Raw genomic sequence first — 112578 nt, forward strand, 5'->3', positions numbered from 1 at the left:
GGCTGCACAGGATGCCAACATCACCGTGGCGGAGAAGGGAACCGTGGCCGCCGCCGTGACCCAGATCAACGGCGAGGCTACGAGCATCCCGGCCGAGCCGGCGCGGTCCATCAGCTTCGACCGGCCGTTCCACTACCAGGTTGTGCATATCGCGACCGGCCTGCCGCTGTTTATGGGGAGGGTCGCGGACCCGCGGTAGGCTAGCGCGTGCCGCCCTGCCAGAGGGCGTCGAATGGAGCCGCGGAGGCCACCCGGTTGCGGATACCGGCGGTGACAAAGGCTTTGGCCGTCCGGGCAGCTTCCAGCGGCGTGGAGCCCTTGGCCAGTTCCGCCGTTACCGCCGCAGCGAGTGAGCAGCCGGCGCCGGACACCGCCACTTCGCCCACTTTCGGTGCGCTAAGGACTTCGAGGGTCTCGCCGTCGTAGTAGACGTCGATGGCGTCCGGGCCCGCCAGCCGCACCCCGCCCTTGGCCAGCACTGCTGCGCCGCTGAGCTCATGGATGCGGATGGCCGCGGCCTTCAGGGACTCCACGTCGGTAATTTGCAGTCCGGACAGGGACTCGGCTTCAAAGTGGTTGGGTGTAACGAATGTTGCCAGGGGGAGGATCTGCGCCTTCAGTGCCTGGTCCGTGTCCAGTGCGTGCCCGGGCTCCTGGCCCTTGCAGATGAGCACGGGATCCAGGACCACGTTGCGGAACTGCCCGGCCTCGAGGGTGCCCGCCACGGTGCTGATGGTGGCTGGGCTGCCCAACATACCGATCTTCACGGTTTCCAGCACGGACGGGGCGCCTGATTCCCGGCCGTATGCCGCCGTCGTTGCCTCCAGTTGGTCTGCAATTACCTGCTGGTCCACCGGCACAAAGCGGTGGTTCCAGCTGTCGTTCGGGTTGAACGACACGATGCAGGTCAGGTTGGCGATGCCAAAGACGCCGAGCTCCTGGAAGGTCTTCAGGTCGGCCTGGGCGCCGGCACCGCCGGTGGCTTCAGAGCCTGCGATCGTCAGGACGACGGCGGGCGCGGCAGCGGGCGAATGGACGTCAGCGGAAACAGAAGTCATGGCACTATCCTGCCATCCGGCGTCGCCCGCCCGCTTTGTGTGCCTGAACAGCGTTCGATGGGAAGATTGGGCGGACAGTGCTAATACAGCCGGCGGCCGGTATGCACCCCGGAGGCCGAGCGAACCACTATGAACGGACTCCCCATGCCGCCAGCTTCAGGCCAAAACGCCCTGCCCGAAACAACTCCGCCAAGCAGTGCGGCCAAGTTCGCCTCGATCGGATCCCCCTACTTCGGGATCATGCTGGCGTCCATGGCGGTGGTGCTGATCCTGTCCAACATTGGTGCCTCCAAGGGCGTAGCCATCGGGCCAATCATCACGGACGGCGGCTTCTTCCTGTTCCCGCTGGCGTACATCCTGGGCGACGTCATCAGCGAGGTCTACGGCTTTAGGGTGGCACGCAAGGCCATTTTCACCACGTTCGCGCTGTCCGTCTTCGCCTCCCTCTGTTACTGGGTGATCATTGCCCTGCCCGGCTTTGACGACGAGTTTGGAACGTCAAAGCAGGCCGCCCTGGAAGGCGCGTTGGGCCCGGTACCGCAGATTGTGCTGGCTTCGCTGCTTGCGTTCCTCGCAGGGCAGACCATCAATTCGTGGATCCTCGTAAGGATGAAGGCCCGCTCTGGTGAGAAGTCCCTGTGGGCCCGCCTTATGGGTTCTTCAGGTGCCGGCGAGTTCGTGGACACCCTCATCTTCTGCAGCATCGCGGCGTCCGTCATCGGCATCACCGACTTCGGAACCTTTGTGAACTACGTGGTGGTGGGCTTCGTTTACAAGACCCTGGTGGAGTTCATCTTCGTGCCCGTCACGTCGCTGGTCATCGGCTGGATCAAGAAGCGCGAGCCGAGCTACGGCGTCGTTCCCGCGCCCGCGGCCTGAGCCTCCGCGCCGGCCGTCTCCCCGCCCGATTCGACGGTTCCCTGCGCACTCGACGTTCGCGATCGTCGCGCCCGCCGGGAACCGTCGAAACGGCGCTGTTCAGCCGCGCTCCGCGCCATGGGCCAGCGCCCGCAGCACCCGGTACTTAAATTCGGCCTCGTTGAAAAGGTCCTTCCACTCGATGCGGATAAAGGTCCAGCCGTCCTCCATCAATGCTTTCTCGCGTCGGCGTTCCTCGAACAGGACCTCATTGGTGGGGCGGTACTCGAAGTACTTTGACTTGCCGTCAAATTCCAGGGCAACCTTGCGGTCCGGCCAGGCGAAGTCCAGCCGGTGCCGACCGAGTGGCGTGTGAACTTCGAACTGCGGTATGGGGCGTTCGATTTTGAGCCTGACGAGCAGCTCCCGGGTGAGGCTCTCGCCAGCTGACTCGGAACGTGGGTCGGCAAGTTCAAGGGCCCGGCGGAGTGCCACGACTCCGTTGCGGCCGGCCAAGGCGGCGCAGTGACCCCGCAGGAGTTGAAGGTCAGCGCCCAGCCTGGCAGCGTGATCCACCAAAATTACGGATTGTCGGAGATTGAACATAAGGCAGCAGTCCACCACTGTGCGCTCCAACGACGTGCACGGCAAGCCATCCACGAAGGAAATGTCCCGGCTGACAATACCCCTCGTGTGGGCAACTACCCCACGCCCGTGTGACATCTTGGACGGGCGGCCCGATTGCGTCAAATGCACCAGGTCATCGACGTCCCACAGGTGAAGCCGCCGCAAGCTGGCACCCGAGGTGTGGCTGTAAACAAAGCCGCCTGCCGACGTCGTTCTGGTTCCGTGCGCGTGCGCGTGAATGAGTTGGCGACGGCGTCCGGCCGTTTTCAATCCGGTCCACCAGGCGCCGCGCGCATAGCAACCACGCCGCACCCGGAGCAGGGCCCCTTCCCGAACCAGTGCCGCGATGGCCCGTGAGTTCAGCCCTCGTTCCAGGAGTTCGTCAGTCCGCCAGAGATTCGCCGTGGGAGGAAGCTCGGCAAGTGTGGTCATGGTTCCACCCTGGCCGGGCCGGCCTCAGCTGCCCAAGGCCGGACAACGCCATGTGGACAAGACCGTTTCGACGGTTCCCTGCGCACACGGTGATGCGGAACGTCGAGGGCGCAGGGAACCGTCGAAGCGGCGTCCCGGCACCGTCACGGCGATTCCGACGGCGGGGCTCGCCGAAGCGGTCAGGAGTAGTACTGCCCCAGGGTCTCGGCCTTGAAGTCGAAGAAGGTGCCGGACTCGATGGCCAGCCGGGCGTCGTCCACCATCTTCACCACGAAGCGTTCGTTGTGAATGGAGATGAGGGTGGCGGACAGCATTTCCTTGCCCTTGAACAGGTGATGGATGTACGCCCGTGAGTAATGGGTGCAGGTGTAGCAGTCACAGCCGTCCTGGAGCGGGCCGAAGTCGCGCTTGTACTTGGCGCCGGACAGGTTGAACCGGCCCTGGGGCGTGTAGAACGCGGAGTTCCGGGCCACCCGGGTGGGGGAGACGCAGTCGAAGGTGTCGGCGCCGTTCTCGATGGCAGTGAAGATGTCGTCCGGCTCGGAAATGCCCAGCAGGTGGCGCGGTTTGTCCTCCGGCAGTTCCTCGTTGCACCAGCGCACAATCGTTCCCAGGTTTTCCTTCTCCAGCGCCCCGCCGATGCCGAACCCGTCGAACGGCATGGCGCCCAGATCGCGGCACGCCTTCCGGCGCAGATCCTCGTACTGCGCGCCCTGGATTACACCGAACAGGGCCTGGTACGGCTTGCCCACGCGGGACGAGGTGAGGCGGAAGTGCTCCTCGATGCAGCGCAGCGCCCACAGGCGGGTGCGCTCCAGCGATTCCTCCTGGTAGCCGCGCGAGTTTTGCAAAGTGGTCAGCTCGTCGAAGGCGAACATGATGTCCGCACCGATCTGGTGCTGGACCTGCATGGAGATTTCCGGGGAGAAGCGGTGCTTGTCGCCGTTCAGATGCGATTTGAACCAGACGCCGTCGTCGTCGATGTGGGCGAGGCGTTCCTTGCCGGGGGCAACGGCGTCATCCGGCCCGGAAGCGTCCACGGATTTCATGTCGATGACCTTCTTGAAGCCGGACCCCAGGCTCATCACCTGGAACCCCCCGGAGTCGGTGAAGGTGGGGCCGGACCAGTTCATAAACGCCCCAAGCCCGCCTGCCTCGTCCAGGATGTCGGCGCCCGGCTGCAGGTACAGGTGGTAGGCGTTGGCCAGCAGAGCCTGGGCTCCGAGGTCCGCCATAGACTCGGGCAGCACGGCCTTCACCGTGGCTTTGGTCCCGACGGCGATAAACGCCGGCGTCTGGATCTCACCATGGGGCGTGGAGATGGTGCCGGTGCGTCCCAGGAACTGACCGCCGTTGGATGCCACCTGGGCAGCCGACGGCGGACAGGTCTCGGCGAGGCGGGTGCCCACCCGGAACCCGAACTCGGACTGCCGCGCCCCCGCATCACGTGCCGCCTCAACAGGGGACGGGGAACCGGGGTCAACCGCGGCGGCGGAAGGGGAAGGCGGGGAAGCAGGGTTGGCTGGCACCGTACCAGTGTGCCAGCAATCGCGCAGGTCCCTCAGCTCACGGGTTCGGATGTGGGGTAGTTCTCAGCCCGCCACGAGTCCCAGGACGTGCGGATCGAATCGAGCCTGCCGGCACCGAGGCCGTACGTCGAGGCGATCACCATTGACCCGCCGTCGGGCCGGACGTCGTCTATGGCGACCTGATCGGCGATGACCAGGAGGCCGTCACCGTGGTCCGCGTAGCTGTGGACCGTCAGCCCCACCTGATGGTTGGTCCGGTACCAGACCTTCCCGGAAATTTCCTCGCCGGTGGCCAGGGTCAGCTGGTAGTCCTCACCACGCGACGGGAGCCCGGCCAGACCGAGTTTGTCGATTGCGGAGCCCGGCCCGCCCGGTATTTGCAGGAACAGCGTATGGCGCTTGCCGTGCGGATGGCGTTCCAGTGCGAAGCGAAGCTGCTGCAGGAACGTAAGCCAGCCCTGGGTGATGTCCTCGTCCCAGGTTGCCCATTCGGAGTTGTGGTCCACGGCAGCCCGGGTCACGCTCACCAGGGTCCCTTGCGGAACGGGCCTCAGCTCGAAGATGTCCCCGCCGTGGACTGTCAGGCTGGTGTGGTCCGGCGCTTCCTCCACATCCGTGGAGAAGTAGATTTCCTTGATCTCGGCGTCCAGGTCCTCGGCTTGCCAACCGTGCCATTGGGCGACTTTGGACGGTTCGCGCAGCATTGTCCATACCTGCGGCGCGTCAGCATTGATCACCGCGCTCAGATTGTTAGTCATAGCCCCGAATGTACAACTCCGGCCGGGCGCCGGGTAGGGGTAATCTCTTCACTTCCGAAGTCAGGCGCGGACCGCCTCAAGTTCATTGCTGATGCGGCGTTCAAGTTCGCCGGGCCCGATGGTTTCCGAGCCTCCGTGGGCGCGGAGGAACAGCAGGGATTCGAGCCGTAAAAGGCGCCATTCCCGCTCGGCATCGTGGTTGGAGTTGTCGATGGACCGGAAAATTTCCTTGTCGTACAGGTTGGGCTCGTTGAGCGAACGCTGCCGGACCTTGGCGGCCATCCTCGCCTTGAACGGATCGGTCTCCTGGTTTTCCGGCGTGCGGATCAGCCGTTCGTAGACCTCTGCGCGCTCCTTTTGGCCGTCCTGCCGGCAGATGTAGCTGGACAGCGCCAGGGACGCCTCAACCGAGGTCCACCGGCCGGGATTCCCGTCATAGGGCAGGACGTTCAGCAGGTCCGCGATCGCCAGGGAGCTGTCGGCGTCTTTGAGGGTGATGAAGAGTTCGTGCGCGAGATCGCTGAGGTCCTTGAGGCAGCTGCCCGACTTGAAGTTCACGCCCTTCGCCAGCCGGTCGGCGAGCAGCAGCACTCCCATCGCGTCCGGGTGGGCTTCCGCTGCGGCTTCCACCACCGATTCCGGTGTGCCTTGCGGAGCCGGAATCAAGGCGAATTCCTCCTCGCTGGGGCCGCTTGCGGCCGGCGGAACCGGGGGCAGGGGAGGCACGACGACGGCGGGAGCCGCTGGTGCCGCCAGGGGAGTTTCGCCGGGCTGCTCCTGTCCGGCCTCCCGGGAAGGCTCGGCCGGCAGCGGAAGCTGCGCCACGGCGTCGGAGTCTCCGGCAGTTACCGTCACGGTGGTGCCCACGGCGATGCGCAGCGTGCCGCCGCCGGCAAGGCTGGCGAGTACCAGCGCGGGGGCACCGAAATCGTCCGGTTCCAGCTCCACCTGGTGGATCTCCGCCGTCCGTTCACCGTCGGGCAGGAGGATGTGGCTGCCGGTGGTCAGGGATCCAGCCTGCTGTTCACGATGGTGCCGGGCGGCTGGTGTTTCGGTCATGGGAGTCCTTAAGTTCTCTTGCGGTCCGCCCTACAGTCTACAAAGGAGGGTGCCGGAAGTCGGGGACGCCGGGTGCGGCGGAGGGTGTCAGAATCCCACGCCCGCGAAGGCCAGGGCCTGGCGGATGAGGCCGCCGCGCCCGCCGGTGAACTCCACCTGAACGCCGGGACTGAGCACTTCCTGGGGGGTCATCCAGGTGAGTTCAAGGGCGTCCTGGCGCGGCTCGCATTCGCCGGTCACGGGGATCACATAGGCCAGCGAGACGGCGTGTTGGCGCTCATCGGTGAAGCCGGTCTGGGACGGGGCGGGGAAGTACTCCGCCACGGTGAAGGGGACCGGGCTGATGGGCAGTTGCGGGAACGCCAGCGGGCCGAGGTCCTTTTCCATGTGCCGGAGGAGGGCCGCGCGAATCGTTTCCCGGTAAATGACTCGGCCGGAAACGAGGGACCGGACCATGGTGCCGTCCTCGTCAGCCTGGAGAAGGGTTCCCACTTCATTGACGAAGCCCAGCGGGTCCAGCCGGACGGGCACGGCCTCGACGTAAACCATGGGCAGCCGCCCGCGCGCCTCAAAGAGGTCTTCTTCGGAGAGCCAGCCGGGATTCGGGTCAGGGGTGCGCACGTTCATGGTTAAGTTCTACCCCATGGGACGCTGCGCGGAGATCCAGACTGTCGCGGGCACGGACGGCGCGTCGGCGCCGGTCGCATCCGGGTTGGCGACGTGAAGGGTGCTTCCGAATGCCTCCTCGGTGAGGCTCACGTCCAGCCCTGCCGAGGCGAGGCGGTCCCGCAGCGGTTCCAGGCCGCCGTCGTACTCAAAACCCAAGCCGGACCGCGCCTGACCGGATGCCGGCCGCACCACCAGGACCCCGCCGTTCTTGGCGGTGAAGTCCGCGGTCTCGTCGTTGTCCGGCACGGGCCGCGGCCGGGCGCCGATGTGCCGCAGGGTGCGGGCGGCGGCGTCGGTGTCTCCCGTGAACCAGACGCCGACGACGGCCAGCGCCGGATCAGCACCGGTGTCTTCGGTGCCGGGGGCGGCTTTGTCTGCGAGGAAGCTGAAGCCGTCCGGCGCCGTGATCCTGCAGGCTTCGCCGTGCCCGGCTGTCACCACTTCGGCGGGCGCGCTTCCGTCATCCTGGGCGGCGAGGTTGGTGCGGCGGGCAAATTCTGCCAGGTCGCCGACCTCCACTGCCAGCGCCGTGGTACCGTCCTCCGCCGCCCCTTCCGGAACATCATGCAGGGCAAGCCGGCCGGCTCCGGAGTCGTAGACGCGGAACCCGCCGTCACCCTCGGTCAGGACCAGGCCCAGGGCGGTCAGCAGCCGCTCCCAGGAATCGATTTTGGACGTGTAGTGCAGGGGGCGGACGCGGAGCATGGGCTTGTCCTTCATCTCGGTAACGGTGCGATGAGGCTTATGATGCCACGGGCCGGGCCCGAGGGGGATAGAGGTTGTGCATGCGCGCTGCAGGAGCAGAATAGGCGCATGGCCATCGAACTCGAGGAACTGCTGGTGCCCGACGCTTCCGCCTGGCGCAGTTGGCTGGAGGAAAACCATAAAACCAGCCCCGGTGTATGGCTTGTCCTGCACAAAAAGGGCGGACAGGTCACCGAACTGGACTATGCGGCCGCGCTCGACGAGGCCCTGTGCTTCGGCTGGATCGACGGCCAGGCCAGGCGCCGGGACGGTGAAAGTTCCTTCCAGCGGATGACGCCCCGGGGACCCAAAAGCCCGTGGTCGGCAAGGAACGTCACCTACGTGGAGCGGTTGGAGTCCGAGGGCCGGATGGCCGACGCCGGGTGGGCGGCGGTGAACTCAGCCAAGGAAGACGGCCGCTGGGACAAAGCCTATGAGGGGCAGGCCACAGCCGAAGTCCCGGCCGACCTGGCAGCGGCAATAGCCGCGGATCCGGCCGCGCAGGCAATGTTCGACGTCCTCACCAGGACCAACCGGTTCGCCCTGATCTACCGGACCAACTCGGTGAAGCAGGCCGCCACCCGGGAGCGGAAGATCGCCGGGTTTGTGGAGATGCTGGCCCGCGGGGAGTCACCCTACCCGCAGAAAAAGCGCCCACCGGGGGTGTCACAGTAACGGGTCGGCCATGGTGATCGAAGCGGCGGCCTCGATAGCCATCCAGGCCTGCAGTTGCGTGGAGAGTTCGACGACGGTTCCAGGCGGGTAGGTGGCGTCAGCCGGAACGGCCGCGTGCATCGAGAAGATGGGCCTGCCGGGCTGCCCCTCGCGGACTGGTCCGTCGCTGGGGCCGGCAGGCCGCTTCCCCTCCCACAACGCCCCTGCAGTGTCCAGCACCAGCCGGGCCGCGGTAGCACGGGTCCGCTCTGAAAGCCTGGCATCAGCTGCGGCGAGGCCAAGGTAACGGCACAAAATCCCGGTGAACAGGCCGCCGTCGCCCGTTCCCTCGCAGCGCAGGACCAGCCGCGGAGCGCCTGTGGTGTCCAGGGCCGCCGAGGTGCTTTGTACCGGAACCGTCAGCAGCCGGTCTACCCCCTCCACCAATGCAGCCGCCCTGGCAAGATTCGCTTCCCCGCCCAGCTCAAGCAGCGCGCCCAGGACCGGGCCCTGGTTGTAGGTGTAGACCGCCTTGTCGATCACCACGTTCCCTTCCGGGCTGAGCCGGGCGCCGTCGAGGTACAGGCCCTGGCCCGGTTCGAAGAGGGTGGCGTCCAGCCAGTCCAGCAGCGACTGCGCCTTTGCGCGGTGGCCGGTGCGGGCATAGAAGAGGGCAATGGGTGCCGTGGCGGGTGTGTTCTTGAAGTCCCTTTTTTTGCTCCAAAAGGCGCCCCCGCCCAGGTCTGCGGTGCAGGCTGCGTCGAACTGCGGGGTGAGTGACGTGCGGACGCGTGCATTGCGCCGCCGCCCCGGCTTGCCTGTCTCTTCTGCCAGCTTGTCGAGCCGAAGGACGGCGAGGGCGAGCCAGGCCATGTCGTCGTAGTAGTTGTTGACGAAGGTAAAGGCGTTGCGCAGCCACATTCCCGTCACCAGCCGGGAGGCCAGCCGCCCCGCGCTGGCTTTGCCGGGGCCGTCGAATGGTGATGCCGCGATGGCGCCGTTCCCCAGTTCCCGCCGGCCCGCATCCACCAGGCAGTCAACGTAGTGTGCCTGCCACCAGTAGTGCCAGGGCTGGAGCAGTATCCCCTTCAGCCAGTTCCGCCAGGCAGGGGCCGGCCACGTCACCAGCCCGAGGTGCGTGCCGGGCAGGAAGAACAGCTTCCTGCCGAAAAGTGCGGTCACGGAACGGGCGGCCACATTGGCCCTTTCCTGCCAGTCAACGGGAGAAGAAGCATCCGCGGAAGTCATGGCTTCCACCCTAGCCGGGGGCAGCGGCGTGCAGGCGGAGGGCCGGCGGGGCGGACCGGTTAGTGCGGGTTGGCCGCAATTTCAGTTAACATGCACTAACTAATGCTTCGGGCTTTCCTGCTGGAGCAGTCACGCATCAAGGAGGATGTATGGACGTCACTGGCAGCGTTGCGCTGGTTACCGGAGGCGCCTCGGGCCTGGGGGCCGCCACGGCCCGCAGGCTGTTCGACGACGGGGCAACAGTAGTGCTTGTTGACCTTCCGTCCTCGCCAGGTGCAGCTCTCGCGGAGGAACTGAACAGGGCGACTTTGAACAGCGGCGGCGGCAACCGCCGGGACGGCAGTCCGGCCGGAACCCCGGAACAGTCCGCTGTCTTTATGCCCGCTGACGTAACCAGCGAAGCCGACGTCCAGGCCGCCGTCGACGCCGCCACGGCACTCGGGCCGCTGCGCATCGTGGTCAATTGCGCCGGCATCGCCACCCCCGGAAAAGTGCTGGGCCGGGAGGGCGTGCTTCCGCTGGAGGCCTTCAACCGGGTCATCCAGGTAAACCTGGTAGGCACCTTCAATGTGCTTCGCCTGGCAGCAGCGGCAATGGTGACCACCGGGCCGGTCATCACAGAGCTGGGCGGACCCGAACGGGGCGTCATCATCAACACTGCCTCCGTGGCCGCCTTTGAGGGGCAGATCGGCCAGCCCGCCTACGCTGCTTCCAAAGGTGCTGTCGCAGCCATGACCCTGCCCATCGCACGGGAGCTCGCGCGCTCGCTGGTGCGGGTGGTCACCATAGCTCCGGGGATCTTCGAAACACCGATGATGGCGGGGCTGCCGCAGGAAGCCCAGGATTCCCTGGGTGCCCAGGTGCCGCACCCCTCCCGGCTGGGCAAGCCCGACGAATACGCCGGCCTGGTGGCGCACATCGTAGACAATGCCATGCTGAACGGTGAGACCATCCGGCTCGACGGCGCCATCCGGATGGGACCGAAATGATAGGCGCCGCCCATCCAGCCGCTGAAACTACGTCCGGCTTGCCCTCAGCGGACTTCTTCGCCGTCGAATCGCTGCTCAACCCGGCCGAACGGGAGAAGCTGGCCGAGCTGCGGGAGTTCCTGGCAGCGGAGATCGCCCCCTACGCGGGGGACTGGTGGAATAACGCTGAGTTCCCGGCGCACATCCTGCCTAAACTGGCCGCCCTGCAGCTCAGCACCCCGGCGCAGCGCGGCTACAGCCATCTGTTCGCCGGCCTGGTAATTGCCGAGATGACGCGGGTGGACACCTCGATCGCCACCTTCTTCCTGGTCCATCACGACCTTTTTGTCGAGTCCCTGTACGCCTTCGGCACCGCAGACCAAAGGCAGCGGCTGCTGGAGGACGCCTCGAATCTGCGCATCACCGGCGCCTTCGCGCTGACTGAACCAAATCACGGCTCGGACGTCGCCGGCGGCATGGAGACCCGCGCCCGGAGGATCTCTTCGGCCACGGGAAAGCCCGACGACGGCGTGGACACCTGGGTGTTGAACGGGGCAAAGCGGTGGATCGGCAACGGGACGTTCTGCGACTACATGCTGGTGTGGGCCCGGGACGAGGCGGACCGGTCAGTGCGGGGCTTCATCGTGGACGCCACCCTGCCGGGGGTCAGCCGGTCGCGGATCGAAAACAAGATAGCCCTGCGGACCGTCCAGAACGCTGACATCGTCTTCGAAAACGTCCAGGTGACGGAAGCTGACCGCTTCGCTGCCATCAACAGCTTCGAGGACACCAACGAGCTCCTGCGCGGTTCGCGCATCATGGTTGCCTGGCAGGCCGTGGGCCAGCAGCTGGCGGCGTTCGACGTCGCCCGGCAGTACGCCGTCGAACGCCGCCAGTTCGGACGGCCCCTGGCGCAGTTCCAGCTGGTCCAACAACAGCTCGTGACAATGCTCGGCAACGCCGTGGCGAGCATGGGCATGATGGTGGGGCTCGCCAGGCTGCAGGACGAAGGCGCCGCTGACATGCCGCAGGTGGCCCTGGCCAAGTCCTACCTCAGCGCCCGGATGCGGGAGACGGTTGCGCTGGGGCGCTCGATCCTGGGCGGAAACGGCATCGTGACCGACTACCGGATGGCGAAGATATTCGCGGACGCGGAGGCCATCTACACCTATGAAGGATCGTTCGAGATCAACACCCTGATTGTGGGCCGTGCCGTCACGGGCGTCTCGGCCATCGTTTAGTCCCCGGCGGGATACGGCTGCATCTCGCCCGCCTCAACACGCACGTCCAGTGAGTTGTTCTTTACGGGCATGGGACAGGTGCCGAAGGGGGTAAATGCGCTGGGGTAGTTGATGGCGCGGTTGAAATCGAGGACCACGGACGCGTCCGGCCGGGGCCGGGGCAGGGCGAGTTTTCGCCAGTCATCGGTAGTGTCACCGTTCGTTTCATCGTGGAACGTCACGGTCAAGGCGCCGAGCTTTTCCTCCTCTGCCTGCAGCCGGAACTCGTGCCCGCTGCCGGGAAGGCGGAACACAACGTCGCCCACCGTGCGGTGGATGCCGTCCACCAGCGGGTTGGCCGTGGCGATGGGCACGTCCACGGGCTCGGGGTATGGTTCGAATTTGCCTGTCACTTCCCAGAGGGGGTCATACGGGTACGTGGGGACCCCGTCGAATTCGGTGAAAACGGGCGAGCCCGCGTCCCGGGTGCGGATGGCGTACCTGCCTCCGCGCACGGCCAGCTCAACCACAACCTCCGTTCCGTCCCCGCCGAACTGGACCCACATCAGCGACTCCTCATCGGCGAGCGCGGCGAAGACGGTCCCGTTGACCGCTTCGCCCGACTCCACCAAGGACAAACCGTCATCCGGCACTGCGGTGAGCGTCGCCGTCGTACCGTCCGTTGACCACAGCCCGGGCGCCAGCTCGACGGCGGCGGGGGAGTCCTCCAGCCACTGGAAGGAGGTGAGGGTCAGCCAGCCGTGGCGGGTGGAGAGGGCTTTGTTGCGGTTGGCGCGGAAGCGCTGCCAGCGCTCCAGCCGTGCGTCTGTGGTGGCAGCCATGGTTCCTTTCGTAGGTCCTGCCCCGGTACAACTGCAACGAACCCTCCTGCATTCCGGAGCAGAGCCCAGGGCAGATTTGCACAACAACGTGGTCCGCACTGTTAATTGGACGCCGTGGACATACTTGCGGGAGTCAGCAGCGACTGGCTCAAATACCTGACCTGGATCGTGGCACTGGCTTTCGCGGCGGTGGTGCTGATGTTGCGGCGGTTTCGGCGTCCGGACCTGGCCCTGTTCGCCGGCGTCCACGTATTCATTGCCGCGAGCCTGGCCGCCGGCATCTACGTCCTCAACCATCTGGGCGAAGGCCGCTGGGGCGGTGACAAGGAAGCCAGGCTCGATCCGCCGTCGCTCTCGGAAACGCCCATGGTAGGGCAGTTCCTGGAACCGCTGGACGGGACGCTTAGCGGTGTGGCCGACGTCGTCAACGAGTTTGTGGACTTCCGTGCCGCCTTTCCGGTGGCGCTGGACTTCTTTGTTGCGGCAGGCTGGGCCCTTGCCGCCGCCGTTCCGGCCGGGCTGTGCGTCCTTATCGGCAACGCTTGGGAAACCAAACGCCGGAAGGCTGAATTTGCTGCCTCCAGAGAGGAGCTTGCACTGCTGCGGGCGGAGCTCGAGAGCGTGAAGCAGCATGTCGGCTATCGTCCCGGAGCTGACATTATCTGAGACGGATTCCCCCGAGGTGCCGGACTGCGGGTAGCATCTTTAGCTAGTAACGTGGCTCACAGTATCCAGCGCAGTGTACGAGCCAAGTCCGAAACCCTCGAAAGATAGCTTCCATGGCTCACACTGCAGCACATCCCGAAACAGATCTTGCCTCCGAATTGAGGGCAGACGTCCGCCGCGTCTCCACCCTCCTGGGTGAATCCCTGGTCCGCCAGCACGGGCCCGAGCTCCTGGACCTGGTGGAGCAGGTCCGACTCCTCACCAAGGAGTCAAAGGAAGCCGCCCGGGGGGGTGCGGATGCCACCGGCCCGTGGAGCGCGCACGACGTCGTCGCCCAGGTCCGCGAACTCCTCGGCTCCCTGCCCATCGAGCAGGCCACCGACCTGGTCCGCGCCTTCGCCTTCTACTTCCATCTCGCCAACGCGGCCGAACAGGTCCACCGGGTGCGTGGCCTGCGGACGCGGGCGGAAAAGGACGGCTGGCTCGCAAAAACGGTCACCGAGATCGCTGAACAGGCCGGTCCCGGCGTGCTGCAGGAAGTAGTTAACGGGCTCGATGTCCGGCCCATTTTCACCGCCCACCCCACCGAGGCCTCGCGCCGCTCCGTGTTGGACAAGATCCGTAAGCTCTCCGACGTGCTGGCCCAGCCCACCACCGAGGGCACCACGGCGCGCCGCCGCCAGGACCGGCAGCTCGCCGAGATCATCGACCAGATGTGGCAGACCGACGAACTCCGCCAGGTCCGGCCCACACCAGTGGATGAAGCCCGGAACGCCATCTACTACCTGGGTGGCATCCTCACCGACGCCATGCCTGAAATGCTGACTGAACTGTCAGAACTGCTGGGTGAACACGGTGTCAGCCTCGCAGCCCAGGACGCCCCCATCCGCTTCGGTTCCTGGATCGGCGGCGACCGCGACGGCAACCCCAATGTCACCGCGGCCGTAACCCGGGAGATCCTGCAGATCCAGAACCAGCACGCGGTCCGGATCAGCATCGGCATGATGGATGAATTGATCTCCATCCTCTCCAATTCCACTGCGCTCGCCGGCGCGGATCAGGTACTGCTGGATTCCATCGACGCCGACCTGAAGAAGCTGCCGGGGCTGGACCGGCGGGTCCTGGAGCTCAACGCCCAGGAGCCCTACCGGCTCAAGCTGACCTGCATTAAAGCCAAGCTGATCAACACCGGCAAGCGGGTGGCGGCAAACTCCAACCATGAGCATGGCCGGGATTACAGCGGAACCGACGAACTCCTGGCAGACCTCGAACTGCTGGAACTCTCGCTTCGCAACCACTCGGCGTCGCTGGCGGCCGACGGCGCCCTTGCCCGGGTCCGGCGTGCCGTCGCCTCTTTCGGCCTGCACCTGGCCACCCTGGACATCCGTGAACACGCCGACCACCACCACGACGCCGTGGGCCAGCTGATGGACCGGATCGGCGGGCCGGGGCTGCGGTACGCCGAACTGAGCCGCAGGGAACGCTTTGAGGTACTGGGTTCCGAGCTTGCCTCACGCCGCCCGCTGTCCGGCCACCCGATCAAGCTCGACGGCGCCGCTGACGGCACGTACGACGTCTTCCGGGAGATCCGGCGCGCCCTGCGCATGTACGGCCCCGATGTCATTGAGACCTACATCATCTCCATGACCCGCGGTGCCGACGACGTGCTCGCCGCCGCCGTCCTGGCGCGTGAGGCCGGCCTGGTGAACCTCTTCGGCGAGAAGCCCTACGCCAAGATCGGGTTCGCGCCGCTTCTCGAAACAGTGGAGGAGCTCCGTGCCTCGGCGCAAATCGTGGACCAGTTGCTTTCCGATCCCTCCTACCGCGAACTGGTGCGCCTCCGCGGGGATGTCCAGGAAATCATGCTGGGGTACTCGGACTCCAACAAGGAATCCGGCGTGATGACCAGCCAGTGGGAAATCCACAAAACCCAGCGCAAGCTGCGGGACGTGGCCGCCAAGCATGGTGTGCGCGTGCGCCTGTTCCACGGCCGCGGGGGCTCCGTGGGCCGCGGCGGCGGGCCCACCTACGATGCCATCCTGGCCCAGCCCAACGGTGTCCTGGAAGGCGAAATCAAGTTCACCGAGCAGGGCGAGGTCATCTCGGACAAGTACTCGCTGCCAGAGCTGGCCCGGGAAAACCTCGAGCTTTCCCTGGCCGCCGTGCTGCAGGGTTCAGCCCTGCACCGCGACCCGCGCACCTCGGCGGACCAGCGGGAACGGTACGGGCACGTGATGGAAACCATTTCCGACGCCGCTTTTGAGCAGTACCGGAACCTGATCGAGGACCCTGACCTGCCAGCCTACTTCCTGGCCGCCACACCCGTGGAACAGCTGGGCTCCCTGAACATCGGCTCCCGCCCGTCCAAGCGCCCGGACTCCGGCGCCGGACTCGGCGGCCTGCGCGCCATCCCGTGGGTGTTCGGCTGGACGCAGTCCCGGCAGATCGTCCCGGGCTGGTTCGGCGTCGGTTCTGGCCTCAAGGCCGCCCGTGAGGCAGGGAACTCCGCGCAGCTGGTGGAGATGTGGGACAACTGGCACTTCTTCCGGTCCGTGCTGTCCAACGTGGAGATGACACTCGCCAAAACCGACCTGGACATCGCCGGATACTACGTGTCAACGCTTGTCCCGGACGAACTGCACCACATCTTCCGGGCCATCCGCGAGGAGTACGAGCTCACCGTGGCCGAGGTCCAGAACCTGACGGGCGAGAACCTCCTCCTGGACGCCCAGCCCACGCTCAAGCGTTCCCTGGAGATCCGCGACCAGTACCTGGACCCCATCAGCTACCTGCAGGTGGAGCTCCTCCGCCGCGTGCGGGCGGAAGCTGCCGCGGCCGCTGAGAAAGAAGACGGCATCAGCGGGGCAGAGATCGACGAACGGCTGCAGCGCGCCATGCTGATCACCGTCAACGGCGTGGCCGCCGGCCTGCGCAACACCGGGTAACCCCGAACGCTCTCTCACGTCCCGCCGGTAATTCCCGATCGCTCTCGCACCCAATGGGGGAGCGATCGCGGTTTCCGGCAAAGGTGAGAGAGCGTCTGGGTAGGGTTGGGGACATGCCTTCGTTCCAAACGCGCCTGAAGATCACCGGCCTTAAGCCCGGCAATCCGCCGGAAGCAGTGATGGCTGCCGCCGTCGAAGCCTTGGAGACCCGTCACCATGTGGAGTCGAACCAGTTGCAGATTGCGGGCGGGGTACCGCAGTTGAACCTCCGTTTCCTCGTCGAGGCGACGGAATATAACGGCGAGAACCGGCAGGCACTGGAGTCGGCGGCCATGATGCGCGACGCCGTCGAACGTGTTGCGCTGACCGGCCCGCTGATGGTGCTGCGGCGCAACCGGGGCCGCTGGGCACCTGTCTAGGAAGGGTTAGGCCAGCGGGGGCTCCGGTTCCTCAACGGGAGAGCTGTCGCCGCGGCGCCGCGTCACCATGATGCCCACGACGACGCCGATCACGAGTCCCAGCCCCACGCCGATCAGCGAGCTGGCCCAGAAGGGCAGCCCGGTTGCCGAGCCGGTGAAGTAGCCAAGGCCCACCAGCCAGCAGGCCCAGAGCATCGCGCCGAGCCCCGCGCACAGGCTGAAGCCGTGGACCGAGACGTTGGCGATCCCGGCAGTGGCGGATGTGGCCAGCCGTCCGCCAGGAATGAACCTGGCTCCGATAATGGTTCCGTAGGTGGACGAGCGGCCCGCCTTGGCGATCGCTCTGTGGATTCCGGAGTGCACGCGCCGGCCCCACGTCCAGCGGTCCAGGACGTGGCTCAGGCGCCGCCTGAACAGTTGGAACACCACCACATCGCCGATCCAGGAGGCCAGGGCGGACAGGGCCAGCACCAGGAACACGTTGGCCCGGCCATCAGCGGAAAGCGCCCCGCCGGTGATCACCACCATCTCGGACGGGACGGGCGGAAAGATGGCGTCGCCGAGCACGATGGGGATGATCCAGAAATAGATGGCCGTCCCCCAGCTGTCAGCGTAGCCGTTGTCCATTGCCACAACGTACCGCAGATTCGGGTGGGTGGAACCGTGGGTTTGCCTTGGAGTTGCCGGCAGGTCAGGACCCGCTGCCTGTGGGATTCAGCGCCGAACGAAGTCGGACACGAGGTCGCTGAGCTGGTCCGAAGGCGGGACACCGAGCTCGTCGTAGAGCCGGTCTGCAAACATCGTGTAGGCACGGACAGCCGCGGCCCTGTTTCCGGCGCCAAGGTGGGCCTGGACCAGCAGCAGATGGGCCGATTCCCTCAGGGGTTCGATGCCTGCCGCAGCCAAAGCGGCATCAACCGCCTTCGCGGGTTCACCTGCAGCCAGATGCTGCCGGGCGAGGAACTCCAGGGCGCCCAGGCGTAACTGCCGGATCCGCTCCTGCTCAAAGATGACCCAGTCGTCGTACCAGCCGGGGAGCAGGTCTGCCCGGCCGAGGCTCTCCACGTAGGTGTCGGGGATGTTGGCGTGCGGCTGCGTCCGTATCGTGGCAACCTGCTGCTGCAACGCCCTGGCGTCCACGCGGACGAATTCGTCGAGCTCCAGCGTGTCAGCCCCTGTACTCAGCAGGTGCGGAAAGGTGTGGGAGATGCACCAGACGGTAGTTCGCAGGTTTCCCGCAGCCTGCGGTTCACTGCTTTTTGGCCACAGGAGCCCGGCCAGGAAACTTCGGTGGCGGCACCCGAATAATCCCAGGCATGCGAGGAGCCGCTGCTCCCGGCTGGCCACGGTCACGGCGGTACTGCCATGGCGTAACCGCCAGGCCCCCAGCAGACTTAAGTGCCACTCCTGCCCGAGAGTCACGGTCATGCTAATCCCTCTCAAAAGACCGGATAACACCGATCCCCCGAGTACCATGGTGGCACCCAGCCGAAGCATGTCAAGTCATTTTAGTAACGGACGCTTTAGGAGCCTGCATACCGGGAACCCTGTCCAAATGCTGGTCGGGATTGTAGGCCGCCGAAGCTATTAAATCGGCTTTAGCGGAAGCGGGACGGTCACGCGCTGGGAGTACTCTCCGGCGCCTGCAGGAGGTCGAGCCAGCGTCGGACAGCAAGCAGGACCGCGTCCGTGTCGGCTGCTGTCTCCACGGATTCCGTGTCCTGGCCCGGACGGTTGGAGATCAGGCGCGCCCGCAGTGGGTGGTCGTGGGCGGGTTCAATCCACGCCCGGATTACCATCGTGCCTTCGATTTCCGCCATAAAAGAGGCGCCTGCTTTCGTTGTCTGCAATTTACTGCCGCATTTTCCGGTATTCGAGGCTTATTACTCCCCGGTTTGACCATCCTAGGCACAGAATATTCGGCACCCAAGTCAAGACTGTCACAGCGGCGTTACTGGATAACAAAAAAATGATGCTGCCGTAACGGGACCGCCACGGGCTTCCGCGTTGACTGATCGAGAGACGTCGAGAGGGGGTGATTGACATGATGAAGGAACTCACCATTCAGGAACTGGAAGGCCAGCAGGTGGAGTTGCTGCCTTCGCGGGAGACCCTGTACTTCGGAGGCGACAGCATTAGTTTGGCAAGCGTCTATGCGCACAACACGTCCGTGGCATTGAACGCCGGCTCATTGTTCTCCAACGCATACAGCGCTGCAGTCCAGAATATCGCTGTCGTCCAGCACTAGCTCAGTCCGTCATTTCCATGTCCGGACCGGGGAATGCCCGGGGGAGAGAGGTGAGGTGCCATGACGGCACTTACCGCGCTAACACCGATGGATCTTGACGCTGAGGTTGTGGAACTGCTTCCGACGAAGGAAACGCTCTACTTCAACATCAACGTCTCTCCCGTGATCGCCGTGAACCTGTCGATGGCCGTTAATGCGGCCTCGATCGGTTCCATTGCGAACTCGGCAGCGTTGCAGGACATTCTGGTACTGCAACAGTAGGTTCATCGGTTTCCAGAGCGGTGGGCATGCCTCATTCCGGGGTATGCCCACTGTCCTACTCGCTCAACCAATCGGGGGGGGAAGTGGCAACTGCACCTGATTCGGCCGTGCTGCGGCGCTGGCTTCCATCGCCCGGCGTTGTATTCCTCGGGCAGGTGGAAGGCTCGGGGCTGAAGAACAGCAGCTATTTACTGCAGCGCGGGGACGGGCAGATCGTCCAGCTTTCGGAGCTGCTCCATGTGGTGATGCGCTCCCTTTCGCCCGAAAAGTCCGCCGATGAAGTAGCGCAGGAAGTCAGCGAGGCGTACGGGCGCGAGCTCGGTGTTGGCGGACTCCTCCACCTTGTGGACAGCAGGCTGGCGCCGATGGGCCTGGTTGTAGAAGCTGGGGACTACGACGCCGGCCCACCGCCGGGATCCAGTCCCTTACCGACGGCCAACCCGTTGCTGGCGCTGCGGCTGCGCGGAACACTCCTCCCGGGACATGCTGTCAACGCCGTGGCGGGGGTCCTCGCGCCCCTCTATTGGGGACCGGTGGTCGCCACCGTCCTGGTTGTCCTGGTCATCGTCGATGTCCTGTTGCTGGCCCGGGGTGACCTGATGGCTTCCCTGCAGCAGGTCCTGCTCACTCCGGCGCTGCTCCTGGGAGTCGCCGCTCTGCTGACAGCCGGGGCCGTGATCCACGAGATGGGCCACGCAGCGGCGTGCCGGTACGGGGGTGCCACACCCGGAAGGATCGGCGTCGGCGTGTACGTGGTTTTTCCTGCCTTCTTTACCGACGTCACCGACTCCTACCGCCTCGGCCGGGCGGGCAGGATCCGCACGGACCTGGGCGGGCTGTACTTCAACTGTCTCTGCCTGATCGGACTGGGCGGGGCCTATCTGCTGACCGGGCAGGGGTTTTTCCTGCTGGCAGCGGCGCTGATGCACTTTGAGATGATCCAGCAACTGGTGCCCACACTTCGCTTCGACGGCTACTTTGTGCTTGCCGATATTGCCGGGGTGCCGGACCTCTTCAACCGGATCCGCCCGGTGCTGCTGAGCCTGTTACCGGGCCGTCCGATGGATCCGCGGGTTGCCGAGCTCCGCCCGTTCGCCCGGCGCATCGTGACCGCCTGGGTTGTCGTTGTGGTGCCGCTCCTGTTCCTGGCGCTCGGCTGGATGCTGCTGAACCTGCCCATGATCATTCAGCAGACCGTCACAGCCATCAGGCAGCACGCTGCCCTCGCCGGCAATGCCATCACCGCCGGTGATGCCGCCGCTGCCGTGCTTTCAATGTTCTCCATCCTTATGTTGTCCCTGCCTCTCATCGGACTGGGCATCCTGCTGTACCGCCTGCTCTCGGGACTCCTGGTCCTTCTGCTGCGCCTCGGCAGGCGCATGGGAGGACCAGCAGCGGAGCGTGCGGCGGGGGGACCTGCAGCGGGGCGTGCGGCGGCGAAGCCGCGGCGCCGAGGGCCCCTTGCGAAAGCCGGGCCGGTAGAAGAAGCCGTGCCCTTACAGATACCCGTGCCTTCACAGAAAGGAGAGCCCGCCATGGCCATCGCAGTCCCGCCCGCGGTTTCAGCCGACGACGGCGTCCCCACCCTTCAGGATTTCCTCGCCGACCGGCCGACGCCGGCGTCGGTGCTGGCCGAGGAAGGCTGGCAGGGTGCGCTCCGCCGGCTTACCGGCAGCTCCATCAACCCTGCCCCTGGCCGCCGTGAACGCATCCACCTGAAAGCGGTTGAAGACGTGCAGCGCCGGTTGGACGGGCCCAGGACGGTGGTGGTGGTCAATCCCAAGGGCGGTGCCCACAAAACCACCGCCACCCTGCTCCTTGCCGCCACACTGGGCATCCACCGGGGCGGTTACACACTGGCATGGGACAACAACGAAACCCGGGGCACCCTCGGCTGGCGAGCTCCTCTGGCCGGGCACCCCCGGACGGCCGTTGACCTGCTTCAGGAGGTGGACCGCTTTGAGGACCCCGTCCTGGGACGGATCGGGGACCTTGACCGGTACGTGCGCTACCAGGGTTCCACACAGTTCGACGTGCTCGCCTCGGACGAGGACGCGGCGGGGGCAGCAACCATCGGCAGCCGCGAGTTCGACCGGCTGCATACCGCGCTCCGCCGTTTCTACCGCCTCATTATGGTGGACACCGGCAACAACATGCGGTCCTCGAACTGGGAAGCAGCCGTGGCCGCGGCGGACCAGCTGGTCATCATCTCCACCCTGCGGGAAGACACGGTAGCCAGCGCCGTGTGGCTGGTCGACGGCCTGCGCGAACGCGGCTTCCAGGCCAAGGTCAGCAACGCCGTGACCCTGCTGGCCGCACCCTCCCGGCAGACAGACATCCAGCTGCACGCCCGGACGCGCAGCCACTTCGCGAGCCTGACGAGGGAGGTCCTGGACGTTCCCTATGACCGGTCCCTTGTCTCAGGCGCACGGCTGAACTACCAGGCGCTGCAGCCGGAAACCCGTGAGGGGTGGCTGCACGCTTCCGCTGCGGTGATGCGCGGACTCTGAGCCGTCAGCGGGTAAGGGGGGAAACGGCGGCCTCGCTGAGCTGCAGACGGCTGCGGTACTCCACCGGCTTCCCGGCGATGGGGTCCACGAACCGGATGCCGCGGGCCAGGAGCTGCAGCGGCTTGGTGTAGTCGTCCGGAGCCTTGTCCAGCAGCTCCGGGTAGAACGCGTCGTTAACTATTCCCAGCCCCAGGGACGCCATGTGCACCCGCAGCTGGTGCGTCTTCCCGGTGTGGGGTTCGAGCCGGTACAGCGCCTTGCGCCGGGGACTTCCGGATGCCACAGCGGCGGCGGAAGAACCGGCGTCGAACGTTCCCAGCCGTTCAATCCTGGTTTCCGTATTCGGCTCGCCTGCAAGCACTTCGGCCAGCAGGTAGCTGCGGGACTTCGCCATGCGGTTGCGCACCACCACGGGAAACTCGACGGCGGGATACCCGTTGGCGGGCTCTGCGGCGGACACACATTCGTAGTCCTTCTGCACCTGGCGCTTCTCAAAAAGCACCTGGTACTTGCCCCGGGTGTCCGGATTGGTGGAGAAGAGCAGGACGCCGGCCGTCATGCGGTCCAGCCGGTGCATGGGAATCAGGTCCGGCAGGTCCAAGTGGTTCCGCAGGCGCACCAGGGCGGATTCCTGGATGTAGGTCCCGCCCGGGGTGGTGGGCAGGAAGTGCGGCTTGTCCACCACCAGCAGGTGCTCATCCTGGTGCAGGATGTCCAGCTCCACGGGAATGCGGGTCTCGGGCGGCAGCGTCCGGTAGTACCAGATGAACGTGTGGTCCTGCAGTGGAGTGGAGCGGCTCAGCGGCGCACCGCCCTCACCAACGATCTCACCGGCGTCGAACCTGTCCTCGATGCCCTGCGGATCAATATGCCCCCAGCGGTGCATCATGTAGTCCATCGCTGTGTCCCACGGGCCCTCCCCGGGAAGGCGCAGGCGCGTGGCGTTTACGCCGTCGCGCACGGGGAGGGGGGATTGCATCACCGCACAATTCTACGGGGCCGGCGCTCATGCGAAGGAATCGCCCGCGGCTGGGTCAGACGGCCCAGCCGCGGGCGAGGGCGTCGAGGGCTGAGCTGTAGGCGGCGGCCCAGTCCGCGTCCGGAGGTCCCACCTGCGCCAGCTCCAGGCTGACCAGGCCGTGCACCTGCCCCCAGATTGCGTAAGCAACCATTTCGACCGGCGCGGGCAGCAGGGCGCCCTCGGATTGCGCGGCAGCAACGGCTTTCATCAGCGGTTCCATGGAACCGGCCGCCACCTCCGGGCTGGGCTGGCAGTCCACGTACGCCGCCAGCGCGCCGCCGAACATCAGCCGGTACAGCGCACGGTGCTCCAGCGCCCACACCCTGTAGGCGACACCAAGCCCCCGAAGCCCTCCTGGGGCAGCAGCGGCCTGTGAATCGCCGAAGGACCGGAACCCGTCATCCACCACCGCCGTCAGGAGCTGTGACTTCCCGCCGAACAGGGAGTAGACGGCGGTGGTGGAGGTCCCGGCCGCCGATGCCACATCACGAAGCGTCACCCTGGCCGGCCCGTCCCGGTCCACGAGTTCGGCCGTTGCGCTGAGCAGTTGCTGCCGGAGGGAATCGTCGTGCACCACGGGTCTTGCCATGGGACCCATTGTTTCATAACCTTGTTTCGTAACGCTGTTATGAAACAGCGTTACGGAAACCAGGACCAAGGAGCTTTTCATGGCGCAGAACGTTTTTTCTGGCCGGTACACCGCTGAGCCCGGCAGGGAATCAGTAACCGTCTTCCTGATCGGCATGCGGGCAAACCGGTGGTGGAAGGCGGGGACGGTCGGAAAGGTCGCTGCCGCCATGCCGCGGATGCTCCAGCACCTGGCCGCGGACCCGGCATCTGGAATGCTGGGATATGAGCAGTGGTTCGGGCGGACCACCATGCTGCTCAGCTACTGGAAGAGCCCGGAACACCTGCGGAAGTTCGCCGCGGACCGGGAATCACCGCACCTTGACCCCTGGCGCCGCTTCATGAAGGAAACCGCCGGGAGTGGCGACGTCGGCGTCTGGCATGAGACCTACCAGGTGCCTGCGGCCGGAATCGAGGTCATCTACAACGGCATGCCCCTGTTTGGGCTGGCCAAAGCCACCGCCCATGTCCCTGTTGCGGCCGGCACCAATACGGCTAGGCAGCGGATGGGCACGTCCCCCCGGCCTGCGGCATCCGCGCCGTAGCCGGCCCGGCTGCTGGGGACCTCATCGCTCAGGCAATAGCAACGGCCGGCGCGTCCTTGAGCGTCCGGCGAAGCTGCGGGGCGGCATCAAGCCGGTCCTGCGCCGCCCGCAGGGCCAGCACCGCTGTCTCCAGCTTCTCGGGCGGCAACGTAAAAGGTACCCGGAGGTAGCGCTCGAAGGCGCCACCGATCCCGAAGCGCGGCCCTGCGGCCAGCCGGATCCCGAACTCGGGGGCGATGACCGTCAACGCAGTGCTGATCGGGCCGGGCAGCCTGCACCAGGCGGACAGGCCGCCGGCGGGGTATGCCGTGTCCCACTCCGGCAGGTGTCCGGCCAGAAGATCCAGCAGGGCTGCCCGGCTGTCCCGGAGCGCGGTGAGACGGGCCGGCAGGGGCTCATCCAAGGCCCGGACCAGGTGTGCCGCCGCCAGCTGCTCCATGACCGGTCCGCCCAGGTCCAGGGACGTCCGCGCCGCCGCGAACCGCTGGATCAGGTCCCCGGAGGCGCGGATCCATCCGGTGCGAAGGCCGCCCCAGTGGGACTTGCTGAGCGAGCCGATGGTTACCACGGCCGAACTGAAGGCCGCTACGGGAGTCGTCTGGACGCCGTCCAGGTTCAGCTCGCGCAGGGTCTCATCCACTACCAGTGTTGTTCCGGCCGCCGCAGCCGCCCTGACCACATGGCGGCGCTGGAGGTCCGGCATCACCTGGCCGGTGGGATTGTGGAAGTCCGGAACCACGTACGCGAGTTTGGGCCGCTGCTGCATCAGCGCGGTCTGCAGTGCCTGCATATCCCACACTGAAGCGGCTCGGCCGCGGGCAGCACCCGTAACGGCTCCGGGGCCGGACGTAAACGCCACCGGAACGGCGCGGCAACCCGCCGCGCGGATGGCATCAAGGGCGTTCGGGTAGCTCGGGTGCTCCACGAGGACCCGATCCTGCCGTCCCACCAAAGCGCGGAGGATGATGTTCAGCGCGTGCTGGGCTCCGGACGTCACCAGGATCTGGTCCGCCGTAGTGGGTGCCCCGGCTGCCGTGTACCGTGCTGCCACTGCCTCACGCAGGGGGAGCATGCCGACGGCGTCATAGCCGAATCCCGGGAGCAGGGCCGGGAGTTCGGTGAGGGCCGCCGCGAACGCGCGGTGCACCACCTCGCCGCTGGCGGGAAGGGACGCGTAAGCAAGGTCGATCAGTCCCGGCGGCGCCGCCAGCCCGGGTGCCGCCAGGTCCGGCCCTGCCGGCGCGGGGCCAGCCACTGGGCCGGTGAGTGCGGTGGTGCCGGCCGGCGTCATGCGTGGAATCCGGGTCCGGCTCCTGCTGCCTTGGCCGCTGGTGAGGAATCCCTGCTCGCGCAGGATGCCGTAGGCGGCCGTGACGGTGGTCCGGCTGACGCCCAGCTTTTCGGACAGGGCACGCTCGCTGGGCAGGGCGGCGTCCAGGGCCACCCGGCCGTCCAGGACCAGGAGGCGTACGACGTCGGCCAGCTCCCGGTAGGCGGGCGACGCGCCGACATTCCACGTGCCAAGGAGTCGGGCAAGGGAAGGTGCACCGAGGGAAGTCATCAGGCCAGTATTCCAAACTGGCTATGGAATTCAAGGCCAGTTTCCTGCGAGAGTTGTCCCCATGTTGACCCGCAGACTCCTCCAGCTCTTCCTTGGCCTCGCCATGTACGGCATTTCCCTCGCCCTGTTTATCCGGGCCGGACTTGGCCTGGACCCGTGGGATGTCTTTCACCAGGGCCTGGCCGGCAGGACCGGCTTCAGCATTGGCGTGGTGGTCATCATCGTGAGTTTCCTGGTGCTGCTTCTCTGGATTCCGCTGCGGCAGCGGCCGGGGTTCGGCACTCTGTGCAACGCCGTGCTGGTGGGCGTCTTCGCGGACATCGGCCTTGCCCTCATCCCGCCCTTCTCCCACCTTGGCGGTCAGATCGGCATGCTGGTGGGCGCCGTGCTGCTGAACGGCGTTGCCTCCGCCTGCTATATCGGCGCCCGGTTTGGCCCCGGCGCCCGTGATGGATTGATGACCGGGCTGGCAAGGCGCACCGGCTGGTCCGTCAGGTTGTCCCGCACCCTGATTGAAGTGGTGGTCCTGGCCGTCGGCTGGTTCCTGGGCGGCTCGGTGGGAGCGGGCACCGTTGTTTACGCCCTCGCTATTGGTCCCCTTGTCCAGCTGCTGCTCCCGGTGTTTATGGTGCCGGCCGCGCTTCCGGCCGGACCCGATCTTCAAAAGCACGACGGCGCTGCCGCTGCTGCTGCGCCGGAACCGCTGGCCAGCAGCAGCTGATTGAGGGCTTGGCGCTAGGCTTGCTGCCAGCATCCCGAGTCAGCCACATGTCGGATTCAGGATGCCTGCGCCGGGACCCTCGATATCAGGATGCCTCCGCCGGAACCCCTAAGGCAGGAGCGGCTGGCACTGGGGACAGAAGTAGATATCCCTTTCTTCGTCGCCGTTCGACTTTCCCAGGAGGCCTCGCCGGATGGGTGTCCCGCATTTGAGGCACGGCTGGTGCTCCCTGCGGTACACCCAGTAACCGGGCCGCCCGGCCATCCTCCCTACCGGCATACCCTTGGCGTTAAGGATGGTCACGCGGCGGCCGGGACCGAGGTTCACTTCCAGCAGCTGTTTGGCGTCGGTCATCATGGTCCGCACATCCTGGACGGCCGACACTGGGGACGCAGGATGGATGCCGGACAGGAAGCACGCCTCACAGCGGTAGATGTTGCCGATCCCGGCGAGGTTGCGCTGGTCCAGGAGGGCGACGCCAATGGGGACGTCCGGGGCAGCACGGACCCGCCGCTCCGCTTCATCCAGGTCCCAGTCCGGACCCAGGAGGTCCGGACCGAGGAACCCCACGATGGAGTCCTCATTCGCCGTGGCCACCACTTCAACAATTCCCAGCGAGAACCCGACGGCGTCCGCCACCGGGGTGCGCAGCACGCAGCGGGCCGTGTATCCCGGCTTCCGCCACCTGCCGCCCGGCGGGTAGACCTGCCAGGTGCCCTCCATTTTCAGGTGGGAGTGGATGGTGAGTTTTTTGTCCGCTGGACCCTCTACCCGCATGAGCAGGTGCTTGCCGCGGGCCAGGACTTCAGCCACCGTCCAGCCGGCCAGGTTCAGCGTGGCGAAGCGGGGCACGCGGAAATCGGACGCCAGAAGTTTCTGCCCCGCCAGGGCCTGGTGCAGTTGATTGGCCGCGCGCCAGACTGAGTCCCCCTCAGGCACGGATCCTCAGTCCCTTCGGCGTGGAGTAGGCGCCGGCGGAACCGAGTGCAGCGGCAACAGGCGTGTCCAGGATCCCGTGCCCGTTTACCTTTTCCATGATCAGCTTGTCGATGGCGCCGCGGGTGACCACGCTTACCAACGCCGCCCCGGCTGCCGCGAGGACGGCGTCGTCGTCGCTGAAGGCCAACAGCGTTTTGCCGCCCCGTTCCACGTACAGGACCAGCGCTCCGTCCACCAGCACCACCAGGGCGCCCGCCTTACGCCCGGGACGGTGCCCGCTTCCGGCTTCGTCGCGAAGGGCCGGCCAAGGGAGGGCGGCGCCGTAGGGGTTGGCGGGATCGGTGGCGGCCAGGGCGAGGGCCACGGGGTCGGGCTTTGCGAGCTGGGTGTCCTCCGAGTAGGAACGCAGCCGGTCAACGGTGGCAGGGACCGCGAATTGGGCGGCTCCAAGGTGCTCGATGAAGTAGCCACGGCGGCAGCGTCCGGCTTCCTCGAGCCTGGCCAGGACTTTGTACATCAGCCCGAACCCGCCAAGGATCTGTTCTGCCATCACCGAGCCGCGGGTGACCACACCGTAGCGGTCCAGCAGGAGCTCGGCGGTGGCCCGGGCGTGGATGGTGGGATCCAGCTCGGGCTGCGGGAGGGCGGACCAGCGGCCAGCCGCCACGGGAGGCGTCGCCGGGCCGGCGGACGTGCCGTAGCGTCCGCCGCCCGCTCCGGCCGAGCCCAGCAAGCCCGTTCCGTGGGACCGGCCCAACCGGCTCAGGCGCGGAGCCCGCGCCCTGGGCGCCCGGGCAACCTGGCGATGGGCGGTGTGCCCGCCGGCGATCATGGCGCGGACGGGGGCGAAGGTGTCTCCGGTGATCCGGCCGGCCCACGCCAGGTCCCACAGTGTGGTCACCACCTCCTGGTCACTGAGCACCGAGTCCATTCCGCCGGCCACCTCCGTCAGCTGCCGGAAAAAGTAGCCGCCGCCGTTGTTGCGGAGGTGTTCCAGGAGCCGCAGCTGGGCGTCGCCCGGTTCGTACTCGATGGCCGGATTCAAGGTCAGCTCGGCGGAATCGGCCAGGTGAAGGCTGATCCAGCCGTCGTTGCCGGGCAGCGCTCCTGCTCCGGACCACAGGACCTCGCCGGTGGCCATGAGTTCATCAAGCATGGCTGGCTGATAGTTGGAGACGCGGCTTGCCAGGACCAGGGGTTCCCAGGCCGAAGCGGGAACCGGCACACCTGAGAGCTGGTCGATGGCCGTGACGATGCCGTCCAGCCCGCGCAAAGAGGGCTGGCCGCGGCCTGCTCCCGGCGTGCGGACGTGCTGCCAGGCCGGCAGGAAGCGGCCGTAGGCGGACGCATCCACAGGTTCCACCTCCGCCCGCAGCGCTGCCAGCGACCGGCGGCGCAGCTTGCGAAGGACTTCGCCATCGCACCACTCACTCACCGTGGCGGGATGGAGCGCCTCAGCGGGTCCTGTGGGGTTGGCAGCAGTGGGGTTGGCAGCAGCGGGGTTGGCATCAGCAGGGGCGGCAGCAGCGGCATCGGTAGCTGCCGGGTCCCGATCAGCCGGGTGCGTCCCGGACGGGCCCGTATGCGGCCGGAACTCGCCTTCCACCACCCGGCCGTCAGCGGCGAGGCGCTTGAGGGCAGTGCTGACCACTGCCACGCCCAGGCCCAACCGGGCTGCCGCTTCGGCCGCCGTAAACGGCCCGTGGGTGCGGGCATAGCGGGAGACGAGATCCCCCAGGGGGTCCGCGACTGGTTCAATAAACGCGAGCGGCACGCCCATGGGGAGGGGGACGCCGATGGCATCCCGGAGCCGCGCGGCGTCCTCAACGGCTGCGAAACGTTCCACGCCGCCGACGTTGACTTTGATGGCGCGGTTGGCCCGCTGCAGGGCGAGCAAGTGGGCGGTAGCGGATTCGGTACTGGCGTGCACTGTCCCGCGTGCCTGTGCAGGGTCAGCGAATTCGGCCGCGAGCTCGGCATCTGTTGGTTCCGCGGCGGCCGCATTCCCCGCCGCAGCTTCCCCGCCAGCAGGTTTCCCGCCCGCCGGTTCCCGTCCGGTCAGTTCCGGGACAGTCCCTTCCCCGGCCAGCGGTGCCTCTGCCTCCAGTTCAGTGGCTTGGTGCTCCTCGCCCTGGAGCCTCGCGGCAGCCTCCTCCGGCGCCAGCGGACCAAGGAGCCGCAGCAGGTCCGCTACGCCCTCCACCCCGCGCGCCCGCCGGTCCGGGGCCAGGCGTTGCAGCTCCCGTTCGGTGGCATCGATGACCCTGGCGTCCAGCAGTTCCCGCAGCTCGACGCGCCCCAGCAGTTCATTGAGGAGGGTGGAATCGAGGGCCAGGGCAGCGGCACGGCGTTCCGCCAGGGGAGAGTCGCCCTCATAAAGGAACTGTGCAACGTAACCGAACAGGAGCGACTTTGCGAACGGTGACGGCTGCGAGGTGGTGGTCTCCACGATCCGCAGCTCGCGCCGCTCCACGGACGCAGCGATGTCCTTCAGCGCCGGGAGATCGTAGACGTCCTGCAGGCATTCCCGGACCGTTTCCAGCACGATGGGGAAGGTGGGGTATTTCCGCGCCACGTCCAGCAACTGGGCGGACCGCTGCCGCTGCTGCCACAGCGGCTGCCGCTTTCCGGGAGTCTGGCGCGGCAGCAGCAGGGCACGGGCGGCACATTCACGGAAGCGCGAGGCGAAGAGCGCGCTGCCGCCTACTTCAGCCGTGACGATCTGCTCCAGTTCCTCGGGATCGAACAGGAACAGTTCTGCCCCCGGCGGCTCGTCCTCCATCATGGGCACACGCAGGACAATGCCGTCGTCCGCGGCCATGGCGGAGCCGTCCATGCCGTACCGCTGGTGGAGCCGCTGGCCCACCGCAAGCGCCCAGGGTGCGTGCACCGGCATGCCGAAAGGACTGTGGAGAATCACCCGCCAGTCGCCCAGTTCGTCGTGGAAGCGCTCTACCACCAGCGTGGTGTCGCTGGGCACCACCTCGGTGGACTGTTTCTGTTCACTGAGGTACTGGATCAGGTTGTTGGCCGCGAAGGCGTCCAGGCCGCTGGCCTGGCAGCGCTCGGTGGCCGGCCCGACGTCGGACGCTGACAGTTCACGCACGAACGCGCCAAGGGCGCGGCCCAGGTCCACGGGGCGGCCGAGCGAATCGCCCTTCCAGAACGGAAGCTTGCCGGGCTGGCCGAAAGCGGGGGAGACCAGCACGCGGTCGTGGGTGATGTCCTCGATCTTCCAGCTGGTGGCGCCCAAAGCAAAGACGTCGCCGACGCGGGATTCGTACACCATTTCCTCGTCCAGCTCGCCCACCCGCCGGCCGCCCTTGGGTGCAGGCGCGGGCTTGCCGTCAGTGGAGGGTGAAGCCGATCCCTCCACCTCGGTGCCGATGATGTACACGCCGAAGAGCCCGCGGTCCGGGATGGTGCCGCCCGAGGTGACTGCGAGCCGCTGGGCCCCGGGCCTGCCCTCGATGGTGCCTGCGTTGCGGTCCCAGACAATCCGAGGACGAAGCTCCGCGAATTCATCGGAAGGGTAGCGGCCGGCGAGCAGATCGAGCGTCGCCTCGAATGCTGACCGGGGGAGGGACGCGAACGGGGCTGAGCGGCGGACCGTGGCAAACCATTCCTCAACATCGATGCTGCCCAGAGCCGTGGCGGCCACGGTCTGCTGCGCCAGGATGTCGAGGGGATTGGCCGGGATGCTGAGGCGCTCGATCTTCCCGCCCAGCATCCGTTCCACCGTGATGGCCGTGTGCACCAGGTCTGCCCGGTGCTTGGGGAAGAGGACGCCTTGGGAGACTTCCCCCACCTGGTGGCCGGCGCGGCCCACCCGTTGGAGGCCGCTGGCCACCGACGGCGGCGATTCCACCTGTACCACCAGGTCAACGGCGCCCATGTCGATACCGAGTTCCAGCGACGACGTGGCCACGACGCACCGCAACCGGCCTGATTTGAGGTCGTCCTCAATCAGGGCCCGCTGGTCCTTGGAGACGGAGCCGTGGTGGGCGCGGGCCAGCACCGGGTCCGCCCCGGCGGAGGTACCGGCCTGCGCCATCATGTGGGCCGGAGTGGCCGTAGACGCCGGCGCTCCGGCTGTTGCCTTGAATGCCGCCGGCCCCGCCGGTACAGGATCATCCCAGCCTCCGCCCGCCGCCGGCAGCTGCCGTTCCGCGTAGATTTCGTTCAGGCGTGCCGTGAGCCGTTCCGACAAGCGGCGGGAGTTGGCAAAAACGATGGTGGACTGGTTGGCCAGCACCAGGTCAACGATCTTTTCCTCCACGTGCGGCCAGATGGATGCCTGGGGCTGCAGGCCGGAGGCCGGGCCGGAGTCGAACGCTCCCGCGGCGCCCTGCAGGTCCGACATGTCCTCCACCGGCACGGAGACGGTGAGGTCCCAGTTCTTCATGGCCGGCGGGGCAACGATTTCCACCGGCGCGGTGCCGGCCAGGAACTGCGCCACGAGTTCCCTCGGTTCCACGGTGGCCGAGAGCCCGATCCGCTGGGCCGGTTTGGGCAGCAGGGCGTCGAGCCGCTCGAGTGAGACGGCGAGGTGGGCTCCGCGCTTGGTCCCGGCGACGGCGTGGACCTCATCAATGATGATGGTGTCCACGTCGGTGAGGGTTTCGCGGGCCCTGGATGTGAGCATCAGGAAGAGCGATTCCGGCGTGGTGATGAGGATGTCCGGCGGGTTGCTCAGCAGCGCGCGCCGGTCCGCTGTTGTAGTGTCCCCGGACCGGACACCCACGGTGGTCATGGGTGCCGGCAGCCCGAGACGCTTGGCGGTCTGGGTGATGCCGATGAGCGGGGAGCGGAGGTTCCGCTCCACGTCCACACCGAGGGCTTTCAGGGGCGAGATGTACAGGACGCGGGTTTTGCGTTTGGGTGCGCGGGGGCGCTTGCCTTTTGCCGGGCCCTTTGGAAGCGCAGCCACAGCATCCGAAGCTGCCGCCTGCGGCGCTTCGGCGGAGGAAACAAGCAGCCGGTCCAGCGCCCACAGGAACGCGGCGAGGGTTTTTCCCGATCCGGTGGGCGCGACCACCAGCGCGTGCGACCCGGAGGAGATGGCCTGCCAGGCGCCGTTCTGCGCGGGCGTCGGTTCTGAGAACGCACCGAGGAACCAGTCGCGTGTCGGCCTGCTGAACTGGGCCATGGGCGCTCCCGCGCCGGTGCCCCTGCTGCCGGCGCCGGGCTGTTCCTGCTTCATGCCTCCATCATGCCCCAGGCCACCGACAGTGGGTGCCGGCTTCCCCCTTGCCTGGGCTCAAGCCTTTCCTGCAGCCGGGAGGTCCTTGGTGGCCGGACCCTCAAGGCGTTTTCCGTCGCTGTCGAAGCGGGAGCCGTGCAGCGGGCAGTCCCACGACCGCTCGCTGTCATTCCAGTGCAGAATCCCGCCGAGGTGCGTGCAGACGGCCGACAGCTTGCAGGTGGTTCCGCCAACAGTGGACACGGCCACCGGTTTTGATCCCTCACGGTAGACCTTGCCCTCACCTTCGGCCGGAATCACCGGGGCGGGTGCGGGCGCCGGCTCCTTTCCGTCTTTTCGCAGGCCCTCGGCCGCTACCTGCCCCCAGCCGGAAGCAAGCTTGGCTGCCACACCGGCATTGAGTGCGACGGCGGAGAGGGCGCCGGAGGCTGAGGTGACCCGGCGGTGGATGGTGTCTGCCCAGGGCACGTTCCCGCCCAGGATGTCGGCCGAAATGCCCACGGCGGCGGCCACGGCGTTGGTCATGCCCCACTTGTTGTAGCCCGTGCCGAAGTAGATGTGGCCTTTTCCTCTTGGGAACTTGCCGAAGAAGGGCATGAGGTTGGTGGGCATGTAATCCTGGGCGGACCAGGTGTGGGTGGCAACTGCGCCGGGGTAGTGCTGCACGGCCCAGTCCAGGAGGCTGCCCAGATGGTGTTTCTCTGACCGTGCCCGGCCCACGTGGTGTCCATGCCCGCCCACCAGGAGCAGCCGGCGGCCGTCCACCTCGTAGTCGCGCAGCGAATGCGTAGGCTGTTCCACCGAGATGTACATACCCGGGGGAGGGGCCTGGCCATCCTGCAGCTGCAACGCCGCCGCGTAGGAACGGCTGGGCTTGAGCTTGGCGAAGTACAGCCCGCGGTCCAGCACCGGAATGCCGGTGGCCAGCACCACTTCGTTGGCGGTGACGGTGCCGCGGTCTGTGTGTACGGTGGCCGGGCCTGCGCCGGTGACATCCTGCAGCCGTACGCCGCCCACGATCGAGCCACCGCGGCCGCGGATGTCCGCCATCAGTGTGTCCAGCACCTCCAAAGGGTTGATCTGCGCCTGGGCTGCGAGCCGCACGGCGCCGTGGACGGGAAACGGCAGCCCGGCGTCGCGCACGTATTCCATGTCCAGTCCGGCGGTGGTGCCGGCGCTGACCTCTTCACGGAGCTTTTCGGTCCCCTGGGCGGAGGCCGCATAGGTGTAAGCGTCCCGGGTTTGGAAGGGCACCTTGTGTTCCTCGAGGTACCGCAGCAGCCACGCCTGGCCTTCGCGGTTGGCATCCACGTACGCCTGCACCTGCTTCTGCGAGTACTGGCGGGCGAGCTGTGACAGGAAAGTCCCCTGCAGCAGGGTCACTTTGGCGGTGGTGTTTCCGGTGGTGACGGCGCCGGGGTACCGCGCCTCCAGCACCAGCACGTTTTGCCCAGAGCGGGCCAGCAGCAGTGCGGTGACCAGGCCGGTGAGTCCTGCGCCGGCCACCACGGTGTCATAGGTACTTCCGGGCTCGAACGGATCTGAGGTGAAGGTCTCCGCGCGGTCCAACCAAATCGACGTCATCCCAGTTCAGCCTGCCTTTTGGTCCTGGGCCCTGACGGACCCTTTGTGATGTGTCTGTTATAGATCCTGATCTATGCGTGGCGTAGTTGCTAAGTATACTTATGATGTCGGTGCTTAAGTCTATGGTTCAGGCGCAACCCGGCAGCCATGATGTGAACGTGAACGACAACAGCAGGAGTAATCATGACAAGCATGAGTTCCGACGGTCGCACCGTAGGCCGTACAAACATCCAAAAAGCTGCCCTTGCCGTGGGCGCAGTGTTCCTCCTGGTGGGCGTCCTGGGCTTCATCCCGGGCATCACCTCCAACTACGAAACCATGGGCTTTGCCGGGCATGAGTCCAAGGCCCTGCTCCTGGGCATCTTCCAGGTGTCGATTTTGCACAACATCGTCCACCTGCTGTTTGGGGCGGCCGGCATCGCCATGGCCCGCAGCGCTGCACAGTCGAGGAACTACCTGCTCGTTGGTGGCGCCATTTACCTGGTCCTCTGGCTCTACGGCCTGCTGATCGGGCTCCAGACGCCGGCTAACTTCGTCCCGGTGAACACCGCGGATAACTGGCTGCACTTTGTCCTGGGGGTTGGCATGATCGGACTGGGCGTGGCCCTTTCTCGCGGCACCGCAGGCGCCGGTCGCACCACCACCGCACACTAAATACAGCAACAAACGCCCCAAGAGGGCGGAACCGACTGCAGGCGGCCCGGCACCTTGCCGGACCGCCTGCAGTTGTCTGTGCACTTATCCAGGGGTGATGCCGCCGGGGAAAAACAGGAGTAAACGGAGGGCGCTGGCCGGACCTGCTCCTACGCGGGCTGGAAAGCCCCGATGGAGAGCAGGGTGATTTCAGTGTTGCTGCAGGCCTTGGTGGGCTGGGGCAGGAACAGGGATGCTGTGTCCTCCGGCGGGTAGATCCGGTAGCCGGCGGCATCCACCCTGGTGCACTCGGGGTAGTTACCGGCCTGTGTGTAGCGCAGGACTGCCGAGCCAGACTGGCCGGGGGCGAGCAGGACGTTGGCGGGTGCTGTGGCTTCGTCGCGGATGGCCGGCGCACCGATGGGGGCGCCGGCAGCATCAGCGGCCAAGGACACGCCGGCAAAACCACGAAGGACGCAGGCTTCGGAGCCCGTGTTGGTGAGGTTGAGCTTCATGTAGACGCTGCCCGCCGCTCCGCCGCCTGACGCATCCGTGGCGGCGGAGAGGCCCGCCGCCTTGCAGAGGGCAATTGCCACCGGCTTGGCCGTAGCCGGGGCCGTTGCGGAGGGAGTTCCCGACGACGTCCCTTGAGCCGTCGGCGAGGCGGACGTTGCCTCGGGGCTGGCAGCGTTGGTGCCAGGTGCCGTCGTCGCCTGCGTTTGCGGCTGGCTGGGGCCGCACCCGCTGAGCATCAGGGCAGCCGCCGCGGCCGCCGTCGTCATAACCAACCCGTGTGAAATTCGCTGAGACCTCATGGCACCACCTTTGCGGCAGTGCGTTGCCGCGTCAATGATGCCACGAGGCAGCGGAGCCTTTTGATGCCCGGATCGTGATGATCCGGGCATCAGCGCCCTTGTCCTACTTGGCGGATGACCCGCCTGGGTTGCGGCGCGCACCGCTGCGCAGGAATGCCGCGCCGCCGAGCACCAGGCCGCCGACGCCTGCTGCCAGTCCGGCCCAGCTGCGTGCGTCGGCCCCACTGTCCGTTGCTGACGACTGCTCGGTGGCGGGGCTTTCAGCGGTGTGGGATGCCGTGGCGGCGGCTTCGCCGTGTCCCGTGCCGGCAGCCTCAGTGACAGTGATGGAGGGCGCGGGTGCCGCCAGCGAGTGCGGGTCCTGGCCGTCCTTGGCGATCTCCGACCAGTCCGTCTGCCCGGTCTCGCAGCTCTGGAGGGTGGGGAAGTACAGCGTGCTTCCGGCCGCGTCCGGGAGCTTCACGGAGAGCACCAGGGCATCGCGGAGTTCGTGGGCCAGGGGAGTCTTCGCGGTGTAGACGATCTGGCTGGTCCGCTTGGTGATGGAGGTGCCGTCGGCGAGTTTCTTCGGCTCGGCGAGCTGCTCGGTGACCTTCTCCACCGTCCAGTTGGGGTTGACGGTGGGCTGTGCATCGTTCAGTTCCTGCGGCAGCGTTATGGCAACCTTCGTGGTGCCGGAGGTGTCGCAGCCATGCGGAATGCCGAAGGTAAGCAGGGCAGAGGAGTTGGCGGTGGTTTTGTCCGGCGTCACGCCGACGTGGGCCGAGGCCCCGCCCGCGGCGGCGAGCAGCAAGGCTGCGGCGCCGCCGGTGACGGCAGCCGTTTGAAGGGTACGGCGAAGAGCTGGGGTGTTCATGGGTTTGCCTTTCCGGCGTGCTCCCTTGAGTTGGGGAGCACAAAAGTATGGTTCCGCCGCCGGCAGGAGATGCGGGCGGTTCTAGCGGGGAAGCTCGACGGCGGAAGGCGGGCCGCGTCGGCTGTCCTGCCGGAGGTTCCGCCAGGGACGCAGCGGCGCCCCGAAGGTGCGGAAGGCGGCCAAAGCCGGCGGGCCGTGGTCGGGCGCCACCGCGCGGGGGAGGGCTGCCAGCGGCCGGAGCCAGGCGGCCAGGGCCCACAGCGCTGCTTCCCCCTTGGCAAGCAGGAGTGCGCAACCCAGCGTTGCCAGGGCATGTGCGGCCAGCATCAGGGGCCCGGTCGCAGCGTCCGCTTCGTGCAGGTGCGCTGCAGCGGGAGCCAGGATGCCAGGGCCTGGAAGGTGGCCGTCATGTGGGGCAGCGGCAGCTGGTGCCGTCTCCACGCCGGGCGGACCGAAGGCTGTGAACAGCTTGTGCAGGCCCAGCTGCCCGCCGCCCAGCAGGGCGGCCATGGCCGGAAACCCGAGCCGCAGGCGTGTGGCGGTGGTGCTGGCGAGGGCGGTCAGTGCCAGGACTGCCAGCAGGATGGCGGGGGCCGGAAGTTCTCCGCCGCCGGCAAGGTGTGCTCCGGCGGCGAGGGTCAGGATGACCGTGGCCATCGCAGACGAGCGGAGGAAATGGAAGGGTGTCCGTGGACGGTGCGTGCGCACGGCTTCTCCCTTCCCGGTAACCGGACCAGGCACGGGCGTGCGGCGCCGGTCAGCTGACAGTCGTTCAGATTCTATCCGTGATGCCATGCTGAACAATGCCGGCAGCGGTTACTGCGCCGGGCATTGCATAAGGGCTGCCTGTCTGACAGTTACCGGGTACCGGCCAGCAGCTCGGCAAGGACCGCCGCTGCGGTGTCGTGCCGAAGCAACGGCGCGGACTGCCCGGCCCACAGGGACATCAGCTCCGTGTTTTCCCTTTTGGCTGCCTCCGGCCGGAACCGTCCGGTCAGCCAGTTCTGAACCGGGAAGGGGGCGATACTGCCGCCATCTTCAAGCTCGGCAATAATGCGGTTGGGGATGCCGCGGGCCAACCTGCCGCTCAGGGCCCGGGTCAGCACCGTCTGCGCTGCGGCGGGGCTGCGAAGTACCGTCCGGTAAGCGGGCACGGCGGCCGACTCCCGGGTTGCCAGGAACGCCGTTCCCACCTGCACGGCATCGGCACCCAAAGCCAGGGCGGCAGTGAAGCCGCGGCGGTCCGCGATCCCGCCGGCCGCGATGACCGGAATGGACACGGCATCGGCAACCTGGGGAACCAGGGCGAAGGTGCCTACAAGTGACTCTTCCGCTGGCTTCAGGAAGGACACCCGATGGCCGCCGGACTCCATTCCACTCGCTACCACGGCGTCGACGCCGCCTGCCTCCAGCGCCAGAGCTTCTGCAACAGTGGTGGCGGTGCCGATTACCTTGATGCCGCGGCGGTGCGCTTCCTCCACAACGTCCGGAGCGGGCACGCCGAAGACAAAGCTCACGACGGCGGGGCGCGCCTCCAGCGCCGCTTCCACCTGTTCGCCGTAATCCGGCATATATCGGGCCGGCATGTCCGGAAGGGGGATGCGCAGTTCGTCGAAGTACGGCTTCAGGACACTTCCATAGCGGTCGAACTCTTCCTGCGGCAGGGCCACGGTTTCACTGCCGTTGGGGACCCACAGGTTCAGCGCGAAAGGTTTCGCGGTGGCCGCGCGAAGTTCCGCTGCCGTCCGTTGGATGGCTGCGCCGTCGTAACCGTACAGGCCGTAGGAGCCCAGCCCGCCGCCGTCGCTTACTGCTGCCGTGAGCTGTATGGAGGAGACGCCGCCGAACGGGCCAAGAACCACGGGAACGCCAATCCCGAAGAGCTCTGTGACTCTGTTGGCAGAGGCGGAAATCCGGGGGTGGGCGGTCATGGCAGCTCCCGTTGGGTCGTGTGGTTGGGCTCGTACCCAGTCTCGCACTATGTACCGCCCGAAGAGGGCGACGCTAGACTGCTGGCGTAGATATCGGCGACCTTGAGGAGCAGTTATGGAATACACGCGCAGCCAGCAGGAAAAGGCCGTTACGGCCGGTGACCTCGGCCGCAGCCACATCGGCCAGACCATCAGCTTCCAACCGAATGAGTTCACCGTTGTCTTTGGGAAGATCGCTGGAATCGCCCGCACGGAGGCCATGGTTTACCTGTCCCTGGACGGAGTGGGGAACGGCACCCACCTGAAGGACGAATACGACCTGCCGCTCACGCACGAGGTCTACCTGCCCGTGGATGTCCTCACCAACGCCGAATCCACCATTAAGGACCTGTTTGGCAAGGTCCAGGAGAACCTGCGCGGATCGGGCCATAAGGGCGAGGACCAGACGGACCGGCTCTAACGGAACCAGCCAAAGGAAGCCCCGGTGCAACTGCGCTGGGGCTTCCTTCGTCCGTGCCTATGATGAAGCAATGGAAAGAGGGCAGGACGGGCGTGCAACGAAGGCGGTGGACCATCGCGCCCTCGCCGTCGCCTTGCTCGATATCTCCGCTGATGTGCGCCGGAAATCGCACGAGGACACCGGTGTCCGCCCGCTGCCGAACGGGGCCGTTGACATCCTGCGCGTCGTAGAGGGCAGCCCGGGCATCACGGTGGCCGAAGTCGCCGCAAGGCTTGGCAGACAGTTCAGCAACGTCAGCGTCCAGCTGCGTGAACTCGTGGCTGCCAACCTGGTCACCCGGCTCCGGGACCCCAGCGACAAGCGCTACGTCACGCTGCATCCGACCCCGGAATCGCAGCGGATCAGGGCGGTTCTTGAGAACTCCTGGGCTGAGGTCCTGGCAGGCTCGGCGTCGAAACTGCTCCCGGCCGAACAGCAGCAGATAGCCGCAAGCCTCCCCGCGCTCCAGCGGCTGGCGGGTTTCCTGGCTGCAAAGGAGTGACCGATCTCTCGCCCGTGCACCAAGCTCATGTAGTTATACTTTTATAAGTATTATTGCTGAACGAACGGAACAAAAAAATGGCTACGCAACTGGCAACTGCCCCTCCGGATCAGGACCTGGCCAGGCCCAAAGCGCCCTGGGGGGCGTTGATCTTCCTGGCCCTGGCCCAGCTCATGGTGGTGCTGGACGGCACTATCGTCAACCTTGCGCTGCCGCAGTTGCAGCGGGAGATGGGTATCAGCGACTCAACCCGCGCCTGGGTGGTGACGGCCTACGCGCTTGCGCTCGGCGCCTTCCTGCTTCTTGGCGGGCGCATCGCCGACTTCTGGGGCCGTAAGCGCACCTTCGTGGTGTCCGCTGCCGGCTTCGCGGTGGCTTCCCTCCTGGGCGGCATCGCGCAGGAAGCCTGGGAACTGATCGGCGCCCGCGCACTCCAGGGTCTGTTCGCCGCGCTGCTCGCGCCGGCCGCCCTTGCCCTCCTGACCGTGGCCTTTCCCGGAGGCAAGGACCGGGGAACCGCCTTTGCCATCTTCGGCTCCATCAGCGGCGTCGGCGCCGCGATCGGCGTCCTCCTGGGCGGCTACCTCACCGACTACGTCTCCTGGCGCTGGTGCTTCTTCGTCAACATCCCGATTGCTCTCATCGCCTTGATGGGTGTCTGGACAAAGGTCCAGGAGAGCAAAGCCGGGGGATCGACAAAGTACGACTGGCCCGGCGTCGTCCTGGCAGCACTGGGCTTGGGCTCCCTGGTGTACGGCCTCACCAATGCCGAGCACGGCTGGGACAGCCCGGAGGCCTGGGGCTTCATTCTGGCCGGCGCAGTCCTGCTGGTGCTGTTTGTCCTGGTTGAAAAGAAAACCAGGACTCCGCTGTTGCCGCTCCGTGTGGCCACAGAGCGAAACCGGGCGGCCGCGTTCCTGGCATCCTTCCTTTCAGGGGCGGTGCTGATCGGCGGCATCCTGTTTATCAACTTCTACATCCAGATTGTCCTGGGGTTCAAACCGTTCCTCGCCGGCATGGCCTCGCTGCCCATGACGGTGGTCCTCATCCTGACGGCCGGTATCGCCGCAAAGAACCTGCCGAAGTTGGGTGCCAGGATTCCCACGGCCCTTGGACCGGTTCTGATTGCCGCCGCGATGCTGTGGCTCACCCAGGTCAGCGCCGAAGGAACGTACCTGGCCAACATGCTGCCCGCCCTGCTGCTCCTGGGTGCGGGCCTGGGCCTGGTGTTTGTGCCTATGCAGAACCTCGCACTGTTTGGTGTGGACAAGGATGATTCCGGCGTGGCCAGTGCCCTGGTGAATGCCTCGCAGCAGGTTGGCGGCTCGCTGGGCATCGCGCTGTTCAGCACGCTGGCAGCTTCGGCGACAGCTGCGGCCGGGGGCGCGGGACTGGCTGCGCTGTCGGCAGGCTATTCCCTGGTCTTCCTCTGGGCCGCCGGTGTTGCCATCCTGATCGTTCCGATTGCCCTGCTGCTGATCGACATCAACAGGAAGACGTTCAGCGGAGCCGCATCCTCCGATGCGCCGGCGATCCACCTTTAGGGGCTAATGGCTGACGCGTTGGCGGGGAGGTAGCCGCCTTCCCGCCAGCGCCATGTACAGGGGCAGGGACGTGGCCGTCAGGAGCTCCGTACCGACCCTGTGGATCCCCGGACCGTGAGGTGCGTCGGCATTACGGAGCGGCTGCGGTTGCCGCCCCCGGCCAGGGGATTGAGCTGCGCCAGGAGCATTGAGACGGCCACCCGGCCCGCCTGCTCGATCGGCGAGCTCAGCGTAGTCAGCGGGGGATTGCAGAAATCGGCGCCGAAGATATCGTCACAGCCAACGATGCTCATGTCCTCGGGCACGCGAAGCCCGCGCTCCCGCAGCCGTTGCAGCATGCCGATGGCTATGAGGTCGTTGAACACGATGCAGGCCGTCACGCCGCTGTGGACTGCGGCATCCGCTGCGGCCGCGCCCGACTGGGTCTTCGGCGCGAACGGCCCCAGGTTTCGCACCTGGACACCGCGGTCTTCGGCGACGGCGGACAGGGCAGCCCAGCGGCGGGCGCTGGACTGGGACACTGCAGGCCCGGCGACGTATGCCACGGATGTGTGGCCAAGGGAAATGAGATGGTCCAGGGCCTGGGTCATGGCTGACGGGGTGTCGATGATGACCGCGGGGACGCCGTCCACGTCGCGGTTCACAGTGACCATGGGCATGCGAAGGGCGGCAGCGGCGAGCGACTGGTCATTCAGGCGGGACGCTGCCACGATCACGCCGTCGGCACTCTTTCGCAGCTGCTCCAGCGTGCTGGCCTCCACTTCGTCCGACTCCTCCGTGTCCACCAGCAGCTGCGTGTAGCCGCCTGCCTTGAGCTGAAGCTGCGTTCCCCGGATGAGGTCGAAGTAGAACGGGTTGGTGATGTCCGGAACCAGGACGCCTACGGCGCCTGTTTTGCCGGAGCTCAGCGCCTTCGCCTGCGAATTGGGCGTGTAACTAAGTTCGACGGCGGCGGCCTCAATCCGCTCCCGGGTCCGGATATTCACCCGGTCGGGGTTGGTCAAGGCCCGTGAGACGGTTGACGCAGCAACGCCACACAGGGCCGCAATGTCATGGATGGTGGCAGGGCGGTCTGCTGCCACTGGTTGCGTCGCCATGGGCGTTCCTCTCTGAACGACGGTCATCCGGCTGTGACCACTGCCACACCGTGGATCAACAATGCCATACTTGCAACCTGCGTGGCAACCGGTTGTCAAATTTGTGCCAACGTGGCTAGACTCGTCTGGACAAGATCCGCTGTGAAATGCCTCACCGGGCACTGTTCCCCCAAAAACGTGCCGGAAGCCCCTAGGAGATTTCGTGACTCAACCCAATGCCGTGTGGAGCCTGTCCGGTTTCGGCGACGAAGTAGACCCCGACCCCAAGGTCCAGGCGGCAGTGCTGCTTGCCTTGGGTGCCAGCCATATCGAAGTCCGCAGCGCGTGGGGCACCAACGTGTCCGAATTGACGCAGGACCAGGTGCGGGACCTGAAAGCCATCTTTGATGACAAGGGCCTCAAGGTCTCCGCCGTCGCGAGCCCCATCGGCAAGGTGGACGTCAACCTGCCGGTGGAGCACGAGGTTGCCCGGCTCCGGCAGATCATTTCGGTAGCCAAGGGGCTGGATACCAAGTACGTTCGGATTTTCTCCTTCTACCGTGCCGAGGGGCAGGGCCAGGAAGACGTCCGGGATGCAGTCATCGAACGGATGACTGCGCTCGCTGAAGAAGCTGCAGCAAGCGGCATCGTCCTGCTCCACGAGAACGAAAAGGGCATCTACGGCGATACGCCGGAGCGCGTCCTGGACATCATGGAGTCGGTCAACTCGCCGGCCCTCCGCGTCGCATGGGACAACGCCAACTTCGTCCAGGTGGGTGTCAAGCCGTACACCGAGGGCTACGCCATCCTGCGTCGCTACCTTGAGTACTTCCAGGTGAAGGACGCCATCGCCACTACCGGCGAGGTAGTCCCGTCCGGCGAGGGCGACGGTGAGCTCGACGCGACCATCGCAGCGCTCGCAGCGGACGGCTTTGCCGGTTTCGCCTCCCTGGAACCCCATCTCGCCAGCGCTCACGAACTTGGCGGGTTCTCCGGTCCCGTGGCATTCGGCGTCGCTGCACGGGCCTTCGCCGGCCTGGCAGCCAGGAACGGCGTCCGGCTGGCCTGACGTGCCGCGGCCATAAAACACATGCATGACAGTCCTTCAAAGGAGCAGGAAAATGCCCACAGCGGCGGTCATCGGTTGCGGTGACGTATCGAGCGTCCATTTCGGGGCGCTGGCCACCATGGCTAATGCCGAGTTGACTGCGGTCTGCGACACTGACCCGGAACGTTTGGAGGCGGCGGCCGCCGCTCACGGCGTCCCCGGGTACGCGAACCACCTGGACTTGCTCGAGAAGGCACGTCCCGACGTCGTGCATATCTGCACTCCGCACCACCTCCACGCGTCGATTGCCGCCGACTGCCTGGAGCGCGGCGTCAACGTGATCGTCGAGAAGCCGCTCGCTCATACCGTCGAAGAGGGGCGGAGGCTAATCGAGGCGGCGGAGCGGAGCCCGGCGAAGATCGCCGTCTGCTTCCAGAACCGCTACAACGCAACATCGCAGGCCATGCGGGAAATGCTCGACGGCGGCCGGCTGGGCCAGGTGCTCGGCGCCTCGGCCACCGTGATGTGGCACCGGTCCGGGGACTACTACCGGGACCGGCCGTGGCGCGGAACCTGGGCGGAGGGCGGCGGCGGACTGATGATGAACCAGGCCGTCCATACCGTGGACCTGCTGCAGTGGCTGGTAGGCGACGTCGCCAAGGTAGAGGGGCGCGCGTCCACCAGGGCCTTGGCCGGCGTGATCGAGGTGGAGGACACGGCCGAGTTTGTGGCCGAACACGAAAACGGCGCCCGGAGCGTTTTCTATGCCACCCTGGCCAACGCCGTCAACGCACCCGTGACGCTGGACATCGTCACGGAGAAGGCAACGCTGAGCCTGCGCGGGGACCTCACGGTCACGTATGCCGACGGCACGGTTGAGGTTATTGCCGAACGGGTCTCCGAAACAGGCGGCCGCTCCTACTGGGGCGTCTCCCATGAATTGCTGATCAAGGACTTCTACGCCAGGCTCGACGAGCCCGGGCCGTTTTGGATCAACCCGGCGGAAGCGGGAAAGTCACTCAAGATCGTGAAAGACGTCTACGCACAGAGCTATCCGCAGCTGCTGGAACGCGTGGGCTGACTTTCAGCGACTGGCGTTTACGGCCGGAAGCCGGGGCGGTTTCCGGCCGTTTCAGCGCCCGCGTCCGGTGTATCCATGGTGGTCATCCAACCACCATGGCAACAATCTTAGAAACTTCTGACAATCGGTTGCCAAGCCAGTGCAAAGTCCGTACTGTAAATCCCACACCAGAAATATGTGGTGCACACCACACCTCTTCGCCCTGACTCGCGTCCAGGCAAAAGACTCATTTAGGAGCCGACAATGAAGTTAGGTCCCAAGACGGCAGCAGCCGCCATCGTACTGAGCGCCTCACTGGCGCTCACGGCCTGCGGCGGCGGCGCCGGAGCCGGTTCGAACGCCGGCGGCACTGCTGCCACGGCGCTGACGCTCGGCACTCTCCGCGACATCACTTCCTGGGATCCAGCGCAGGCCCACGTGGGTCACGTCCTGCAGCCGTACCAGGCCGCGTATGACAGCCTCATCCTCCGCGAACCCGACGGCAAGCTCAGCCCCATGCTGGCCACGGACTGGAAGTACAACGACACCAACACCAAGCTCACCGTGGACCTCCGTACGGACGTCACGTTCAGCGATGGTGCCAAGTTCGACGCCGAAGCAGCCAAGGCCAACCTGGACCACTTCAAGAAGGCCAACGGTCCCCAGATGGCCCAGCTCGCCTCGGTCTCCGACGTCGCCGTGGTGGACGCGGACACCATCGACATCAACCTCAGCGCCGCGGAGCCTGCCCTGGAATACTTCCTGAGCCAGGCCGCCGGGCTGATGGGCAGCCCCAAAGCCCTGGGCACCGATGCCATCAAGACCGAGCCGGTGGGATCCGGGCCCTATGTCATTGACAAGGCTGCCTCAGTCAAGGATTCCCAGACGGTCTTCAACGCCCGCAAGGACTACTGGAACAAGGACCTGCAGAAGTACCAGAAGTTGACCCTCAAGATCCTGACGGACCTCACGGCCCGCACCAACGCCCTGGTTTCCGGCCAGATCGACGCTACCCTCCTGGACCCCAAGAACGGCAAGCAGGCCGAGGGTGCCAAGATGCAGCTCGCCACCAACCAGGTGGACTGGTCCGGCTTGCTCCTCCTGGACCGTGAAGGCACCCAGAACCCCGCCCTGGCCAACGTCAAGGTCCGCCAGGCCATCAACTACGCGTTCGACCGCAAAACCATCCTGGAACAGGTCATGCTGGGCCAGGGTACTCCCACCTCGCAGCCGTTTGGCAAGGACAGCGGCGCCTGGACGGAAGACCTGGAGAACTACTACAGCTACGATCCCGAGAAGGCCAAGGCGCTGCTGAAGGAATCCGGCTTTGAGGGCAACGTGACCCTGGATATCCCCACCCTTCCGGGAGCCGAAACCCTTATTTCCGTTCTCCAGCAGCAGCTCGCCGATGTCGGCATCACTCTGAAGCCCGGCGCCGCGATCACCAACACCTACACGGCTGACGTTGCTGCCCAGAAGTACCACGCACTGTTCTTCAACCTGTTCCAGGGCGAGCCCACCGTGGCGATCGACCAGATCGTCTCCACCAAGGCCCTGTACAACCCGTTCAAGAACACCGCTCCCGAGCTTGAGGCAAAAATCCAGGCGGTGCGAACCGGTGGCGAAGATGCCGGCAAGCTGGCCCAGGAAGTCAACAAGTACGTGGTGGAGCAGGCATGGTTCGCACCGTTGTTCCGCGTGAACCAGATGTACTACCACAACTCCAAGGTTGAGGTCACGCCGCAGGTTCAGCAGGCCGTTCCGTCCATCTACAACTACTCGCCTGCCAAGTAGGACCCCATGATCAAGTTCATTGCGAAAAGGCTGGGCAGCGGGCTGGTGGTGTTGTTCGTCGTCTCGGCGCTCACCTTCACGCTGCTGTATACCGCCAGCGGCAGCATCGCCCGTAACATCCTGGGCGACCAGGCCACCCCTGAACAGGTTGCGCTGAAGGAACAGGAGCTGGGGCTGGACCAGCCCCTCCTGGCCCGTTATTTCGCCTGGCTGGGTGACGCCTTGAGCGGAAACCTTGGTGCCTCCTGGTTTACGTCGGAGCCCGTGGCCAACTCCCTGGCCACCCGGATTCCCGTGACCATGACCATGGTTTTCGCCGCAATGATCCTGATCGCCATCTGCGCAGCGCTGATCGGTGTTGCCGCAGCCGTCAAGCGCGGCTGGGTGGACAGGGTGGTCCAGGTGGGCGCAATTGTTGGCGACTCCGTCCCGGGGTTCGTGATCGGCGTGTTCCTGGTGACCATCCTGGCCATCCAGCTGGGCTTCTTCCCGGCCACCAGCACCATCTCGCCCGGGGTGGGTCCGGAGGCCTGGATCTACTCGATGACCCTTCCGGTCATCGCCCTCCTCATCAATGGCGTGACCGGCGGCGCGCAGCAGATCCGCAGCGCCGTGATCAAGCAGCTCGAGCGCGACTACGTCCGGACGCTGCGCAGCCGGGGTATCGGAGAGCGGGAGATCCTCTTTAGGCACGTGCTCCGCAGCGCCGCTCCGGCAGGACTGACAGTGCTCAGTCTGCAGCTGATTGGCATGCTGGGCGGCGTGGTGATCATCGAGCAGATCTTCGCCCTTCCCGGCATGGGTCCGCTGGCGGTCACCGCCACCGGCCAGACCGATCTCCCCGTCGTCATGGGAGTGGTGATGTACACCGTGGTGGTGGTCATCGTGGTGAACCTCCTGGTGGACATCCTCAATGGTTGGCTCAACCCGAAAGTGCGTGTGTCATGAGCGATTCCTTAGAAACAGCGGCAGTTTCCGCAACACCCGTAAAAACCGGGCAAAGCGGCACGCTGGTCCGCTCCACCGTCATGCGCCGCCTCGTGAAGAACCCCCTTGGCATCGCCTCCCTGGTGATACTGGGAAGCATCGCGCTGCTGGCTATCCTTGCGCCCGTCCTGGCGCCCTTCGACGAGAATTTCGCGAACATTGCCAAGACCCTCACGGCGCCGGACGGGGTGAACATCCTGGGAACCGACAGCGCCGGACGCGATACCTGGAGCCGCCTGCTCTTTGGTGCGCAGCTGACGCTCCTGTCCGCCTTGCTGTGCGCCGGCGTTGCCATCGCCATCGGCCTGCCGGCTGGGTTGATCGCCGGTTACTACGGCGGAAGGTTCGAGGCCGTTTCCAACTGGGTGGTCAGCATCCTGATGAGCCTGCCCGGCCTGATTGTGCTGCTCACCATCCGCGCGGCCTTCGGCCCTTCGGTATGGATTTCCATGATCGCGTTCGGCATCCTCATCAGCCCGTCCTACTTCCGGCTGACCCGCACCGCGGTCCAGTCGGTCCGGAACGAGCTTTACGTCGACGCCGCCCGGGTTTCCGGTCTTTCGGACCGAAGCATCATCACCCGCCACATCTTCTCGGTGGTCCGCGCACCGATCATCATCCAGACCGCGGCAATCGCCGGCGTGGCCATCGCCATCCAGTCCGGCCTCGAGTTCCTGGGCCTCGGCGACCCCACCAAGGCCACGTGGGGCGTCATGCTGTCCGAAGGCTTCAAGAACGTCTACCTGACGCCCACACTGCTTTTGTGGCCGGCATTGGCCATGGCCCTCACCATCGGCGGCCTCGTCCTGCTCGGCAACGCCATCCGCGACGCCCTGGAAGACGGCGAAAAGATCAAGCACCGCAAGAAGCGGGCCTCGGCTGCGGCTGCTTCAACTGGACGTACGACGGCGGACCCCGCCAAGGCGCGTCCGTCACGCAAGTCGGTGGCCGCCGTCGACCTTGGCACCGAACACCACCTGGTCAAGGTGACCAACCTTGGCGTCGGATACCCGCAGGCAGACGGTTCAATCAAAAAAGTGGTGGACGACGTCTCGTTCCACGTCGACCGCGGCGAGATCCTGGGCATCGTGGGCGAATCGGGTTCGGGCAAGTCCCAGACCGCGTTCTCCATCCTCGGACTGCTGCCGGACAATGCCCGCATTGTGGGCGGCGCCATCCAGTTCGACGGCACCTATACGGTGGCCCCTGGGGAGGACCGCGTCAGCCAGGAACGGCTGTCCAAGCTGCGCGGCAAACGCATTTCCTACATCCCGCAGGAGCCCATGAGTAACTTGGACCCCGCGTTCACCATCGGCTACCAGCTCGTCACCCCCATGGTGCGCGTGCTCGGCATCTCCAAGGCAGAAGCCCGAAATCGGGCACTCAAGCTGCTCACCGACGTCGGAATCGTGAACCCGGAACGCACGTTCGAGGCCTACCCGCACGAGGTCTCGGGCGGTATGGCGCAGCGTGTGCTGATCGCCGGCGCCATCAGCTGCGAACCGGACCTCGTGATCGCCGACGAGCCCACCACGGCCCTGGACGTCACCGTGCAGGCCGACGTGCTTGACCTGCTGCGTGAACTCCAGCAGCGCCTGAACATCGGCGTCATTCTGGTGACCCACAACTTCGGCGTCGTCGCCGACCTCTGCGACCGCGTAGCAGTTATGCAAAACGGGCGGCTCGTGGAGGAAGGCAGCGTCCGCGACATCCTGCGGAACCCGAAAGAGCCATACACGCAGACCCTGCTCGGGTCCATGCTCGAAGGAAAGACCCCGATGACCATGCTTGTATCCCCGCCCGAGGGACCCGTCTCGCACGGGTCGGCCGATCGGGACTTAACCGCAGAGAAGGAGCCGGTGGCATGAGCACGTTCCACAACGCCCCGCTGCTGTCGGTGGAGAACCTGGTGGTCGAGTACCCCAGCAAGAGGTTCCGGGCGAAGCCGTTCCGGGCACTGACGGACATCAACATCAGCATTGGCCAGGGCGAAACCCTCGGCCTGGTGGGGGAGTCCGGCTCCGGCAAGACCACCCTGGGCCGCGCCGTCCTGGGGCTGGCTCCGGTGACCCAGGGCAAGATCATCTTCGAGGGGAACGACATCAGCAAGGCCACCCGCAAGGAACGCCGGACCCTGAGCCGGGACCTGCAGGTGGTCTTCCAGGATCCCTACACATCGCTCAACCCGGCGCTGGAAATCGGCGACATCCTCGCTGAGCCGCTGGGCGTGCAGGGCATGGAGACAGCCGCAGCCAGGAGGCGCGTCAAGGAACTGCTGGACCAGGTGGGGTTGCCGTCCGATGCGATCCACCGACTGCCGCGCGAATTCAGCGGCGGCCAGCGCCAGCGCGTGGCGATAGCCAGGGCACTGGCGTTGTCACCGAAGCTGATCGTCTGCGACGAACCGGTCAGCGCCCTGGACCTTTCTACCCAGGCCCGCGTCCTGGACCTTTTCCTGCAGATCCAGAAGGACACCGGCGTTTCCTACCTGTTCGTCTCCCACGACCTGGACGTCGTCCGGCACATCAGCCATCGCGTGGCCGTGATGTACCGGGGCGGGATCGTTGAGCAAGGTCCCGCCGAGGTGGTCACCCGCGACCCCGAACACCCTTACACCCAGCGGCTACTGCTGGCGTCGCCGGTCCCGGATCCGGATCGGCAGGAACAGCGCCGGGCGGACCGGCACCGGCTGCTGGAAGGACAGCGCCAACAAACTGAACAGGCGGGGGCGGCGGCGTAACACCCCGCAACCCCGCACACCCACGGCCTGGGAAGGCCGGCAAACGACGGAGGAATAAGTGGCCAGGATAGGCGTACAGGCGATGATGCTGAAGGACAGCTTCGCCGAAGTGGGAGCGTTCGAGACGCTCCGCAAGGTCAGCGCGATCGGGTACAACGGCGTGGAGATCTCCCAGATCCCCATGACGCCGGAGAACGTGGACGAACTCGACCGTTCGCGGAGCGAGCTGGGGATGGACATCGCCGCGTTGTCCGTAGCCATGGAAGGCCGCAAGGGCATGCCGGTGGAATCGCTGGCGGACAACTTCGACAAGATTGTTTACGACGCCAAGCGCCTGGACGCTTCGTTGCTGCGTATTGGCATGCTGCCGTTCGGCGCCATGAAGTCGCTGGACGCCGTCATCGAGTTCGCCAAGCAGGCCAACGGCTATGCCGAACGCCTGCAGGAACACGGCATCAGCCTGTACTACCACAACCACCACATCGAGTTCGCGAAGTTTGACGGCAAGTACATGCTGGACATCATCGCGGACAATTCCCCGGCCATGGGCATGGAAATCGACGTCCACTGGGTGCAGCGCGGTGGCCTGGACCCGGTCCGGGCCCTGGAAAAGTACGCCGGCCGGACGGCCATGGTGCACCTGAAGGACTACCGGATCGGCCAGCTGCCGGAAGCGTCCTTTGGCATGCTGGAGGCCGGTGACTTCGCCGGTTTCATGGCGGAGTTCAAGAACGTGGTCCAGTTCGCGGAAGTGGGCGAAGGCAACCTCGACTTTCCGTCCATCATTCCCGCTGCCCAAGCCGCCGGCGCCCAGTACCTCCTGGTAGAGCAGGACGAACTGTACGGCCGGACAGTCTGGGATGCACTGCAGACCTCCTACGACAACCTGGTGGCCATGGGCCACGGCGACCTTTTCTAGAGAAACGGAGTATCACCACATGAGTCAGAAAGTACGCCTCGGCATCCTGGGCCTGGGCCAGCAGGGCGGCGCCTACGCCAAGTTCATCAAGGACGGCCTGGTCCCCAACATGGAGATCGGCGCCATCTGCGACACCGATCCTGCCAAGAAGGATCTGTCAGCATCCCAATACCCCGACGTGCCGTTCTACGACGACTACATCGCGATGCTCGAAAGCGGCGACATCGACGCGATCGTCACCTGCGTCCCGCACTTCCTGCACCCTGAAATCGGCATCGAATCCCTTAAGCGCAACATCCACGCGCTCGTGGAAAAGCCGGCCGGCGTCTACACCAAGCAGGTCAAGGAGCTGAACGAGTTCGCCGCCTCCAGGCCCGAACTGTCCTTCGGGATCATGTTCAACCAGCGCAACAACCCGCTGTACAAGAAGCTCAAGGAAATCGTCGACAACGGCGAAATCGGCAGCATCCGCCGCACCAACTGGATCATCACCAACTGGTGGCGCCCGCAGGGCTACTACAACTCCAGCGCGTGGCGTGCCACGTGGGGCGGCGAAGGCGGCGGCGTCCTGGTGAACCAGGCACCGCACCAGCTGGACCTCTGGCAGTGGATCTGCGGAGCGCCCAAGTCCGTGTACTCAAAGGTGGCGTACGGCTTCCGCCGGGACATCGCCGTCGAGGATGAAGTCACCGCCGTGGTGGATTATGGCGACGGCGCCACTGGCGTTTTCGTGACAGCCACCCACGACATCGTGGGCACCGACAGGTTCGAGATCCTGGGCGACCAGGGCAAGATCGTCGTCGAAAACTCAAAGACCGCCACGGTCACCCGACTGGTCAAACCCGAACGCGAGCTCAGCGACTCCATGGACATGGACGACGTCCGGAAGCTCTTTATGGGCCAGCTGAACCCCGAGGAGTTCTACACCACCGAGGTCATCGAGTTCGAATCAGCCTGGGGTGGCCAGCATGCCGGTGTCCTGGAAAACTTCGCCGCCAACATCCTGGACGGCACTCCGCTGCTGGCACCGGGTTCGGACGGCATCAACGGTGTCCGCCTGGCCAACGCCATCCACCTTTCCAGTTGGACCGGTAAGGAAGTCTCCCTTGATTTTGACGAGGAAGAGTTCCTGCAGGAGCTGAACAAGCGCATTGCCGAGGAGGGCAAGTTCCCCGAGCGCTCGTAGCAGCGCCCTGCACCATCCACTGGGCCGGTTGCCAGCATTGCTTTGGCAACCGGCCTGCCATGGTTGCCACACCGGTCTACGATGGAGCGGTGACTGACGTGACGAACTCCGGAGCAGCAACCGCTCCCGCCAAGCGGGGCAGGGGGGAGAAATCCTCTCCCACCATTTACGACATCGCCAAGCTCGCGGGAGTGAACCCGTCCACGGTGTCCCGCGCCCTGAGCAAGCCCGGACGGGTCAGCGCGAAGACCCAGAAGATCATCGAGGACGCGGCCCAGCAGCTGAACTACCAGGTGAACCCGTTCGCGCGGGCGCTTCCCACCGGCCGTACGCAGACCATCGGCCTGATCGTCGCTGATATCACCAACCCCACGTTCTTTGACATCATCCGCGGGGCCGAAACAACCGGGTCGGCCCGGGACTACACACTGGTCCTCGCGGAGTCCGCTGAGTCGCCGGAGACCGAAGTTACCGCCGCCCGCCGGCTGTTGGGCACCGTGGACGGCCTGATCCTCGCGAGCCCGCGCATGGATGATGACCACATCCGGGCGTTGGCGGCGGACAAGCCGGTGGCCGTCATCAACCGTGAGGTGGACGGCGTTCCATGCGTGGTTCCCGACGTCAACAAGGGAATCAGCGAGGCCGTGCGAAGCCTGGCCGCCAACGGCCACGCGCAGGTGGCCTATGTTGCCGGCCCCCGGCAATCGTGGATGACCGCCCGCCGCTGGGAAGGCGTCAAGGCGGCCTGCGAGTGGTCCAGGCTGGCGGCGGTCCGCCTGGAATCATCCAAGCCAACGGTCGACGGCGGCCGGAAAGTGGCGCGCGACGTCCTGGAGAGCGGGGCGACGGCGGTGATCACCTACAACGATCTCCTTGCCATCGGCTTGATGCAGGAACTGCAGGCTGGAGGCATGCGGGTTCCGGACCAGGTCAGCATCGTGGGCTTTGACGATATTTTCGGCGCCGACTTCACCACTCCTGCTTTGACTACCGTGCGCTCGCCGCTGGGGGAGTGTGGAACCCTTGCCGTCACCATCCTGCTGGACATGCTGCAGGGCCACGATGCGCCGGAGGAAGCGGTGAGTGTGGAAACTGAGCTGGTGGTGCGGGGCTCCAGCGGAAAGCTGTTGCCTTAGCAAGATTCCTGCGTTGGGAGTAGCTGTTGCGGCTTGATGGCAATTTTTGGCAACCGGTTGACAAACTGTTGCTCCAGCCCGGACCATTGACCTATGCCACAGTCGATCGCCGCCCACCCAGACAGGCTCCTGCCCGCCGATCCCGGAACCCGCCGTATTGCGCGGGACCTCCTGCAGCGCGTCCAGGACCTTCCCATCATTTCCCCGCACGGCCACGTTGACGCCGCCGTCATCGAAGAAAACACGCCCTTCCCGGATCCCGCAGCGCTGCTGGTCAGTCCGGACCACTACGTCACCCGCCTGATCCATGCCAGCGGTGTTGACCAGAACCTGCTGCGTCCGCAGTCCGGTGCGCAGGGCAACCCTTCCGCCGTGCCCGATTCCCGGACCGTGTGGCGGGAGTTTTGCCAAGCCTGGCCTCTCTTCGAGGGCACCGCTTCCGGCTACTGGCTGCGCAACCAGTTCCAGAGCGTCTTTGGACTCCGGCAGGAGCCCACCGCGGCGGATCCGGATGCCAGCTACAACGCCATTTCGGCGAAGCTGCAGGAGCCCGGCTTCCGCCCCCGGGAGCTCTTCAAGGACTTCAACATCGAGGTGCTGGCCACCACGGACGATCCGCTGGACACCCTGGCCAGCCACCGCGCGATTGCCGAGGACCCCACCTTCCACGGCCGCGTCCTGCCCACCTTCCGCCCGGACGCCTACCTCAACATCGCGCACCCGGCCTGGGCAGAGAACGTGGACCGCCTGATCGCTGCAGCGGGCGACGGCGGCACGGGCTACGGTGCCTATGTCACCGCGTTGGAGAACCGGCGTCGTTATTTCGTGGAACACGGCGCCGTCTCGGCAGACCACGGCGTCCGCACCCCGGCGACGCTGAAACTGGGCGGTGCCGACGCCGCCCGCCTGTTTGACCGGGCGCGCTCCGGCCGGGCCACGGCGCAGGACCGCGACGATTTCGAAGCGCACATGATGTACCAGATGGCACGGATGTCCGTGGAGGACGGCCTGGTGATGACCATCCACCCGGGCTCTTACCGCAACCACCACGAACCCTCCTTCAACACCTTCGGCGCGGACAGCGGCCACGACATTCCGTTCGCGATCAACTACACCGAAGCCATCCGGCCGGTGCTGCAGGACTTTGGTACGGCCAAGGACTTCCACCTGGTCCTCTTCACTCTGGATGAGACAGTGTTTTCCCGGGAGCTGGCACCATTGGCCGGCTTCTATCCGTCCGTCTACCTCGGCGCGCCGTGGTGGTTCCTGGACGCACCGGATGCCATGCTGCGTTTCCGCTCTGCCGTCACCGAGACCGCGGGCTTCTCCCGCTCCTCCGGCTTCATCGATGACACCCGCGCCTTCTGCTCCATCCCGGCCCGGCACGACGCGTCCCGAAGGATCGAGGCCTCCTTCCTGGCCCGGCTGGTAGCCGAGCACCGCGTCAGCGAGGACCGCGCCCACGAACTCATCGTGGACATCGTGGACGGTTCACCCCGGCGGGTCTTCAAGCTGTGACCGCCGGACTGGACCGCACAGCGAGTGTGCTCCCGGCCGGGCGGCTTCCCCGCCTGAACCGGGAAACCTACCCGTACCCCAAAGCGCCCGTTCGCATCGTCCACCTCGGCCTGGGGGCTTTCCATCGGTCCCACCAGGCCTGGTACACGCAGCAGGCCTCCGACGCAGGCGGGTGGGGGATTGCCGCCTTTACCGGCCGCCGGCCCGACGCCGCCCTGTCCCTTGAGGCGCAGGACGGACTGTTTACCGTGGTTGAGCGGGCGGACGGCGGCGACTCGTTCGCCGTCGTCGGCAGCATCGTCGAAGCGGTGGATGGGGCTGACGTTGGGCGGCTGTGCGGGCTGCTGGCAGCCGGCACCACCGCGATCGTCACGCTCACCATCACCGAGGCCGCCTACGGGCTTGGCCCCGATGGCCAACTGGCTGCGGCCTCGCCGGATGTCGCGGCCGACCTTGCGCGGCTCACGTCAGGCCACGGGAATCCGGCGACGCCGCTGGGCCGCCTGGTGCTGGCGCTTTCCGCGCGCCGGGCTGCCGGAGCCGGACCGCTCGCCGTCGTCTGCTGCGACAATCTGTCCAACAACGGAACCGTAGCGCACCATGCGGTGGTGGGCATGGCTGCTGCCTGGGATCCGATGCTCGCAGCCTGGATTGATGAGAACATCAGCTTTGTCAGCACCTCGGTGGACCGCATCACGCCGCGTACCACCGAGGCTGATGTCGCTGCCGTGCAGGACGCGTGCGGTTACCTGGATAACTCTCCCGTGGTGGCCGAGCCCTTCGCCAACTGGGTGCTGAGCGGGGATTTCCCGGCCGGGCGCCCCCGTTGGGAGGATGCCGGTGCGGTCTTCGTGACCGACATCGAGCCGTATGAAAACCGCAAACTGTGGCTGCTCAACGGCGCCCACTCCCTGCTCGCGTACGGCGGCCAGCTGCGCGGCCATTCCACCGTTGCGGAAGCTTTGGCGGATCCGGTGTGCCTGCAGGCCATCGGCCAGTTCTGGGACGAAGCCGAAGCCAATCTTCCCGCCGCCGCCCTGGAGCTCGATGCCTACCGGGCAGCCCTCCTGGCCCGCTTCAGCAACGCCCGCATAGAGCACCACCTGGCGCAGATTGCCATGGACGGCAGCACCAAGCTGCGCATGCGCGCCGTCCCCGTGTTGCAGGCAGAACGGGCGGCCGGCCGGTCCGGCACCGCCGCGGCGCGGATGATCGCGGCCTGGATGGACTTCACGGCTTCAGGCGCCGCCATCCATGACCCCCTGGCTGAGGGGGTTGCCGCGGCCAACACCTTGAGCGGTACCCACCGCACCCGCGCGCTGTTGGAGCTGGTGGATCCGGCACTGGCCACGGACGCCGGGGCAGTGGACCTCGTGTCCTCGCTCTCCGGCACCTTCGCCGGGGCAGCAGCCACCGCGTAGGACCCGCGAAAAGCTGCCCGGCTCCTGCCCGCAGGCGCCGGGCAGCTTTTTTGCTGAACTTTCAACAAATATTTGGCAACCGCTTGCCAATTGTTTGCCACGTGACTAGGATTACAACATACGCCCCGCAGGTATCCGGCTGGCAGCGCTGCTGCAACCGCCGACTTCCCCCAATCTTTCCGCCAGCCTGAGGGGCGGCACCGGGTAAAGGAGCCCACAATATGAAAAAGCTGAGCAAGCTGAGCATCGCCGGCTATGGTGCCGGCGATGCCGCCAACAACCTGGCCTTCACCACGGCCACCATGTTCCTGCTGGTCTACTACACGGATGTCGCCGGCATTTCCGCCGCCGCCGCGGGAACCCTGCTTCTGGTGGTCCGGGTCTTTGACGCCTTCGCCGACGTTTTCGCCGGACGGGTGGTGGACCGGTCGTTCAGCAAGCGCTTTGGCAAGTTCCGGCCCTTCATCATGTTCGGCTCCATTCCCCTGCTCCTGCTGAGCGTTGCCACGTTCTCCGTGCCGCAGATCGGCGAGTCGGGCACCCTGCTCTACGCCTATGTCACCTACGCGGCCCTGGGCCTGGCCTACAGCCTGGTCAACATCCCGTATGGTTCACTGGCCGGCGCCATGACGCAGGACCCGGGGGAGCGCGCCAAACTCGGGTCAGCCCGGATGATCGGTGCCGCGCTGGTGGGTTCGTCGCTGGGAATTTTCGTGGCCCCGCTGGTCAAGCCCGGCGCGGACCTGCAGGGAATGTTCACCGGCATCACCATCGCGTTTGTGGTTATCGGTGCCGCCCTGTACTTCTTCACTGTTTTGACGGCCAAGGAACGCGTCTACCGCGCAGTGCCCAACGTGACGCTCAAGCAGAGCATGGACACGCTGAAAAGCAACAAGCCGCTGCTGATGCTCTGCCTGAGTTCTTTCCTGTTCCTGTCCGGCTACCTGGCACTGACCTCCGTCCAGCTGTACTACCTGCGTGACGTGCTGGGCCGGCTTGACCTCTACCCGGTCCTGTCCATCCTGCAACTGGTCCTGACGTTCGTCCTGGCAGCCATCATGCCCAGGCTGGTGCGCGCCGTCGGGAAGAAAAACGTCTACGTCTACGCTTCGGCGATCTCCGTGGTCGGTGGCGTCATCATCTTCCTGACCCCCGGCAGCCAGACGTGGATCGGATTCAGCGGCCTGGTCATCAGTTTGGTGGGTGTTATGGCCGTCAGCATCGTGGTCTGGGCCCTGGAAGCCGACACCGTGGAGTACGGCGAGTGGAAAACCGGTGTCCGCACCGAAGGCATCACCTACGCCCTGTTTTCCTTCACCCGCAAGACCGGACAGGCTGTGGGCGGGGCGCTGGCCGCTTACGCCTTGGCCCTCGGCGGCTACAAGTCAGGCGCCGCCCAGACTGCGGAGGCAGTCCAGGGAATCCAAATGGCGGCCGGTGCCATCCCCGCCGTCCTGACCATCCTGGCATTGCTGGTGATGTCCAAGTACAAGCTGACCGACGCCCTGCACGCCGAAATCCTTGCTGACATCCGTGCCCGCAGGGCAGGTGAAACCGCCACTGGCCAAACCGCTCCGGGCGGCGAAACGTTTCCCGACGGCGTGACGTCACCTGACGCCGCCGCCGCACCGTCCGGTGCCTCCTCCAAATAAGCCCCACAACCCCCAGCCAGCCCAGCCCCTGAAAGGACCAGCTGTGAAAATCATTGCCGCGGAAGTCTTCGTGACGAGCCCGTCCCGTAACTTTGTGACCCTCCGGATCACCACCGAGGATGGTGTGACCGGTATTGGCGACGCCACCCTGAACGGCCGTGAACTCGCCGTCGCCGCGTACCTGAAGGAACACGTTGCGCAGCTGCTGATCGGCAAGGACCCGCACCGGATCGAGGACACCTGGCAGTTCCTGTACCGCTCCTCGTACTGGCGCCGCGGCCCGGTCACCATGGCCGCGATCGCCGCAGTGGACATGGCGTTGTGGGACATCAAGGGCAAAATGGCGGGCATGCCGGTGTACCAGCTGTTGGGCGGGGCGTCCCGGAACGGGCTGCGTGCCTACGGCCACGCCTCCGGTGCTGATCTCCCGTCGCTGTTTGACTCGGTGCGTGAGCACCTGGAACTGGGGTACAAGTCCATCCGGATCCAGACCGCCGTCCCCGGCATCAAGGCCGTCTACGGGGTGGCCGCACAGGCGCAGGCCTCCGGTGAGCGCTACGACTACGAGCCCGCCGGCCGCGGCGCTTTCCCGCAGGAAGAGGACTGGGACACCCGCGCGTACCTGCGGCACCTGCCCAGCGTGTTCGAAGCGGTCCGGAACGAGTTCGGCCCGGAAATCCCGCTGCTCCACGACGGCCACCACCGGATGACACCCATCCAGGCCGCGAAGCTTGGCAAGGCGCTGGAACCGTACGACCTGTTCTGGCTCGAGGACTGCACCCCGGCCGAGAACCAGGAAGCCCTGCGCCTGGTCCGCCAGCACACCACCACCCCGCTGGCCATCGGCGAGATCTTCAATACCGTGTACGACTACCAGACCATCATCAAGGAACAGCTGATCGACTACGTCCGGGCCGCCTCCACGCACTTCGGCGGGATCTCGCCGCTGAAGAAGGTGATGGATTTTGCCGCGCAGTACCAGATCAAGTCCGGCTTCCACGGCCCCACCGACATCTCCCCGGTGGGCTTCGCCGCGCAGCTGCACGTGGGCCTGGCCATCCACAACTACGGCATCCAGGAATACATGCAGCACTCGGACAAGACCAACGAGGTGTTCAAGCAGTCCATGACGTTCGTGGACGGCTACCTGCACCCGGGCAACGAGCCGGGCATCGGCGTCGAGTTCAACGAGGAAGCCGCAGCGGCGTTCCCGTACCAGCAGGCCTACCTGCCCTACAACCGCCTGGTCGACGGCACGGTGCATGACTGGTGAGCACTCCCATACCCAACACCGGCCAATCCAAGCTCCGCGTCATCGTGATGGGCGTGTCCGGCTGCGGCAAGACCACCATCGGCGATCTCGTTGCCCGTGAGCTCGGCGTACCGTTCCTCGACGGCGATTCCCTCCACCCGGTGGAGAACGTCGCCAAAATGGCCGCCGGCATGCCCTTGACGGACGAGGACCGCTGGCCGTGGCTCGCCACCGTAGGCACCGCGCTTCGCGACGCCGGCGACGGCGGCATGGTCCTGGCGTGCTCCGCGCTCCGGCGCAGCTACCGGGACGCCATCCGCAAACAGGCCCCGGACACGATCTTCCTGCACCTGCACGGCAGCGAGGAAGTCCTCAGCCAGCGCCTTGAAGGGCGCTCGGGGCACTTTATGCCGCCGGCGCTGCTGGTATCCCAGCTTGCCACGCTGGAACCACTGGAGCCGGATGAAGCCGGGGTTGTGGTGGACATCGCCGCCCCTGTTCAGCAGGTGGTGGGGGAGGCGCTCGCCGGGATTGCCGCCGTCGGACCTTCCGCCAGCGGCCCTGCCGTCTCTGGTGATGGTGCCCTGGGCACCCCACCCGGGCAGTTCGACGTCGACCTTCAGGCCGCGCCGTTCAATCTCGACGATGACGCCGTCGTCTGGGTGGAATCCACCCTGGCCGGCATGAGCCTTGAGGAGAAGATCGGCCAGCTGTTCATCAACCACAACAACGACTACTCCCCGGAGTACCTCGATGGTGTGCTGGAGAACTTCCACGTGGGCGGCATGCGCTACCGGCCTGGCCCGTCCGCCGCAGTGCAGGAGCACATCCGCTACGCCCAGTCCAAGACCCGCATTCCGCTGCTGGTGGCGTCCAACCCGGAAATGGGCGGAGCCGGAAGCTGTGATGACGGGACGTTTGTGTCCACGCACCTGCAGGCCGGCTCGCATCCGGACAAGGCCATCGCCAGGCAGATGGGGCAGGTGGCCGGGGTGGAAACCGCGGCGCTGGGCTGCAACTGGGCCTTCGCCCCGATCGTGGACATCCACTACAACTGGCGGAACACCGTCATCTCCACCCGGGCCTTCGGCAACACTCCAGAGATCGTGGTGGAGCGGGCCAAGGAGTACTTCGACGGCATCAGCGAATCACCCACTGTCTGCGCCATGAAGCACTTCCCCGGCGACGGCGTGGATGAGCGGGACCAGCACGTTGTCACGTCCTACAACACCTTCGGCTATGAGCAGTGGAACCGGACGTACGGGCACGTGTACCGGGAAATGATCGGCCACGGCGTGCAGTCCATCATGGTGGGGCACATCGGTGCGCCGGAACTGTCCCGGCACTTCCGGCCCGGCCTGGCCGATGCGGATATCCGTCCCGCGACGCTGGCACCGGAGCTGCTGCAGGACCTGCTCCGCGGCGAACTCGGCTTCAACGGGCTGGTGCTGACCGACGCCTCCCTGATGGTGGGCCTCACGCAGGCCATGAAGCGCAAGGACCTGGTGCCGGCCACCATCGCGGCAGGCTGCGACATGTTCCTGTTCTTCCGGAACCCGGCGGAGGACTTCGGCTACATGCTGGACGGCTACAAGTCCGGCGTCATCACCGAACAGCGGCTGCACGATGCACTGCGCAGGATCCTTGGGCTGAAGGCTTCCCTGGGACTGCACCGCAAGTCCGCGGACCAGCTGGTTCCACCTGCTGAGGCGCTTGCCGTGATCGGCAGCGAAGCGCACCGGGCCATAGCGGCGCAGATCGCGGACAAGACCGTCACCCTGGTCAAGGACACCGCCAACAACCTGCCCATCACGCCGGAGACGCATCCTCGGATCCGTTTGTATGGGATTTCCGGCGGGGCTGATTTCACCCGCGCTGACCCGTTGGCCTACCTGGACACGGTTAAGGAAGAGCTCGAAGCGGCCGGCTTCGAGGTACACATCTTCAGGACGACCGAGCAGCGCGAAGCCGCGGGCGAGACCGGCATGAACTTCATGCGGGTCCTGTCCGAGGAAGCCACCGGCGATTACGCGGAAAGGTACGACGCCGCGTTCGTGTTCGCCAACGTCAAGGGCTTCGCCCAGGAAGCGGCCATCCGCATCAAATGGTCCTCACCGATGGCCGCAGAAATCCCGTGGTATGCCACCGAGGTGCCTACGGTGTTTGTCTCGCTCAACCAGCCCAACCATCTGATTGATGTGCCCATGGTCAAGACGGCGATCCACGCGCACGCCGGGTCCCGGGAAGCCATCCGGGCCACCATCGCCAAGATCCAGGGCAAGTCGGAGTTCCAGGGCACGTTCAACGACAATGTGTTCTGCGATTCCTTCGATACCCGGCTCTAGGAGCTGTTGTCCAAGCAAGGGCAGTAGCTGTCTCCCGATACACCGAAGCGGGTTGCGGAGGGGGAGCGGCCGTGTAAACGGTGGCTCGGGTTGCCGAAGCTCAACCAAGGAAATGAGAAAAGCCCCGGTTCCCTTTTCAGGAAACCGGGGCTTTTCAGTGGCGGTGACGGTGGGATTTGAACCCATATGGACACCCCCGGCAATAAGCGGTGAGGCCCGATAATCCCTGCAAAGCCGCGGGTTTTGCCCACATTTGCTCACGCGCCCAAACACCCTCTCGCAGATATTCCGTTACCGCTGCTTTACTGCTTGGTGTGTTTGGCGCGGGCTTGACGAAGGGCTGCAGCGACGGCATCAAGGCCGTCCTCGAAGAGGTCGGCACACCGCTCCAGCGTCATCGCTGCGGAATCATGGCCAAGCATATGCTGCAACGTTTTGACGTTCGCGCCGGCACTGTTTGCCAGTGACGCGGCGGTGTGCCGCAGGTCGTGCGGGGTGACACGCGGGAATTCAGGGTCTTTCGCCTGAGCCCGTTTCACGGCGTACGTAAACCAGCCACTGACGGCATTACCCGGGCGGAGGTGGTCTATGCCGTCTCCCCACAGGAGCGCGTCCCGCTTCTTGCCCTTGCAGGCGGCCTCGACGGCCTCGTCAAGAAACTCCGGGTAAACCACGGCCCGACGTTCATGTGTCTTTGGTGTGCCGACAACGATATGGCCGTTGACACTCACGGCGTTCTCGGCGATCTCGACCCATCGGCGGGTGCGATCCACGTGCGCAAGCCGAATGCCGGTTTGCTTCGCCCCAGCGGAGCCCGGTGTAGGTGAGGAATTCTACGAAGTCGGGGTACTTGGATTCGGCAGCGAGCAGTTTCACCTGCTTATGCGTGAGGTACGCACGCCGGGCGCTGGTCTTCCGGGGCAGCTTCACCTTCTCTCCGCGGGCCGGGTTCTTGTTCAGCCGGTTGTCCTGCACGGCATCGTCCAGGATCGAAGCAAGCACGCCGTAAGCTCGGGCCACGGTCGTTGGACTGCGCTTGGCGCTAAGTGCGCTGACCCAGGCTTTTACTTCACTCTGGAGGATTGAGCCGATTTGGCGTGCACCCCATTTGGGTTGGACGTGGATCCGCCATGCGCTCTTCTCGGTCACATACGCAGAGGGTCCTCGGGGCACTCCACGCCGCCACAGCTGATAACAGAACGGCTCAGGGCCAGAGAGCACCAGCAAATCCTGGAAACGGAAAGTCTCGAGATCGGAGGGCAGACCCCAAGAGCCATGGCGCTGCCCTGCCCGTACGGCAACAGTGCGCCCGGAGCAGTTTGCCGTAGCCGGGCAGGAAAAGACACAACCATGAACAAGGGGCGAAGAACGGGTGAATCGTGAAGAACCCTAAGAAGCATCAGCGCTTTGGGTATGGATCACCCTTCCATTGTTTTCGGCGGCCAAGACCTGGAGTAATTTAGTGAACGACCTTTACCTAATGGTATTGACGCAGAGTCCGTCATCTCTGCTGCCTTCCAATCTGTGCGGTCACAGCCTTCTGCGCCTGAAGCCATCGCTGGCGGCGTCCGGCCATAACAAAGGCCCACCAGACCATGACGAAGGCTGCGAGCGCGAGGATGCTGCTCCAGATACCCGTCCACAGTTCGCCCGGAAGGGTGAAGCAGTAAAAGCCCATCGTGAGCATGCCGCTGCCAAGTAGAGCAAGGAAGCAGGCCGCCACCCTGATTGTGGTCGGGTCCTGGAGAGGCGTGATGGCGCCCATCGAATACCCCTCGGGGACTCCGCCGGGACCGTACTGTTCCTCGTACTGGCGCACGTTGACGGGGCTCGGGTCATATATCGTGCCGTCCGGCCTGCGGAACTGCTTGTCCTCATTGAACACGAGTCGAATCCTATCGGGACGTGCCGGGCCGGTCGGGACGTTCCTGGCCCAGTTCCAGAAGGTTGACGTCAACGCGGCCGGAAGTGCCCGGCTTCGGGGAGCCCCGCCGCTTGCGCAGCTGGGCGGCCCGGTACTCGTCACGGGACAATCCAAAGGTATACAGGGTGCCGAAAGCTCCCAGAACGATAGGAAACAGCGCACCCCATTCTCCCCGGCCCTGCATCAGGGTCACGGTCAACATGACCAATGACCCGAGAAACAGCAGTCCCAGGACTGCGCAGATGATGGCCATGCCCCACCAGGTGCTGACCTGAGCCTGGCCACGGCCGGGCGTGAAGCCAATCTCGTCCCCGGGGTAGCTGTGCAGCTCACCGGTGCTGGTGGTGCGCAGGACGCGCTTCTCGCCGGCGGCCACAGCCTTCTTGTGCTCGGCGTGCACGGCGTCATTGCGCCTCATACGCTCCCGGTCATAGACCATTGCTGCTTCTCCTGCTGGTGTTTCCTGTGGTCCAAGTTCAGAGACCTCTTCTGGTCATAATATGTACGGCATCCGCCAAGATGGTCCTGAGCAGCCGTGATGATTTGCAGGCGGCTTGCCGTACACATAGCCCTCACCCTAACGAAGAACACCGGCCTGCGGAGGCATGAGCTGCTTGGGGAATTCCCGCTGCCTCCTGTACGTTGCAGGACCGGTAACACGAAACCAACAGAAAAGAGATGCACCTCCGTGGCAACCGATTACGACGAACTGCGCACCGACGTCAAGGAGTCCCAGGAGAATTCCCTGGAGGCCCTGAAGTCCGCCAAAGCACCGGACGCTAAGTCTGTGGTTCAGGAGCTCGACGAGGCTGATGCCCTGGATGGGCTGACTCCCGGCGGCGAGTTCATCGCCGAAGAGCTCGTTGTGCAGGTCATTCCCCAGGCTGACGATGAGTTCACCTGCTACTCGTGCTTCCTGGTCCGGCACCGTTCGCAGAAGGCCCGCGAGAAAGACGGTCATGCCTACTGCGTCGAATGTGAGGGCTGAACCCCACTACTGGCCGGCCGTCCCGGAGCACATCTGGGACAGCATCCGCGAAGAATTCACGCTGCCTCCTGCCTCTGAACTGGAGGCGCACTTCCAGGCGATAGGCGAGCCCGAGGCCATGCGCCGGGCAGTCCGGGTGTTCATCGGTGATGGAACCTTCTGCCCCGGCTTCCAGCTCAAAGACGGGCTTTTCCACGAACCGGTGCTACGGCTCTTTGCGCATGCGATGGCGTTGAAGATCCCTCACAACGTGTTCGCCGCCTGGATGGTCAGCCCGCTGGCTGCCGCCGGCGGTTCCCGTCCCGTGGACATGCCGGACAGCCTGACGCTGCTTCAAAATTCCATGGCCGCCTTTGGTGACAGGTACCGGCCCGTTGAAAAGCGCCGCTAGGGGCGTACCGGAGTGGAGAGTCTGTCTCGGCTCGTTGAACCCAATGGGTTGGGGACTAGGAACTTCTTTCCGCGATCTCACGCAGGTACTTGTCCTTGCCCTTGACCACTTCGATCACATCGCCTTCGGAGACTTTTCTACAGGTGCCACTCGTCATCCGGAGATTGTCCAAAAAGACACCGTCTTCAGTCCGAAGGTCAAGATAGCACCTCTGTCCGCCGTTGACATGCTCGACAGTAGCGATACCAGTGAAGTCCTCTTTCACCTCTTTCGACGGGTAATTAACGATCGCAATGACCAGTAGAACACCCAGTAAAAGAAACGACTCGACCAAGATGAAAGCAGGGTGCATCAGGAAGCGACGCTTGGACTTCGCAGCCTCTGGCTTCGTTCCGTTCTGACTCATCCTCTTGCCCCTTCTTGATACTTCACTTCGGGGACGTGTGGAAGGTGCACACCGGCGAACTGCTCACCTTTGAAGGCCGCGTTCCTCATCTGTTTGACCATTCTTGGATAGTAGCCGGGCGAGATGTCGGAGATAGGCTGACACCATGACGTTGGGGGACGCGGCGGAGCCGCTTGGGCACATTCAGGACTTCCGGGTGGACTTCCGGTACGGATCCATCGAATACGGCAAGAAGCTATCCATCGCCGGAACCTTCCGCCGCAAAGAACTCGCCGCCAAGTGATGGGGCACGGCAACCACAAAACAGCAGGGCCGCGCGCCGGACAGCTCCGTGATTTTTGGCTGCGCATGCTTATCCCCTCAGCGCTCCTGGCCCTGCTGCTGATCTGGCTCGCGGCAAACGTACCGGCCCCAGCCTTCATGCCGGCCATTCTGGTCACAGCAGTCGGCCTTCTCAGTGGTGGCGCCGTTGGCCTTCTAGCGGGCATTCGTGGACCGCGCTGGGTGATCTACGCCCTCATCTTCGCCGGAGTGGCTGCCTTGCTCCTAGCACCTGCCCCCTGGTCAGGCCTCGCCTTGGTGTGCGTCCCCGTAGCCGGGCTCGGGTACAGCATGGGGAAAGAAATCGCCTTCTTCCGCGTCAGCCGAGCAAGTGGCTCGCCGTGACAGGACAGCACCGGGTCGTCCTCGACGCTTCCTCGTTCATCAAGGGCTGGCTGATCGCCACCACGCTCTGGGTGGGCGTCATGCTTATCGTTGCCCCTTTCGTGTTTGGTGTGCCGACGGTGCTGGGCGAGACGGATGTCGCGCAGCTCGTGGGCGCCGGATTCTCCCTGGCCTTCTACGGCTTCGGGCTTGCACTGGTCTTCGCGGCGCCCCTGGGGTGGGTGCTTGCCCACCTGCTGCGGCCAGTACGACAGCAGTGGATGCACGTCACGGCGTTCTTCGCCGTGCCGACACTGGCCTTCTGGGCTGTGACCGGCCTGGTCGGCTTCGGCTGGCACCCCGGGTGGCTGGGACTATGGGCGGCAACCGTAGGTGCGTCCGCGGCGGTTGGCCGATGGTCCATCCGCAAAGACGCGATCATATCCGAGTCGGAAGTCCTGCATCCATGAAGCACCAAGAGATCTGGGGGACCGCCCTCATCGTCGCAGCGGCCCTCGGCGCATGGGCAGATCACGCCATCTATGAGGCGTATCGGGCCGCTGCGAGGGACGACCTGCTGCTCTACATAGGCATGCCTGCGGACTCGATCGCCTCTTGGTTCCGGATTATGGCCCTCCTGTCCGGCGCCGTCGGGCTGTTGCTCCTGCTTCCGGCGCTGATCGGCCGCATTCCCAAGAAGATTCCACGGCGGATCGTTGGCTGGACCACGGGGGTAGCCGTCACGGCCGCCGTGCCGTACTTCGGCCTCATGTTTGTCTTCGCCGCCCTTGGCGCGTTCGGGATCGGTGACACCGTAAAGATCGTGGCCGCGGATGGAACCTCGGTGCTCGTGTCCCAGGATGGGTTCGGCGGCGATAGCGTCATCATCTACACGCAGCACGACGAGTACCACTACAAGCGGGTCCGCGAGGCCCCCGAAATCTCCGGCTGGCCCCGGGTGAAAGACCAGGACTGCCAGTTGGACGCTGCCGGCCAGGAGATGCAGCTGAGGTGCGGGACTGCGGCTCCAATCGAGGTCAAGGAAGTAATCGAAAAGTGAAGTTCATGTCTGAAGCAATACATCCAACACACCCCCTCGACTACTGGCTCTCCCCGGAGCTGGCCAAGGTCACCCCGCCGGAGGCCTCGTCACGGCTCCGCCGACTGGCCGATGCCCAGGGCACGTTGGCGGCCGGCTGGAGCAGTGCCATCAGCGGCGGGCCTGTTCTGGCCCTGGCCGGTGGGTTCGGCTCGGCCCTCTCCGGCAATCCTGCCTGGGTGATCGTCCTCGGACTGTTCGGCGCCACCCTGGCGGTCGTCGGTGTGCTCTTCTGGAAGCGGGTCCGCACCACGCTGCCGAACACGGACAAGCTACTCATCACCCGGGGCCCCGGCGGTGCCGGCGGCGGCATTAGCACGGTGGCTGTGATGGCCGGCCTCGTCGGTGCTGCCATGGCCTCGGTCCTTCCGGGGGCTGCCGAGCGTGGTACCGGCGTTGCGTTGTTCGGCGCGTACCTGCTCATCGTGGCCGTCCTGTGCGCCTGCATCCTGGTTCCCTCAGTGGTGCTGGGGCGGGCCCGGCAGTCCTTCCGCCGGCGGCTGCAATCTGATGCCAACCTCCGGAAAGCCGTGGAGGATGACATGGCCTCCTGGCGGGACCCGTACGGCACCGCCGGCTACGGGCCACTCTGAAGGTCAGGGGACGAGGTGAAGGCAAAGTCTACAGCAGGGCACCGTAAGGGCGGAACCATCGCCTGGGTCCTGCTCGTCCTCGCCTCGCTGGTCCTGATCAGTTACGGAATATGGCACGCCGGCTGGCACATCTGGCTGCCACGTTCGACGGAGCAGGAAAAGGTCTGGATCGACAATCGCTACATCCTCGCCGGGTGCGCGCTGTCCATCGCGGCTGCCGTCTGGTCCGGCGCACGGGACAACCGCGTCTGGGTTACAGTCTGCGTCGGGCTGCCAGGGATTCTGGTGGGCTAGGCGATGATGGATGATCCGTACGACCTGAAGCGTCACCTGGCCGCTGTGGTGTCGTTCCCGCTGGCCCTGGCCGGGGCCGCCGAGGTCATCAGGGTGCGCGGCCGCCGGCAAAGGAACTAATCAGGACCAGCCGTAATCAACGAAAAGTCCAACAGCTTGTTGGACGTGCTATTCCACAGGCCGCGACAGATTCCGGGCAGAGCGGAGCTTCTCAGCCTTGCGTTCCTTGAAGTAGCCGGTCCAGCCGGCAAACAAGGGGTACAAGATGATCAGAAACATCCACCAGGTCCTGCCCAGAATGTCCCATTGATCCGTTATGACAATCTGGATCAGGCCGTAGATCATCAAGCCGAAAAACAGGCTGATCAGGATTGAAAGAAACAGCAGCCCGGCCGAACTGTTGTAGGGCTTGACCATGCCCCCGCCATCATCCTTGCGCACTCCATATTCGGCAGGGGTGTAACCCACCATCTCGCCGTTTTCCGCGCGGCGGTAGATCAGCTGTTCCTCTGGTTGTGATGGCACGTAGCCAGGGTCCTGGGGAACGCCTTCGCTTCGCCTACCCATCGCTGGCCTCGATGGCAGCGGGCAGTCCGACGTCGGCTCGACCCAGTACTGATTTGCGCGGCCAGATGCTGTAGCTGATCGCCCAGACGAGTTCGATGACCACGGTGGCGCCGAGGATGCCGTACCAACCAGTGAGCGCTCCGGTACGGGTTGGGTCCGCTACCCACCCGGTGATGGCAGCGAGGATTCCTGCGGCGATGATGGCGGCCGCCGACGTCCGGAGAACATCAGACCAGCATTGCTTCGTGTACTGAGCTCCGGCTGGCTTATCTGGCAGCGATCCGCCTGCGAAGCGGTGCGCGAAACGCGTGTCTGCCCACGCGATCATCCGGTGGCCATAGGTTACCGAAAAGCCAATGTAGAGTGCTGCCAGCCCGTGGTGCCAGGAGGCCGTTGCCCCCGAAGCCAGATGCACCGTGACTGCAATCAGCAGCACAACATCAATCAACGGTGCGCACACCAGCAGAGCCGCACCAACACGTCGGGAACACATCAGGTACCGGGCAGCCAGTCCGCTCAGGACAGCGACCCAGAAGCCGATCTCACAGGCAATAATTACGCCAAGAATCATGAGCTGGCCCGCAGGGTTAGAACAGCCCGGGCCGCGAACACAGCGCCGGCGAGGAAAAGAATGACGGCTGAGACAACGGAGTACCAGACCCCGTTGGCGGTCACTGCGATGTAAATGCCGATGAGAGAGAAAACAACTGCCCCCAGCGACCAAATGAGCGTTGCTCTTCTGGTGTTGTTCATGACTTCAGCTTAGGTGCTGGATCAGCGCAGCCCGGGGCTCGCCGCCCGCCTCGACCTGCGGGATGGCTCGTGGCCAATAGCCACCGGCGCGCTTCCCGCTGCCCGGCCGTATACTCGTTAATCAAAAAAATATATTCACATATGGACAAGCCGTGGAGAACATAGGTTCGATTATCCCCAGGAGGTAGCAGGCCGATGAGTGCTGTTGTTGTCGCTGCTCTCGATGTGCGGACCTCGGACCTGCCCGGGCCCCTGTAGTGTCCTGTTGCTGTGCCGGCCGGCTTCCCGTCGCCCGCCCAGGACTACTTCACGGCCGCATCGATTTGAACATACACCTCATTAACGACATCACCAGCACGTTCCTGGTCAGGGTGTCCGGGCACTCCATGGATGGAGCCGGCATCTCCGACGGTGACGAGTTGATTGTGGACAGGTCGAACTAGACCCTGATATCTCGATGACTGTTCGAGCAAGTCCATTGCAAGCTACGCTTTGCTCCTCGCTGATGCTGGCGGAGAGCACCGGGAAATTCTGTTACCGCTGCGTTACCGCTGGCCTGTTCCAGACAAAGCAAAAGGTCCCGATTCCCTTCGTTTGCAAGGGAACCGGGACCTTCTCATCTGGCGGTGACGGTGGGATTTGAACCCACGTTGGCTTTTACACCAAACAACATTTCGAGTGTTGCACCTTCGGCCGCTCGGACACGTCACCAACCTCAATAGGGTACCGGAGCGAGGCGCCCATCCCCAAAACGGGGAGAGGGGCCCTCCGCCCATCTTCAATTTTCCTCTTTTTCTTTCTGCCGCAATTGATAGTGGGGAAGCATGGCTGGAGCGCCCCTGAACCATGCACATTTTGATCCGCCTCGTTTCGAGGAGGTGCGTAAAGAAGTTCGACGAATTTTTTGGCGGGCACCCGCTTGGGGGCCAGAATGTCAGACCCTCCCAAGAGGATGGGTGTATGGAAACGAACCCGGCAGTGGTGGAGGCGGAGGAAGCGGTTGTGGCTGCTGTCGCTGCGTTCATGGCTGCGTTGGCCTGCGGGGAACCTGCCGTTTCCGGTGCTGTTTCCGGTGCTGCTGGTGGGCTGGATGATGATCCGTTGCAGCGGGTTGCTGATGCGGCGCTGGATGTCCTGGCCGGGGTGGCGCGGTCGGAAGCAAAGTTGGCGGCGGTGAAGGCACAGGCCGTGGCGGTCCTGGCTGAATCCACGATGGCGCTGAATCCTCCGGCCGGGTCGCCGCAGGAGGCCGGAGCGCAGGACCGGAGCCTGGTGGCCGAGGTCGGGTGTGCCCTGGCGATCGGTGACCGGGCCGCCGGTGCCCTGCTCGCCGAGGCTCACGCCCTGACCAGTTCCCTGCCCCGGACGCTCGCGGCCCTGCGGTCAGGGACGATCTCGTGGGCGCACGCCCGGACCATGATCGAGCAGACCGCGTGTCTTGATCCCGCCGGTGCGGCGGCGCTGGAGGCGCACTTCCTGGACCCGGCGGCGCCGGGCCCCGCCCGCGGCTGCCCGGTCGGGGAAATGCCGGCCTACCGGTTCAAAGCCAAGGCCCGGGGCTGGCGGGAACGCCATCACCCGGAGAGCCTGGAGAAACGCCACGCGAAAAGTGTCGCGGACCGTCGGGTGGAGTACTGGCCGGACAGTGACGGGATGGCGTGGGTCGCCGCCCACCTGCCAGCGGACCGGGCGTCGGCGATCCGGAACCGGCTCACCGCTCTTGCCAGGGGCATGCAGGGCCCGGACGAGCCCCGCACCCTGACCCAACTGGTAGCCGATAGTTTCTCTTCAGGGCTTCTCGGCAGCGATAACACTGCCAGCAGCGGCGACGGTGCAGGCGAGGGTGCAGGAACGGATCCGGGCCCATCTTCGTCGATCCGGGCGCAGGTGTTGGTCACCGTGCCGGTGTTCTCCCTGATGGGCCTGACCGACGAACCCGCGGTACTGGACGGGCACGGCCCGATCCCGGCTCCCATGGCGCGCAAGCTCGTGGCAAACGGTGCCGGGTCGTTTTACCGGGTCCTGGTGGACCCGCGGGACGGGGCACCGCTGGAAATCGGCCGCTCCAGCTACCGGGTCAGCAAGGCGATGCGGAACTGGCTCAGGTTGCGGGACGGCAAATGCCCCTTCCCCGGCTGCAACAACACCTCCCTCGACAACGAAGCGGACCACCTCCTCGCCTGGCACAAAGGCGGCACCACCGGAGTATCAAATCTCGGCCAACCCTGCCGCAAGCACCACAAGCTGCGGCACACCAGCGGCTGGACACCCACCCCGGCCACCATGAACGAACCACCCGGCTGGATCTCACCCACCGGCCGGCACTACAAAAGCGAACACCAGGACTGGGAACCACCCCACTGGCCGGAAACTTCCGCGGCAGCGAACCTCGGCGTGCCGGACGACCTGTCGCAGATCTGGCATCCGCCCGGCGACTTGCCGCAGGCCTGGCCTCCGCCCCACGACCTGCCTGTCGAGGTCGCGTTTTGGCACGAAGAGTTGCCGGAAGACACCTTTGATGACTGGTTGCTGCCCGGCTATACGTTGCCCAAGGACCCGCTACCGGAAGAAATCTGGTGGAAGATAGCCTGCGACGCCAGCGCCGGCATGAGGTGACGCAACCGGCCTTACTGACAGCGACACCCCCGGGGCGGGGTTTGCCGATAGTCATGGCGCCCCCTCCTATCTGATCGAGCCCTGAGGAGCGAGCCCCTAAGTGATCGTGCGAGCCCCGGGGCGAAGCGCCACAACATGGAAGGAACAGCCGTCAAACTTTCCCCCGGAGCGCCCGGGCCGCTAGATTCATCAGCAAGATGACTAATTCACGCGCGCCCTTACATGCAACCGCTTACTGGACCACGGCAAAGGAGCACGGCGAGCTCCGGTCTGAGGAGCTGCCGGCGCCAGGTCCCGGTGAAGCGCTGGTCCGCGCCCTCTACTCCGGCATCAGCAAAGGCACCGAGATGGTGGTCCACCACGGCTCAGTCCCGCCCCGTGTAGCCAAGGAAATGCGGGCCCCGCATCAGGAGGGCCAGTTTCCGGGACCCGTAAAGTTCGGCTACCTGTCCGTAGGCGTTGTAGAAGAGGGTCCGGCTGAGTGGGTAGGCCAGCGCGTGTTCTGCCTGAACCCGCACCAGGACCTGTACGTAGTACAGCTGGATGCCCTCACCAAAATTCCCGACGGCGTCCCCTCCGACCGTGCTGTCCTCACCGGAACAGTGGAAACGGCCATCAATGCCCTCTGGGAGGCCGGTCCGCGGCTGGGGGACCGGGTGGCCGTGGTGGGCGCAGGCCTGGTGGGCGGCATGGTCGCCACCCTGCTGAGGACTTTCCCGTTGCAGCGCCTTCAGCTCGTAGACCTGGATCCGGGCCGGAAACAGTTGGCAGACACCCTAGGAGTCGAATTCACCCACCCGGACGACGCTCTCACGGACTGCGACATCGTGTTTCACTGCTCCGCCTCACAGGAGGGACTCGAACGCAGCCTCCAGTTGGCAGGCGATGAGGGCGACGTCATCGAGATGTCCTGGTACGCCAACCGGGAAGTCACGCTGCCACTGGGGGAGGACTTCCACGCACGCCGGCTGTCCATCCGGGCGAGCCAGGTCGGAGTAGTGGCACGGGCCCGGCGCCACCGCAGGACCAACGCTGACCGCCTTGACCTGGCCGTCTCACTCCTCACAGACCCAGTGTTCGATGCATTCCTTACTGGCTCCTCGACGTTCTCCGATTTGCCCGACGTGGTGCAGAGCCTCGCCCAGAGGACCCTGGATGCCCTGTGCCACGTGATCGAATACCCCCAAGACCCAACCCGCGAAGTCCAGAGGTAGCCCATGTTCAGCCTGACCGTCCGCCGCCACTTTATGATCGCCCACAGCCTTCCCCGGGAGGCTTTCGGCCCTGCCCAGGCCCTGCACGGTGCCACCTTCGTCGCGGAGGTAACCTTCCGGCGTCGGACGCTCAACAACGACGCCATCGTGTTGGATATCGGTGCCGCGGGAACCATGATCGAGGAAGTGCTGGCCGGCCTGAACTACCGCAACCTGGACGAGCACCCGGATTTTGAAGGAAAGCTCAGCACCACCGAGGCGCTCGCGGAGTACATTGCCCAGTCAGTTGCGGACAAGCTGAAGGATGACGACGACGGCAGCCAGCTCGCCGGCATCGACGTCACCTTGCGGGAGAACCCCGACGCCTGGGCCACCTGTTCGCTGGAACTCAACGCCTGACCCGTGCGACCCATCCGGCTCCTCGTCCCTGCGAACATCCGCCATAATTCCGGCGGCAACGTTTACAACGCCCGCCTGGTCGAAGGTCTGCGCGCCTTGGGAGCCGAGGTGGAGGTGCTGGCCGTCGAGGGTTCCTGGCCGGAATCCAGTGCAAAAGAACGACGGCGGCTTGGCAGCCTGCTGGGCGCTTGGGCGCCGGAGACCCAGCCCATGCCCGTGGTGACTGTAGTAGACGGACTCATCGCAATGGGTGCCCCCGACGAATTTGAGTTTGCCGCCAAAGCCCGGCGGGACACCTGGGTGCTGGTGCACATGCCGGCGCCCGCCCACCACGACCTGGAGGCACGGGCCTTACGGGCGGCATCGGGAATTGTCTGCACCAGCAGTTGGGCGGCCGAGGTCCTCGAAGCACGCCATGGCTTCCGGGGATTGCGCGTTGCACTTCCCGGAACCGACTCCGCGCCCCGCTCAGAGGGATCGGTCCCGCCGCACATCGTCACCGTGGCCGCGCTCCTGCCTAATAAGGAGCAGTTGCTGACCGTCGAAGCCCTGGCGAGGATCAAGGACATCCAGTGGACGGCGGCCCTGGTGGGATCCGATGAGGCCGATCCCGAGTACGCAGGCCTCGTGCGTGCAGCGGTCGCCGCGCACGGGCTGGAGCGCCGAGTGCGGGTAACCGGTGAGCTGCGAGGCCAGCTGCTCGAAGACGAATGGAACCGAGCAGACCTGAGCGTCCTGGTCTCCCAGGCTGAGGCCTTCGGCATGGTGGTCACGGAATCGCTCGCGCACGGCGTCCCGGCTGTTGTCCGCGCAGGAACGGGTGCTGTGGAAGCCCTCACCTTTGCCGCCCCGGCAGAGGGTGAAAACTTCCCCTTCCCCGGCACGGCTGTGCAATTTCCAGATAACGACGATCCGGAAAACCCCGGTGTGCTGGCCGAGGTCCTGCGGCGCTGGCTGCTGGACAGCGAAACCGGGGACACCTGGCGCGCCACGGCGCTGGACACAAGGGACCGGTTACCGGGCTGGGAGCGGACAGCGGCACAAGTGCTGGACATGCTTCCCGGCTGACCTGCAGGCCGGGGCGCAAGCACGCAGCCCCTACAACCGCGTGCGGTGTCCCACAAAGAAGTCACGCAGCAGCCCGCCGCATTCGTCCTCACGGACCCCCGCGTAAACCTCTACCCAGTGATTAAGCCGCCGCTCCCGCAACACGTCGAACACTGAGCCCGCAGCTCCGGCCTTCTCGTCCCAGGCCCCAAAAACCACCCGTGGTATCCGCGCCAGGACAATCGCGCCGGCGCACATGGCGCACGGCTCCAGCGTCACCACCAGCGTGCAGTCGGACAGCCGCCACCCGTCGCCGCTCCCGCCGTCGGCCACCTGCAGTTCGCGCAGCCGGGCCGCAGCCTCCCGAATGGCAACCACTTCGGCGTGGGCGGTAGGGTCTCCCAGCTCCTCCCGCTGGTTCCGTCCGGAACCCAGCACGACGCCGTCGGGCCCTATGACTACGGCGCCGATTGGCACATCCTCTGTCAGAAGGGCACGGCGCGCTTCCGCCAGGGCAAGGCCCATCCACACGTCATGTTTATTTTCAGCGGAGACCATGGCTCAATGATAGTTTCGGAGGATACCCAGAGCCCGTGACGAATACCGCCGGGAGGCACCATGAGCAGAGTCCGTGACCGTATGGACAAGTGGATCAAGCCTTATGCCGCCCTGTGGCTAACCATGATCATCGGCGGCGCGCTGGTGCTCACCATGGCCCTGCTGGGAGCCGAGGTTTACTCGGACGTGGTGGACGAGGAAGGGCTGGCGAACCTCGATATTCCTGTTCTGGAATATTCCCAATCCTTGCGGACCCCCGACGCCAATTCTTTCGCCACCGCCTTCACCAACGTAGGCGGCGGAATCGGCATGCCCATCGTCGCGACTATTCTCACGGCCTGGCTGACCTTCCTGAGCCGGACCTGGCGTCCCATCGTCCTGGTGGGCGGTGCAGCCCTTGTTTCCACCACGGCCACCACGATGGGCAAGCGCCTGGTTGGCAGGACCCGTCCGGACCATGCTGAGGCAGTGCCGCCCTTCGAGTCCTCACCGTCCTTTCCCAGCGGCCATACCCTCAACACAACCGTGGTGATCGGCGTCCTGGTGTACATCATGTGCCTCCAGTTCCAGATGCTCTGGGCCAGGATCACCGCAATCACTGCCGGCGTTATCTTCATCATTGCCATGGGCCTCAGCCGGGTATTCCTTGGGCACCACTGGATGACGGACGTCATGGCCGGCTGGCTCCTGGGGCTGGCCTGGGTATGCATGGTGATCCTTGCCCACCGGCTCTTCCACCTGATGCGGAAGCGGGAGCACGCCGGCCCGGCACCCACATTCGAGCATCCGGTCCTCCGCGAGGACCACAGCGGGGACCCGCTTCCGGGCAGTCCCGGCACCTCCGAAACGAACGACGGCGACACCTTACGGGGGAGCGACGGCGGCTCCTCGCGGACGGGCGCGGGAGGCTGACGGCAGAGGGGCACCAGCAGCCGGGTGATAGTTTTGACCCATGCGCACTCTCGTTGTGGACCACCCGCTGGTCGCCCATAAGCTCACGGTCCTGCGGGACAAGAACACCCCGTCCCCGGTCTTCCGGCAACTGACGGAAGAGCTGGTGACACTCCTTGCGTACGAGGCCACCCGCGAGGTCCGCACCGAGCCCGTCACCATCGAAACACCGGTCAGCACCACAGTGGGCACCGCGTTCACCAAGCCCACTCCGCTGGTGGTCCCCATCCTGCGCGCCGGGCTGGGCATGCTTGAGGGCATGACCAAACTCGTTCCCACCGCAGAGGTCGGCTTCCTGGGCATGGCCCGGGACGAGGAAACCCTGGACATCATCACCTACGCCGAGCGTCTCCCCGAGAACCTCACGGACCGGCAGATCTTCGTCCTGGACCCCATGCTCGCAACCGGCGGCACCCTGCGCGAAGCCATCAAATTCCTCTTTAAGCGCGGAGCTTCGGACGTGACGTGCATCTGCCTCCTGGCCGCCCCGGAAGGCCTGGCCAAACTCGAGGAAGAACTTGCGGACGCCAACGTGACCATCGTCCTGGCCTCGATCGACGAAAAGCTCAACGAGAAGTCGTACATCGTGCCCGGACTCGGGGACGCGGGCGACCGCCTTTACGGCATCGCAGGGTAGTCCTCAAGCCTTTTTCATTCACCGTCCCGCCGCTAGCCTGTGCGGATGGACTGGAAACTCGAACTTGTGTACGTCCCTGTAAGCGACGTGGACCGCGCCAAGGACTTCTACGTCAACAAGGTGGGGTTCAATGCCGACTTTGATGAGCGGCCAACGGACTCCATCCGCTTTGTCCAGCTGACGCCTCCGGGCTCGGCCTGCTCGATTTGCATTGGGGACGGGCTTACTGACGCACCTCCCGGTACCGGCTCCAACCTCCAGCTGGTGGTCAACGACATCCAGGCCGCCCACCAGCACCTGAAAGGCAACGGGGTAGACGTCAGCGACGTGGACGTGCAGGACTGGGGCCACTTCGTGTACTTTGCCGATCCCGACGGCAACAGGTGGGCAGTCCAGTACATCCCGGGCCGCAACGCCTGACATACCGTAAACCAACTGGCCATTGGCACCCGTCGTGACATTCCTGCCCGCGGCGCCTAAAGCACAATGGGGACCGTGAACGTCTCAACACCCGCTGCTGCCCGCACCCTGACCTGCCGTGCCGTCCTGTTCGACATGGACGGCACCCTGGTGGACTCCACCGCAGTGGTGGAACAGGTGTGGGGTGAATTCGCGTCGCGCTACGGGCTGGACATCGAGGAAATACTCCGAACGTCACACGGCGTCCAAGCAGGCGATACCGTCAGGCGTTTCGCTCCGCCGGGGGCGGACGTGCCGGGGCTGACAGCGGAACTCGGTGCCATGGAACGCGTCCGGACCGAGGGCATCCTGCCCCTTCCCGGAGCGGCGCGGCTGCTGGCAGCCCTGCCCGCAGACGCCGTCGCACTGGTGACGTCCGCGGATCGGGTCCTTGCTGACATCCGGATGGCTGCAGCGGGGCTGGCCATGCCGGGCACCGTCGTGACAGCCGAGCTGGTGAGCCGGGGCAAGCCGGACCCCGAGGGATACCTGAAGGCCGCTGCAGGTCTTGGCGTGGATCCTTCGGTTGCAGTGGTGTTTGAAGACGCTCCCGCCGGCATCGCAGCCGGCGTGGCGGCCGGCCTCCCAACCGTAGCCGTGGGGGCCGAACACCGGACCGCTGCCGGCGGGGGGTATGGCACATTCCTGACTACAGTGCCGTCGTCGCCCAAGTGGACAAGGACGAGGCGGGCCGGACGGTCATTTCTTTCCGGCTTTGAGGTCCGCCACCACTTTGGCAATCCGTCGCGACCGCGTCTCCGGAGTTTTGGCTTCGCCCAGCGGCTCTACGTACCGCCGCTGGGCGCTGTAGCTCAAGGTTGCGTAGAACTCCTGCGCCGCCGGTTCCGCAGCCATGGCAGCCGCAAGGTCTTCAGGAACCTCAACGATCCGGGGCTGCGTGTCCAGTTCCAGGTCAACGTCAACGGTGTCTCCCGCTGCGACACCAACGAAATCCCGGTTGGCTGCGCTCAGCGAAATGAGGTTTTGCCCGCCCATCACAGCAATGCTGCTCCGATAGCTTTTGCCGTTGATGGTCACCACCACAGGCGGCCGCTTGCCGGCTCCCAGCTCCTTAACAACCTGCTCCGGCACTTCGATGCCGGTTTTATTGCCGCTGCCCTGGACGGTGGTAGTGAACTTCATGGATCACAGTATGCCCTTACGGCCCGCCCCCTCTTTGGAAGGGACGGGCCGTAAGGCTTGAGTGTTTTGGTATCCGGTGGGTTTAGTACCAGTTGTTCGACAGGTGGAAGTTCAGCGCGCCACACGGGGACTGGTAGCGCTCCTGGATGTAGTTCAGGCCCCAGTTGATCTGGGTGCGGTAGTTGGTGCGGTAGTCCGCACCCGCGCTGGCCATCTTCTCAGCCGGCAGGGACTGGACGATGCCGTAGGCGCCGCTGCTCGGGTTGGTGGCCGTGGTGGTCCAGTCCGACTCCTTGGTCCACAGGGTCTTCAGGCACTGCATCTGGTCAGGAGCCCATCCGTACTTCGCCAGCTGGCCGGCGGCGTAAGCCTGGGCGCCGGCGGGATCATTGACCGCGACGACGGGCGCAGGCTTAGGAGCGGGCTTAGGGGCCGGAGCAGGCGCAGGCTTAGGCGCAGGTGCCGGTGCGGGCTTAGGGGCCGGAGCGGGTGCCGGCGCGCGCTTAGGGGCCGGTGCGGGCTCGGCAGCCTGCGGGGCTACAGCTATCTCCGGCGCGGCGGGCTCAGGCGCAGGCTTCGCCGTGATCTCGCTCTTCTCGATGCTGAGGTTGGACTGCGCCTCGGCGGCCTGCGTCTCGGTGGCTGCTACGCGGATGCTGGATTCGGTCGCCTGTCCCGCGGCTCCCACTCCAATGAGGAGTGCGCATGACGCGGCCACCACAGCGGCGCGCTTGCCGAGGGAAGGGATTTTGCCGGTTTCCGGTGCGGCCTGCGGTGCAGACTCGTTTTTCGGGCGTGGCTGTGCCAGGAATTTGAACATGATGAATCGCCTCTCACACCTGCGGAGTTAGCTGTCGGGTTCGGATGAGGGCATCCGGCCAGACGGAAAGATCACGTGCTGGCTTAACCCCAAGGGCAATCAGTGCCCGGGACGGTGGGTCCCCCGCCTCTGCCTTGGTTCAAGAGAAATCCGGGAAGTGGCAGAGCTTGGCGTCATCCGGATATACGACCCGAACGGGAACCGTACCTAAACGACGGTACAGGAATTCGAAGCTCAAGTCACATTTTGGTAACAGAGATCACGGTGGCGGCGCGTCGCCTTGTCGCTACGGTCACCGGGTCGGTAGCCGCAAGGCGAATTCGGTGCGCCCCGGCCGTGATGTCACCGTTACCCTTCCTCCGTGGGCCTCGACGATGGACTCCACGATGGACAACCCAAGTCCGCTCGTCCCTTCAGCCGCTGAAGCCCCGGACTGGCCTCCCGCGCCCTTACGCGCCGCATCTGCGCGGGCGAAACGTGAAAAGACATGGTCCACGAACCCTGCAGGGATCCCGCCGCCGTCGTCCGTTACCGTTACCAGCGCAGCACCCTCCACTGTCCTGGCCACTCCCGTAACAACCGTGGTTCCTTCCGGGGTGTGTTTGCGTGCGTTCGACAACAGATTCATCAGCACCTGGCGCAGCTGGGAGGGGTCACCGTTGACCACAACAGGCTCGTCCGGAAGCTGCAGCCGCCAGTTGTGGCCGGGTGCCATCACCTTTTCGTCACTGACGCTTTCGACCACCAGCTGCGTGAGGTCCACCTCGCTGAGCTTCAGCGGCTGGCCTTCATCGAGCCGGGCCAGCAGCAGCAGGTCTTCAACCAAGGCGGTCATCCGCTCCGACTGGCTCTGCACACGGGCCAGCGACTTTGCGCCGTCGGGGGTGAAATCCTCGGTCATCCTCATCAGTTCGGTGTAGCCGCGGATGGCGGTCAGGGGAGTACGGAGCTCGTGGGAGGCGTCGGCCACAAACTGCCGCACCTTCGTTTCGATCTTCTGCCGCGCCTGCAGCGCATTTGCCACGTTTTCCAGCATGAGGTTGAGCGCGTGCCCCACGCTGCCTACTTCCGTTCCCGGATTGGAGTTCGACGGCGGGACACGCTCCGCGAGTGCCACCTCGCCGGCATCGAGCGGCAACTTCGAGACCCGCGTCGCAACCTCGGACAATTGTTCGAGGGGCTTCATGGTGCGGCGGATGAGTACGGTGCCCACCAGCCCGATCAGCAGCAGACCGCCCAAGGAGACGAAAACAAACGTCCACACCAGGGAAGTGAGCGTGCTTTGCTTGCCGGCGAGGGGGAGTCCGGTCACCAGGACATCACTGAAGTTGGTTTGCACCGCTATCAGCCGGTAATCACCAAATGACAGGGTGCGGTCCACTGGCTGCGCATCCGTCACCAGTGCCAGCAGGGCCTGCTTGTCTTCACTGGAAAGCGCAGAGCGTGTGGTGTCCGAGGTGAGGTATCCGCCGCCGGTGACTTGGCCATTCAGGATGCGGGCGTTCATGGTTCCCACGCTTTGGCCGCGGGCGTCAAGCGGGTCGCGTCCGTTGAATCCCCCGCCCGGAGGTCGGCCCGGATTGTTGGAGCGCTCCGCCGCCTGGCTCAGTTGTTCGTCCAGCTGGCGGGTGAGGAATGCATTCATGGAGGCATAGCTGGCAACGCCCACTGCACCGCAAATCGCGATCAGCAGGGCCATGGCCAGAAGGACGAGACGGGTGCGCAAGTGCCAGGTGCCGGGCCTGAGCCAGCTCCGGCGGTGCGGTCCGGTTGCCCGGGGTGACGCCATGGTTCGCCTACTCCGCAGGCTTGATGACGTACCCGGCACCGCGCACGGTGTGGATCATTGGCGGATGCACGGCGTCCACCTTTTTGCGCAGGTAGGAGATGTAGAGCTCCACAATGTTGGCTTGGCCGCCGAAGTCGTAGTCCCACACACGGTCCAGGATCTGGGCCTTGCTGATGACGCGCTTGGGATTCTCCATGAGGTACCGGAGCAGCTCGAACTGGGTGGCCGTGAGCTGCAGCTCCTCGCCCGCCCGCGTCACCTCCCGGGTATCCACGTTGAGCACCAGGTCGCCCACCACCAGCTCGGCTGTATCCATGGCGGCAACTCCGGAGCGCTGGACCAGGCGGTGCAGCCGAAGCAGGACCTCCTCCATGCTGAAAGGCTTGGTGACGTAGTCGTCGCCGCCGGCCGCCAGTCCCACGATCCTGTCCTGGATTGCGTCCTTGGCTGTGAGGAACAACGCTGGTACCTCGGGCGCGAAGGTGCGGATCCTTCCCAGCAGCTCGACGCCGTCGAACCCTGGGAGCATCACGTCAAGAACCAGGACGTCCGGGCGGAAGTCCTTGGCCAGTTTCACTGCCTCAGGGCCGTCGGCGGCCACTGCCACCGACCAGCCGGCCATGCGCAGACCCATGCTCATGAGCTCGGAGAGGCTTGGCTCGTCGTCGACCACCAGGGCGCGGATAGGGGACCCGTCCGGATGGGAGAGCTGAAATCCGGGTGCCGCTGGACATAGGCGCGCACGCTTTAGGGCGATTTCAGCATTCCCGGCACGTCTGAAGAAAAAGACCTTGCACAAGGGTGCGGCCGAATTATGTTCAGCCAAAGCACGCCTGCGGTCCAAAAGTTAGGCCAATAATCAGTAATCTGACCATTGCTCAGAATTGTGATCTGCGGCACATTAAGCGCTTTTGTCTCAATATGCGGACCAAAGCGTCCATTGTTACTTGCAAGTTCGCATTGTTACGCTGCACACTTCCATTGTGAACAAGAACTCAACAGCACCTGCAGCCGCAGACCATTGGCCCAGCACATCCGCTGCTGCCGACACGCGCTGTTGTCGAATGTACGCCTGATCTTCCCACCCCTCGAAGTTAGTAGGCATACGCCCCCAGCCCAGCGTCGGGCGTCCCTCCCCAAATTCATTGCGGGGAACCCAGCATTCGAGCCGCGATGACGGCCATTCACATTGAGGTAAGCAATCCATGTCAGTTGCATCCGGATACGTCCACATTTCTGTCCGTAACGCCGCCAAGGGTGGCCAGCCTTCGGGCCTCCGCCCCGGCTTCGGACCACGCACCGCGCTCGCTCCCGCAACTTCGGGAAGCAGCTTTCCCGGCGCGGGATACGGCTCCCAGGGCTATAACCCCAACTCCTACGGCCAGCTCCGCGCAGTCCCGCCGGCCGAGTCTGCGCCCGTCACTGCTCCCACCCCCGTAGTGGCCGGCCCGAACCCGGTCCGCCCCGTGGCCAACGACAACGTTGCGCGCGGATTCGTTCTGTACATGGGGATCGATGAGGAAACCGCGGCCGCTGCCGGCACCTCCATTGCCAAGCTTGCCCAGGAAATCCGCGCCTACGCCCAGTCCCTGGTAACCGGAGCCGAGAGCTACGCCGCTGTCGCTGTCGCTCCGGCCGGCACACCCGGCTCAGCGCTCGACGTCGTCCGCTCCACGTTCGGTGATCCCACCGTCAATACCCGTCAGCGTAGCGAGACCCCCCGGCCGCAGCAGCCCCAGGAACCGCGTCCCTCCGGCGTCCTGATCGACCTCGCCCGCCGCGAAGTGCACCTCGACGGTGAATCCCTGAACCTCACGTTCAAGGAGTTCGAACTCCTGAACTACCTCGTGGAAAACGGCACCCGCACCGTGGGCCGTGACGAACTGCTCGAAGGCCTATGGCGCAACGCCGAGGAAGTCCCCAACGAGCGCACCATCGACGTCCACATCCGCCGCCTCCGCTCCAAGCTGGGCCGCCTCGCCAACACCGTGCGCACCGTCCGCGGCCAGGGCTACCGGTTCTACGAGCACCCCGAGGTTGTTGTCTGGGCCGCTCCGGAATACTCGATCTAGCTCACGCTGAACCAAGCGTTAGCCCGCCGGCTGTGCATTGGCTGGCTATAGGCTTGGGCGATGAGCCAGCACCATCTTCGACGCCTTGTGATCATGCGCCATGCCAAGGCCGATTGGCCTGGTGGCGTGGCGGATCATGAGCGGCCTCTGGAAGAGCGGGGCCACAGGGAGGCGCCCCTTGCCGGTCGCTGGCTGCTTAAGCACAACGTTGTTCCGGACTTCATCCTGTGCTCAAGCGCCTTGCGGACCCGGCAGACCTGCACCTGGGTGTGTTCCGAGCTGGGGGACAAGGCCCCCACGCCCAAGCTCGAAAACGGCCTCTACGCCGCTTCAGCGCTCCGGATGCTCACTGTGGTCAACCATGTTCCGGACACGGTCACCACGCTGATGCTGATCGCGCACCTGCCGGGCGTGCAGGACCTGGCCATGCACCTCGCCTCCCGTGATTCCGACCATGACGCCTACATGGACGCCGCGACGAGGTACCCCACCAGCGCACTCACCGTCCTCGAAACCGAAAAGTCCTGGGCGGAGCTGGACGGGCAGGACGCACGCATCACCAAGTTCAAGGTTCCGCGGTCCCACTAAGGCAGGCTATTTCCTTGGCGCCGGACGGCGCTGCGGCTGCTTCGCCGCACCTTGCATCGCTGTGCTTTGCTTCGCAGCACTTTGTCGCTGGGGCACCTGCCGGGCGGACGACGTCGGCTGCCGCCCGGGGGCACGCCCACTCGACGGGGTGCGCGGCTGCGAAGCGCTGGTTTGCCGGGCTGGTGTTCTCCTCGGGGCGTTGCTGCCGCGGGGAGCGGTTCGGGAGCCAGCAGCCCGGGATTGTTGAGAGCTGCGCGGGTGCCCCGGCCACACAGCGCCCGCGAACAGCGCCGCCAGCGCCGTCAGCAGGGACAGCGCGGCCAGGAAGAAGTAGTTATCCGGGTCCGAGGTGGGCAGCGGGGTGCCGAACAGCGAGGTGTCGTCGGCGAAGGCCAGCTCCCAAGTGCTCAGGAAAGCGAGCGATCCCCCTATCGCCAGGCTGGTGGACAGGCCGGCGATGACGAGTATAACGAAGCGGCGGCGGCGCAGTACTTCCACGATGCAGGCCAGGTAAGCGAGGCCGAGGACGCCGAGGAACGCGATGAACACGGGCTCCGCCAGCGTCATGCCCGTCAGGACCAGCAGCCCGGCAGCCACCATGCCGGTGATGACCGCAAACTTTCCGCTGTTCCCCATGTGACGCATGTTCACCATCATCCCCGAGAAGGGGATTGCTTCAGCACGTAGCCGCGCATAATGGCCATGATTGCTGCAACACTTTGGTCACGGGTGCGCTCCGGGTTGTAGGTCTGACGGTCCAGACCCACCACGAAACAGGCACCAAAAATGGCTGTTTCCAGGCTGCCCCGCGAGACAGACGAATCCACCGGGTAGGCCTTGACAACGTCTTCCACTGCGTCGCCGATGACCGCCAGGAGTTCGGCGCGCAGGAGCGTAAACGTACCCTGCCACTCGCTGGGCGTACGCCAGTTCTCGCTGACCCACAACCGGGCGAAGGACGGGTAATCAGCCATGAAGTCCATGGCCTGGCCAATCATCGCCTCCATTGCCAGCAATGGGTCCAGGCGGGTCCCGCTGTCTGCAGCCGCGCTTCCTGATGCCCCGTCGTCGGACACCGCCCCCTCTGATGCCTTCAGCAGGCGGGCCTTGAGGATATCCACACCATGGCGCAGCAGTTGGGCAATGAGGTCGGATTTGCTGCCGAAGTTGTAGTAGACCGTTCCCTTGGAAACGCCCGCAGCAGCTGCGATCTCATCAACGGTCACGCCGGCTGCGCCGCGCTCTCCGATCAGCTCCATGGAAGCATCAAAGAGCTTCTGCCGGGTGGCAGTTGTCCGGGCAGGGCGGAGTCTTTTCGTCGGCTCCGGATTTTCCTTCCCTGCTTCAGAATCGCGGCCGCTCATACTGCTATCTCCGGCTTCAGCGTCTTGAGCGTCCAGTATTTGCCCTTGCGTACGGCGAGGGTGGACATCACCAGCCCCAGTGCTGTGTACCCCGCAAGTCCCAGCACGGTGGGAACAATCATGGACAGGTCTGCTCCGTAAATGAGGTGCCGCATTCCGGTGACCACGTAGCCCATGGGCAGGATCTCGTGCACCACGTGGAGGGGTTGTGGTGTGGTTTGCCAGGGGAAGGTACCGCCTGAGGACACCAGCTGCAGGACCAGCAGGATCAGCACAACAAGCTTTCCCGGTGAGCCCAGCAGCGCCACGACTCCCTGGATGATGGCGCTGAAGGCCATGGCCGAGGCCAGCATAAAGAGCCACATCAGGATGGGATGGGCTGCGTCGAGGCCCAGTGCGAGGTTGACCACGAGGGTGAGGAGGGTGGCCTGCACCACCGAGACGGCCAGGAAGGGCAGCCAGCCGCCGAGGGCGATTTTCCAGGAACGGGCGTTGGACGCCAGCGCTCTCTGCGTAAGGGGCCGCATGGCCTGGATCAGCATAAAAATGCCGATCCACAAGGCGAGGGTGAGGAAAAACGGAGCCAGCCCGGCTCCGTAGGACCCAGCCTTCGCCTGCGAAACGTTGCTGACCGCCACCGGATCGGCGATGACCCGCGACAGGTTGCCCTTCTGGGCGTCATTCGGATTCGGAACCTGAACTGCGCCCCTGCCAATCTCGTCGGCCAGGGTCCGGGACCCTTCCGCGGCCGAACCCGCCCCTTCCTCGAGTTGCGCTGCACCGGCTTTGAGCTTGTGGGCGCCCTCTGCCAGTGCGCCGGCGCCGTCCAGTGCCGTCTGCTCGCCGGTGGCCAGCGTTGCCGCGCCGGTGTGGAGCTTGTCTGCGCCTCCTGATGCCTGTGTAAGGGCGTCTTTCAGTGCCGGGGTGCCGGCGGCCAATTGTGCCGCACCTACGCTGACGGACTCGGCGCCGTCTGCCAGCTGCTGGATCTGGGCAGCGTCTGTCTGGATTGTCGTTTTGGCTGCTGCCACAGGGTTGGATGCTGCCACCGAGTCGAAGTCGGCCAGGATGCTGTCCGCCTGGGCCTGGGTGAGTACTCCGGAGGTAATAAGTCTGGTGTTGGACTCCACCACACGGGCGCGTAGTCCCTGGTCCGCCGCCTCCAGCTGCGCGGCCACGTCCTGGACCTTGGTGTTCAGCTGCGCAGTTCCGGCGGCCACCTCCGCGGCGCCGGCCGCCAGGGTCTGTGAGTCGCCGGGCAACGCCGCAGTTTTGTCTTTCAGGACGGAGAGCCCGCTGCTCAACTGGCCGGCGCCATCGGTCAGCTGGTTGGCGCCGTCGCGCAGTTTGAGCTGGCCTGCGTAAAGGCCGTCGGTGCCTTTGCTCAGGCCGGCGGCTCCATCGTGAAGGGTGACAGTGCCGTCCCGGAGTGCGGCCACGCCGTCGGCGAGCCGGCCGGCGCCGTCTGCCGCCTTGACCATCTGCGTGTGGATGGTGCCGAAGCCCGTGAGCAGCTGGTTTGCGGTTTGTTCGCCGACGTCGGCAGCAACAGTGCTGTGGACGGAGGTGGTCAGCTTGTCCACGATGGTGCTCAGCAGGTAGTTGTTGGCGTCGTTGGTGGTGACGTTGAGCATGGCCTGGCTGGCGGAATCGAAGCTGCCGGGGGATACGAGGTGGGCCGAAAAGTCCTGAGGTATTTTCAGCGCGAAGGCGAACTTGCCGCTTGCAACGCCCTCGTCCGCTTCGTTCGCGCCTTCCACGGGGATCCAGTGAAAGACATTGCCGTCCACCAGGCTCTCCGCCACTTCCTTGCCGGCTTGGAGCTCCGAGCCGTCACCGGCGGTGGCGCCGGCGTCCTCCACCACCAGCGCGGCGTCGATCTGGTCCAGGTTGCCGTACGGGTCCCAGTTGGCGTAGAGATACACGGCGCCATATAGGAGGGGGACCATGGTCAGCGCGAGGATGGTCAGCTTCGGCAGCAGCCCACTTGTCATCCGCTTGAGTTCGGAGCGGGCCAGCCGCAGTACTGTCACTTGGTATCCTCAGTTTCGAGTGCAGATTCGTGGGCAGCAGTGGGCCTTGCCGGCCCGGCCTCCGCCGCGGGTGCAAGCTCGCGGGGCACGGCGTTGCCAATTGCGGCGGCGGGTCCGGACCAGGACGGCGGCAGGGCAGAAACGGTAGCGACGACGGCGAGCGGCCGGCCGGCGTCGGACGCCAGCTGCTGCAGGCGCGGCAGCCAGCTGTGGGGAGTGGCGGTGTGCCGGTCGGGGGAGTCGACCACCAGCAAGTCCGTATGCGGGTTGGCCAGTGCCAGTGCTGTCAGGAGTTCCAGCCGGCGGGAAGGCTCGAGCTGCTCAATCCACAGGTCCGCGATGTCCTCGAAGCTGTTCACCTTGAGCCATGGACTGCTGAGCAAGGCGCCCCGGTAGCGGCGGGGGACCAGGGCCAGGTCCTCGGTCACCAGGTCGCGCACGCTGAGGTGCCGCTCGGGTTCATTGACGCCGGGGGCATCCACCAGCGCACTGGCCATGCGGAGCGGCCTGATCCCACGGCCGCCGTCCCAGCCGACGGAGCCTCCGTTGGCCTTCATCCGGCCGCTGAGCACAAGGGCCAGCGCGGTCCGCCGATCCTGCCGGTCCCCGCAGGCGAGTAGCAGCTTCCCGCGGGGTGCCTTGAGGGAGGTCGCCGGGAGTAGGGGATCCCGGCGGCCGCGGACATGGAGCTGCTGGGCCAGAAGCAAGGGTGCCTTTCGCGGTGGTGTTCTGCACCCAGTTTATTCAAACTGACCAGTCAGTTCAAATAGAGCCGCTACAGCCCGTACTTCTCCAGCAGGCGCAGCCAGACCTCGCTGATGGTGGGGTAGGAGGGAACCGCATGCCACAGCCGGTCCAGTGGCACTTCGCCCACCACCGCGATGGTGGCCGCGTGCAGGAGTTCCGCCACGTCCGGCCCGGCGAACGTGGCTCCGAGGAGAACGCTGCGGTCCTCGTCAACCACCAGTTGCGCCCACCCCTCGTAGTTCTCCGAGTGCAGGGAAGATCCGGCCACTTGGATGGGAAGTTCAACGGAAGAGGCGTTGTAGCCGTCCTTCAGCGCGACTTCCAGGGTGCGCCCGACGGTGGCCAGCTCCGGGTCGGTGAAGACAACACTGGGTACAGCATGTTCGTTGGCAGTTTGCGCGAAGCGGCTCCAGTCCCCGGCGGCGCCTGCCAGTTCGCCCTTGGCCCGGGCGGCGATGGCGTCTCCGGTGGCGCGGGCCTCGTACTTTCCCTGGTGCGTGAACAGGTTCTTGCCGGCGGCGTCACCCACTGCATAAAGCCAGGGGTCCCCGCCGGGAGCTCCTTCCACCAGCCCCGAATTGTCCGTGCGCAGGGTGAGGTGCCCGTCCTCGTTCGGCTCGAATCCCACGCGCTCCAGCCCGAGGCCTTCCAAGGCGGGATGCCGGCCTGTGGCCACGAGGACCTTTTCGGCGGTCACGCTGGAACCGTCACCGAGTTGCAGGCTCAGCGTGCCGTCGTCGTTCTCGCTGATGCTTTCCGCAGATGTGTTGAGCCGGATCTCAACGCCGTCGGCCCGCAGCCCGGCCGCGACAAGGTCTGCTGCTTCCGCCGGGAAGTTTGCGAGCAGCCCGCTGCGCGCCACGAGCGTTACTGCTGAGCCCAGCCGGGCGTACGCCTGGGCCAGCTCTGTGCCGGCGACTCCGCCGCCCAGCACTGCCAGCCGGGGCGGCACTTCCTTCGCTGAGGTTGCCTCCCGGGTGCCCCACACCGGCACGTCCTGGAGCCCCTCAACAGGGGGAGTGTTGGGTGCTGAACCGGTGGCCAGCACCACCGCATGACGCGCCTGAAGCTGGTAGGAGTTACCGTCGAGCCCTGTGACTTCGACCGACCTGGGCGCAGTCAGCCACGCATGGCCCCGGATCAGTTCGATGCCTGTGTCCTCAACCCACTTGACCTGGCCGTCATCCTGCCAGTTGGACGCGAGGGCGTCCCGGCGCTTCAGGACGGCAGCGGTGTCAAGGGTGCGCGTCACTGCTTCCTTGGCTCCAGGTGCGGTCTGCGCGCCATGGAGGGCGGTGCCGGGGCGGAGCAGGGCTTTGGACGGCATGCACGCCCAGTAGGAGCATTCGCCGCCGACCAGTTCCGCTTCCACCAGCACGGCGGTGAGGCCACCTTGTACCACCCGGTCCGCCACGTTTTCCCCGACGGCGCCGGCACCGATCACCACAACATCAAATTCAGGCGAAATTGCCTCGGGCATCATGGGGAAAGCCTACGCCGGGGATCCGGGGCCGGGTCCGGATTGGGAAAAGCCCGCAGTGGCCCACATCACGAAACTCTTGGTGAAGGCTGGGCCAGCGGAAAGCAAGGGCACTTAGCCAAGGGCGGCCGCTAACCCAACGCAGGAAATCAGCGCAACGCAAAAGGTCCGCACCGGCGAACCGGTGCGGACCTTGTCTGTGCGCCCAAAGGGATTCGAACCCCTGACCTTCTGTTCCGTAGACAGACGCTCTATCCAGCTGAGCTATGGGCGCATTTTGTGTCCGGGGAGAAGAACCGCTCTCCCTGAACCTCGAATTACTTTACGCGAGGGTTGGCCACGATGCCAAATCGAACGGCATGTAATCTCCGCGACTAGACCGGTATAGGTGACCTTCGTCACTTTATTGTACGATTTGAGCCTGAAATTCCTTGAATTCCCGCGGAAAGGCATTTTGGCTGCGCTGAATGCTCAGCATACGTCCAAAAATCTCCAGTGGTCCGGACCATAGCATTTAGCACACACCGATGAACCCGAGGAAGGGAACCGAAATGGGCGATCTGGCGCAGAAGTCGCTGCTTGAGAAAGCACCCACCACACATGCCGGTCTGCTGGCATGGGTCGAAGAGGTTGCTGAGCTTACGCAGCCGGACCGGATCTACTGGGTTGACGGCTCCGAAGAGGAGAACACCCGTCTTACTGACGAGCTGGTGGCAGCAGGAACACTGACCCGCCTGAACCAGGAACTGTTCCCCAACTCATTCGCGGCCTTCTCCGATCCCGCTGACGTGGCCCGCGTGGAGGAGCAGACCTTCATCTGCTCCGAGAAGGAGCATGACGCCGGGTTCACGAACAACTGGATGGCGCCGGCGGAGATGAAGGACAAGCTCCGCGGCCTGTTCGCCGGGTCCATGCGCGGCCGGACCATGTACGTCATTCCGTTCGTTATGGGCCACCTCGACGCCGAGGATCCCAAGTTCGGCGTTGAGATCACGGACAGCGCCTACGTGGTTGCCTCGATGCGCATCATGGCACGCATCGGCACCGACGTCCTGAACCGCATCACCGAAACGAACGCGTTCTACGTTCCCGCCCTCCACTCCCTGGGCGCGCCGCTGGCACCCGGCCAGGCGGACGTTCCCTGGCCCTGCAACCCGGACAAGTGGATTGTCCACTTCCCGGAAGAGCGGTCCATCTGGTCCTTCGGCTCGGGCTACGGCGGCAACGCGCTGCTGGGCAAGAAGTGCTACGCCCTGCGCATCGCCTCCGTGATGGCGCGCGATGAGGGCTGGCTGGCCGAGCACATGCTGATCCTCAAGCTCACCTCGCCTGAACAGAAGACGTACTACGTCTCCGCTGCGTTCCCGTCCGCTTGCGGAAAGACCAACCTTGCCCTCCTGGATCCCACCATCAAGGGCTGGAAAGTCGAAACCCTCGGCGACGACATCACCTGGATGCGGTTCGGCAAGGAAGGTGAACTGCGCGCAGTCAACCCCGAGGCAGGCCTTTTCGGCGTTGCCCCGGGCACGGGCTGGGGCACCAACCCCAACGCCATGCGCGCCATCGCCAAGGGCAACAGCATCTTCACCAACGTGGCGCTGACCGACGACGGCGGTGTCTGGTGGGAGGGCATGACGGACGAGGTGCCTGCGCACCTTACTGACTGGCAGGGCAACTCCTGGACTTCGGACTCCGACAAGCCTGCCGCCCACCCCAACTCACGTTTCTGCACGCCGATCGACCAGATCGACATGCTCGCCGAGGAGTACCACAGCCCCAACGGCGTGGAGCTTTCCGCCATCCTGTTCGGCGGCCGGCGCAAGACCACCATCCCGCTGGTCACCGAGGCCCGCAGCTGGTCCAACGGCATCTTTATGGGCGCAACGTTGTCCTCGGAAACCACTGCGGCAGCTGCAGGTGCCGTCGGTGTGGTGCGCCGCGACCCCATGGCCATGCTGCCCTTCATTGGCTACGACGCAGGCGACTACCTGAACCACTGGGTCAACCTCTCTGCGAAGGCCAACCCCGAGCGGCTGCCCAAGATCTTCCTGGTCAACTGGTTCCGCCGCAACTCTGAGGGCGGTTTCGCGTGGCCCGGATTTGGCGACAACGCCCGTGTCCTCAAATGGGCCATCGAGCGCCTTGAGGGCAAAGCGGAAGCCGTCGAGACCCCCATCGGTTTTGTACCTGCCGGTGATGCCATCGACCTCGAAGGACTGGACATGACCCCGGCCCAGGTGGAGGAAGCGGTCAAGGTGGACCCCGCCGAGTGGTCCAAGGAACTCGCCTCCATCGAGGAATGGTTTGCCAACTTCGGCGGGTCCCTGCCCGATGCGCTGCAGTCCGAGCTCACCAGCCTGAAGTCCCGTCTGGGCTAGTCCGCGCTGCCTCCCCAATCCCGCAAGCTCGATTGGGGCCCCTCGGCAGCGGTGGCCCACCCGCCCTGGACCACATCCTTAGCAGTGTGACGGCGGCCCCGCACCTTTCCAGTGAAAGGTGCGGGGCCGCCGTCGTATCCAAGGGTGCGTGGCTAGTTTGCCAGCCAGATATCCGGTCCGAAAACCTCGTAGTGGATCCGGGTGGCCGGGATGCCGGCGTTGATTGCCTCGTTGCGGATGTTCTTCATGAACGGCAGCGGGCCGCAGAGGTACAGGGAGGCATCGGCCGGAAGGTCCACTTCGCGCAGGGACATAAACCCTTCATGGGCCCCTGCCTCCGGCTGTTCCAGCCAAAGCTTCAGCTCGGCGCCTTGCAGGCGCTCGACGTCGGCCGTCATCTGGCTGCGAAGCGCCCAGCTGTCCAGGGTGCTTTCCGCGTGAAGCACCAGCACCTGCCGGTCGGAGCCGGTTTCGGCTAGCGACCGCAGGATGGACGCAGTGGGGGTGCAGCCGATGCCGGCGGAAGCCAGTACCACCGGGCCGTCGCCGTCCTTGAGGGTGATCTCGCCGTACGGGTTGGAGATCTCCAGGATGTCGCCTACCTGCGCGCTGGTGTGAAGGACGGGGGAAACTTCGCCGCCGTCGTCCAGTTTTGTGGTGAAGCTGCGGCTGGTCCCGGCCTCGCCGGACAGGGAGTACTGGCGCACCTGGCGGAGTCCTTCGGGCAGGACCACCTTCACGCTGATGTACTGGCCGGGGAGCGCCGGAGTCACCGGGGCGCCGTCTGCGGGCTCAAGGGTGAAGGTCATGGAGTGGGCGCCGGCAGGGGTTTTCGCAGTCACCCGCCACGGCATCCACATCCTGTCGTTGGCCTGGCCTGCGTACAGTGCCTTCTCGAGTTTGATCAATGCGTCCGCCATGAGCCAGTACACCTCGGTCCAGGCTTCCTCAATCTCCGGTGTGATGACCTCTGCGAGGTCTTCGGCGATGGCCGCGAGCAGGTGCTCGTAGACCACCTGGTACTGCGGTTCCGTGATACCGAGGGAGGCGTGCCGGTGGGCGATGCGCGAAAGCACAGTCTCGGGAAGGGTGCCGGGGTTGTTGACGAGGTGCGTGGCGAAGGCCGCAATGCTGCCGGCCAGCGCCTGCTGCTGGTTGCCGGAGCGCTGGTTGGAGCGGCTGAAGAGGCCGTCCAGAAGTTCGGGATGCGCCGCGAACAGCCGCTGGTAAAACTTCGGTGTGATTTCACTGATGCGTGACCCCACGAGCGGCAGCGTGGCCTCGATGACAGGGCGGGATTTGTCCGAGAGCATAGGAACTCCTGAGGTAGCGGCCGGGGCCTTCGTCCGGCCTTGTTGAATACATGCATGGGATATGCGTGTATTCATGCCAATTTCTACACCGTGTAGAAATAGGAAATCAAATCTTACGGCGGCGCTCTGCCGGATGAGCCGTACGCGCCGGGATCAAGAGGTTGCGGGAGCTACAGCCCGGGCCGAAGGCCAATCATTTCGAAGACGGGGGCCATCTGCCGGGACGCCGGAAGATCGGCGATCACCACGCCGTCCAGTTCGCGGTAAAACGCCTCACGGGCCCGGGACAGGGCGGTCCGGAGCCTGCATTCGTTGATGAGCGGGCAGTTGCCGCTGGGTGCAACACATTCTGCCGCGTCGGCGCGGGTATCGAGCTGGCGCAGGATCTGTCCAACGGTGGCAAACCGGCCGGCATGGCTCAGCCGGGAACCGCCGGTGCGGCCGCGCTCCACCTCAATCAGCCCCATGTTGCGCAGTTTCGCCATTGCCTTGCTGACGTGGTTGTAGGGGGTTCCCACGGTGTCGGCAATATTTTGCGTGGTGAGCAGGGCCCCGCCAGGGGCGGCCGCGAGCACCATCAGGGCCCGCAGGCTCACATCGGCAAAGGCGTTGATCTTCATGGCGGGCGCCGGTCTAGTCCACCCAGATAACGGGCTCGCTGGCGTCGGCCGCAAGCTCGCCGAACTCCCAGGTCCGGGTGGCGGCGTCGGCAGAGTAGGGCAGGACGGCGGCGAACACCGGGCCCTCTCGGTGTTCGGTTGCCACATGGATGGCGTCCGAGTCCTCCTCCACCAGAAGGATGTCGCAGACCACTGCCGCGGCCCGGAAGTCTTCCCGGTTTTGGCGAAGCAGGGCGGTGAGGTCGCTGATCATGGCATCGGCGTCAAAGTCACCGCCGGAGCCTTCCTCCGCATCCGCCGGGGAAACGGCAACCAGGCGGACCTCACCGTCGTTCTGAACCGTCAGGGCGAAGGGCAGGAAGCCGCCGTTGCGCTGAAGCTGCTCCTGCGCGGCGCTGATGCCCGTCCCCAAAAGGTTCTCAAGGTCCGTGGCCGTGCTTTCGGGAACGGAGTCCCGCCAGGACGCTGGCCCGCCGGTACCTTTTCCGGAGTCCAATCCCGTGTCCTCAGCCATCCGTGGACTAGGCCCGGACAATCGACAGGACGCGGTCCCGGACCCGCTCCATGGTGGCCCGGTCCGTGGCTTCTGCGTTGAGCCGGAGGAACGGCTCGGTGTTGGACGGGCGCAGGTTGAACCAGTAGGTGCCGTCGTTGGACGTGAACGTGCTGCCGTCCATCCCGTCGATGGTGAGGTCTTCCTCTGCAAATGCGAGGCGTACCCGCTCGACAGCTGCGGCTTTGTCTTCAACTTCGGAGTTGATCTCACCCGACGATACGTAAGGTTCGTACTCACGCCCCAGCTCGGACAGCGGCCCGTCCTGCTCGCCCAGGGCGGCCAGGACGTGCATTGCCGCGAGCATGCCGGTGTCCGCGTTCCAGAAATCGCGGAAGTAGAAGTGGGCTGAGTGTTCTCCGCCGAACACCGCTCCTTCCTCTGCCATGACTGCCTTGATGAAGGAATGGCCCACGCGCGTGCGGACCGCACGGCCGCCGTCGTGCTCCACCAGCTCAGCGACGGCGCGGGAGGTGAGGAGGTTGTGGATGATCGTGGGGGTTGTTTCGCCCAGCGCCTTGGCGCGGGCAATTTCGCGGCGGGCCACCATTCCGGTGATGGCCGACGGCGAGACCGGCTCGCCCTTCTCGTCGATGACGAAGCAGCGGTCAGCGTCGCCGTCGAAGGCCAGGCCGATGTCCGCTCCGTGCTGGAGGACTGCCGCCTGCAGGTCGCGGAGGTTTTCCGGCTCCAGCGGGTTGGCCGGGTGGTTGGGGAACGAGCCGTCCAGTTCGAAGTACAGGGGAACGATGTCCAGGGGCAGCTTGGGGAGCAGGGTGTCGCCCAGCACCGCCGGGGTGGTGAGGCCGGCCATTCCGTTGCCGGCGTCCACCACAACCTTCAAGGGGCGGGAACCGGAAAGGTCCACCAGTTTGCGGAGGTACTCGGAGTAATCCTTGAGCACATCGCGGACGCTGATTCGGCCCCGCTTTTCCGCGGCGGGGATGGAGCCGGTGTTGAGGTATCGCTCGGCCAGGGCCTGAATGTCCTTGAGGCCGGATTCGGACGAGATAGGCACCGCCCCGGCCTTGGACATCTTGATGCCGTTGTAGCCGGCGGGGTTGTGGCTGGCGGTGAAGGTGGCGCCGGCACGGTTCAGGTAACCGCAGGCAAAATAAAGCTCGTCGGTGGAAATCAGGTCCAGGAGCTCGACGTCGGCTCCGCGTGCGGTTGCGCCACTGGCGAAGGCTTTGCTGAACTCGGGGGAGGAGGGGCGCATGTCGCCGCCCACCAGGATGGTCTGGCCCTGGAGCTGCAGGATGTCCACGAACGCGGCCCCCACGGCTTCGACGATTTCGGCCGTAATTGATTCGCCCACAATGCCGCGTACGTCGTACGCCTTGAAGGATGCCGAAAGGTCAAAAGTCGTTGTCTTTTCGCTAGTCACGGGCTTTATCTTACGTGGAGGGCGGAAGTGGCTGTGGAGGACAGGTCCGGTAACGCTCAATGTGACGGCGGTACCTGCCCGTGATGTTCCTGCCCTGTCCACATGGGGCAGCACCCGGTGCCTGGTGTCAGGGGCGGCTGGGATACTGAATCAATGGTCGATAACCAGCACGCCACAGCAATCTCTGACCCAGCCCCAATTTTTGACGGTCTTCCGCCGCACTCTGCAGTGCCATCCACCGGTCCTGATTCGGCATCCGCTTCCGCGACCCACCAGCAGGCGCTGGAGGTGCTCCGTGAGCTCGTGGGGCACCCCAAGGCCGCCTTCCACGAGGGGCAGTTTGAAGCCATTGAAGCGCTGGTCGACGGCGGCAGGCGGGCTTTGGTGGTCCAGCGCACCGGCTGGGGGAAATCGGCCGTCTATTTTGTGGCCTCCCTGCTCCTGCGGCGCCGCGGTGCCGGGCCCACGCTCATCGTTTCGCCGCTGCTGGCCCTGATGCGGGACCAGGTGGCGGCCGCTGCGCGGGCAGGGGTGCGTGCAGTAGCCATCAACTCCGCCAACCAGCTGGAATGGGACAACGTACGGGAGCAGCTCGCCGCGGACCAGGTGGACGTGCTCCTGGTCTCCCCGGAGCGGCTCACCAACCCGGCCTTCCGGGAAACCCAGCTGCCGGAGCTTATCCGGCGGACCGGCCTGCTGGTTATCGACGAGGCCCACTGCATCTCCGACTGGGGCCACGACTTCCGCCCCGATTACCGGCGGATCGCGGACCTGATCACCCAGTTGCCGGACACCGTCCCGGTGCTGGCTACCACCGCCACGGCAAACTCCAGGGTGGTGCACGACATCGAGGAACAGCTTGGGGACGGAGTGCTCACCATCCGCGGTTCCCTGGGGCGTGACTCCCTGCGGATGGGTGTCCTGTCCCTGCCGGACTCGAAGCAGCGGCTGGGCTGGCTCCTGACGCACCTGGCCGATCTGCCCGGAAGCGGCATCATCTACACCTTGACCGTCTCGGCAGCCGAGGACACCGCCCGGCTACTCGCCGAAGCCGGGCATGAGGTACTGCCCTACACCGGCCGCACCGATCCCGCTGACAGGGAACGCGCTGAGCAACTGCTGAAGGACAACCAGGTCAAAGCCCTGGTGGCCACCTCAGCCCTGGGGATGGGTTTCGACAAACCTGACCTGGGCTTTGTGGTCCACCTTGGGGCGCCGTCCTCCCCGGTGGCCTACTACCAGCAGGTGGGCCGTGCCGGCCGAGGCGCCGCCAACGCCGATGTCCTGTTGCTTCCCGGTTCGGAGGACCGCGACATCTGGCAGTACTTCGCCACGGCCTCCATGCCCTCCGAGGAGAAAGCAGCGGCCGTCCTCACTGCCGTGGCGGAAGCCGGCAGTGCCCTCTCCACGGTCGCCCTGGAGGCGCGGGTTGACCTCCGCCGCACTCCGCTGGAACTGCTGCTGAAAGTCCTGTCCGTTGACGGCGCCGTGGAACGGGTGGGTGGCGGATGGCGGTCCACCGGCCAGTCATGGATTTACGACGCCGAGCGCTACCGGCGGATTGCCGAGGCACGCGTGGACGAGCAGGATTCAATGGTGATTTACCAGGACACCGCCGGGTGCCGGATGGAATACATCACCTCTGTCCTCGACGACGAAACAGCCCACCCCTGCGGCCGGTGTGACAACTGTGCCGGGCGTTGGTTCCGGGCCGACATCGCCGAAACAGCCACGGAAGCCGCCGGCCAGACCCTCAGCAGGGCAGGCGGGGTAGTGGAAGCCAGGCTGCAGTGGCCCAGCGGCATGGACCGCCTGGGCGTCCCGGTCAAGGGGAAGCTCAAGCCCGGGGAAGGCGTCGCCGAAGGGCGCGTCCTGGCCAGGTTGACGGATCTTGGCTGGGGTGGTGCCCTGCGTGCGCTGTTTGCGGCCGGAGCTGAAGACCGGCCCGTGGATCCAGCCATGCTCCAGGCCTGCGTGCAGGTCCTGAAGGAGTGGGGCATCGGCGATGGCCGCAATCCCGGCTGGAGCGGGGCGGGCCGGCCCGCCGCGATCGTGAGCATTCCGTCGCGGAGCAAGCCGGAGTTGGTGAGTTCACTGGCCCGGGGAATTTCGGAGATCGGGCGCATTCCCTACCTGGGCGGACTGCAGTTGGCGCACGGCGGTCCTACGGGAGGCCGTGGCGGCAACAGCGCCTACCGGCTGGCGGGGGTTTGGGACCGGCTTGTGGTGAGTCCTGAGCTTGAAGCTGCCCTGGGCGCAGTGCAGGGGCAGCCGGTGATGCTGGTCGATGACCTGACAGACAGCCGGTGGACGTTGACGGTTGCCGGGCGGGCTCTTCGGCAGGCTGGGGCCGGGGCTGTGCTTCCGCTGGTCCTTGCCCAGGCTGGCTGACTAGACCCGCTGGGTCTTGCCCTGGCTGATTTCCGCACCGGCATGCCGTGGCAGGAACAGGCTGTCGGCCGTGCTGGCAAGCATCAGCACCGCCATGGCCAGGAAGGCGCCGCGGAAGGGTCCGGCGGGGTCCTCGGGAAAAGTGCCGAATCCGTCGAACAGCCGGATCAGCAAGGCTGCCACGGCGATGCCGGCAGCGGCGCCCAACTGGACCAGGGTGGCAGAAACGGTGTTCGCCGAGGTGAGCTGTGCCGGCGCGATGTCCGCGTATTGAATCGAAGCGTAGGCCGAGAAGCCGATGGAGCGGAAGACTCCGCTGCAGACCAGTAGGGCGAAGATCAGCGGCTCCGGGGTCTCTGCCGTGAGCAGGGCGCATAGGGCGAAGGTGGCCGCAGAAGCTATCGAGGCAAACACGAGCATCGCCTTGAAGCCGAACCGGCGGATCAGGGGGGTGGTGGCCGGCTTGATGCCGATGTTTCCGACGAAGACGGCCGCCACCATGGCGCCTGCGTGCAGCGGTGACCAGCCGAACCCGGCCTGGAACATCAGCGGCAGAAGGAATGGGACGGAGCTGATGGTCAGCCGGTAAGCGAACCCGCCGGTGGCCATGGCCCTGAATGTGCGGGCGCGGAACACTCCGAGGTCAAAGAGCGGATTGCGGGTCCGTCGCATCCAAAGCAGGGCAACGACGGCAGCAACCGCACCTGAGCCTGCGCTCACTGCCGCCCAGGGAGCTTCGGCGTGCATGCCCGCCAGTTCGAGGCCTGCCACCAGGGCGCCGATGCCGAGTGTGACGAGGAAGAGTCCCGGCCAATCCAGCCGCCGCCTGTGATCGCCAGCCGCCGCCGGGACCACCCGCAGGGCGGCAATCAATGCCGCAACACCAAGCGGAAGGTTGATCAGGAAGATCCAGTGCCAGGACAGGTAGGTGGTGAGGGCACCGCCCACCAACGGTGCCAGGACCGGTGCCAGCAGTCCCGGCCACACCAGGAATGCGGTGGCACGGAGAAGCTCCGATTTGGGTGTTCCGCGCAGGACCAGAAGGGTTCCGACCGGAACCATCATGGCGCCGCCCAGCCCCTGTGCGATCCTGCTGAGGGTGAGCGCCGGAAGGTCCTGGCTGAGCGAACAGGCCAGGGACGCAACGGTGAAGACTGCGATGGCCAGGCAAAAGATGCGGCGGGCGCCAAACCGTTCGGCCAGCCAGCCGCTGAGCGGGATGCCCGTGGCAACGGTCAGCAGATAAGCCGTCATCGTGATGTTCACATCCGCCGCGGGAACCCGGAAGTCGGCAGCGATGTTGGGAATAGCCGTGGCGAGGATGGTGCCATCGAGGAACTCCATAAAGAAGGTGGCAGCCACCAGGAGCGCCAGGCGGGGACTCCATGCCGCCACTCTGCCGGCTTCCACCCGATTGCCTGCTGCCATCCGTTCATCATTGCACCGGGCACGGCATCCGGGCAGCAATCTTTCCGTACAACGGACTGAAAGGCGGCCGGACTGAAAGGCGGCCGGACTGAAAGTCAGCCGGACTGGAAGCAACCGAAACGGGAGGGCCCCGAGGCAACGAGAGCGCACCCGCCCCGGATACGCAAAAGGCCCCGGTCCAGGACCGGGGCCAAACGCGGAGACGGGGGGATTTGAACCCCCGGTGGAGTTGTGCCCCACACTTCATTAGCAGTGAAGCCCATTCGGCCGCTCTGGCACGTCTCCAATTGCTATTCCTAGCCCACCAAGGATACGCAGAACGTGGCACGCAGTGCAAAACGGGTCACCCGGGGCGTCGCAGTCCCGGCAACGGTGGCTGCCTGGAGAAGTGGCGCCTACAGCCGCGGGGCCTGCCCGGGCCGCACCATCCTGATTTCGCGCAGGTTTTCCCAGTCGGGGATCACGTCCGCGGCGCCGTCGGGTGCGAACCCGAAGTGCCTGTAAAAGCCAATGGCCCGCCCGTTCTCAGCTGCCACCCACAGGCTTGCCGCGGCGCCGTCCAATGCTGCCTCCAGGAGACGGCGTCCCAAGCCCAGCCCCTGGTGCGACGCCAACAGGTAAAGGCCCCACAGTTCCAGGTCCCCGGACGACGGCGGCCCTGACTCGTGGGAGGAGCCGCCGCCGGGCCCGCGCCGGATGCCGGCGAACCCAACTACTGTGCCGCCGTCGCAGGCCACCCATGCTTCCGCAGGCGCTTCCGCAGGCGCTTCCGCGGGCGCTTCCGCTGGCGCTGCCGTTCCCAGGAGGTGGCGCCAGAGCGGCAGCCGGGTTTCGGGACCCTGTGCGGCCAGGAATTCATCGGACAGCATGCCCCGGTACGTCTCCTGCCAGCAGCTGGCATGGACCTCCGCCAGCCGCTCGGCGTCTGCGGGCACCGCCCGCCGCACCACGAGAACCAACGCTACGAGGTCCCGCCGGCCAGCGCCTTCCAGAGGAAGTGCTGGCTCCGGGCCTGCAGCGCCGCCGCCTGCCGGTTGTCCGACGCTCCGGCGTGTCCGCCCTCAAGGGCTTCGTGGAACCAGACGTTCGGGATGCCCATGGCCAGCATCCGGGCAGCCATCTTGCGGGCCTGTACCGGACCCACCCGGTCATCGGAGGTGGCCGTCCAGATGAACGTTTCCGGGTACTCCACCCCGTCCTTGAGCAGGTGGTAGGGCGAAAAAGTCCTGATGAACTCCCACTGCTCCGGGACGTCAGGGTCACCGTACTCGGCAATCCATGAATGGCCTGCGGACAGCCGGGTGTAACGGCGCATGTCCAGCAGCGGGACGCCGCAGGATACAGCTCCAAACAGCTCGGGGTACTGGGTCAGCATATTCCCCACCAACAGCCCGCCGTTTGACCCGCCTACGCAGCCCAGCCGCTCCGGAGAGGTAACGCCGCGGGAGATGAGGTGCCGCGCAACGGCCGCAAAGTCCTGGTACGCCTTGTGCCGGTTCTCCTGGAGGGCTGCACGGTGCCATCCCGGCCCGTATTCGCCACCCCCGCGGATGTTGGCCACGACGTAGACGCCGCCCCGGGAGTGCGGCGCTTCCCCGTTGGTGCCGGCGGACGTGGACGTCCGGCGTTCCAGCCACGCCCTGCCCACCGTCCCGCTGTACGCAGGAGTGCGGGAAACTTCAAAGCCGCCATAGCCGGAGAGCTGGGTTGGGTTCTGCCCGTCCAGCGCAAGGCCGCGGGAGGCAACCTGAAAATACGGAACCCGCGTTCCGTCGTCGGAAACGGCGAAGTGCTGCTGCACTTCATAGTTTTCATCTGCAAAGAACGACGGCGACGTCTTGACTGCCGCATGCCGGCTCACCACAGCGGGCGTCCCCGGCGTCCCGCGCTCCAAGGTGCCCCGCATCAGCGTGCTCGGGGTGGTGAAGCCCGTGGCGATCAGCCAGAAGTCGTTCCCGGCGCCGTCGGTTTCGTCTTCATCATCCACGGCGTAGGCGTTGACGTCGTGCAGCGGCGGGCAGGCATCAAGGAGAGAGGACTCCCAGGCTGCGTCAGCGGCACCGGTTGGCCGGGATGGGTCGAGAATGCGAATTTCGGAGGACACATCTTTCAGGAGGTTGAGCATAAGGAAATTCCGGGTCCAGCTCCAGGACTGCAGTGACGTAGTGGCGTCCGGGGTGAACAGCACCGAAACAACACGCGAGCCGGCCAGGTAGTCCTCAAATGGCGCGGCGAGGAGCGAACCTGCGGAGTATGTATACCCGTTGAGCACCCAGTCCTGCTGCGGGCGGAACAGCAGCCATTCGCGGTGTGCGCTGACGTTGACGTCGGTGGGTACGTCGATCACCACCCAGGAGCCGTCCCGCAGGACAGCGTTGCTCCGGTTGTAGAAATCGATGTAGTCAACGGCAAAGGTCCGTTCGAACCCCGGGGTGGAGTCGTGGGCAACCACTGCCATCATGTGGTTCTCGGCCACCTCGAACAGGCGGGGCGCTTCGGGCAGGGAGGTGCCGCGCTTAAGGGTGACGGCAGTCCGGGCATAGGAGGAGGCCGTTTTCGGAAGCCCCACAGCGGTGGAGGCGACCAGCAGCGTGTCCGCGTCCAGCCACGAAACGTTGCCCTTCGCCGTCGGCAGGTCAAAGCCGCCCCGCGCGGGGTCCACAAAGGTCCGTGTTTCAACGTCGAATTCCCGGTACCTGTTGGCGTCGCCGCCATCCGGCGACAAGGCCAGCAGCGCCAGCCGGTAAGGCTCGCCCGGGGCAGGACGAAGGAAGGTTGCCCCGTGGAAGACCCATTCTTCGCCCTCGGCGGCGGACAGGGCGTCGATGTCCAGCAGGACGTCCCAGTCCGGCGTCTCGGTGCAGTAGCTGTCCCAGGTGGTGCGGCGCCACAGGCCCTTGGGGTTCTGCTGGTCCTTCCAGAAGTTGTAGTACCAGTCACCGCGCTTGCCCACCATGGCGATCCGGTCCGTTGAGTCCAGCACCTCAAGGATGCCGCCCTCGAGTTCCACGTACTCGGCGTCCTCCAGCAGGTCCTCCGTGCGTGAATTCTGTTCCTTCACCCAGGCCAACTGCTGCTCGCCGTAAATCTCCTCGAGCCAGACATTCTCGTCAGTGGGCTCGGGTGCGATGCCGGAAGTGTTGCCGGAGATGTTGCCGGAACCGGGGGCGGGCGCTGGATCAGCTGCAGTGGTGGTCATGCGCCCCATCCAAGCAACATCGCCGCCCGGGTAGCAAGTCAAGCGTTCAGCGCATACCCGGCTTCAGCCCGTACTCTGGATGCCGTGGAATTAACGCAGAGCATACGGACCGCCATCATCGGGGCGGGTCCGCGGGGCACCAGTGTCCTGGAACGCCTGCTCGCCCGCAGTGCCGCGCAGATTGCTGCCGGCGCCGGCCCGGTGCGGCTCCACATCGACGTCATCGACCCCTATCCGGCGGGTCCGGGGCATGTGTGGCAGCCGGGGCAGTCACGACTGTTTCTGATGAACACACAGTCCTTTTATCCCACGGTTGTTCCGGAGGACTCTGCACTGTCGCCGCCGGTGGCCGGTACCACCTTTGACCAGTGGCGGGCCCGGCAGCAGAAGAACCCGTCGCCGGAGCTTCGTGAGGAGGAGCTGGCAGAACTGGCCGTCCTCACCTCCAGCGACTTCCCAAGCCGGGCAATCTACGGCCGGTACCTCCGAAACATTGTGGAGGAGCTGACGCGCAACGTGCCCGACGGCGTCACCATCGACTTCCACGAAACGTCGGCACTGTCAGTGCGCCCTTCGGGTGACGGAACGTTCGACGTCGGTCTGGCCACCGGGGCGACGATCCGTACCGGGTCCGTGGTCCTGGCGCTGGGACACATCCCGTCCCGGCTGAACCCTGAACAGCGGGACCTGCAGGCCGCAGCAGGGCAGTTGGGCCTGCGGTACCTGCCTCCTGCGGTGCCTGCCGATGTGGACTGGTCCCTGGTTCCTGCCGGGGAACCGGTCCTGGTCAGGGGGATGGGCCTGAACTTCTTCGATACCATGGGCCAGCTGACCGAGGGCCGCGGCGGTAAGTTCGTCAGCAACGGCGCGGTGCTCCACTACGAGCCCTCGGGCCAGGAACCGCACATCATCGCTGCCTCCCGGCGGGGGACGCCCTACCGCGCGAAGGCTGCCCTGAACGGCTACTACCCGGCGGCGGTCACCCTGCGCTACTTCACGGAGGCGGCGCTGGAACGTTTCCGCACGGCGGGGATCCGTCCCGCGTTTGACCATGATTTCTGGCCGCTCCTGCACCGCGACGCGCTGTGGGCCTACTACTCCACGCTCGTGCGCTCCCAGCCGAACGCTGTGCCGGACCCGGCAGCGTTCCTCGCCGCCCTGGACGAAGCCCTCCATCCGCACGCGCACAGTGCCGTGAACTGGGAGGACAGTGTGGAGAGCGTGCTGGCCGTGCACGTGGGCCCCCGGCACCGGCTGGACCTGCCGGGTCTTGCGGCGCCGCTGGCGGGACGTTCCTTCGCCTCGCGCGCCGAACATGATGCCGCCGTCGTTGAGTACCTGTTGGACGATGCCCGCCGCTCCGCCCTCGGCGAGGATGACCCGGTAAAGATGGCCATCGGTGCGCTCCACCACGGGCGCGCCGTGCTGAAGACAGCGGTGGCCGACGGCGGCATCACCGATGAGTCCTGGGTTGCCGGCCTGCGTGGCTGGTTTGAATCGTTCGTGGAAGGACTTGCCAGCGGGCCTCCCGCGCTGCGCTCCGAGCAGCTTGCGGCGCTGTCCAGGGCAGGAGTGGTCAGCTTCGTGGGGCCGGACCCCAAGTTCGGGGTGGATCGCCGGGCTGGTGTTTTTACTGCCTACTCGCCGTGGGTGGAGGATGCGCCGGTGACCGCACGGACCATGGTGGAGGCACTGGCGCCTGGCAACAGGGTTGCAGCGAACGATTCGCCGGTGTTGGAGCAACTCCTGGCGGACGGCCTGGTGCGGCCGCGCCTCATGATGTCGGTGGAGGGTGCTCCCGTGCAGTCCACCGGCCTGGATGTTGAGCCGCACCCTTACCGCCCGTTGGCCTCGAACGGGTCCGTGACGGACGGCCTTTTCGTGCTGGGGCTTCAGCTCTCGTCCGCCCAGTGGGGCACGGCCATCGCCGCTGAGGCGGTCCAGTCCGGCGGGCCGAACTACCGCAGCGGCCAGCGCACCCTGCGCGACGCCGACGAGATCGCCGGCGCCATCTTGGGGCTGTAGCAAACACAAACCTTCTCTCCACCCTTCGCGGCTTAACCTCCAACGCTCCCTCACCGTGGTGAGGGAGCGTTGAGGGAAAACGCGCGTTACATAAGGGAGCGTGCGGCTGGCCCTGCCTTCTCGACGGCGGCCGGCCTTACGCTGCCGTTAGCCGCGCAGGCACACCTGGTACTGAAGCCAGGCTGCAGCGTAGCGGATCCAGCCCAGGATGTCGTACCACCTGGCCGGCTTGACCGGCGCGGTGCATACAGGCTCAACCGCAACACTTGCCACGGTCACATCAACAGTGACCGCCGTGCCGGATTCAGCTGCGGTGAGGACCAGCGCCCCTGCTCCTGCTGCGGCGCCGGACGGGACAGCCAGGCTGACGCTGGCTGCACCTGCCTGAACCGGTACGGACCCAAGCTGGGTCACGGTGCCCGCGGAGTCGGTGAACACAGCTGACAATGTCTTGTTGACCGGGCTGCCGAGTGATGTCAGGTCCAGCCTGGATACTGCCAGCGTGATGGGATCGCCAGGCTTGACCTCGCCGGGCGTGGTGTTGGTGACCGCCACGGAGCGGCGGGCGAAATCCGGCGAGACGGGGCTGCTCTTCTGCAGGTACCCGATCCACGCGTCCCGGTCCACCAGCCCTGAGTCCTTCGTGTTGGCACCTTCCGTGAACACCCGGAAATTGTCGCCGCCGGTGGCCAGGAAGCTGAAAGTGCCGATCCGGTAGGACTTCGCCGGATCGAGCACGGCCCCGTTCACGCGGACGGACGTGATGCGGTCCCCGGCCGGCCGGGCGGCGTCGTACGTGTAGTTCACGTTCTTCGACAGGCCGAGCTGCAGGTAGGCGCGGCTGGGAACCGTCCCATCCGGGTTGGTCTGCCACTGCTGTTCCAGCAGCGTCTTGAACTGCCCTCCGGTCAGGGACGTGGTCCAGAGGTTGTTCACGAACGGCAGCACGGCGTTCGCCTCTGCGTAGGTGACGGTTCCATCCGGGGCGTAGTAGAGCTCATTCCTCAGTCCGCCCGGATTGACGACGCCGATCTCGGCACCGCCAAGTTCAGCCGGCTGGAGGGAGGCCAACAGGGAGTCGGCCACCAGGTTTCCCAGGGTTGACTCGCTTCCCCGGTCATCACGCTTGGCAACACCGGTGGCGTCCGCGGTGAAGGCGGTGGTGATGTCGGCCGTGACAGCGCCAACAGGCTGGTTGCCCACCACAGCGGCATCCGCGAGTGCCTTCTTGACGATGGCGTCGACGGCGGCCACGCGCGGGTAGGTGGCGATCAGGTCCGCGGCGGGGTCCGCGGTGCGCTTGACGTTGCCGGCCTTGTGCGCCGTCACCTCCTTGGTGGCGGTGTCCACGGTGAGCTGGATCTGCCCCACGTTCTCGCCGTAGTTGCCGGTCTGGACGATGGGGCGGGTCTTGCCGTCGATACCCGGGACAGGGGCGTCCCAGGCGTATTCCTTGTGGGTATGGCCGGTGAAGATGGCGTCAACGTCAGCGGACGTTTCGGTGACCAGCTTTGCGAAGGGTCCGCCGGCTGCCACTTCCTCTTCCAGCGTGGCGCCTTCCACCGTTCCCGAGCCGGCGCCGTCGTGGTTTTCCACGATGATGACGTCGGCAAGGTTCTCCGAGGTGATCCGTGCCGCTGCCCGGTTGATCGCGTCCACGGGGTCGCCGAACTCCAGGTCCGCGATGCCGGCGGGGGTCACCAGGGAGGGAACCTCCTGGGTGACGGTGCCGATGACGGCCACCTTGACGCCGTTCATGTCCAGGACGGTGAACTCGGGCAGGACCGGTTCGGTGGTGCCCTTCCGGTAAACGTTGGCTCCCAGGTAGGGGAACTTAGCGTTGGAGCCGCCGGCGATGACTCGGTCCCGCAGGTCCGCCCAGCCGCCGTCGAACTCGTGGTTGCCCACCGCGGATGCCTGAAGCTCCAGGGCGTTCAGCACGTCGATGGTGGGCTGGTCCTTGGCGACGGAGGACGCGAACAGCGACGCTCCGATGTTGTCGCCGGCAGAAAGGAAAGCGGTGGCGCCTGGGGCGGCTGCTGCCCGGAGCTTTTCGATGGTGCCTGCGAACTGGACCGTGTTGGTGTCGATCCTGCCGTGAAAGTCGTTGATGCCCAGGAAGTTCAGGTCAACGGTGGCGGGTGCGGGCTGCAGATTCAGGCCCACAATAACCGGATCGTGATCGCTGGCGCGGTACTGGTCCGGTGCGTAGTAGTCGGTGACGTTGTTGTTGTAGCGGCTGTACTCCAGGGCTACGGATTCCACCGAGTTGATGTTCCAGATGTCGGCTCCGCTGACCGTGGCGTTCGCCGCTGGGGAGGCCAGGATGTGGTCCAGGGAACCCACCATTCCGCCGAACAGGTAGGAGTGCTTGGCGGTGCCGTCGGCGTTGCGTGTCTTTTCATCCTGGTTGACATAACCCTCGGCGGTAAAGACGTTGATGGGGTCTTCCTTGGCGTAGGCGTTGAAGTCGCCGATGAGGAAGACCTTGTCTGTGCCCTTGGACTGCTGCAGGGACTTGGTGAACTCCAGGAGTGACTTTGCCTGGGCTGTACGGGCCAGGTTTGATGCGCCCTGGCCTTTGTCCGTGTCCTCGGGAGTGGCAGGGGAGCCCTTGGATTTAAAATGGTTGGCGATGGCGATGAACTCTGTCCCGGCGCCGCCGCCCACCGGCTTGAAGACCTGGGCCAGCGGCTTGCGTGCGCTGGCGAATGCCGCAGTGTCGTTGTGGATGATGGATTCGCCCACGGGTTCTGCGACGGCCTTTTTATAGATGAAGGCGGTGCGGATCATATCCTCGTCGCTGAGCGGCGGGGCGTTGGCAGGCGATCGGACGTAGTCCCAGATCCCGGGGGTTTCGACGTTCAGGGCATCCACCAGTTTGGCCAGGGCGTCATCCCGGTTCTTGCCGAACTGTGCGGAGTTCTCGATCTCCATGAGCGTGACAACATCGGCGCCTGACTTGGTGATGGCCGCTACGATCTTGTCCTGCTGCCGTTCGAAGTTTTCGGCGTTGGCGGCGCCGCGGGCGTCACAGCCTCCCCGGACGGTGATGGGGTTGCCGGCCCGGTCCTCGTAGAAGGTGCAACCGGCCAGGGTGTCACCGGTGGTGGGGAAGTAGTTGAGGACGTTGAAGGAGGCGATCTTCAGCTTGCCTCCCACCGCGGCGGGAGCCTCACTGCGGGTGGCGCCGAAGGTTGCAGGTTGGACGGCGGCCTTGTTGGCTTCTGTCAGGTGGGTCAGCGGCTGGAGCTTCCAGGCGTTGTTGCCGTAGCCGAGGACCACGTTGGTGGTGAAGGTGACGGGCGAGCCAACGCGGACCGGGTCAGTTGTGGTCAGGTAGGGCAGGACCTGGGCCTTGGTGGTGGCGTCCTTGAGAAAGTTGGTGCTGGAGCCGTCGTCGAGCTTGATGCCGCGGTCCGCGTTTTCAGCGACGACGGCGGTGTACTCGGCTGAGCCGTAGGGAGCGACGGCGGTGGGCTGGACCAGCGGCGTTGTTCCGCCGGCGAGGCCAACCTCGCCGTACTGGTTCAGGGTGTAGTTGTCCGTGACCGTCAGCGGGCCCTGTGGTGCCAGGAGCATGCCTTCCAGGGATTCGCGGAAGGTTTCGTTGGCCGGCAGCGTGAAGGTGGTGGCCTTCACTTCGGGTGCGGGCTCTGTCAGCTTGGTGAGCCCGGCAGCGGCGGTGACGTTGAGCTGGGTCATGCCGAAGTATTCGGCCACGGTCCCGGTCACCTGAACGTGGTCCCCGGCCTGGACCGACGCGGCGGTGGCGGGGGAGTAGACGAAGATGCCGTCCGACGCAGCCTGGTTGGTGCCCGTCAGATCCCCGCCTGTACCGGCGGTCTGGATGTAGTAGCCGTTGAGCCCTCCGGTGGGAAAGACGGCGGTGACCTTGCCCGTGGTGGTCACTGTGGACCCGGTCAGCGGGCTTGCGGTGCCCGTGCCCTGGATGTCGGCGACAGTCCGGGTGGATGGTTCGGGGGTGGGGTCAGGAGTGGGATCCGGCGTGGGGTCAGGAGTGGGGATGGCGGTGCCGCCCGTGCCGGTGGGGGTGATGACAGCGTTCAGGCTGAAGTCCGCGGCGTTGATGTTGCTGTCCGCGCCGGCTGCCCGGTTGAGGCTCTTGACGTCTTTCGTGTCCGAGGGGCCTGCAGCGACTGCGGTTTCGAAGGTGTTGGAGCTGCCGTAACCGAGGAGATCAGCCACGCCGGCAGGCTCCACCTGGGGCCCTGTGCCCAGCGCGACGGCGGTACGCTGCTTGGCGAGCACGATGGTGCCGGTTGTGCCACTGAGGTTCAGTCCCGTCGCGACCAGGTCCGGGGTGGGGAGATCCTCGCCGTCGGTACCGTTACTGGAACCTTGGACCAGGTAGTGCCCCTTGGCCGGGATGGAACCGGAAAGGGTGGCCACGCTGGTCGGAGGTGCCGTGGCGGTGGCGGAGCGGTACTGAACCGACCAGCCGTCCAGGGAAACCGGAGCGTCCGATGAGTTGTACAGCTCAACGAACTTGTTCTTGTAGGCGGCGCCTGTGCTGCCACCGCTGAGGTAGGCCTCGTTGATGACGACCGGCGATGTTCCCGCCGCGGGTGAGACTTCCGCGGCTGTATAGTCCGCAACTGCGGGTAAGGCCGCCAGCGGTGCTATGAGCCCCGCCGTCAACGCTGTACCCAGCGCTAATTTCCAAGGTGTTTGCATCTGCTCTTACTTTCAGAGGGGTCTCCCCGGTGGGGGAGCCGATGGAAGGTGTCCAGGTTGTACCGATGGACGACTGCCCGGATCCTGCTCCTGGTCAAGTGGTATCCGGCACATCAAAACAGCGATGAATGAACGCAAGGTTGATAGCGCGTGCATTCGGCGGGACGTTCCCCAGCGGAACGGGCCGCCCCACCGGCCGGAGCCCCGGCGGCCCAGCCCGGTGATGCTGTCAGCAGTGGTTCGTTTGGTGGCCGGAACGGCATGTGCCGGCCATCACAAAAGGATACCGGCCGGTAGTTTGAGGGGAAGCTGCCGGCCGGCAGTTCTTTTGGAATTTCTGCGGGCAGGCTTCCGGCTTCCGCCTACTGGTCCTGCGGGGACCCGGATGGGCTGGAGATGACCTTGAACATGCCGCCCGTGGGGTCGGCCAGTTGCGCCACCCGCCCGAAGTCGCTGTCCGCTGGTCCATCCAGGACGGAGCCTCCCATTGCCACCGCACGTTCAACCGCGGCATCCGTGTCCTCGACGGCGAAGTACACCTGCCAGTGTGAGGGAACGTCGCCTGGGAGGTAGCCGGAAGCGTCCATGATCCCGGCTTGTGCGGTTTCTCCCGTGCCGAGGGTTGTGTAGCGGAACTCGGGAGAGTCGCTCATGACGTTCGTTTGCCAGCCAAAGACACTCTCATAGAACTCCACGGCGCTTTGGTAGTCCTTAGTGTGCAGTTCATGCCAGGCGGGTGTGCCGGGTTCCGCCGCTATCTCGTAGCCGCGCATTTCACGGCGCTGCCATGCGCCGACGGACGCCCCGCTTGAATCCGCGAAGTAGGCCATGATTCCCTGGGCCGGGACGTCCATGGGTTCCATGTAGATTTGACCGCCATGGGAGGGCACCGAGGCTGCGGTGGCCGCAGCATCGTCTGTGCACAGGTAGGTGGACCACATGTCGGGGAAGCCGGTCTGGTCCTCCTGCTTTTGCATGATGCCGGCCACCGCCTTGCCGTTCTTGAAGGCAGTGATGTAGCCGCCGTAGAGTTCCTGGTTGCCCTGCTCGAACTGCCAGCCAAAGAGCTCTCCGTAGAACTCGCGGGCTTTTGCAGTGTCTGAAGTGTTCAGGTCGATCCAGCAGGGGGAGCCGGGCTTGATGTCGGGAGCGGGCATAGCGGTCTCCTGGTTCAGTTCGGTGATGAGGTGAATCCTGTCCCGTGGCCGGAGGAGTTTTTGTTCCGGACGGGACACCAAGAGGCTATGCGCGGGGTCTGACACTTTCAATGGTTCCGGCCCGGTCCGGAACATTTCCCGCTGCTGCCCGGACAAACGAAGGACCCCTGTCGGCCAGTATGCTGGCCGACAGGGGTCCCAATCGCGGAAGGTAAGAGATTCGAACTCTTGGTACGGGGTTACCGCACACTAGTTTTCAAGACTAGCTCCTTCGGCCGCTCGGACAACCTTCCTCGACTAGTAGTGTTTCATAGGCACTTGCCTGCAACAAAACAGAGACCGGAAGGTGTCCGGTGCACACTGGTTGCAGCCAGTATTCAGTCAGAAACGGGAGTGTTCCATGAAAGCCGTCTACATATCCGAACCGGGCGGCCCGGAAGTGCTGGAGGTCCGCGAGACGGACGCCCCGGTGCCCGGACCGGGGGAGGTGCTCATCGACGTCGTGGCCGCGGGCCTGAACCGCGCGGACGTCCAGCAGCGCAGGGGCTTTTACCCGCCGCCGCCAGGCGCTTCAGAGATTCCCGGGCTGGAAGTCTCCGGCCGGATAGCGGGATTTGGCCCCGGTGTCAGCAAGCCGTTTTCGCTCGGTGACAAGGTGGTGGCGCTGCTGGCCGGCGGTGGATACGCGCAGCAGGTGGCGGTGCGGGCGGAGCAGGTGCTGCGGGTGCCCGATGGCGTTGACCTGGTCACGGCGGCATCCCTGCCGGAGGTTGCAGCGACGGTTTACTCGAACCTGGTCATGACCGCCCAGCTTCAGGCCGGCGAGACGGTCCTGATCCATGGGGCCACCGGCGGGATCGGCACCATGGCCATCCAGCTTGCCAAGGCGCTGGGAGCCAAGGTGGCCACGACGGCCGGTACGGACGAAAAGGTGGGAACCGCAAAGGCCTTCCTGGGTGCGGATATCGCCATCAACTATGCAGAAGAGGATTTCCCTGCGAGCCTGCGCGAGCAGAACGGCGGGCGGGGTGCTGACGTAATCCTCGACGTCGTCGGTGCCAAGTACCTGCCGCAGAACGTGGACGCGCTCGCGGACTATGGACGGCTGGTGGTGATCGGCCTGCAGGGCGGTGTCAAGGGCGAACTGGACCTGGGACAGCTGTTAAAGAAACGCGCAGCGGTGGTGGCCACTGCCCTGCGGCCGCGGCCGGTCGAGGAAAAGGGGGCCATCATGAACGCCGTCCGCGATGCTGTATGGCCGCTGGTCACCGACGGCAGGATCCGTCCGCTGGTGGCCAAGACGTTCCCGCTGGACCAGGTCCAGGCAGCGCATAGGTACTTCGACTCGGGCGACCATGTGGGGAAGATCCTCCTGCTTCTGTAGCTGCTCCCTTCGCAATAGATACTGAGTATTGCTACTTCCGCTCCTCTTGTATTACCTTGGCCTATACGCGGTATGCAGCGCCCTTTGGGGGACCGTGTAAACCCGTGCTTCCCAGTGCAAGGAGCAACAATGTCCATCCGCCACAGCCTCCTCGCCCTGCTGCAGGACCAGCCGCGCTACGGCTACCAGCTGCGGGTCGAGTTTGAGCACCGTACCGGTGCCACATGGCCGCTGAACATCGGGCAGGTGTACACCACACTTGACCGGCTGGAACGTGACGGCCTTGTCACCAAGGAGGGCGACGACGGCGAGGGCCACGTGGTCTACAGCATCACCGAAGCCGGCCAGGCCGAGGTGTCGGGTTGGTTCTCGGCCCCCGTGGAGCGGAACAACCCGCCCCGCAACGAGCTGGCCATCAAGCTGGCGCTCGCCGTCACCATCCCGGGCGCGGACGTGCAAGGCATCATCCTCGCGCAGCGGGTGGCCTCTATCCGGGCACTGCAGGATTACACCAAGGCCCGCAGGGACACCGCGGCCAGCCAGCGTTCGGGAGATACGGCCTGGCTGCTGGTCCTTGATTCCCTGATCTTCCAGACCGAAGCCGAGGTCCGCTGGTTGGATCTTTGTGAAGCCAGGATGGTCCAGCAGGCGCATTCCATGGGCCAGGCACCCAAGACGTCCAACGGGGTCACGGAAAGTGCCGCCCCGCTCAACGCCGACAGTCGACGCTGAGCGTCCACCGCAGCAGGTCCTGGAACTTGCCAGGGTCAGCAAGACTTTTGGTGAGGCACGACGGCGGTGGCCGCACTCCGCGACGTTGACCTCACCGTTGCAACGGGAGAGTTCGTCGCGGTCATGGGACTGTCCGGGTGTCGGCTCGACCATAATGGGCGCTGCGGTTGCTGTTCCCCCCGCGGGCTTGGGGGCTGAGTAATTAGGTCACTTAATTGGGTCTTTTTGATTCTTCCAAGCGGGTTTACCGTGGGGTTCAAGAGCCGCCCGTTTCAGGGCGCCGGACCCAGGAGGACTTTCCATGACAACGCACGTCGCCGACTGCAGTGTAACGAACTGTTCCTTTAACGACCACACCAATTGCAACGCCGCCGCCATCACGGTGGGAGGTGCGGAAAACCACGCAGCTTGTGCCACGTTTATCGATACCGGACTTCACGGCGGGCTGCCCAAGGTGCTGGCCGACGTCGGAGCATGCCAGCGCTCCGAATGCGTCCACAACGAAAACCTGATGTGCCAGGCACGTGAAGTGCATGTTGGTCCGGGGGCCGACAACGCGGACTGCCTCACCTACGCGCACGCCTAACAACCTGTTCCGCCGCCGGCGGGATCCAGGGCCTTCATCCGGAACACCGGATGGGGGCCCTCTTCGCTTGTAGCCGTGCACCGGCCGGCGCCGCTGGCTGCAACCGGAGCGTGTCGTTTGGCGCCGCGTGCCAGCCGTTCGGCGCAGGGCCGATACATAAGCGGCGCAATCCGGCCCGATCGGCACCCGTCGTTGGTAGGGTGCCTGTCAGCAGAAGCGGAAAGAATCTCAAGGAGGAGACATGGCCGAAACGCCTGATGGTCGACGAAGCGCAGCCCGGGGAGAAGGAGCGGTGGCTACCGATACCGACCTCCCTCCCT

At 65.5% G+C, this 112578-nt stretch carries 104 protein-coding genes, 4 tRNA genes, 1 pseudogene and 1 riboswitch (2 of these 110 running past the window's edge); of the genes and pseudogenes, 57 read left to right on the top strand and 52 right to left on the bottom strand.

Features of this window, described 5'->3' with window-relative positions; all coding sequences use genetic code 11:
- Window positions 1–199 carry the end of a serpin family protein gene (locus M1E07_RS04285; RefSeq protein ID WP_461190323.1) on the top strand. It extends 1022 nt beyond the left edge of the window, so only the last 199 of its 1221 coding nucleotides appear in the window; the start codon falls outside the window, past its left edge; its stop codon occupies window positions 197–199.
- Window position 200: 1 nt separating this feature from the next.
- Here M1E07_RS04285 and M1E07_RS04290 read toward each other — a convergent pair whose 3' ends face one another.
- On the bottom strand, window positions 201–1058 hold the full coding sequence (locus tag M1E07_RS04290; RefSeq protein WP_461189045.1) for a hydroxymethylpyrimidine/phosphomethylpyrimidine kinase: 858 nt from the start codon (window positions 1056–1058) through the stop codon (window positions 201–203).
- 144 nt (window positions 1059–1202) lie between these two features.
- Here M1E07_RS04290 and M1E07_RS04295 point away from each other — a divergent pair, with 144 nt between their 5' ends.
- The gene (locus tag M1E07_RS04295; RefSeq protein ID WP_461189046.1) at window positions 1203–1937 is read left to right on the top strand and encodes a queuosine precursor transporter; all 735 of its coding nucleotides are present in this window, start codon (window positions 1203–1205) and stop codon (window positions 1935–1937) included.
- 99 nt (window positions 1938–2036) lie between these two features.
- Here M1E07_RS04295 and M1E07_RS04300 read toward each other — a convergent pair whose 3' ends face one another.
- From M1E07_RS04300 to M1E07_RS04325, 6 genes are all read right to left on the bottom strand, one after another.
- On the bottom strand, window positions 2037–2975 hold the full coding sequence (locus M1E07_RS04300; RefSeq protein ID WP_461189047.1) for a type IV toxin-antitoxin system AbiEi family antitoxin domain-containing protein: 939 nt from the start codon (window positions 2973–2975) through the stop codon (window positions 2037–2039).
- A 179-nt stretch (window positions 2976–3154) separates the two neighbouring features.
- Window positions 3155–4504, bottom strand: coding sequence for a tRNA guanosine(34) transglycosylase Tgt (gene tgt, locus M1E07_RS04305; protein WP_461189048.1), 1350 nt, complete (start codon window positions 4502–4504; stop codon window positions 3155–3157).
- Window positions 4505–4536: 32 nt separating this feature from the next.
- Window positions 4537–5262: an SRPBCC family protein gene (locus tag M1E07_RS04310; RefSeq protein WP_461189049.1), complete on the bottom strand. Its 726-nt coding sequence runs from the start codon at window positions 5260–5262 to the stop codon at window positions 4537–4539.
- A 60-nt stretch (window positions 5263–5322) separates the two neighbouring features.
- Complete coding sequence (locus tag M1E07_RS04315) at window positions 5323–6321, bottom strand: DUF6707 family protein (protein WP_461189050.1); 999 nt, start codon at window positions 6319–6321, stop codon at window positions 5323–5325.
- An 87-nt stretch (window positions 6322–6408) separates the two neighbouring features.
- Window positions 6409–6948, bottom strand: a complete 540-nt coding sequence (locus tag M1E07_RS04320) for an NUDIX hydrolase family protein (protein ID WP_461189051.1) — start codon at window positions 6946–6948, stop codon at window positions 6409–6411.
- 9 nt (window positions 6949–6957) lie between these two features.
- Window positions 6958–7695, bottom strand: coding sequence for a VOC family protein (locus M1E07_RS04325; protein WP_461190324.1), 738 nt, complete (start codon window positions 7693–7695; stop codon window positions 6958–6960).
- Between the two features lie 108 nt (window positions 7696–7803).
- Here M1E07_RS04325 and M1E07_RS04330 point away from each other — a divergent pair, with 108 nt between their 5' ends.
- Window positions 7804–8409, top strand: coding sequence for a YdeI/OmpD-associated family protein (locus tag M1E07_RS04330; protein WP_461189052.1), 606 nt, complete (start codon window positions 7804–7806; stop codon window positions 8407–8409).
- Here the strand turns inward: M1E07_RS04330 and M1E07_RS04335 are convergent.
- Window positions 8401–9636 carry a glycoside hydrolase family 76 protein gene (locus M1E07_RS04335; protein ID WP_461189053.1) on the bottom strand — a complete coding sequence of 412 codons (1236 nt, stop codon included), beginning with the start codon at window positions 9634–9636 and terminating at the stop codon, window positions 8401–8403. The two genes, M1E07_RS04330 and M1E07_RS04335, sit on opposite strands and share 9 nt — an antisense overlap.
- Before the next feature lie 149 nt (window positions 9637–9785).
- On the opposite strand from M1E07_RS04335, the gene M1E07_RS04340 reads away from it, so the two are divergent.
- Both M1E07_RS04340 and M1E07_RS04345 read left to right on the top strand, forming a co-directional pair.
- The gene (locus tag M1E07_RS04340) at window positions 9786–10625 is read left to right on the top strand and encodes an SDR family NAD(P)-dependent oxidoreductase (protein WP_461189054.1); all 840 of its coding nucleotides are present in this window, start codon (window positions 9786–9788) and stop codon (window positions 10623–10625) included.
- On the top strand, window positions 10622–11845 hold the full coding sequence (locus M1E07_RS04345; RefSeq protein ID WP_461189055.1) for an acyl-CoA dehydrogenase family protein: 1224 nt from the start codon (window positions 10622–10624) through the stop codon (window positions 11843–11845). The genes M1E07_RS04340 and M1E07_RS04345 overlap by 4 nt, the downstream gene beginning before the upstream one ends.
- Here M1E07_RS04345 and M1E07_RS04350 read toward each other — a convergent pair.
- A complete protein-coding gene (locus M1E07_RS04350; RefSeq protein ID WP_461189056.1) occupies window positions 11842–12666 on the bottom strand; it encodes a DUF1684 domain-containing protein in 825 nt (274 codons plus the stop codon). The two genes, M1E07_RS04345 and M1E07_RS04350, sit on opposite strands and share 4 nt — an antisense overlap.
- Before the next feature lie 114 nt (window positions 12667–12780).
- On the opposite strand from M1E07_RS04350, the gene M1E07_RS04355 reads away from it, so the two are divergent.
- The 3 genes from M1E07_RS04355 (at window position 12781) to M1E07_RS04365 (ending at window position 16696) form a co-directional block, all read left to right on the top strand.
- Complete coding sequence (locus tag M1E07_RS04355; RefSeq protein ID WP_461189057.1) at window positions 12781–13332, top strand: hypothetical protein; 552 nt, start codon at window positions 12781–12783, stop codon at window positions 13330–13332.
- Between the two features lie 113 nt (window positions 13333–13445).
- On the top strand, window positions 13446–16277 hold the full coding sequence (ppc, locus tag M1E07_RS04360) for a phosphoenolpyruvate carboxylase (protein ID WP_461189058.1): 2832 nt from the start codon (window positions 13446–13448) through the stop codon (window positions 16275–16277).
- Window positions 16278–16390: 113 nt separating this feature from the next.
- On the top strand, window positions 16391–16696 hold the full coding sequence (locus M1E07_RS04365) for a hypothetical protein (protein WP_461189059.1): 306 nt from the start codon (window positions 16391–16393) through the stop codon (window positions 16694–16696).
- A gap of 6 nt (window positions 16697–16702) precedes the next feature.
- Here M1E07_RS04365 and M1E07_RS04370 read toward each other — a convergent pair whose 3' ends face one another.
- From M1E07_RS04370 to M1E07_RS04380, 3 genes are all read right to left on the bottom strand, one after another.
- Window positions 16703–17323 carry a DedA family protein gene (locus M1E07_RS04370; protein WP_461189060.1) on the bottom strand — a complete coding sequence of 207 codons (621 nt, stop codon included), beginning with the start codon at window positions 17321–17323 and terminating at the stop codon, window positions 16703–16705.
- Window positions 17324–17410: 87 nt separating this feature from the next.
- Window positions 17411–18124 carry an AfsR/SARP family transcriptional regulator gene (locus M1E07_RS04375; protein ID WP_461189061.1) on the bottom strand — a complete coding sequence of 238 codons (714 nt, stop codon included), beginning with the start codon at window positions 18122–18124 and terminating at the stop codon, window positions 17411–17413.
- 188 nt (window positions 18125–18312) lie between these two features.
- Window positions 18313–18516, bottom strand: a complete 204-nt coding sequence (locus M1E07_RS04380; RefSeq protein WP_461189062.1) for a hypothetical protein — start codon at window positions 18514–18516, stop codon at window positions 18313–18315.
- A 224-nt stretch (window positions 18517–18740) separates the two neighbouring features.
- Here M1E07_RS04380 and M1E07_RS04385 point away from each other — a divergent pair, with 224 nt between their 5' ends.
- From M1E07_RS04385 to M1E07_RS04395, 3 genes are all read left to right on the top strand, one after another.
- Window positions 18741–18944 (top strand): hypothetical protein, encoded by a 204-nt coding sequence (locus M1E07_RS04385; RefSeq protein WP_461189063.1) that lies wholly within the window; start codon window positions 18741–18743, stop codon window positions 18942–18944.
- A 60-nt stretch (window positions 18945–19004) separates the two neighbouring features.
- Window positions 19005–19205, top strand: coding sequence for a hypothetical protein (locus tag M1E07_RS04390; protein WP_461189064.1), 201 nt, complete (start codon window positions 19005–19007; stop codon window positions 19203–19205).
- Between the two features lie 83 nt (window positions 19206–19288).
- The gene (locus M1E07_RS04395; RefSeq protein WP_461189065.1) at window positions 19289–21715 is read left to right on the top strand and encodes a MinD/ParA family ATP-binding protein; all 2427 of its coding nucleotides are present in this window, start codon (window positions 19289–19291) and stop codon (window positions 21713–21715) included.
- A gap of 4 nt (window positions 21716–21719) precedes the next feature.
- Here M1E07_RS04395 and M1E07_RS04400 read toward each other — a convergent pair whose 3' ends face one another.
- Entirely contained in the window at window positions 21720–22694 is a 975-nt protein-coding gene (locus M1E07_RS04400; RefSeq protein ID WP_461190325.1) for an RluA family pseudouridine synthase, read from the bottom strand.
- Between the two features lie 55 nt (window positions 22695–22749).
- Complete coding sequence (locus tag M1E07_RS04405) at window positions 22750–23325, bottom strand: TetR/AcrR family transcriptional regulator (protein WP_461189066.1); 576 nt, start codon at window positions 23323–23325, stop codon at window positions 22750–22752.
- A 79-nt stretch (window positions 23326–23404) separates the two neighbouring features.
- Here M1E07_RS04405 and M1E07_RS04410 point away from each other — a divergent pair, with 79 nt between their 5' ends.
- On the top strand, window positions 23405–23908 hold the full coding sequence (locus M1E07_RS04410) for a DUF4188 domain-containing protein (protein WP_461189067.1): 504 nt from the start codon (window positions 23405–23407) through the stop codon (window positions 23906–23908).
- Between the two features lie 28 nt (window positions 23909–23936).
- On the opposite strand, the gene yczR is transcribed toward M1E07_RS04410, so the two are convergent.
- Complete coding sequence (yczR, locus tag M1E07_RS04415; protein ID WP_461189068.1) at window positions 23937–25469, bottom strand: MocR-like transcription factor YczR; 1533 nt, start codon at window positions 25467–25469, stop codon at window positions 23937–23939.
- A gap of 61 nt (window positions 25470–25530) precedes the next feature.
- On the opposite strand from yczR, the gene yczE reads away from it, so the two are divergent.
- Window positions 25531–26190, top strand: a complete 660-nt coding sequence (gene yczE, locus M1E07_RS04420) for a membrane protein YczE (protein ID WP_461189069.1) — start codon at window positions 25531–25533, stop codon at window positions 26188–26190.
- Between the two features lie 108 nt (window positions 26191–26298).
- Here the strand turns inward: yczE and M1E07_RS04425 are convergent, their stop codons facing one another.
- Genes M1E07_RS04425 through M1E07_RS04435 form a run of 3 tightly spaced genes read right to left on the bottom strand, consistent with a single transcriptional unit; the run spans window position 26299 to window position 33916 of the window.
- On the bottom strand, window positions 26299–27129 hold the full coding sequence (locus M1E07_RS04425) for an Fpg/Nei family DNA glycosylase (protein ID WP_461189070.1): 831 nt from the start codon (window positions 27127–27129) through the stop codon (window positions 26299–26301).
- Window positions 27122–32332, bottom strand: a complete 5211-nt coding sequence (locus M1E07_RS04430; RefSeq protein ID WP_461189071.1) for an Lhr family ATP-dependent helicase — start codon at window positions 32330–32332, stop codon at window positions 27122–27124. Before M1E07_RS04430 ends, M1E07_RS04425 begins: the two co-directional genes overlap by 8 nt.
- Before the next feature lie 57 nt (window positions 32333–32389).
- On the bottom strand, window positions 32390–33916 hold the full coding sequence (locus M1E07_RS04435; protein ID WP_461189072.1) for an FAD-dependent oxidoreductase: 1527 nt from the start codon (window positions 33914–33916) through the stop codon (window positions 32390–32392).
- Between the two features lie 183 nt (window positions 33917–34099).
- Here M1E07_RS04435 and M1E07_RS04440 point away from each other — a divergent pair, with 183 nt between their 5' ends.
- Window positions 34100–34570, top strand: coding sequence for a DUF4383 domain-containing protein (locus M1E07_RS04440; protein WP_461189073.1), 471 nt, complete (start codon window positions 34100–34102; stop codon window positions 34568–34570).
- Between the two features lie 149 nt (window positions 34571–34719).
- On the opposite strand, the gene M1E07_RS04445 is transcribed toward M1E07_RS04440, so the two are convergent.
- The 4 genes from M1E07_RS04445 to M1E07_RS04460 all read right to left on the bottom strand — a co-directional run bounded on the left by M1E07_RS04445 (window position 34720) and on the right by M1E07_RS04460 (window position 38151).
- Entirely contained in the window at window positions 34720–35364 is a 645-nt protein-coding gene (locus tag M1E07_RS04445; RefSeq protein WP_461189074.1) for a DUF4232 domain-containing protein, read from the bottom strand.
- Between the two features lie 103 nt (window positions 35365–35467).
- A complete protein-coding gene (locus M1E07_RS04450; RefSeq protein WP_461189075.1) occupies window positions 35468–36220 on the bottom strand; it encodes a YcnI family copper-binding membrane protein in 753 nt (250 codons plus the stop codon).
- Between the two features lie 81 nt (window positions 36221–36301).
- Window positions 36302–36928, bottom strand: coding sequence for a hypothetical protein (locus M1E07_RS04455; RefSeq protein ID WP_461189076.1), 627 nt, complete (start codon window positions 36926–36928; stop codon window positions 36302–36304).
- Window positions 36929–37077: 149 nt separating this feature from the next.
- The gene (locus M1E07_RS04460; RefSeq protein ID WP_461189077.1) at window positions 37078–38151 is read right to left on the bottom strand and encodes an NAD(P)H-dependent flavin oxidoreductase; all 1074 of its coding nucleotides are present in this window, start codon (window positions 38149–38151) and stop codon (window positions 37078–37080) included.
- Between the two features lie 115 nt (window positions 38152–38266).
- On the opposite strand from M1E07_RS04460, the gene M1E07_RS04465 reads away from it, so the two are divergent.
- The 3 genes from M1E07_RS04465 (at window position 38267) to M1E07_RS04475 (ending at window position 40696) form a co-directional block, all read left to right on the top strand.
- Window positions 38267–38611, top strand: a complete 345-nt coding sequence (locus tag M1E07_RS04465; RefSeq protein WP_461189078.1) for a hypothetical protein — start codon at window positions 38267–38269, stop codon at window positions 38609–38611.
- Between the two features lie 70 nt (window positions 38612–38681).
- Window positions 38682–39152 carry a MarR family winged helix-turn-helix transcriptional regulator gene (locus M1E07_RS04470; protein WP_461189079.1) on the top strand — a complete coding sequence of 157 codons (471 nt, stop codon included), beginning with the start codon at window positions 38682–38684 and terminating at the stop codon, window positions 39150–39152.
- Window positions 39153–39229: 77 nt separating this feature from the next.
- A complete protein-coding gene (locus tag M1E07_RS04475; protein WP_461189080.1) occupies window positions 39230–40696 on the top strand; it encodes an MFS transporter in 1467 nt (488 codons plus the stop codon).
- 77 nt (window positions 40697–40773) lie between these two features.
- Here M1E07_RS04475 and M1E07_RS04480 read toward each other — a convergent pair whose 3' ends face one another.
- Complete coding sequence (locus M1E07_RS04480) at window positions 40774–41793, bottom strand: LacI family DNA-binding transcriptional regulator (protein ID WP_461189081.1); 1020 nt, start codon at window positions 41791–41793, stop codon at window positions 40774–40776.
- A 202-nt stretch (window positions 41794–41995) separates the two neighbouring features.
- On the opposite strand from M1E07_RS04480, the gene M1E07_RS04485 reads away from it, so the two are divergent.
- From M1E07_RS04485 to M1E07_RS04550, 14 genes are all read left to right on the top strand, one after another.
- Window positions 41996–42841, top strand: coding sequence for a sugar phosphate isomerase/epimerase family protein (locus M1E07_RS04485; protein WP_461189082.1), 846 nt, complete (start codon window positions 41996–41998; stop codon window positions 42839–42841).
- Window positions 42842–42893: 52 nt separating this feature from the next.
- A complete protein-coding gene (locus tag M1E07_RS04490; protein ID WP_461189083.1) occupies window positions 42894–43901 on the top strand; it encodes a Gfo/Idh/MocA family protein in 1008 nt (335 codons plus the stop codon).
- Between the two features lie 243 nt (window positions 43902–44144).
- Window positions 44145–45674, top strand: coding sequence for an ABC transporter substrate-binding protein (locus M1E07_RS04495; protein WP_461189084.1), 1530 nt, complete (start codon window positions 44145–44147; stop codon window positions 45672–45674).
- Window positions 45675–45680: 6 nt separating this feature from the next.
- The gene (locus M1E07_RS04500) at window positions 45681–46622 is read left to right on the top strand and encodes an ABC transporter permease (protein ID WP_461189085.1); all 942 of its coding nucleotides are present in this window, start codon (window positions 45681–45683) and stop codon (window positions 46620–46622) included.
- Window positions 46619–48529, top strand: a complete 1911-nt coding sequence (locus tag M1E07_RS04505; protein WP_461189086.1) for a dipeptide/oligopeptide/nickel ABC transporter permease/ATP-binding protein — start codon at window positions 46619–46621, stop codon at window positions 48527–48529. The genes M1E07_RS04500 and M1E07_RS04505 overlap by 4 nt, the downstream gene beginning before the upstream one ends.
- Entirely contained in the window at window positions 48526–49401 is an 876-nt protein-coding gene (locus M1E07_RS04510) for an ATP-binding cassette domain-containing protein (RefSeq protein WP_461189087.1), read from the top strand. The genes M1E07_RS04505 and M1E07_RS04510 overlap by 4 nt, the downstream gene beginning before the upstream one ends.
- A 58-nt stretch (window positions 49402–49459) precedes the next feature.
- Complete coding sequence (locus tag M1E07_RS04515; RefSeq protein ID WP_461189088.1) at window positions 49460–50320, top strand: sugar phosphate isomerase/epimerase family protein; 861 nt, start codon at window positions 49460–49462, stop codon at window positions 50318–50320.
- Between the two features lie 19 nt (window positions 50321–50339).
- Window positions 50340–51506, top strand: a complete 1167-nt coding sequence (locus tag M1E07_RS04520; protein WP_461189089.1) for a Gfo/Idh/MocA family protein — start codon at window positions 50340–50342, stop codon at window positions 51504–51506.
- A gap of 89 nt (window positions 51507–51595) precedes the next feature.
- The gene (locus tag M1E07_RS04525; protein ID WP_461189090.1) at window positions 51596–52642 is read left to right on the top strand and encodes a LacI family DNA-binding transcriptional regulator; all 1047 of its coding nucleotides are present in this window, start codon (window positions 51596–51598) and stop codon (window positions 52640–52642) included.
- Between the two features lie 93 nt (window positions 52643–52735).
- Window positions 52736–54160, top strand: coding sequence for a glucuronate isomerase (gene uxaC, locus M1E07_RS04530; RefSeq protein WP_461189091.1), 1425 nt, complete (start codon window positions 52736–52738; stop codon window positions 54158–54160).
- Window positions 54157–55581 (top strand): mannitol dehydrogenase family protein, encoded by a 1425-nt coding sequence (locus tag M1E07_RS04535; protein WP_461189092.1) that lies wholly within the window; start codon window positions 54157–54159, stop codon window positions 55579–55581. The genes uxaC and M1E07_RS04535 overlap by 4 nt, the downstream gene beginning before the upstream one ends.
- A gap of 221 nt (window positions 55582–55802) precedes the next feature.
- Window positions 55803–57233 (top strand): glucuronide transporter, encoded by a 1431-nt coding sequence (gene uidB / locus M1E07_RS04540; RefSeq protein WP_461189093.1) that lies wholly within the window; start codon window positions 55803–55805, stop codon window positions 57231–57233.
- Between the two features lie 43 nt (window positions 57234–57276).
- Window positions 57277–58506 carry a D-mannonate dehydratase ManD gene (gene manD, locus M1E07_RS04545; protein ID WP_461189094.1) on the top strand — a complete coding sequence of 410 codons (1230 nt, stop codon included), beginning with the start codon at window positions 57277–57279 and terminating at the stop codon, window positions 58504–58506.
- 47 nt (window positions 58507–58553) lie between these two features.
- Window positions 58554–60830 carry a gluconokinase, GntK/IdnK-type gene (locus M1E07_RS04550; RefSeq protein ID WP_461190326.1) on the top strand — a complete coding sequence of 759 codons (2277 nt, stop codon included), beginning with the start codon at window positions 58554–58556 and terminating at the stop codon, window positions 60828–60830.
- 302 nt (window positions 60831–61132) lie between these two features.
- On the opposite strand, the gene M1E07_RS04555 is transcribed toward M1E07_RS04550, so the two are convergent.
- The 3 genes from M1E07_RS04555 to M1E07_RS04565 all read right to left on the bottom strand — a co-directional run bounded on the left by M1E07_RS04555 (window position 61133) and on the right by M1E07_RS04565 (window position 63193).
- Window positions 61133–61603, bottom strand: a complete 471-nt coding sequence (locus tag M1E07_RS04555; protein ID WP_461189095.1) for a tyrosine-type recombinase/integrase — start codon at window positions 61601–61603, stop codon at window positions 61133–61135.
- 728 nt (window positions 61604–62331) lie between these two features.
- Window positions 62332–62715, bottom strand: a complete 384-nt coding sequence (locus tag M1E07_RS04560) for a hypothetical protein (protein ID WP_461189096.1) — start codon at window positions 62713–62715, stop codon at window positions 62332–62334.
- A gap of 10 nt (window positions 62716–62725) precedes the next feature.
- On the bottom strand, window positions 62726–63193 hold the full coding sequence (locus M1E07_RS04565) for a hypothetical protein (protein WP_461189097.1): 468 nt from the start codon (window positions 63191–63193) through the stop codon (window positions 62726–62728).
- A gap of 249 nt (window positions 63194–63442) precedes the next feature.
- Between M1E07_RS04565 and M1E07_RS04570 the strand changes: the two genes are divergently transcribed.
- Window positions 63443–63742, top strand: a complete 300-nt coding sequence (locus M1E07_RS04570) for a DUF4193 domain-containing protein (protein ID WP_461189098.1) — start codon at window positions 63443–63445, stop codon at window positions 63740–63742.
- A complete protein-coding gene (locus M1E07_RS04575; RefSeq protein ID WP_461189099.1) occupies window positions 63714–64133 on the top strand; it encodes a hypothetical protein in 420 nt (139 codons plus the stop codon). Before M1E07_RS04570 ends, M1E07_RS04575 begins: the two co-directional genes overlap by 29 nt.
- Window positions 64134–64188: 55 nt before the next feature.
- Here the strand turns inward: M1E07_RS04575 and M1E07_RS04580 are convergent, their stop codons facing one another.
- Window positions 64189–64539, bottom strand: coding sequence for a hypothetical protein (locus M1E07_RS04580; RefSeq protein WP_461189100.1), 351 nt, complete (start codon window positions 64537–64539; stop codon window positions 64189–64191).
- 145 nt (window positions 64540–64684) lie between these two features.
- On the opposite strand from M1E07_RS04580, the gene M1E07_RS04585 reads away from it, so the two are divergent.
- The 6 genes from M1E07_RS04585 to M1E07_RS04610 all read left to right on the top strand — a co-directional run bounded on the left by M1E07_RS04585 (window position 64685) and on the right by M1E07_RS04610 (window position 67170).
- Window positions 64685–64822 carry a hypothetical protein gene (locus M1E07_RS04585; protein WP_461189101.1) on the top strand — a complete coding sequence of 46 codons (138 nt, stop codon included), beginning with the start codon at window positions 64685–64687 and terminating at the stop codon, window positions 64820–64822.
- 65 nt (window positions 64823–64887) lie between these two features.
- Window positions 64888–65205 (top strand): hypothetical protein, encoded by a 318-nt coding sequence (locus M1E07_RS04590; protein WP_461189102.1) that lies wholly within the window; start codon window positions 64888–64890, stop codon window positions 65203–65205.
- Window positions 65202–65654 carry a hypothetical protein gene (locus M1E07_RS04595; protein WP_461189103.1) on the top strand — a complete coding sequence of 151 codons (453 nt, stop codon included), beginning with the start codon at window positions 65202–65204 and terminating at the stop codon, window positions 65652–65654. Before M1E07_RS04590 ends, M1E07_RS04595 begins: the two co-directional genes overlap by 4 nt.
- A complete protein-coding gene (locus M1E07_RS04600) occupies window positions 65651–66244 on the top strand; it encodes a hypothetical protein (protein WP_461189104.1) in 594 nt (197 codons plus the stop codon). The genes M1E07_RS04595 and M1E07_RS04600 overlap by 4 nt, the downstream gene beginning before the upstream one ends.
- Before the next feature lie 5 nt (window positions 66245–66249).
- Complete coding sequence (locus M1E07_RS04605; RefSeq protein ID WP_461189105.1) at window positions 66250–66876, top strand: hypothetical protein; 627 nt, start codon at window positions 66250–66252, stop codon at window positions 66874–66876.
- Between the two features lie 15 nt (window positions 66877–66891).
- On the top strand, window positions 66892–67170 hold the full coding sequence (locus M1E07_RS04610; RefSeq protein WP_461189106.1) for a hypothetical protein: 279 nt from the start codon (window positions 66892–66894) through the stop codon (window positions 67168–67170).
- A gap of 168 nt (window positions 67171–67338) precedes the next feature.
- Here M1E07_RS04610 and M1E07_RS04615 read toward each other — a convergent pair whose 3' ends face one another.
- Genes M1E07_RS04615 through M1E07_RS04625 form a run of 3 tightly spaced genes read right to left on the bottom strand, consistent with a single transcriptional unit; the run spans window position 67339 to window position 68490 of the window.
- Complete coding sequence (locus tag M1E07_RS04615; RefSeq protein WP_461189107.1) at window positions 67339–67695, bottom strand: hypothetical protein; 357 nt, start codon at window positions 67693–67695, stop codon at window positions 67339–67341.
- Window positions 67696–67729: 34 nt separating this feature from the next.
- The gene (locus M1E07_RS04620) at window positions 67730–68308 is read right to left on the bottom strand and encodes a hypothetical protein (protein WP_461189108.1); all 579 of its coding nucleotides are present in this window, start codon (window positions 68306–68308) and stop codon (window positions 67730–67732) included.
- Window positions 68305–68490 (bottom strand): hypothetical protein, encoded by a 186-nt coding sequence (locus tag M1E07_RS04625; RefSeq protein ID WP_461189109.1) that lies wholly within the window; start codon window positions 68488–68490, stop codon window positions 68305–68307. The genes M1E07_RS04620 and M1E07_RS04625 overlap by 4 nt, the downstream gene beginning before the upstream one ends.
- A 270-nt stretch (window positions 68491–68760) precedes the next feature.
- Between M1E07_RS04625 and M1E07_RS04630 the strand changes: the two are divergent.
- Window positions 68761–68927: pseudogene (locus M1E07_RS04630) on the top strand (LexA family protein); the annotation flags it as partial.
- A 184-nt stretch (window positions 68928–69111) separates the two neighbouring features.
- Here M1E07_RS04630 and M1E07_RS04635 read toward each other — a convergent pair.
- Window positions 69112–69201: transfer RNA gene (locus M1E07_RS04635), tRNA-Ser, on the bottom strand.
- 249 nt (window positions 69202–69450) lie between these two features.
- On the opposite strand from M1E07_RS04635, the gene M1E07_RS04640 reads away from it, so the two are divergent.
- The 4 genes from M1E07_RS04640 (at window position 69451) to M1E07_RS04655 (ending at window position 73787) form a co-directional block, all read left to right on the top strand.
- The gene (locus M1E07_RS04640; RefSeq protein WP_461189110.1) at window positions 69451–71106 is read left to right on the top strand and encodes an HNH endonuclease signature motif containing protein; all 1656 of its coding nucleotides are present in this window, start codon (window positions 69451–69453) and stop codon (window positions 71104–71106) included.
- 197 nt (window positions 71107–71303) lie between these two features.
- Window positions 71304–72320 (top strand): dehydrogenase, encoded by a 1017-nt coding sequence (locus tag M1E07_RS04645; protein WP_461189111.1) that lies wholly within the window; start codon window positions 71304–71306, stop codon window positions 72318–72320.
- Between the two features lie 3 nt (window positions 72321–72323).
- Window positions 72324–72719 carry a 6-pyruvoyl trahydropterin synthase family protein gene (locus tag M1E07_RS04650; protein ID WP_461189112.1) on the top strand — a complete coding sequence of 132 codons (396 nt, stop codon included), beginning with the start codon at window positions 72324–72326 and terminating at the stop codon, window positions 72717–72719.
- A gap of 3 nt (window positions 72720–72722) precedes the next feature.
- Window positions 72723–73787 carry a glycosyltransferase family 4 protein gene (locus M1E07_RS04655; RefSeq protein WP_461189113.1) on the top strand — a complete coding sequence of 355 codons (1065 nt, stop codon included), beginning with the start codon at window positions 72723–72725 and terminating at the stop codon, window positions 73785–73787.
- Between the two features lie 30 nt (window positions 73788–73817).
- Here M1E07_RS04655 and M1E07_RS04660 read toward each other — a convergent pair whose 3' ends face one another.
- On the bottom strand, window positions 73818–74324 hold the full coding sequence (locus tag M1E07_RS04660; protein WP_461189114.1) for a nucleoside deaminase: 507 nt from the start codon (window positions 74322–74324) through the stop codon (window positions 73818–73820).
- A 60-nt stretch (window positions 74325–74384) separates the two neighbouring features.
- On the opposite strand from M1E07_RS04660, the gene M1E07_RS04665 reads away from it, so the two are divergent.
- From M1E07_RS04665 to M1E07_RS04680, 4 genes are all read left to right on the top strand, one after another.
- Window positions 74385–75236, top strand: coding sequence for a phosphatase PAP2 family protein (locus tag M1E07_RS04665; RefSeq protein WP_461189115.1), 852 nt, complete (start codon window positions 74385–74387; stop codon window positions 75234–75236).
- A gap of 40 nt (window positions 75237–75276) precedes the next feature.
- Entirely contained in the window at window positions 75277–75912 is a 636-nt protein-coding gene (gene upp, locus M1E07_RS04670) for a uracil phosphoribosyltransferase (protein ID WP_104043130.1), read from the top strand.
- A 45-nt stretch (window positions 75913–75957) separates the two neighbouring features.
- On the top strand, window positions 75958–76332 hold the full coding sequence (locus M1E07_RS04675; RefSeq protein ID WP_461189116.1) for a glyoxalase superfamily protein: 375 nt from the start codon (window positions 75958–75960) through the stop codon (window positions 76330–76332).
- Window positions 76333–76407: 75 nt separating this feature from the next.
- On the top strand, window positions 76408–77568 hold the full coding sequence (locus tag M1E07_RS04680; RefSeq protein ID WP_461189117.1) for an HAD-IA family hydrolase: 1161 nt from the start codon (window positions 76408–76410) through the stop codon (window positions 77566–77568).
- Between the two features lie 28 nt (window positions 77569–77596).
- Here M1E07_RS04680 and M1E07_RS04685 read toward each other — a convergent pair whose 3' ends face one another.
- The 3 genes from M1E07_RS04685 to M1E07_RS04695 all read right to left on the bottom strand — a co-directional run bounded on the left by M1E07_RS04685 (window position 77597) and on the right by M1E07_RS04695 (window position 80880).
- Complete coding sequence (locus M1E07_RS04685; protein WP_461189118.1) at window positions 77597–78334, bottom strand: aggregation-promoting factor C-terminal-like domain-containing protein; 738 nt, start codon at window positions 78332–78334, stop codon at window positions 77597–77599.
- A gap of 5 nt (window positions 78335–78339) precedes the next feature.
- Window positions 78340–78484: riboswitch (cyclic di-AMP (ydaO/yuaA leader) on the bottom strand.
- Window positions 78485–78626: 142 nt separating this feature from the next.
- Complete coding sequence (locus M1E07_RS04690; RefSeq protein WP_461189119.1) at window positions 78627–80123, bottom strand: sensor histidine kinase; 1497 nt, start codon at window positions 80121–80123, stop codon at window positions 78627–78629.
- A 7-nt stretch (window positions 80124–80130) separates the two neighbouring features.
- Window positions 80131–80880 (bottom strand): response regulator transcription factor, encoded by a 750-nt coding sequence (locus M1E07_RS04695; RefSeq protein WP_461190327.1) that lies wholly within the window; start codon window positions 80878–80880, stop codon window positions 80131–80133.
- A gap of 448 nt (window positions 80881–81328) precedes the next feature.
- On the opposite strand from M1E07_RS04695, the gene M1E07_RS04700 reads away from it, so the two are divergent.
- Together M1E07_RS04700 and M1E07_RS04705 are read left to right on the top strand one after the other, a co-directional pair.
- A complete protein-coding gene (locus M1E07_RS04700) occupies window positions 81329–82195 on the top strand; it encodes a winged helix-turn-helix domain-containing protein (RefSeq protein ID WP_461189120.1) in 867 nt (288 codons plus the stop codon).
- A 60-nt stretch (window positions 82196–82255) separates the two neighbouring features.
- Window positions 82256–82783, top strand: coding sequence for a SixA phosphatase family protein (locus tag M1E07_RS04705; protein WP_461189121.1), 528 nt, complete (start codon window positions 82256–82258; stop codon window positions 82781–82783).
- A gap of 6 nt (window positions 82784–82789) precedes the next feature.
- Here M1E07_RS04705 and M1E07_RS04710 read toward each other — a convergent pair whose 3' ends face one another.
- The 6 genes from M1E07_RS04710 to M1E07_RS04735 form a co-directional block, all read right to left on the bottom strand.
- Complete coding sequence (locus M1E07_RS04710) at window positions 82790–83419, bottom strand: hypothetical protein (protein WP_461189122.1); 630 nt, start codon at window positions 83417–83419, stop codon at window positions 82790–82792.
- 17 nt (window positions 83420–83436) lie between these two features.
- Complete coding sequence (locus tag M1E07_RS04715; RefSeq protein WP_461189123.1) at window positions 83437–84147, bottom strand: TetR/AcrR family transcriptional regulator; 711 nt, start codon at window positions 84145–84147, stop codon at window positions 83437–83439.
- Window positions 84144–86180, bottom strand: a complete 2037-nt coding sequence (locus M1E07_RS04720) for a YhgE/Pip family protein (protein ID WP_461189124.1) — start codon at window positions 86178–86180, stop codon at window positions 84144–84146. Before M1E07_RS04720 ends, M1E07_RS04715 begins: the two co-directional genes overlap by 4 nt.
- The gene (locus tag M1E07_RS04725) at window positions 86177–86887 is read right to left on the bottom strand and encodes an ABC transporter ATP-binding protein (RefSeq protein WP_461189125.1); all 711 of its coding nucleotides are present in this window, start codon (window positions 86885–86887) and stop codon (window positions 86177–86179) included. The genes M1E07_RS04720 and M1E07_RS04725 overlap by 4 nt, the downstream gene beginning before the upstream one ends.
- Window positions 86888–86955: 68 nt before the next feature.
- A complete protein-coding gene (locus M1E07_RS04730; protein WP_461189126.1) occupies window positions 86956–88410 on the bottom strand; it encodes a dihydrolipoyl dehydrogenase family protein in 1455 nt (484 codons plus the stop codon).
- Window positions 88411–88607: 197 nt separating this feature from the next.
- Window positions 88608–88681: transfer RNA gene (locus tag M1E07_RS04735), tRNA-Arg, on the bottom strand.
- Between the two features lie 277 nt (window positions 88682–88958).
- Here M1E07_RS04735 and M1E07_RS04740 point away from each other — a divergent pair.
- Window positions 88959–90785, top strand: coding sequence for a phosphoenolpyruvate carboxykinase (GTP) (locus tag M1E07_RS04740; RefSeq protein ID WP_461189127.1), 1827 nt, complete (start codon window positions 88959–88961; stop codon window positions 90783–90785).
- A 152-nt stretch (window positions 90786–90937) separates the two neighbouring features.
- Here M1E07_RS04740 and M1E07_RS04745 read toward each other — a convergent pair whose 3' ends face one another.
- The 4 genes from M1E07_RS04745 to M1E07_RS04760 form a co-directional block, all read right to left on the bottom strand.
- Window positions 90938–92098, bottom strand: a complete 1161-nt coding sequence (locus tag M1E07_RS04745) for a globin domain-containing protein (RefSeq protein WP_461189128.1) — start codon at window positions 92096–92098, stop codon at window positions 90938–90940.
- Between the two features lie 170 nt (window positions 92099–92268).
- Window positions 92269–92718: an RrF2 family transcriptional regulator gene (locus M1E07_RS04750; RefSeq protein ID WP_461189129.1), complete on the bottom strand. Its 450-nt coding sequence runs from the start codon at window positions 92716–92718 to the stop codon at window positions 92269–92271.
- A 13-nt stretch (window positions 92719–92731) separates the two neighbouring features.
- Complete coding sequence (locus tag M1E07_RS04755) at window positions 92732–93232, bottom strand: hypothetical protein (RefSeq protein WP_461189130.1); 501 nt, start codon at window positions 93230–93232, stop codon at window positions 92732–92734.
- A gap of 7 nt (window positions 93233–93239) precedes the next feature.
- Window positions 93240–94658, bottom strand: a complete 1419-nt coding sequence (locus M1E07_RS04760) for a phosphomannomutase/phosphoglucomutase (protein ID WP_461189131.1) — start codon at window positions 94656–94658, stop codon at window positions 93240–93242.
- A 153-nt stretch (window positions 94659–94811) separates the two neighbouring features.
- On the opposite strand from M1E07_RS04760, the gene M1E07_RS04765 reads away from it, so the two are divergent.
- Entirely contained in the window at window positions 94812–97049 is a 2238-nt protein-coding gene (locus tag M1E07_RS04765) for a RecQ family ATP-dependent DNA helicase (RefSeq protein WP_461189132.1), read from the top strand.
- Here the strand turns inward: M1E07_RS04765 and M1E07_RS04770 are convergent, their stop codons facing one another.
- The 4 genes from M1E07_RS04770 to M1E07_RS04785 all read right to left on the bottom strand — a co-directional run bounded on the left by M1E07_RS04770 (window position 97050) and on the right by M1E07_RS04785 (window position 101676).
- Entirely contained in the window at window positions 97050–98477 is a 1428-nt protein-coding gene (locus M1E07_RS04770) for an MFS transporter (protein WP_461189133.1), read from the bottom strand.
- 197 nt (window positions 98478–98674) lie between these two features.
- Window positions 98675–98762 (bottom strand) — tRNA-Ser (locus M1E07_RS04775).
- A gap of 110 nt (window positions 98763–98872) precedes the next feature.
- Complete coding sequence (locus tag M1E07_RS04780) at window positions 98873–99412, bottom strand: GNAT family N-acetyltransferase (RefSeq protein WP_461189134.1); 540 nt, start codon at window positions 99410–99412, stop codon at window positions 98873–98875.
- A 26-nt stretch (window positions 99413–99438) separates the two neighbouring features.
- Complete coding sequence (locus M1E07_RS04785; RefSeq protein WP_461189135.1) at window positions 99439–101676, bottom strand: prolyl oligopeptidase family serine peptidase; 2238 nt, start codon at window positions 101674–101676, stop codon at window positions 99439–99441.
- Between the two features lie 84 nt (window positions 101677–101760).
- Here M1E07_RS04785 and M1E07_RS04790 point away from each other — a divergent pair, with 84 nt between their 5' ends.
- Window positions 101761–103701 carry an FAD/NAD(P)-binding protein gene (locus M1E07_RS04790; RefSeq protein ID WP_461189136.1) on the top strand — a complete coding sequence of 647 codons (1941 nt, stop codon included), beginning with the start codon at window positions 101761–101763 and terminating at the stop codon, window positions 103699–103701.
- Window positions 103702–103848: 147 nt separating this feature from the next.
- Here M1E07_RS04790 and M1E07_RS04795 read toward each other — a convergent pair whose 3' ends face one another.
- From M1E07_RS04795 to M1E07_RS04805, 3 genes are all read right to left on the bottom strand, one after another.
- Entirely contained in the window at window positions 103849–108399 is a 4551-nt protein-coding gene (locus tag M1E07_RS04795; RefSeq protein ID WP_461189137.1) for an ExeM/NucH family extracellular endonuclease, read from the bottom strand.
- 362 nt (window positions 108400–108761) lie between these two features.
- A complete protein-coding gene (locus M1E07_RS04800) occupies window positions 108762–109556 on the bottom strand; it encodes a VOC family protein (RefSeq protein ID WP_461189138.1) in 795 nt (264 codons plus the stop codon).
- A gap of 205 nt (window positions 109557–109761) precedes the next feature.
- Window positions 109762–109849: transfer RNA gene (locus M1E07_RS04805), tRNA-Ser, on the bottom strand.
- A gap of 107 nt (window positions 109850–109956) precedes the next feature.
- Here M1E07_RS04805 and M1E07_RS04810 point away from each other — a divergent pair.
- From M1E07_RS04810 to M1E07_RS04825, 4 genes are all read left to right on the top strand, one after another.
- Complete coding sequence (locus tag M1E07_RS04810; RefSeq protein ID WP_461189139.1) at window positions 109957–110940, top strand: NAD(P)H-quinone oxidoreductase; 984 nt, start codon at window positions 109957–109959, stop codon at window positions 110938–110940.
- Window positions 110941–111069: 129 nt separating this feature from the next.
- On the top strand, window positions 111070–111672 hold the full coding sequence (locus M1E07_RS04815; RefSeq protein WP_461189140.1) for a PadR family transcriptional regulator: 603 nt from the start codon (window positions 111070–111072) through the stop codon (window positions 111670–111672).
- A 301-nt stretch (window positions 111673–111973) separates the two neighbouring features.
- On the top strand, window positions 111974–112258 hold the full coding sequence (locus M1E07_RS04820; RefSeq protein ID WP_461189141.1) for a DUF1540 domain-containing protein: 285 nt from the start codon (window positions 111974–111976) through the stop codon (window positions 112256–112258).
- A gap of 241 nt (window positions 112259–112499) precedes the next feature.
- Window positions 112500–112578 carry the 5' portion of a carbon starvation CstA family protein gene (locus M1E07_RS04825; RefSeq protein ID WP_461189142.1) on the top strand. 2222 nt of this gene lie beyond the right edge of the window, so the window shows 79 of its 2301 coding nt (coding positions 1–79); it begins with the start codon at window positions 112500–112502; the stop codon falls past the right edge of the window.

This window comes from Arthrobacter sp. Z4-13 (genome assembly GCF_054792705.1).

Bases quoted from the DNA above. Each gene is read 5' to 3' on its own strand.
- M1E07_RS04290 (WP_461189045.1), bottom strand. From the start codon at position 1,058: ATGACTTCTGTTTCCGCTGACGTCCATTCGCCCGCTGCCGCGCCCGCC.
- M1E07_RS04295 (WP_461189046.1), top strand. From the start codon at position 1,203: ATGCCGCCAGCTTCAGGCCAAAACGCCCTGCCCGAAACAACTCCGCCA.
- M1E07_RS04300 (WP_461189047.1), bottom strand. From the start codon at position 2,975: ATGACCACACTTGCCGAGCTTCCTCCCACGGCGAATCTCTGGCGGACT.
- M1E07_RS04310 (WP_461189049.1), bottom strand. From the start codon at position 5,262: ATGACTAACAATCTGAGCGCGGTGATCAATGCTGACGCGCCGCAGGTA.
- M1E07_RS04315 (WP_461189050.1), bottom strand. From the start codon at position 6,321: ATGACCGAAACACCAGCCGCCCGGCACCATCGTGAACAGCAGGCTGGA.
- M1E07_RS04320 (WP_461189051.1), bottom strand. From the start codon at position 6,948: ATGAACGTGCGCACCCCTGACCCGAATCCCGGCTGGCTCTCCGAAGAA.
- M1E07_RS04325 (WP_461190324.1), bottom strand. From the start codon at position 7,695: ATGCTCCGCGTCCGCCCCCTGCACTACACGTCCAAAATCGATTCCTGG.
- M1E07_RS04330 (WP_461189052.1), top strand. From the start codon at position 7,804: ATGGCCATCGAACTCGAGGAACTGCTGGTGCCCGACGCTTCCGCCTGG.
- M1E07_RS04335 (WP_461189053.1), bottom strand. From the start codon at position 9,636: ATGACTTCCGCGGATGCTTCTTCTCCCGTTGACTGGCAGGAAAGGGCC.
- M1E07_RS04340 (WP_461189054.1), top strand. From the start codon at position 9,786: ATGGACGTCACTGGCAGCGTTGCGCTGGTTACCGGAGGCGCCTCGGGC.
- M1E07_RS04345 (WP_461189055.1), top strand. From the start codon at position 10,622: ATGATAGGCGCCGCCCATCCAGCCGCTGAAACTACGTCCGGCTTGCCC.
- M1E07_RS04350 (WP_461189056.1), bottom strand. From the start codon at position 12,666: ATGGCTGCCACCACAGACGCACGGCTGGAGCGCTGGCAGCGCTTCCGC.
- ppc (WP_461189058.1), top strand. From the start codon at position 13,446: ATGGCTCACACTGCAGCACATCCCGAAACAGATCTTGCCTCCGAATTG.
- M1E07_RS04365 (WP_461189059.1), top strand. From the start codon at position 16,391: ATGCCTTCGTTCCAAACGCGCCTGAAGATCACCGGCCTTAAGCCCGGC.
- M1E07_RS04370 (WP_461189060.1), bottom strand. From the start codon at position 17,323: ATGGACAACGGCTACGCTGACAGCTGGGGGACGGCCATCTATTTCTGG.
- M1E07_RS04375 (WP_461189061.1), bottom strand. From the start codon at position 18,124: ATGACCGTGACTCTCGGGCAGGAGTGGCACTTAAGTCTGCTGGGGGCC.
- M1E07_RS04380 (WP_461189062.1), bottom strand. From the start codon at position 18,516: ATGGCGGAAATCGAAGGCACGATGGTAATCCGGGCGTGGATTGAACCC.
- M1E07_RS04385 (WP_461189063.1), top strand. From the start codon at position 18,741: ATGATGAAGGAACTCACCATTCAGGAACTGGAAGGCCAGCAGGTGGAG.
- M1E07_RS04390 (WP_461189064.1), top strand. From the start codon at position 19,005: ATGACGGCACTTACCGCGCTAACACCGATGGATCTTGACGCTGAGGTT.
- M1E07_RS04400 (WP_461190325.1), bottom strand. From the start codon at position 22,694: ATGCAATCCCCCCTCCCCGTGCGCGACGGCGTAAACGCCACGCGCCTG.
- M1E07_RS04405 (WP_461189066.1), bottom strand. From the start codon at position 23,325: ATGGCAAGACCCGTGGTGCACGACGATTCCCTCCGGCAGCAACTGCTC.
- M1E07_RS04410 (WP_461189067.1), top strand. From the start codon at position 23,405: ATGGCGCAGAACGTTTTTTCTGGCCGGTACACCGCTGAGCCCGGCAGG.
- yczR (WP_461189068.1), bottom strand. From the start codon at position 25,469: ATGACTTCCCTCGGTGCACCTTCCCTTGCCCGACTCCTTGGCACGTGG.
- yczE (WP_461189069.1), top strand. From the start codon at position 25,531: ATGTTGACCCGCAGACTCCTCCAGCTCTTCCTTGGCCTCGCCATGTAC.
- M1E07_RS04430 (WP_461189071.1), bottom strand. From the start codon at position 32,332: ATGAAGCAGGAACAGCCCGGCGCCGGCAGCAGGGGCACCGGCGCGGGA.
- M1E07_RS04435 (WP_461189072.1), bottom strand. From the start codon at position 33,916: ATGACGTCGATTTGGTTGGACCGCGCGGAGACCTTCACCTCAGATCCG.
- M1E07_RS04440 (WP_461189073.1), top strand. From the start codon at position 34,100: ATGACAAGCATGAGTTCCGACGGTCGCACCGTAGGCCGTACAAACATC.
- M1E07_RS04445 (WP_461189074.1), bottom strand. From the start codon at position 35,364: ATGAGGTCTCAGCGAATTTCACACGGGTTGGTTATGACGACGGCGGCC.
- M1E07_RS04450 (WP_461189075.1), bottom strand. From the start codon at position 36,220: ATGAACACCCCAGCTCTTCGCCGTACCCTTCAAACGGCTGCCGTCACC.
- M1E07_RS04460 (WP_461189077.1), bottom strand. From the start codon at position 38,151: ATGACCGCCCACCCCCGGATTTCCGCCTCTGCCAACAGAGTCACAGAG.
- M1E07_RS04465 (WP_461189078.1), top strand. From the start codon at position 38,267: ATGGAATACACGCGCAGCCAGCAGGAAAAGGCCGTTACGGCCGGTGAC.
- M1E07_RS04470 (WP_461189079.1), top strand. From the start codon at position 38,682: ATGGAAAGAGGGCAGGACGGGCGTGCAACGAAGGCGGTGGACCATCGC.
- M1E07_RS04475 (WP_461189080.1), top strand. From the start codon at position 39,230: ATGGCTACGCAACTGGCAACTGCCCCTCCGGATCAGGACCTGGCCAGG.
- M1E07_RS04480 (WP_461189081.1), bottom strand. From the start codon at position 41,793: ATGGCGACGCAACCAGTGGCAGCAGACCGCCCTGCCACCATCCATGAC.
- M1E07_RS04490 (WP_461189083.1), top strand. From the start codon at position 42,894: ATGCCCACAGCGGCGGTCATCGGTTGCGGTGACGTATCGAGCGTCCAT.
- M1E07_RS04495 (WP_461189084.1), top strand. From the start codon at position 44,145: ATGAAGTTAGGTCCCAAGACGGCAGCAGCCGCCATCGTACTGAGCGCC.
- M1E07_RS04500 (WP_461189085.1), top strand. From the start codon at position 45,681: ATGATCAAGTTCATTGCGAAAAGGCTGGGCAGCGGGCTGGTGGTGTTG.
- M1E07_RS04505 (WP_461189086.1), top strand. From the start codon at position 46,619: ATGAGCGATTCCTTAGAAACAGCGGCAGTTTCCGCAACACCCGTAAAA.
- M1E07_RS04510 (WP_461189087.1), top strand. From the start codon at position 48,526: ATGAGCACGTTCCACAACGCCCCGCTGCTGTCGGTGGAGAACCTGGTG.
- M1E07_RS04520 (WP_461189089.1), top strand. From the start codon at position 50,340: ATGAGTCAGAAAGTACGCCTCGGCATCCTGGGCCTGGGCCAGCAGGGC.
- uxaC (WP_461189091.1), top strand. From the start codon at position 52,736: ATGCCACAGTCGATCGCCGCCCACCCAGACAGGCTCCTGCCCGCCGAT.
- uidB (WP_461189093.1), top strand. From the start codon at position 55,803: ATGAAAAAGCTGAGCAAGCTGAGCATCGCCGGCTATGGTGCCGGCGAT.
- M1E07_RS04550 (WP_461190326.1), top strand. From the start codon at position 58,554: ATGGGCGTGTCCGGCTGCGGCAAGACCACCATCGGCGATCTCGTTGCC.
- M1E07_RS04565 (WP_461189097.1), bottom strand. From the start codon at position 63,193: ATGGTCTATGACCGGGAGCGTATGAGGCGCAATGACGCCGTGCACGCC.
- M1E07_RS04575 (WP_461189099.1), top strand. From the start codon at position 63,714: ATGCCTACTGCGTCGAATGTGAGGGCTGAACCCCACTACTGGCCGGCC.
- M1E07_RS04580 (WP_461189100.1), bottom strand. From the start codon at position 64,539: ATGAGTCAGAACGGAACGAAGCCAGAGGCTGCGAAGTCCAAGCGTCGC.
- M1E07_RS04585 (WP_461189101.1), top strand. From the start codon at position 64,685: ATGACGTTGGGGGACGCGGCGGAGCCGCTTGGGCACATTCAGGACTTC.
- M1E07_RS04590 (WP_461189102.1), top strand. From the start codon at position 64,888: ATGCTTATCCCCTCAGCGCTCCTGGCCCTGCTGCTGATCTGGCTCGCG.
- M1E07_RS04600 (WP_461189104.1), top strand. From the start codon at position 65,651: ATGAAGCACCAAGAGATCTGGGGGACCGCCCTCATCGTCGCAGCGGCC.
- M1E07_RS04605 (WP_461189105.1), top strand. From the start codon at position 66,250: ATGTCTGAAGCAATACATCCAACACACCCCCTCGACTACTGGCTCTCC.
- M1E07_RS04620 (WP_461189108.1), bottom strand. From the start codon at position 68,308: ATGATTCTTGGCGTAATTATTGCCTGTGAGATCGGCTTCTGGGTCGCT.
- M1E07_RS04625 (WP_461189109.1), bottom strand. From the start codon at position 68,490: ATGAACAACACCAGAAGAGCAACGCTCATTTGGTCGCTGGGGGCAGTT.
- M1E07_RS04640 (WP_461189110.1), top strand. From the start codon at position 69,451: ATGGAAACGAACCCGGCAGTGGTGGAGGCGGAGGAAGCGGTTGTGGCT.
- M1E07_RS04645 (WP_461189111.1), top strand. From the start codon at position 71,304: ATGACTAATTCACGCGCGCCCTTACATGCAACCGCTTACTGGACCACG.
- M1E07_RS04650 (WP_461189112.1), top strand. From the start codon at position 72,324: ATGTTCAGCCTGACCGTCCGCCGCCACTTTATGATCGCCCACAGCCTT.
- M1E07_RS04660 (WP_461189114.1), bottom strand. From the start codon at position 74,324: ATGGTCTCCGCTGAAAATAAACATGACGTGTGGATGGGCCTTGCCCTG.
- M1E07_RS04665 (WP_461189115.1), top strand. From the start codon at position 74,385: ATGAGCAGAGTCCGTGACCGTATGGACAAGTGGATCAAGCCTTATGCC.
- upp (WP_104043130.1), top strand. From the start codon at position 75,277: ATGCGCACTCTCGTTGTGGACCACCCGCTGGTCGCCCATAAGCTCACG.
- M1E07_RS04675 (WP_461189116.1), top strand. From the start codon at position 75,958: ATGGACTGGAAACTCGAACTTGTGTACGTCCCTGTAAGCGACGTGGAC.
- M1E07_RS04685 (WP_461189118.1), bottom strand. From the start codon at position 78,334: ATGTTCAAATTCCTGGCACAGCCACGCCCGAAAAACGAGTCTGCACCG.
- M1E07_RS04690 (WP_461189119.1), bottom strand. From the start codon at position 80,123: ATGGCGTCACCCCGGGCAACCGGACCGCACCGCCGGAGCTGGCTCAGG.
- M1E07_RS04700 (WP_461189120.1), top strand. From the start codon at position 81,329: ATGTCAGTTGCATCCGGATACGTCCACATTTCTGTCCGTAACGCCGCC.
- M1E07_RS04705 (WP_461189121.1), top strand. From the start codon at position 82,256: ATGAGCCAGCACCATCTTCGACGCCTTGTGATCATGCGCCATGCCAAG.
- M1E07_RS04710 (WP_461189122.1), bottom strand. From the start codon at position 83,419: ATGGGGAACAGCGGAAAGTTTGCGGTCATCACCGGCATGGTGGCTGCC.
- M1E07_RS04715 (WP_461189123.1), bottom strand. From the start codon at position 84,147: ATGAGCGGCCGCGATTCTGAAGCAGGGAAGGAAAATCCGGAGCCGACG.
- M1E07_RS04730 (WP_461189126.1), bottom strand. From the start codon at position 88,410: ATGATGCCCGAGGCAATTTCGCCTGAATTTGATGTTGTGGTGATCGGT.
- M1E07_RS04740 (WP_461189127.1), top strand. From the start codon at position 88,959: ATGGGCGATCTGGCGCAGAAGTCGCTGCTTGAGAAAGCACCCACCACA.
- M1E07_RS04745 (WP_461189128.1), bottom strand. From the start codon at position 92,098: ATGCTCTCGGACAAATCCCGCCCTGTCATCGAGGCCACGCTGCCGCTC.
- M1E07_RS04750 (WP_461189129.1), bottom strand. From the start codon at position 92,718: ATGAAGATCAACGCCTTTGCCGATGTGAGCCTGCGGGCCCTGATGGTG.
- M1E07_RS04755 (WP_461189130.1), bottom strand. From the start codon at position 93,232: ATGGCTGAGGACACGGGATTGGACTCCGGAAAAGGTACCGGCGGGCCA.
- M1E07_RS04765 (WP_461189132.1), top strand. From the start codon at position 94,812: ATGGTCGATAACCAGCACGCCACAGCAATCTCTGACCCAGCCCCAATT.
- M1E07_RS04770 (WP_461189133.1), bottom strand. From the start codon at position 98,477: ATGGCAGCAGGCAATCGGGTGGAAGCCGGCAGAGTGGCGGCATGGAGT.
- M1E07_RS04785 (WP_461189135.1), bottom strand. From the start codon at position 101,676: ATGACCACCACTGCAGCTGATCCAGCGCCCGCCCCCGGTTCCGGCAAC.
- M1E07_RS04795 (WP_461189137.1), bottom strand. From the start codon at position 108,399: ATGCAAACACCTTGGAAATTAGCGCTGGGTACAGCGTTGACGGCGGGG.
- M1E07_RS04800 (WP_461189138.1), bottom strand. From the start codon at position 109,556: ATGCCCGCTCCCGACATCAAGCCCGGCTCCCCCTGCTGGATCGACCTG.
- M1E07_RS04810 (WP_461189139.1), top strand. From the start codon at position 109,957: ATGAAAGCCGTCTACATATCCGAACCGGGCGGCCCGGAAGTGCTGGAG.
- M1E07_RS04815 (WP_461189140.1), top strand. From the start codon at position 111,070: ATGTCCATCCGCCACAGCCTCCTCGCCCTGCTGCAGGACCAGCCGCGC.
- M1E07_RS04820 (WP_461189141.1), top strand. From the start codon at position 111,974: ATGACAACGCACGTCGCCGACTGCAGTGTAACGAACTGTTCCTTTAAC.